103 protein-coding genes and 1 tRNA gene (1 of these 104 running past the window's edge) are annotated in these 113687 nt (G+C 64.3%); 47 read left to right on the top strand and 57 right to left on the bottom strand.

Annotated elements, in window-relative coordinates:
* The 3 genes from ACN0S5_RS02650 to ACN0S5_RS02640 form a co-directional block, all read left to right on the top strand.
* On the top strand, positions 1-1386 hold the 3' portion of the coding sequence (locus tag ACN0S5_RS02650) for a YfbK domain-containing protein (protein WP_417205694.1). Its footprint begins 717 nt before the window's first position; only the last 1386 of its 2103 coding nucleotides appear in the window; the start codon falls outside the window, past its left edge; it ends in the stop codon at positions 1384-1386.
* A gap of 130 nt (positions 1387-1516) precedes the next feature.
* Positions 1517-3685 carry an esterase-like activity of phytase family protein gene (locus ACN0S5_RS02645; RefSeq protein ID WP_417205693.1) on the top strand — a complete coding sequence of 723 codons (2169 nt, stop codon included), beginning with the start codon at positions 1517-1519 and terminating at the stop codon, positions 3683-3685.
* A 224-nt stretch (positions 3686-3909) separates the two neighbouring features.
* The gene (locus ACN0S5_RS02640) at positions 3910-5634 is read left to right on the top strand and encodes a GMC family oxidoreductase (RefSeq protein ID WP_417205691.1); all 1725 of its coding nucleotides are present in this window, start codon (positions 3910-3912) and stop codon (positions 5632-5634) included.
* A gap of 103 nt (positions 5635-5737) precedes the next feature.
* Here ACN0S5_RS02640 and ACN0S5_RS02635 read toward each other — a convergent pair whose 3' ends face one another.
* From ACN0S5_RS02635 to ACN0S5_RS02600, 8 genes are all read right to left on the bottom strand, one after another.
* Complete coding sequence (locus ACN0S5_RS02635; RefSeq protein ID WP_417205689.1) at positions 5738-6640, bottom strand: LysR family transcriptional regulator; 903 nt, start codon at positions 6638-6640, stop codon at positions 5738-5740.
* Positions 6641-6753: 113 nt separating this feature from the next.
* On the bottom strand, positions 6754-7233 hold the full coding sequence (locus ACN0S5_RS02630) for an Hsp20 family protein (protein ID WP_417205687.1): 480 nt from the start codon (positions 7231-7233) through the stop codon (positions 6754-6756).
* A gap of 133 nt (positions 7234-7366) precedes the next feature.
* A complete protein-coding gene (locus tag ACN0S5_RS02625) occupies positions 7367-8173 on the bottom strand; it encodes a trypsin-like serine peptidase (protein ID WP_417205685.1) in 807 nt (268 codons plus the stop codon).
* A complete protein-coding gene (locus ACN0S5_RS02620) occupies positions 8170-8961 on the bottom strand; it encodes a trypsin-like serine peptidase (RefSeq protein ID WP_417205683.1) in 792 nt (263 codons plus the stop codon). The genes ACN0S5_RS02625 and ACN0S5_RS02620 overlap by 4 nt, the downstream gene beginning before the upstream one ends.
* A gap of 87 nt (positions 8962-9048) precedes the next feature.
* A complete protein-coding gene (gene glcF / locus ACN0S5_RS02615) occupies positions 9049-10332 on the bottom strand; it encodes a glycolate oxidase subunit GlcF (RefSeq protein ID WP_417205681.1) in 1284 nt (427 codons plus the stop codon).
* A 1-nt stretch (position 10333) separates the two neighbouring features.
* Positions 10334-10672, bottom strand: coding sequence for a hypothetical protein (locus ACN0S5_RS02610; RefSeq protein ID WP_417205679.1), 339 nt, complete (start codon positions 10670-10672; stop codon positions 10334-10336).
* Positions 10672-11802: an FAD-binding protein gene (locus tag ACN0S5_RS02605; protein WP_417205677.1), complete on the bottom strand. Its 1131-nt coding sequence runs from the start codon at positions 11800-11802 to the stop codon at positions 10672-10674. Before ACN0S5_RS02605 ends, ACN0S5_RS02610 begins: the two co-directional genes overlap by 1 nt.
* A 102-nt stretch (positions 11803-11904) precedes the next feature.
* Positions 11905-13353 carry an FAD-linked oxidase C-terminal domain-containing protein gene (locus ACN0S5_RS02600; protein ID WP_417205675.1) on the bottom strand — a complete coding sequence of 483 codons (1449 nt, stop codon included), beginning with the start codon at positions 13351-13353 and terminating at the stop codon, positions 11905-11907.
* A gap of 138 nt (positions 13354-13491) precedes the next feature.
* Here ACN0S5_RS02600 and ACN0S5_RS02595 point away from each other — a divergent pair, with 138 nt between their 5' ends.
* The 3 genes from ACN0S5_RS02595 to ACN0S5_RS02585 all read left to right on the top strand — a co-directional run bounded on the left by ACN0S5_RS02595 (position 13492) and on the right by ACN0S5_RS02585 (position 15028).
* Complete coding sequence (locus tag ACN0S5_RS02595; protein WP_417205673.1) at positions 13492-13902, top strand: CopD family protein; 411 nt, start codon at positions 13492-13494, stop codon at positions 13900-13902.
* Positions 13902-14618, top strand: a complete 717-nt coding sequence (locus ACN0S5_RS02590; RefSeq protein ID WP_417205672.1) for a DUF599 domain-containing protein — start codon at positions 13902-13904, stop codon at positions 14616-14618. Before ACN0S5_RS02595 ends, ACN0S5_RS02590 begins: the two co-directional genes overlap by 1 nt.
* 62 nt (positions 14619-14680) lie before the next feature.
* Positions 14681-15028 (top strand): hypothetical protein, encoded by a 348-nt coding sequence (locus ACN0S5_RS02585; protein ID WP_417205670.1) that lies wholly within the window; start codon positions 14681-14683, stop codon positions 15026-15028.
* A gap of 195 nt (positions 15029-15223) precedes the next feature.
* Here the strand turns inward: ACN0S5_RS02585 and ACN0S5_RS02580 are convergent, their stop codons facing one another.
* From ACN0S5_RS02580 to ACN0S5_RS02565, 4 genes are read right to left on the bottom strand one after another with little or no spacing between them, the layout of a single operon-like run.
* Positions 15224-17263, bottom strand: a complete 2040-nt coding sequence (locus tag ACN0S5_RS02580) for a glutamine amidotransferase (RefSeq protein ID WP_417205668.1) — start codon at positions 17261-17263, stop codon at positions 15224-15226.
* A gap of 26 nt (positions 17264-17289) precedes the next feature.
* Positions 17290-20052, bottom strand: coding sequence for a DUF4159 domain-containing protein (locus tag ACN0S5_RS02575; RefSeq protein ID WP_417205667.1), 2763 nt, complete (start codon positions 20050-20052; stop codon positions 17290-17292).
* Complete coding sequence (locus ACN0S5_RS02570; RefSeq protein WP_417205665.1) at positions 20049-20927, bottom strand: DUF58 domain-containing protein; 879 nt, start codon at positions 20925-20927, stop codon at positions 20049-20051. The genes ACN0S5_RS02575 and ACN0S5_RS02570 overlap by 4 nt, the downstream gene beginning before the upstream one ends.
* Positions 20924-21961 carry an AAA family ATPase gene (locus tag ACN0S5_RS02565; protein ID WP_417205663.1) on the bottom strand — a complete coding sequence of 346 codons (1038 nt, stop codon included), beginning with the start codon at positions 21959-21961 and terminating at the stop codon, positions 20924-20926. The genes ACN0S5_RS02570 and ACN0S5_RS02565 overlap by 4 nt, the downstream gene beginning before the upstream one ends.
* A gap of 51 nt (positions 21962-22012) precedes the next feature.
* Between ACN0S5_RS02565 and ACN0S5_RS02560 the strand changes: the two genes are divergently transcribed.
* Positions 22013-22594 (top strand): DUF1285 domain-containing protein, encoded by a 582-nt coding sequence (locus tag ACN0S5_RS02560; RefSeq protein WP_417205662.1) that lies wholly within the window; start codon positions 22013-22015, stop codon positions 22592-22594.
* Here ACN0S5_RS02560 and ACN0S5_RS02555 read toward each other — a convergent pair.
* Both ACN0S5_RS02555 and ACN0S5_RS02550 read right to left on the bottom strand, forming a co-directional pair.
* Positions 22566-24020: a Hint domain-containing protein gene (locus ACN0S5_RS02555; RefSeq protein ID WP_417205660.1), complete on the bottom strand. Its 1455-nt coding sequence runs from the start codon at positions 24018-24020 to the stop codon at positions 22566-22568. The genes ACN0S5_RS02560 and ACN0S5_RS02555 overlap by 29 nt on opposite strands.
* A gap of 128 nt (positions 24021-24148) precedes the next feature.
* Positions 24149-24964: a sulfotransferase family protein gene (locus ACN0S5_RS02550; protein WP_417205659.1), complete on the bottom strand. Its 816-nt coding sequence runs from the start codon at positions 24962-24964 to the stop codon at positions 24149-24151.
* A gap of 130 nt (positions 24965-25094) precedes the next feature.
* Here ACN0S5_RS02550 and ACN0S5_RS02545 point away from each other — a divergent pair, with 130 nt between their 5' ends.
* The gene (locus ACN0S5_RS02545) at positions 25095-26669 is read left to right on the top strand and encodes a DUF5928 domain-containing protein (protein WP_417205657.1); all 1575 of its coding nucleotides are present in this window, start codon (positions 25095-25097) and stop codon (positions 26667-26669) included.
* 115 nt (positions 26670-26784) lie between these two features.
* Positions 26785-27153, top strand: a complete 369-nt coding sequence (locus ACN0S5_RS02540) for an HIT domain-containing protein (RefSeq protein ID WP_417205655.1) — start codon at positions 26785-26787, stop codon at positions 27151-27153.
* A 166-nt stretch (positions 27154-27319) separates the two neighbouring features.
* On the opposite strand, the gene ACN0S5_RS02535 is transcribed toward ACN0S5_RS02540, so the two are convergent.
* Positions 27320-28258, bottom strand: a complete 939-nt coding sequence (locus tag ACN0S5_RS02535; protein WP_417205653.1) for an ATP-binding cassette domain-containing protein — start codon at positions 28256-28258, stop codon at positions 27320-27322.
* A 64-nt stretch (positions 28259-28322) separates the two neighbouring features.
* Here ACN0S5_RS02535 and ACN0S5_RS02530 point away from each other — a divergent pair, with 64 nt between their 5' ends.
* The 4 genes from ACN0S5_RS02530 to polA all read left to right on the top strand — a co-directional run bounded on the left by ACN0S5_RS02530 (position 28323) and on the right by polA (position 33452).
* Positions 28323-28502, top strand: a complete 180-nt coding sequence (locus ACN0S5_RS02530; RefSeq protein WP_417205651.1) for a zinc-finger domain-containing protein — start codon at positions 28323-28325, stop codon at positions 28500-28502.
* A 113-nt stretch (positions 28503-28615) separates the two neighbouring features.
* On the top strand, positions 28616-29527 hold the full coding sequence (locus tag ACN0S5_RS02525) for a pirin family protein (RefSeq protein ID WP_417205649.1): 912 nt from the start codon (positions 28616-28618) through the stop codon (positions 29525-29527).
* Positions 29528-29752: 225 nt separating this feature from the next.
* Entirely contained in the window at positions 29753-30448 is a 696-nt protein-coding gene (trhA, locus tag ACN0S5_RS02520) for a PAQR family membrane homeostasis protein TrhA (RefSeq protein ID WP_417205647.1), read from the top strand.
* Positions 30449-30644: 196 nt separating this feature from the next.
* Complete coding sequence (gene polA / locus ACN0S5_RS02515; RefSeq protein ID WP_417205645.1) at positions 30645-33452, top strand: DNA polymerase I; 2808 nt, start codon at positions 30645-30647, stop codon at positions 33450-33452.
* 6 nt (positions 33453-33458) lie between these two features.
* On the opposite strand, the gene ACN0S5_RS02510 is transcribed toward polA, so the two are convergent.
* The 3 genes from ACN0S5_RS02510 to nth form a co-directional block, all read right to left on the bottom strand.
* The gene (locus ACN0S5_RS02510) at positions 33459-34646 is read right to left on the bottom strand and encodes a S8 family serine peptidase (RefSeq protein WP_417205643.1); all 1188 of its coding nucleotides are present in this window, start codon (positions 34644-34646) and stop codon (positions 33459-33461) included.
* 164 nt (positions 34647-34810) lie between these two features.
* The gene (locus ACN0S5_RS02505; RefSeq protein ID WP_417205641.1) at positions 34811-35800 is read right to left on the bottom strand and encodes an adenosine kinase; all 990 of its coding nucleotides are present in this window, start codon (positions 35798-35800) and stop codon (positions 34811-34813) included.
* Positions 35797-36441 carry an endonuclease III gene (gene nth / locus ACN0S5_RS02500; RefSeq protein ID WP_417205640.1) on the bottom strand — a complete coding sequence of 215 codons (645 nt, stop codon included), beginning with the start codon at positions 36439-36441 and terminating at the stop codon, positions 35797-35799. The genes ACN0S5_RS02505 and nth overlap by 4 nt, the downstream gene beginning before the upstream one ends.
* Positions 36442-36613: 172 nt before the next feature.
* On the opposite strand from nth, the gene ACN0S5_RS02495 reads away from it, so the two are divergent.
* The 4 genes from ACN0S5_RS02495 to ACN0S5_RS02480 all read left to right on the top strand — a co-directional run bounded on the left by ACN0S5_RS02495 (position 36614) and on the right by ACN0S5_RS02480 (position 39848).
* The gene (locus tag ACN0S5_RS02495) at positions 36614-37456 is read left to right on the top strand and encodes a methylated-DNA--[protein]-cysteine S-methyltransferase (RefSeq protein WP_417205638.1); all 843 of its coding nucleotides are present in this window, start codon (positions 36614-36616) and stop codon (positions 37454-37456) included.
* Positions 37457-37632: 176 nt separating this feature from the next.
* Positions 37633-38301, top strand: coding sequence for an OmpA family protein (locus tag ACN0S5_RS02490; protein ID WP_417205637.1), 669 nt, complete (start codon positions 37633-37635; stop codon positions 38299-38301).
* Between the two features lie 108 nt (positions 38302-38409).
* Positions 38410-38961 carry an NADPH-dependent FMN reductase gene (locus tag ACN0S5_RS02485; protein ID WP_417205635.1) on the top strand — a complete coding sequence of 184 codons (552 nt, stop codon included), beginning with the start codon at positions 38410-38412 and terminating at the stop codon, positions 38959-38961.
* Positions 38962-39044: 83 nt separating this feature from the next.
* Entirely contained in the window at positions 39045-39848 is an 804-nt protein-coding gene (locus tag ACN0S5_RS02480; RefSeq protein WP_417205633.1) for an FAS1-like dehydratase domain-containing protein, read from the top strand.
* A gap of 26 nt (positions 39849-39874) precedes the next feature.
* On the opposite strand, the gene ACN0S5_RS02475 is transcribed toward ACN0S5_RS02480, so the two are convergent.
* The gene (locus ACN0S5_RS02475) at positions 39875-40564 is read right to left on the bottom strand and encodes a sugar transferase (protein ID WP_417205632.1); all 690 of its coding nucleotides are present in this window, start codon (positions 40562-40564) and stop codon (positions 39875-39877) included.
* Between the two features lie 991 nt (positions 40565-41555).
* Between ACN0S5_RS02475 and ACN0S5_RS02470 the strand changes: the two genes are divergently transcribed.
* The 8 genes from ACN0S5_RS02470 (at position 41556) to ACN0S5_RS02435 (ending at position 47454) form a co-directional block, all read left to right on the top strand.
* Positions 41556-42170 carry a ribonuclease D gene (locus ACN0S5_RS02470; RefSeq protein WP_417205630.1) on the top strand — a complete coding sequence of 205 codons (615 nt, stop codon included), beginning with the start codon at positions 41556-41558 and terminating at the stop codon, positions 42168-42170.
* Between the two features lie 13 nt (positions 42171-42183).
* Positions 42184-42798: a hypothetical protein gene (locus ACN0S5_RS02465; protein ID WP_417205628.1), complete on the top strand. Its 615-nt coding sequence runs from the start codon at positions 42184-42186 to the stop codon at positions 42796-42798.
* A complete protein-coding gene (locus ACN0S5_RS02460) occupies positions 42795-43304 on the top strand; it encodes an LptA/OstA family protein (RefSeq protein WP_417205627.1) in 510 nt (169 codons plus the stop codon). Before ACN0S5_RS02465 ends, ACN0S5_RS02460 begins: the two co-directional genes overlap by 4 nt.
* Positions 43304-44062: an LPS export ABC transporter ATP-binding protein gene (gene lptB, locus ACN0S5_RS02455; RefSeq protein ID WP_417205626.1), complete on the top strand. Its 759-nt coding sequence runs from the start codon at positions 43304-43306 to the stop codon at positions 44060-44062. Before ACN0S5_RS02460 ends, lptB begins: the two co-directional genes overlap by 1 nt.
* A gap of 290 nt (positions 44063-44352) precedes the next feature.
* Positions 44353-44916 carry a ribosome hibernation-promoting factor, HPF/YfiA family gene (gene hpf, locus ACN0S5_RS02450; RefSeq protein ID WP_417206059.1) on the top strand — a complete coding sequence of 188 codons (564 nt, stop codon included), beginning with the start codon at positions 44353-44355 and terminating at the stop codon, positions 44914-44916.
* Between the two features lie 60 nt (positions 44917-44976).
* A complete protein-coding gene (locus ACN0S5_RS02445; RefSeq protein WP_417205624.1) occupies positions 44977-45441 on the top strand; it encodes a PTS sugar transporter subunit IIA in 465 nt (154 codons plus the stop codon).
* Positions 45442-45712: 271 nt separating this feature from the next.
* Positions 45713-46840, top strand: a complete 1128-nt coding sequence (locus ACN0S5_RS02440) for an RNA ligase RtcB family protein (protein WP_417205622.1) — start codon at positions 45713-45715, stop codon at positions 46838-46840.
* Entirely contained in the window at positions 46837-47454 is a 618-nt protein-coding gene (locus ACN0S5_RS02435; protein WP_417205620.1) for a peptide chain release factor-like protein, read from the top strand. Before ACN0S5_RS02440 ends, ACN0S5_RS02435 begins: the two co-directional genes overlap by 4 nt.
* A gap of 1 nt (position 47455) precedes the next feature.
* Here the strand turns inward: ACN0S5_RS02435 and ACN0S5_RS02430 are convergent, their stop codons facing one another.
* The 8 genes from ACN0S5_RS02430 to cysQ all read right to left on the bottom strand — a co-directional run bounded on the left by ACN0S5_RS02430 (position 47456) and on the right by cysQ (position 56870).
* Positions 47456-48886, bottom strand: coding sequence for a nodulation protein NodH (locus tag ACN0S5_RS02430; RefSeq protein WP_417205618.1), 1431 nt, complete (start codon positions 48884-48886; stop codon positions 47456-47458).
* 6 nt (positions 48887-48892) lie between these two features.
* Entirely contained in the window at positions 48893-50593 is a 1701-nt protein-coding gene (locus ACN0S5_RS02425; RefSeq protein ID WP_417205616.1) for a beta-1,6-N-acetylglucosaminyltransferase, read from the bottom strand.
* Positions 50590-51570: a glycosyltransferase family 2 protein gene (locus ACN0S5_RS02420; RefSeq protein ID WP_417205614.1), complete on the bottom strand. Its 981-nt coding sequence runs from the start codon at positions 51568-51570 to the stop codon at positions 50590-50592. Before ACN0S5_RS02420 ends, ACN0S5_RS02425 begins: the two co-directional genes overlap by 4 nt.
* Positions 51571-51652: 82 nt before the next feature.
* The gene (locus ACN0S5_RS02415) at positions 51653-52840 is read right to left on the bottom strand and encodes a glycosyltransferase family 4 protein (protein ID WP_417205612.1); all 1188 of its coding nucleotides are present in this window, start codon (positions 52838-52840) and stop codon (positions 51653-51655) included.
* Entirely contained in the window at positions 52821-53804 is a 984-nt protein-coding gene (gene galE / locus ACN0S5_RS02410) for a UDP-glucose 4-epimerase GalE (RefSeq protein ID WP_417205611.1), read from the bottom strand. Before galE ends, ACN0S5_RS02415 begins: the two co-directional genes overlap by 20 nt.
* Positions 53805-53809: 5 nt before the next feature.
* On the bottom strand, positions 53810-54700 hold the full coding sequence (gene galU / locus ACN0S5_RS02405; protein WP_417205609.1) for a UTP--glucose-1-phosphate uridylyltransferase GalU: 891 nt from the start codon (positions 54698-54700) through the stop codon (positions 53810-53812).
* Positions 54701-54840: 140 nt separating this feature from the next.
* Complete coding sequence (locus tag ACN0S5_RS02400) at positions 54841-56064, bottom strand: glycosyltransferase family 2 protein (RefSeq protein WP_417205607.1); 1224 nt, start codon at positions 56062-56064, stop codon at positions 54841-54843.
* A gap of 8 nt (positions 56065-56072) precedes the next feature.
* Positions 56073-56870, bottom strand: coding sequence for a 3'(2'),5'-bisphosphate nucleotidase CysQ (gene cysQ, locus ACN0S5_RS02395; RefSeq protein ID WP_417205605.1), 798 nt, complete (start codon positions 56868-56870; stop codon positions 56073-56075).
* A gap of 126 nt (positions 56871-56996) precedes the next feature.
* On the opposite strand from cysQ, the gene ACN0S5_RS02390 reads away from it, so the two are divergent.
* Genes ACN0S5_RS02390 through ACN0S5_RS02380 form a run of 3 tightly spaced genes read left to right on the top strand, consistent with a single transcriptional unit; the run spans position 56997 to position 59095 of the window.
* Positions 56997-57827: an ABC transporter permease gene (locus tag ACN0S5_RS02390; protein WP_323767446.1), complete on the top strand. Its 831-nt coding sequence runs from the start codon at positions 56997-56999 to the stop codon at positions 57825-57827.
* Positions 57828-57884: 57 nt separating this feature from the next.
* Positions 57885-58478 carry a COG3650 family protein gene (locus ACN0S5_RS02385; protein WP_417205604.1) on the top strand — a complete coding sequence of 198 codons (594 nt, stop codon included), beginning with the start codon at positions 57885-57887 and terminating at the stop codon, positions 58476-58478.
* A 14-nt stretch (positions 58479-58492) separates the two neighbouring features.
* Positions 58493-59095: an SH3 domain-containing protein gene (locus ACN0S5_RS02380; protein WP_417205602.1), complete on the top strand. Its 603-nt coding sequence runs from the start codon at positions 58493-58495 to the stop codon at positions 59093-59095.
* 121 nt (positions 59096-59216) lie between these two features.
* Here the strand turns inward: ACN0S5_RS02380 and ACN0S5_RS02375 are convergent, their stop codons facing one another.
* The gene (locus ACN0S5_RS02375) at positions 59217-59819 is read right to left on the bottom strand and encodes an alpha-ketoglutarate-dependent dioxygenase AlkB family protein (protein WP_417205600.1); all 603 of its coding nucleotides are present in this window, start codon (positions 59817-59819) and stop codon (positions 59217-59219) included.
* A gap of 225 nt (positions 59820-60044) precedes the next feature.
* Between ACN0S5_RS02375 and dnaK the strand changes: the two genes are divergently transcribed.
* The 3 genes from dnaK to radC all read left to right on the top strand — a co-directional run bounded on the left by dnaK (position 60045) and on the right by radC (position 64095).
* Positions 60045-61967 (top strand): molecular chaperone DnaK, encoded by a 1923-nt coding sequence (gene dnaK, locus ACN0S5_RS02370; RefSeq protein WP_417205598.1) that lies wholly within the window; start codon positions 60045-60047, stop codon positions 61965-61967.
* An 80-nt stretch (positions 61968-62047) separates the two neighbouring features.
* Complete coding sequence (dnaJ, locus tag ACN0S5_RS02365; RefSeq protein ID WP_417205596.1) at positions 62048-63196, top strand: molecular chaperone DnaJ; 1149 nt, start codon at positions 62048-62050, stop codon at positions 63194-63196.
* A gap of 134 nt (positions 63197-63330) precedes the next feature.
* Complete coding sequence (gene radC / locus ACN0S5_RS02360; RefSeq protein ID WP_417205594.1) at positions 63331-64095, top strand: RadC family protein; 765 nt, start codon at positions 63331-63333, stop codon at positions 64093-64095.
* A 5-nt stretch (positions 64096-64100) separates the two neighbouring features.
* On the opposite strand, the gene ACN0S5_RS02355 is transcribed toward radC, so the two are convergent.
* The 3 genes from ACN0S5_RS02355 to secA all read right to left on the bottom strand — a co-directional run bounded on the left by ACN0S5_RS02355 (position 64101) and on the right by secA (position 69544).
* On the bottom strand, positions 64101-65660 hold the full coding sequence (locus tag ACN0S5_RS02355; RefSeq protein ID WP_417205592.1) for a phosphate ABC transporter substrate-binding/OmpA family protein: 1560 nt from the start codon (positions 65658-65660) through the stop codon (positions 64101-64103).
* A 20-nt stretch (positions 65661-65680) separates the two neighbouring features.
* Positions 65681-66658: a translocase gene (locus tag ACN0S5_RS02350; RefSeq protein WP_417205591.1), complete on the bottom strand. Its 978-nt coding sequence runs from the start codon at positions 66656-66658 to the stop codon at positions 65681-65683.
* Between the two features lie 171 nt (positions 66659-66829).
* Complete coding sequence (secA, locus tag ACN0S5_RS02345) at positions 66830-69544, bottom strand: preprotein translocase subunit SecA (RefSeq protein ID WP_417205589.1); 2715 nt, start codon at positions 69542-69544, stop codon at positions 66830-66832.
* Positions 69545-69718: 174 nt separating this feature from the next.
* Between secA and ACN0S5_RS02340 the strand changes: the two genes are divergently transcribed.
* The 4 genes from ACN0S5_RS02340 to ACN0S5_RS02325 all read left to right on the top strand — a co-directional run bounded on the left by ACN0S5_RS02340 (position 69719) and on the right by ACN0S5_RS02325 (position 72565).
* Positions 69719-70579, top strand: a complete 861-nt coding sequence (locus ACN0S5_RS02340; RefSeq protein ID WP_417205587.1) for a peptidylprolyl isomerase — start codon at positions 69719-69721, stop codon at positions 70577-70579.
* Positions 70580-70583: 4 nt separating this feature from the next.
* A complete protein-coding gene (argJ, locus tag ACN0S5_RS02335; protein WP_417205585.1) occupies positions 70584-71801 on the top strand; it encodes a bifunctional glutamate N-acetyltransferase/amino-acid acetyltransferase ArgJ in 1218 nt (405 codons plus the stop codon).
* Positions 71802-71865: 64 nt separating this feature from the next.
* Positions 71866-72264: an 8-oxo-dGTP diphosphatase MutT gene (gene mutT, locus ACN0S5_RS02330; RefSeq protein WP_417205583.1), complete on the top strand. Its 399-nt coding sequence runs from the start codon at positions 71866-71868 to the stop codon at positions 72262-72264.
* Between the two features lie 178 nt (positions 72265-72442).
* Positions 72443-72565 (top strand): hypothetical protein, encoded by a 123-nt coding sequence (locus tag ACN0S5_RS02325; RefSeq protein WP_417205581.1) that lies wholly within the window; start codon positions 72443-72445, stop codon positions 72563-72565.
* Positions 72566-72813: 248 nt separating this feature from the next.
* Here ACN0S5_RS02325 and infB read toward each other — a convergent pair whose 3' ends face one another.
* The 14 genes from infB to ACN0S5_RS02255 all read right to left on the bottom strand — a co-directional run bounded on the left by infB (position 72814) and on the right by ACN0S5_RS02255 (position 94658).
* A complete protein-coding gene (gene infB / locus ACN0S5_RS02320; RefSeq protein ID WP_417205579.1) occupies positions 72814-75306 on the bottom strand; it encodes a translation initiation factor IF-2 in 2493 nt (830 codons plus the stop codon).
* A 9-nt stretch (positions 75307-75315) separates the two neighbouring features.
* Positions 75316-75948 carry an RNA-binding protein gene (locus tag ACN0S5_RS02315; RefSeq protein ID WP_323767417.1) on the bottom strand — a complete coding sequence of 211 codons (633 nt, stop codon included), beginning with the start codon at positions 75946-75948 and terminating at the stop codon, positions 75316-75318.
* A gap of 7 nt (positions 75949-75955) precedes the next feature.
* Positions 75956-77587, bottom strand: a complete 1632-nt coding sequence (gene nusA, locus ACN0S5_RS02310) for a transcription termination factor NusA (RefSeq protein ID WP_417205577.1) — start codon at positions 77585-77587, stop codon at positions 75956-75958.
* A gap of 5 nt (positions 77588-77592) precedes the next feature.
* Positions 77593-78171 (bottom strand): ribosome maturation factor RimP, encoded by a 579-nt coding sequence (gene rimP, locus ACN0S5_RS02305; RefSeq protein ID WP_417205575.1) that lies wholly within the window; start codon positions 78169-78171, stop codon positions 77593-77595.
* Positions 78172-78389: 218 nt separating this feature from the next.
* Positions 78390-80027, bottom strand: coding sequence for an alpha-D-glucose phosphate-specific phosphoglucomutase (locus tag ACN0S5_RS02300; RefSeq protein ID WP_417205573.1), 1638 nt, complete (start codon positions 80025-80027; stop codon positions 78390-78392).
* Positions 80024-82009 (bottom strand): 4-alpha-glucanotransferase, encoded by a 1986-nt coding sequence (gene malQ / locus ACN0S5_RS02295; protein WP_417205571.1) that lies wholly within the window; start codon positions 82007-82009, stop codon positions 80024-80026. Before malQ ends, ACN0S5_RS02300 begins: the two co-directional genes overlap by 4 nt.
* A complete protein-coding gene (glgX, locus tag ACN0S5_RS02290; protein ID WP_417205569.1) occupies positions 82006-84111 on the bottom strand; it encodes a glycogen debranching protein GlgX in 2106 nt (701 codons plus the stop codon). Before glgX ends, malQ begins: the two co-directional genes overlap by 4 nt.
* Positions 84108-85544 carry a glycogen synthase GlgA gene (gene glgA, locus ACN0S5_RS02285; RefSeq protein ID WP_417205567.1) on the bottom strand — a complete coding sequence of 479 codons (1437 nt, stop codon included), beginning with the start codon at positions 85542-85544 and terminating at the stop codon, positions 84108-84110. Before glgA ends, glgX begins: the two co-directional genes overlap by 4 nt.
* 1 nt (position 85545) lies before the next feature.
* Complete coding sequence (gene glgC, locus ACN0S5_RS02280; protein ID WP_417205565.1) at positions 85546-86805, bottom strand: glucose-1-phosphate adenylyltransferase; 1260 nt, start codon at positions 86803-86805, stop codon at positions 85546-85548.
* A 29-nt stretch (positions 86806-86834) separates the two neighbouring features.
* Positions 86835-89045: a 1,4-alpha-glucan branching protein GlgB gene (gene glgB, locus ACN0S5_RS02275; RefSeq protein ID WP_417205564.1), complete on the bottom strand. Its 2211-nt coding sequence runs from the start codon at positions 89043-89045 to the stop codon at positions 86835-86837.
* Positions 89042-91420 (bottom strand): glycogen/starch/alpha-glucan phosphorylase, encoded by a 2379-nt coding sequence (locus tag ACN0S5_RS02270; protein ID WP_417205563.1) that lies wholly within the window; start codon positions 91418-91420, stop codon positions 89042-89044. Before ACN0S5_RS02270 ends, glgB begins: the two co-directional genes overlap by 4 nt.
* Positions 91421-91630: 210 nt before the next feature.
* Positions 91631-92458 carry an ATP-binding cassette domain-containing protein gene (locus tag ACN0S5_RS02265; protein WP_417205561.1) on the bottom strand — a complete coding sequence of 276 codons (828 nt, stop codon included), beginning with the start codon at positions 92456-92458 and terminating at the stop codon, positions 91631-91633.
* The gene (locus tag ACN0S5_RS02260) at positions 92434-93504 is read right to left on the bottom strand and encodes an ABC transporter permease (RefSeq protein ID WP_417205560.1); all 1071 of its coding nucleotides are present in this window, start codon (positions 93502-93504) and stop codon (positions 92434-92436) included. The genes ACN0S5_RS02265 and ACN0S5_RS02260 overlap by 25 nt, the downstream gene beginning before the upstream one ends.
* 128 nt (positions 93505-93632) lie before the next feature.
* A complete protein-coding gene (locus ACN0S5_RS02255; protein ID WP_417205558.1) occupies positions 93633-94658 on the bottom strand; it encodes a sugar ABC transporter substrate-binding protein in 1026 nt (341 codons plus the stop codon).
* 212 nt (positions 94659-94870) lie between these two features.
* Here ACN0S5_RS02255 and ACN0S5_RS02250 point away from each other — a divergent pair, with 212 nt between their 5' ends.
* On the top strand, positions 94871-96091 hold the full coding sequence (locus ACN0S5_RS02250; protein WP_417205556.1) for an ROK family transcriptional regulator: 1221 nt from the start codon (positions 94871-94873) through the stop codon (positions 96089-96091).
* An 18-nt stretch (positions 96092-96109) separates the two neighbouring features.
* Here the strand turns inward: ACN0S5_RS02250 and ACN0S5_RS02245 are convergent, their stop codons facing one another.
* Positions 96110-97060: a LysR family transcriptional regulator gene (locus ACN0S5_RS02245; RefSeq protein ID WP_417205554.1), complete on the bottom strand. Its 951-nt coding sequence runs from the start codon at positions 97058-97060 to the stop codon at positions 96110-96112.
* Between the two features lie 98 nt (positions 97061-97158).
* On the opposite strand from ACN0S5_RS02245, the gene ACN0S5_RS02240 reads away from it, so the two are divergent.
* The 5 genes from ACN0S5_RS02240 to ACN0S5_RS02220 are packed head-to-tail and all read left to right on the top strand — an operon-like array spanning position 97159 to position 102125.
* A complete protein-coding gene (locus ACN0S5_RS02240; RefSeq protein WP_417205552.1) occupies positions 97159-98346 on the top strand; it encodes a CaiB/BaiF CoA transferase family protein in 1188 nt (395 codons plus the stop codon).
* Positions 98343-99278 (top strand): hydroxymethylglutaryl-CoA lyase, encoded by a 936-nt coding sequence (locus ACN0S5_RS02235; RefSeq protein WP_417205550.1) that lies wholly within the window; start codon positions 98343-98345, stop codon positions 99276-99278. Before ACN0S5_RS02240 ends, ACN0S5_RS02235 begins: the two co-directional genes overlap by 4 nt.
* Positions 99279-99316: 38 nt before the next feature.
* Entirely contained in the window at positions 99317-100327 is a 1011-nt protein-coding gene (dctP, locus tag ACN0S5_RS02230) for a TRAP transporter substrate-binding protein DctP (protein ID WP_417205548.1), read from the top strand.
* Positions 100327-100851: a TRAP transporter small permease gene (locus ACN0S5_RS02225; protein ID WP_417205546.1), complete on the top strand. Its 525-nt coding sequence runs from the start codon at positions 100327-100329 to the stop codon at positions 100849-100851. The genes dctP and ACN0S5_RS02225 overlap by 1 nt, the downstream gene beginning before the upstream one ends.
* The gene (locus ACN0S5_RS02220) at positions 100848-102125 is read left to right on the top strand and encodes a TRAP transporter large permease (RefSeq protein WP_417205544.1); all 1278 of its coding nucleotides are present in this window, start codon (positions 100848-100850) and stop codon (positions 102123-102125) included. The genes ACN0S5_RS02225 and ACN0S5_RS02220 overlap by 4 nt, the downstream gene beginning before the upstream one ends.
* Before the next feature lie 340 nt (positions 102126-102465).
* On the opposite strand, the gene ACN0S5_RS02215 is transcribed toward ACN0S5_RS02220, so the two are convergent.
* Positions 102466-102551: transfer RNA gene (locus ACN0S5_RS02215), tRNA-Leu, on the bottom strand.
* A gap of 149 nt (positions 102552-102700) precedes the next feature.
* On the opposite strand from ACN0S5_RS02215, the gene ACN0S5_RS02210 reads away from it, so the two are divergent.
* Entirely contained in the window at positions 102701-103684 is a 984-nt protein-coding gene (locus tag ACN0S5_RS02210) for a complex I NDUFA9 subunit family protein (protein WP_417205542.1), read from the top strand.
* Between the two features lie 91 nt (positions 103685-103775).
* Here ACN0S5_RS02210 and ACN0S5_RS02205 read toward each other — a convergent pair whose 3' ends face one another.
* From ACN0S5_RS02205 to ACN0S5_RS02190, 4 genes are all read right to left on the bottom strand, one after another.
* Complete coding sequence (locus ACN0S5_RS02205; protein WP_417205540.1) at positions 103776-104039, bottom strand: DUF6455 family protein; 264 nt, start codon at positions 104037-104039, stop codon at positions 103776-103778.
* Between the two features lie 10 nt (positions 104040-104049).
* Positions 104050-104349 (bottom strand): DUF6455 family protein, encoded by a 300-nt coding sequence (locus ACN0S5_RS02200; RefSeq protein WP_417205539.1) that lies wholly within the window; start codon positions 104347-104349, stop codon positions 104050-104052.
* 3 nt (positions 104350-104352) lie between these two features.
* The gene (locus ACN0S5_RS02195) at positions 104353-104610 is read right to left on the bottom strand and encodes a DUF6455 family protein (RefSeq protein WP_417205537.1); all 258 of its coding nucleotides are present in this window, start codon (positions 104608-104610) and stop codon (positions 104353-104355) included.
* A 92-nt stretch (positions 104611-104702) separates the two neighbouring features.
* Positions 104703-105413 (bottom strand): M48 family metallopeptidase, encoded by a 711-nt coding sequence (locus ACN0S5_RS02190; RefSeq protein WP_417205535.1) that lies wholly within the window; start codon positions 105411-105413, stop codon positions 104703-104705.
* A 110-nt stretch (positions 105414-105523) separates the two neighbouring features.
* On the opposite strand from ACN0S5_RS02190, the gene ACN0S5_RS02185 reads away from it, so the two are divergent.
* Positions 105524-105922 (top strand): thiol-disulfide oxidoreductase DCC family protein, encoded by a 399-nt coding sequence (locus ACN0S5_RS02185; RefSeq protein ID WP_417205534.1) that lies wholly within the window; start codon positions 105524-105526, stop codon positions 105920-105922.
* 9 nt (positions 105923-105931) lie between these two features.
* Positions 105932-106162, top strand: a complete 231-nt coding sequence (locus ACN0S5_RS02180; protein WP_417205532.1) for a hypothetical protein — start codon at positions 105932-105934, stop codon at positions 106160-106162.
* Positions 106163-106167: 5 nt separating this feature from the next.
* On the opposite strand, the gene ACN0S5_RS02175 is transcribed toward ACN0S5_RS02180, so the two are convergent.
* Positions 106168-106425 carry a DUF167 domain-containing protein gene (locus tag ACN0S5_RS02175; protein WP_417205530.1) on the bottom strand — a complete coding sequence of 86 codons (258 nt, stop codon included), beginning with the start codon at positions 106423-106425 and terminating at the stop codon, positions 106168-106170.
* 99 nt (positions 106426-106524) lie between these two features.
* Here ACN0S5_RS02175 and ACN0S5_RS02170 point away from each other — a divergent pair, with 99 nt between their 5' ends.
* On the top strand, positions 106525-107103 hold the full coding sequence (locus tag ACN0S5_RS02170) for a nitroreductase family protein (RefSeq protein ID WP_417205528.1): 579 nt from the start codon (positions 106525-106527) through the stop codon (positions 107101-107103).
* On the top strand, positions 107100-107792 hold the full coding sequence (locus ACN0S5_RS02165) for an EI24 domain-containing protein (RefSeq protein WP_417205526.1): 693 nt from the start codon (positions 107100-107102) through the stop codon (positions 107790-107792). Before ACN0S5_RS02170 ends, ACN0S5_RS02165 begins: the two co-directional genes overlap by 4 nt.
* Positions 107793-107894: 102 nt before the next feature.
* Here ACN0S5_RS02165 and ACN0S5_RS02160 read toward each other — a convergent pair whose 3' ends face one another.
* On the bottom strand, positions 107895-108185 hold the full coding sequence (locus ACN0S5_RS02160) for a DUF1467 family protein (RefSeq protein ID WP_417205525.1): 291 nt from the start codon (positions 108183-108185) through the stop codon (positions 107895-107897).
* The gene (mce, locus tag ACN0S5_RS02155) at positions 108185-108589 is read right to left on the bottom strand and encodes a methylmalonyl-CoA epimerase (protein WP_323767368.1); all 405 of its coding nucleotides are present in this window, start codon (positions 108587-108589) and stop codon (positions 108185-108187) included. The genes ACN0S5_RS02160 and mce overlap by 1 nt, the downstream gene beginning before the upstream one ends.
* 134 nt (positions 108590-108723) lie before the next feature.
* Between mce and ACN0S5_RS02150 the strand changes: the two genes are divergently transcribed.
* Positions 108724-109443: a response regulator gene (locus ACN0S5_RS02150; protein ID WP_417205523.1), complete on the top strand. Its 720-nt coding sequence runs from the start codon at positions 108724-108726 to the stop codon at positions 109441-109443.
* A 7-nt stretch (positions 109444-109450) separates the two neighbouring features.
* Here the strand turns inward: ACN0S5_RS02150 and ACN0S5_RS02145 are convergent, their stop codons facing one another.
* The 3 genes from ACN0S5_RS02145 to aspS form a co-directional block, all read right to left on the bottom strand.
* Complete coding sequence (locus tag ACN0S5_RS02145; protein WP_417205521.1) at positions 109451-110677, bottom strand: DUF1501 domain-containing protein; 1227 nt, start codon at positions 110675-110677, stop codon at positions 109451-109453.
* A gap of 3 nt (positions 110678-110680) precedes the next feature.
* A complete protein-coding gene (locus ACN0S5_RS02140; RefSeq protein ID WP_417205519.1) occupies positions 110681-112054 on the bottom strand; it encodes a DUF1800 domain-containing protein in 1374 nt (457 codons plus the stop codon).
* A 110-nt stretch (positions 112055-112164) separates the two neighbouring features.
* A partial coding sequence (gene aspS, locus ACN0S5_RS02135) for an aspartate--tRNA ligase (protein WP_417205517.1) occupies positions 112165-113687 on the bottom strand: 1523 nt, incomplete at its 5' end.

The raw sequence follows: 113687 nt of genomic DNA, 5'->3' as shown, positions 1-113687 counted from the left end.
CCCGACGCAGAGGACAACCCGATCAAGGTCACGGCAGAGGCCCCGGTCTCGACCTTTTCCATCGACGTGGACACCGCGTCGTGGTCGATGATCCGCAACTCTCTCAGCCGGGGCATGCTGCCGCCCGAAGGCGCTGTGCGGATCGAGGAGATGGTGAACTATTTCTCCTACGACTACCCCGCGCCCGAGGGTGACGCGCCCTTTGCCACCCATGTTGGCGTGTCGGACAGCCCGTGGGTGGACGGGACGCAGATCGTCCACATCGGCCTGCAAGGCATGTTGCCGGATGAACGTCCGCCGATGAACCTTGTGTTCCTGATCGACACCTCTGGCTCGATGAACAACCCGACCAAGCTGCCGCTTCTGAAGCAGAGTTTCCGGCTGATGCTGGGCCAACTGGGGGAAAACGACACCATCGCCATCGTGACCTACGCGGGCAGCGCGGGCCTTGCGCTGGAGCCGACCAAGGCGACAGAGCGCGACACGATCCTTGCAGCACTAGAGTCGATGCACGCGGGTGGGTCGACCGCCGGGCAGGCCGGTCTGCAACAGGCCTATGCCACCGCCGCCAAGATGGCCAAGGATGGCGAAGAGGATGCGGTTTCCCGCGTGATCCTTGCCACCGATGGCGATTTCAACGTCGGCATCAGCGATCCCGACGCGCTCAAGGATTTCATTGCCGACAAGCGCGATGAGGGCACCTATCTGTCCGTTCTCGGCTTTGGCCGTGGCAATCTGGACGACGCCACCATGCAGGCGCTGGCGCAGACCGGCAACGGGATTGCCAGCTACATCGACACGCTGGCCGAGGCGCAAAAGGTGCTGGTGGACCAGTTGACCGGCGCACTGGTGCCCATCGCCAATGACGTCAAGATTCAGGTCGAATGGAACCCGGCCCTCGTCGCCGAATACCGCCTGATCGGTTATGAAACCCGCGCGCTGAAGCGTGAGGATTTCAACAACGACAAGGTCGACGCCGGTGAGATCGGCGCAGGCCATCAGGTGACGGCGATCTACGCGATCACACCGGTGGGGTCTCCTGCCCGCATGACCGACCCGCTGCGCTATGCCGCTGGCGACGCCCAGCCAGTGACCGATGAAACCGGCGAACTGGGCTTTCTGCGCCTGCGCTACAAGACGCCGGGTGAAGACACCAGCAAGCTGATCGAAACCCCGATCAACGCCGATGCAGCCCCGCTGGCCGAAGGCAACTGGGCGCTGGCCATCGCCGGTTTTGGCCAGATCCTGCGCGGCTCCGACCTGATCGGCGACTGGAGCATGGGCGACGCCATCGCACTGGCGCAGGCCTCCAAGGGCGATGACCCCTTCGGCTACCGCCAGGAGGCGATCACCCTGATGCGCCTGACCGAGAGCCTGAAAAAGTGACCCGCGCGCCCCGGGCTTGACCCGGGGCCTCATCCCTCCCGCCACCTTTTAACCTTTCCGTCATATCTCCGTCACGCCCCTGTTACCTCCCGGCGTCACTGCCCCGAGTATTCACAAACGGGGGGACCCCATGCTTTTCCGCACCCTTTGCCTGACCTCGGCGCTGGCTCTGACCGCCGGCACCGCGATGGCAGACAAGAACTTCAACCGCATCGCCTCGTTCGCGACCTACCTGAACATGGCGGATGGCGAAGACAGCGCGCGCGAAACCTCGGCCGAGATCATCGCCGCGACCGCAGACGGCATGACGCTGGTCTACACCGACAGCCCGCTGGGCGCTCTGGGCCGCATCGACATCACCGACCCCGCCAACCCGGCCCCGCTGGGCAACGTGGCGCTGAAGGGTGAGCCGACCTCCGTCGGCATCGTCGGCAGCACCGCCTTTGTCGGCGTAAACACCTCCGCCAGCTACACCGCCCCCTCGGGCCACCTTGCCGTGGTCGACGTGCTGACCGGCGACATCACCGCCACCTGCGACCTCGGCGGCCAGCCGGATTCGGTCGCGGTGTCCAAGGACGGCACCCGCATCTCCATTGCCATCGAGAACGAGCGTGACGAAGACCTCGGCGACGGCCGCGTCGGCCAATTGCCTGCCGGGTTCCTTGTCATCGGCGACATCACCGACGGCGCGCTGACCTGTGACGACCTGATCAAGGTCGAGATGACCGGCCTTGCCGACATCGCCCCCGAAGACCCCGAGCCCGAGTTCGTCGACATCAACGCGCTGGGCGAAACCATCGTGACGATGCAGGAAAACAACCACCTTGTGGTGGTTGCCGCCGACGGGTCGATCCTCAACCACTTCTCCGCCGGTGCCGTGGACCTCGACAAGATCGACACGCTGGACGAACGCGGCGCGCTGAACTTCGACACATCGCAAAAGGGCCGCAAACGCGAACCCGACGCCGTCAAATGGATCGACGACACGCATTTCGCCATCGCCAACGAGGGCGACATGGACGGCGGCTCGCGCGGCTGGACCATCTTCAACAAGGACGGCACCGTCACCTACGAATCCGGTGCCTCGTTTGAGCACGCGCTGATCCAGATCGGCCACTACCCGGACAAACGCTCTGACGCCAAAGGCGTCGAGCCCGAATCCATCGAAACCGCCGTGTTCGACGGCACCCCACTGGTGTTTGTCGGCTCCGAACGCGGCTCTGCCGTGGGCGTCTATGACGTCACCGACCCCGCCGCCCCGGTCCTGAAACAAATCCTGCCCTCGGGCATCGGACCCGAAGGCTATGTCGCCATCCCCGCGCGCAATCTGCTGGTCTCCGCCAATGAGACCGACCTGATCGAGGACGGCGGCGTGCGTGCCCATGTCATGATCTTCGAATACCAGAATGCCGACGCGATGTACCCGACACTGACCTCCGCAGGGGCCGACCGCCTGATCGGCTGGGGTGCCATCTCTGGCATGGTGGCCGATAAGGACGGCATCGTCTGGGCCGTGAACGACAGCTTTTACGGTTTCCAGCCGACGATCTTCAAGATCGACACCACGCAGACCCCGGCCCGCATCGTCGACGCCATCGTGATCCACCGCGCCAACGGCGACCCGGCGCAAAAGCTGGACCTCGAAGGCATCACGCTGGACGGCAACGGCGGCTTCTGGGTCGCCTCCGAGGGCCGCACCGAACGCGGCATCCCGCACGCCCTCTATCACGTCACCAAAGACGGGCTGATCAAGACCAATTCCGCCGAGATCATGATCCCGGCAGAGCTGACCGCCGTCGAAAAACGATTCGGGTTCGAGGGCATCACCAAGGTCGGTGACACCCTCTGGATGGCCGTTCAACGTGAATGGCAGGACGACCCGGCAAATCACGTCAAACTGGTGTCGTACAACATCGAGACACAGGAATGGGGCGCGGTCCTCTACCCCAAGGCGGAACCGGCCAAGGGCTGGGTCGGCCTGTCGGAAATCGTGGCGCATGGCGATTTTGTCTACGTGATCGAACGGGACAACCAGATCGGTGCCAATGCGGTGACGAAAAAGATCTACCGCATCCCCATGACCGACATGACCCCCGCCGCGCTGGGCGCCGACCTGCCCGTGGTCACCAAGGAAGAGGTGCGTGACCTGATCCCCGACCTGAAATCCTACGGCGGCTATGTCGTGGACAAGGTCGAAGGTCTGGCCATCTTCGAGGACGGCACCGTCTGGGTCTCCACCGACAATGACGGCGTCGACGACAGCTCGGGCGAAACCTTGTTCTGGATGTTCAGGCTCTAGACCATCCTGACCGCAAGTGACACCCGCCCCGTGGGACACCACGGGGCGGTTTTGCGTTTTAAACGCGCCTCCGCCCGGCCGCCCCTTTTCGGACAGACCGGCACTTTGGTGCATAGTGGCTCACAGAAAGCTTGCCTCAAGCCCTTTGTGCTGCAACTCTTGTGGATGAGATGCACAATAGTGCATTATCGGCCGCAGCCACGGCACCTCTGGGAGGAGAGATCATGTTCACAAAAACCCCTAACCCGCTTGCCGCGGGGGATATTCTCAATGCGCTGGAAGCCGCGCTTTATCGCGGTCGCATCGGTCGTCGGCGTTTCATGCAGTTGGCGCTTGCCACCGGGGCCTCGATGAGTGCCGTCAGCGCCATGGCGCAAGAGGGCGGCGACGCCGCAATCACCCAGTTGTACAACGCGCGGACTCTGGCCGACAGCTATGACTACGTGGTTGTCGGGTCGGGCACCGGCGGCGCCACCGTGGCCGGGCGTCTGGCCGAAAGCGGGGCCTCTGTGCTGGTGCTGGAGGCCGGGCAGACCGATCAGGTCGAGGCGGTGCTGAACCCCGCCATGTGGCCCACCAACCTGCGCGGCGAACGCGACTGGGGCCACACCGCCGATGCCGCCGACAGCGTGAACAGCCGACAGTTGATCCTGCCGATGGGCAAGGTTGTCGGCGGCGGCTCTTCGATCAACGTGCAGATCTGGGCGCGCGGCCACAAGAACGACTTCGACATGTGGGCCGCCGAGGCCGGCGACGACGGCTGGAACTACGACTCGGTGCTGGAGATCTACAAGCGGATCGAGGACTGGCAGGGCACCCCGGACGAGGCCCGTCGCGGCACCGGCGGGCGGCTCTGGGTCGAGCAGGTGCAGGACCCGAACCCGATCGCCCCGGCGATGTTGACCGCCTGCGAAAGCGTCGGCATCCCCGCTTATGCCGACATGAACGGTGTCATGATGGAACGCGAAGGCGGTGCCGCGCTGGCCAATGTGCGTATCCGCGAGGGACGCCGGGTCAATATCCCGCAAAGTTACCTGTATCCGGTGCTGAAACAGGACAACATCACCCTGCTGACCGGGGCCGAGGCCACCAGCCTGATCCTCGAAGGCACAACCGCCAAGGGCGTGAACTTTGTCCGTGAGGGACAAATGCAATCGGTGCGCGCGGGCCATGTTGTGCTGGCGGCAGGGGCCATCAACACGCCCAAGATCCTGATGCTTTCGGGGATCGGGCCGCAGGCGGAACTGGATCGTATCGGGGTCGACACCCTTGTCGACCTGCCCGGCGTCGGCGAGAACTTTCAGGATCACGTTCTGGTCGCGGGCTGCATCTGGGAATACAAAGAGCCGCAGCCGCCGCGCAACAGCTTGGCCGAGGCGACGTTTTTCTGGAAAAGCGACAGCGCGCTGGATGGCCCCGACATGCAGCCCTTTCAGATCGAGGTGCCGTATGCGACTGAGGTCACCGGCCCGGCCTATGCGCCGCCCGCCGGGGCATGGACCCTGTCGCCCGGCCTTGTCCGTCCGAAAAGCCGGGGCCGCGTCTATCTGGAGTCCAGCGACCCCATGGCACAGGCGCGGGTCGATGCGGGGTTCCTGTCCCATCCCGACGACCTCACGGCGGTGGTCCGCTCGATCGAGCTGTGCCGCGAAATCGGCAATTCCGAGGCGATGAAGGATTTCGTGAAACGCGAGGTCATGCCCGGTATCCTGTCGCCCGCCGAGTTGCAGGAGTTCGCCAAAAACGCCGCCGGCACCTATTTCCACCAAAGCTGTACCTGCAAGATGGGCACCGACGCCATGTCCGTGGTGGATGCAAGCCTTGCGGTTCACGGTGTGGCCGGTCTGACGATTGCCGACGCCTCGGTGATGCCGCGCGCCACCACCGGCAACACCATGGCCCCGACCGTCATCATCGGTGAACGCGCCGCCGAGTTCCTGCTGGGCTGACCGGGCCGCTGGGGGCCGGGCCTGCGCCACGCCCCCAGCAACCTGCGGCGCCCGCGCCGACGGCAAAGGACGTCCCGTTGCCTTGGCCCGTTGCCGCGGCCGGTTACTGTGGCTGCCGCAACAAGCCGGGCAATGTTTCGGCCAGCAATTCCCAGACGATGCGCACCCGTGGGCTGGTCCGCAATTCGCGGTGCGCCACCAGCCAGACGGGATAGCGAAAGCTGACATCGGGCAGAACGCGTTGCATGTCCGGGGCGGCATCGCCCAGACCACAAGGCACCGTGCCCAGCCCGATCCCGGCGCGGGCCATGTCCCAATGCACCGCATGTGAAGAGGCCAGCACCGGGAAACTCGCAGGCGTCACCGGGATGCCGCGTTTGCGCAGCGCCTCGGCAAAATCCTCATTGTCCTTGAAACCGATGAACGCGGCGCGCGCCAGATCCGCGGGTCCGGTGATCGGACCAAACCGGGACAGATAGTCGGAGGAGGCGTAAAACGTGCCTTCATCCTCACCCACCATCTTGGCGATCAGGTCCGGTTCCTCGGGGCGGGCATTGCGGATGGCGATATCGGCCTCACGGCGCTTGAGGTCGCGGATTTCGTTCGAGGCAACCACCTCCAGCGTGATGCCGGGCGCGACCTCGCGCAGACGGCGGGCGATCTGTGGCAACAGCCAGCTTGAATAGATTTCCGAGGCGGTGACCGCCACATGGCCCGATGCGGCCTGCGCCTGACCGGAGGCCGCCAGTGAGACACCCACCGCCGCCTCACCCATGGCGCGAACGTGGCTCATCAATTGGGTGCCTGCCTGCGTCAGGACCAACCCGCGCCCGACACGTTCGAACAGGATCAGTCCCAATTCTTCTTCCAGCGCCGTCACCTGACGGCCCAGCGTCGGCTGGGTCATGCCCAAGGCCCGCGCCGCCGCCGACAACGAGCCTTCCTCGGCTGTGACAAGGAAGGCCCGCGCGCGGTTCCAGTCAAAGGTAACAGAGCGCCAATCCATACGGGAATGCATGGGGAACCGGCGGTCAAAGTCAATCGCTCATGCAAAAAGGCCCCGGAAATTCCGGGGCCTTGGCGTCTTGTGTCTTGCGCGCCCAAAAGCGCGGCAAGGCGTCAGTTGACGGTTTCGGCGTCAACCACATCCTTTTGCACCGCCACGGCGGCCTGCGGGCGCGCAATGGCGATCCGGCGCGGTTTCAGCGCCTCGGGGATCTCGCGCTTGAGGTCGATGTGCAGCATGCCGTTCTCATGCACCGCACCCTGCACCCGCACATGATCGGCAAGGTGGAAGCGGCGCTCAAACGCACGGGTGGCGATGCCGCGATGCAGGAACGCCTTGGCCTCATCGCCGTTCTCAGCCTTGCGGGCAGAGACGACCAGCGCCTGTTCCTTTACCTCGACGAACAGCTCATCCTCGGCAAAACCGGCCACCGCAATCGAGATGCGATAGGCGTCGTCGGCGGTCTTTTCGATGTTGTAGGGGGGATAGCCCGGCTGCGCGGTCTCAGTGGCAAGAACGCGGTCCAGCATGTCGGCCATCTGGTCAAAACCGACAGTCGCACGGTAGAGCGGGGCAAAATCGTAATGTCGCATGGAATCCTCCGTTGAGCGATACCTTGGGTCTGTGCGCCTTCCCGTCCGGGACAGGCGCCTGATCAACCGGAACCCTGTTGCAGGCGTCCCGATGACATTGAATTTGGAAAGCGTGGGCGCGGTTTCAAGACCCTCAGGGCCGAACAAAACGCGCGCCGGTGCCGCTGCGCTCGCCCACACGCACCCGCCGCGCGCCGGTCCCGGCCTGCGGCTGGGCCTCTTCGCGGCGCAGACGGCTGCGCAGCCGGGCTACGTGGTCGGGCAGCACCATGCCATAGGCGCGCTGTTCCCCCGACGGGTTGGGGGCGATGGCCGAAATCACCGACAGGATGCGCAGCCGCCCGTCCACCTTGGCCAGCACTGGCGATCCCGAAGAGCCAAAGGTCACGTCGCAGTCGAACTCCAGCACCCCGCCCGCCATCTGGTTGGTCAGGTCACAGCGCCGCTGCCGCGACAGCACATCGGCGCGCCCCTCGCCATAGGACACCACGCTGACGGCGCTACCCGCGACAGGGACATCATGCACAACCAGCGGGTCCGCCTCGGCGGCGTGAATGTCGCGGTCCAGTTGCAGCAGCGCCACGTCCCTTGCGATCATCCGACCGCTCAACTGCCGCCCGCCGCCGCCGCGATACCCCTCGGCCACCACAAAGCGCCGGACCCCTCGCGCGGCAATCTCGGTGCCCCGGTGATAGCCAGCGCGAAACCGCAGCCGCTCTGCCGGAACCTCGGTGCCGTCGCGGTCAAACACGCAATGCGCGGCGGTCAGCACCAGATCCCGCGCGATCAGCGTCCCGGTGCAGAAACTGCGCCCGGTGTCGACCCGCCCGACCGCCTCCCAGCCTAGCAGTTCACCGCGCCGGTCCATCACGTCAAAGGCGGTCTGCGCCGCCGCCGGGGCGGCCAGCACCATCAGGAGCCATACCGCCAGCCGTCTCATGGGCGCACAAACTTGGCGCCGGTGTCGCGCCGCGCCCCCGCGGCCAGCCGGTCCAGCCCGGCACCGGGGTCGCGGTCGGCGGACAGCGCGTCGCGCAGATCGTCCAGCGGGCCCTGCAACCGCGTGGCCAGCGCCACCGGCGCGCCATTGGCCTGCGCCTTGGACGAGACGACAGAGACAATCCGGGGCCGCCCGTCCGGACCAAGGCGGAACACCGGTGATCCCGATGCGCCGAAATCCACTGTGCAGGACAGCACCAGCATCCCGTCCTGATGCGCCAGCACCGGGCAGGTCTCCTGCAACGACGGCGCCTCGGACCGGTCATGCGCGTAGGAGACCACGCCAACGGCATCGCCCTGTTCGGGGCCGATGTCGGTGTCAAAGGGGGTGATGGTGGTGTTGCGGATCGGGTGTTGCAGCTCGATCAGCGCCAGATCGTGACGCACCCGGTCCGCATCCGCCTCGTGGCCATAGGCAAACGCCGGGTGCGGCACCGCCTTGCGCACGCGCCGATAGGCCGCCGCCCGCCCGTTGCGCCATCCGGCAAGGAACTGCATCTGGTCCACCGGCACCCGCGCGCCGGTTTCCGGGTCAAACAGGCAATGCGCCGCCGTCACCACCAGACGCGGGCCGATCAGCGCGCCGGTGCAAAAAGAGGTTCCGGCAATCTCGATCCGACCGACCGCCTCCCACCCGCGACCGTCCTGAGCCGAGTCCATTCTGAAAAGGCCCTGTGCCCCCGCCGAGGTGCCCAGCAGCCAGAGAAAAACAACCAAAAAGAGCCGCACGCGAAATCCCTATACCTTTGCGTATAAAATTCTCACGGCATCTTGGCAAAAATGAGGCAATTCCGCCGCAAAGACAGTCTGTTCTTGTCACGTCAACGATCGCGGCTTGGGCCCTCCCGTCGCCCAGTCCAGCAATTCGACCGTATGCACCACCGGCACCTCTGTGCCGCCGCCGATCTGCATCATGCAACCGATGTTTCCGGCGGCGATCACATCGGGCTTTTTCGCCTCAAGGGTCTGCACCTTGCGCGCCTTCAACTGCTTGGAAATCTCCGGCTGCATCAGGTTGTAGGTGCCCGCACTGCCACAGCACAGATGGCTGTCGGCAGGCTCGACCACCTCGAACCCGGCGCGCTTCAGCAGGTCCTTGGGGGCGCTCTTCACCTTTTGCCCGTGTTGCAGCGAACAGGCCGCGTGATAGGCCACGCGCAGCCCCTTGGGCGCGCCTGCGGGGATCTCCAGCCGCGACAGCACCTCGCTGATGTCCATCGCCATGCCCGCCACCTTCGCGGCATCCCCGGCCAGCGGGTCTTGGGCAAACATGTGGCCATAATCCTTGACCGTGGTGCCGCAGCCGCTGGTGTTGATCACGATGGCGTCCAGCCCCTCACCGGCCATTTCCGCCGTCCATGCGCGGATGTTTTTGGCGGCACTTGCGTGGCTCTCATCGGTCTTGCCCATGTGGTGGGTCAGCGCGCCGCAACAGCCCGCCCCCTTGGCCACCACCACCTCACAACCCAGCCGCGTCAGCAGGCGGATCGTGGCATCGTTGATGTCGGTGTTCAGCGCTTTTTGCGCACAACCCGTCATCAGCGCGACGCGCATCTTTTTCTCGGCCTTGGGCGCAAAGCATTGCGGGTCGTCATTGCGGCTGACCGGCGGAATGGTGTCCGGTGCCATGTCCAGCATGGCGCGCAGCCGCACATCGGGGATGAACCGGCGCAACGGCTTGCCGATCTTCGCCCCCAGCAGCGCCAGCCGGAACCGCCCCGGATAGGGCAGGATCTTGGCCAGCATCCAGCGCAGCGCCTTGTCGTGCCACGGCCGGTCATAGTGTTTTTCGATGTATTCCCGCGCATGGTCGACCAGATGCATGTAATGCACCCCCGACGGGCAAGTGGTCATACAGGCCAGACAGGACAGGCAGCGGTCGATATGCTTGACCGTGCGTTCGTCGGGCACCCGCTCATTTTCCAGCATGTCCTTGATCAGGTAGATACGCCCGCGCGGGCTGTCCAACTCATCGCCAAGAACCTGATAGGTCGGGCAGGTCGCGGTGCAGAACCCGCAATGCACACAACTGCGCAGGATCTGGTTGGCGCGCGCGGTGCCCGCGTCTTTCAGTTGCTCTTCGGTAAAATGCGTCTGCATGTCAGTCCATCATTTGGGCCGTGGCAAGGCCGAACCAGGGGAGGGGGGCGGCCATCAGCGCCCCCAACAAGATCAATCGCCGGGCAGAGCGTCCGGGCAAGTGGCGGCGCAGCGCCTGCGCCACCATGGCCACCGCCACAACCCAGCCGACCCAAAAGGACATCAGCGCGCCCAGCGGGCTGCGGCTTTGCAGCACAACCGCCAGCGCCGCCGTGCAGATCACCGCCAGAGACAGCGCCACCAAGACCGCCAGCGTGGCGGGCAGGCGCAACAGCGCCGCCACCAGCAGCGGACCGGCCACAAAAGCCACGACAAAACCGATGAGCGCGGGATGCCCCATCAGGCCATGAGTCCGGGGTTCAGCACCCCCTTGGGGTCAAAGCGCGCGCGAATGCCCTGCGTCAGGGCGGCAACGGCGGGCGGTTCGGGCTGAAACACCGGCAGGGTCAGCCGGGTCTCTTCCGCCGCGCGGATCAGCGTGGCGTGCCCGCTCAGCCCCTCGGGGCGCAGGTCCGTCCCCGACGCGCATTCGACCCAGATCAACCCCCCGGCCCAATCGTACAGGACACGGTGAATGTCATGCCGCGCCCGCAGATCGGCCACCAGCCCAGGAGCCGCGCTTGGCCGCACCGACAGCCTCCAGACATCGCCCCCGGTGCCCTGCATCATCTCCACGTCACGGACCCAGCGCCACAGCGCGGCCACGCGGTGCGCATCCGTCTCGACCCGCACCGCATGATCCGAAAACATCTCCCGCAAGCGCCCCAAACGATAGCTGACCGACCCGGCAAACCCCTCGATCCGCAACACCGTCAACGGCTGATCCCCCGGACCCCCCGGCGCATGGGCCGCCCCGGTGATCTCGAACGGAGAGGTCACAGCACGGCTCATCACCTCCTGCGCCGCTGCCTCGCTCAACCCGTCGATCATCACGCAGGCAGAGGTCTCGGGCTGCGGCAACACCTTCAGACTGACCTCCGTCAATACACCCAAAGTGCCCCACGAACCGCTCATCAGCTTGACCAGATCATAGCCGGTGACGTTCTTCATCACCCGCCCGCCGTTCTTCACCACCTGCCCGGTGCCATCGACAAACCGCACCCCCAGCATGAAATCCCGGCACGCCCCCGCCTGCACCCGGCGCGGCCCGCTCACATTGGCGGCCACAACGCCGCCAATCGTCGGCACACCCGCCGTGCCCAACAAACCGCGATGGTCCATCGGCTCAAACGCCAGCCGCTGCCCCTCGGCGGCCAAGGCCGCCTCGATCTCGACCAAAGGCGTCCCCGCCCGCGCCACCAGCGTCAAGGCACCCGGCTCATACAGGGTGATCCCCGTCAGCCCGCCGGTCTCCAGCACCTGCGGGGCCGTCGTCAGCCCAATCGCCCGCGTCCCGCCACCCCGGATATGGAACGGCTCCGCCGCCCCGGCAATCATCTCCGCCAGTTCCGCTTCGCTCTCAGGTCTCATGCGCCACGCTCCTGGCTTCTTCTCTGGTCAAATACTCCGGGGGAGTCGCCCTCGGGCGACGGGGGCAACGCCCCCATCGATTTTTCGCAGAAAAATCGTCTCTCATTCCGCCGCCATCCGCAGAACGCGCCGCCCCTCGGACGAGGCCAAGGGGAACACCTTGGCCGGGTTCAGCAGCCAATCGGGATCAAACACATCCTTCACCGCCATCTGCGCCTCCAGATCCGCCGTGGCGTATTGATCCACCATCAGGTCGCGCTTTTCGATACCCACGCCGTGCTCGCCGGTCAGGCAGCCGCCCACCTCGACACAGAGCTTCAGGATCTCCGCGCCAAAGGCCTCGCACAGTTCCAGATCGCCGGGCTTGTTGGCGTCGAACAGGATCAGCGGGTGCATATTGCCGTCGCCCGCGTGGAACACATTGGCCACGTCCAGCCCGAACTCCTTGGACATCTCGCCGATCCGTTTCAGCACATAGGGCAGTTCGTTCACCGGGATCGTGCCGTCCAGACACATGTAATCGTTGATGTTTCCCATCGCGCCAAAGGCCGATTTGCGGCCCAGCCAGATCCGTCCCGCCTCATCCGCATCCTTGGCCTCGCGCAGTTCCACCGGATCGTGCCGCCGCGCGATGGCAAGGATCTTGCCCAGTTGCTCGTCGATCTCCTCCGGGCTGCCCTCGACCTCGACAATCAGCAGCGCCTCACAGTCCGGATAGCCCGCCTGCGCAAATTCCTCGGTGGCGCGGATGCAGGGCCGGTCCATGAACTCGATCGCCACCGGCAGGACACCGGCCTTGATGATGTCGGACACACAAGCCCCCGCCACCTCGTTGGAATCGAACCCCATCAGCACCGGCCGCGCTCCCTCGGGCTTGCGCAGGATGCGCAGCGTCGCCTCTGTCACCACGCCCAACTGGCCCTCTGATCCGCAGATCAGCCCCAAGAGGTCCAGCCCCCCGGCGTCCAGATGCGCGCCGCCGATCTCGACCACGGTGCCGTCCATCTGCACCATGGTCACCCCCAGCAGGTTGTTGGTCGTCACGCCGTATTTCAGGCAATGCGCGCCGCCGGAATTCATCGCGATATTGCCCGCGATGGCGCAGGCCAGTTGCGAGGACGGGTCGGGCGCGTAAAAGAAATCGTCTTCCTCCACCGCGCCGGTCACGCTTAGGTTGGTGCGCCCGGTCTGCACCCGGATGATGCGGTCGGCGTAATCGACCTCCAGCACCGCGTTCATCCGCGCCACACCCAGAATCACCGAATCCGCCGTCGGCAGCGCGCCCCCCGCTAGCGATGTCCCCGACCCGCGCGGCACCACCGGCACGCCCTCCTCATGGCAGACCTTCAGCACCGCCGACACTTCCTCGGTCGAGGACGGCAGCACAGCCGCCAAAGGCGGACAGCGATAGGCGGTCAGCGCGTCGCATTCATAGGCGCGCGTTTCGGCCTCATCGGCAATCACCCGGTCGGCGGGCAGCACAGTCCGCAGCCTCTCGACAATCCGGTCCTTGCGGGCAAGAACGGCCTTGTTCGGCTCTGGCATCTGCATGGGGTTTTCTCCTCTGCACGCGGCGATACGGGTCGATTGGTAAGAAGATATAACCAAAACGCCGGTCACACCACCGCGAATCCACTGGCAACGGCGCGGCATCTTGCCATTTTATCGCCTAAAGGGTCAGGTGCGGACATGAATTGGGTCAAGATCATACATCTCCTGTGCGTCATGGGCTGGATGACCTCCATCTTTGCCGTACCGCGCGCGCTGATCTACTGGAAGCGTGAACATACTCGGCTGGGCGAAAACGGCCCATTGGGCGATCTCACCTATCGGCTGTACCGCTTTTCCGCCGGTCTGGGCGTGATCGCGGTCGTCACCGGGCTGTGGCTGGCATGGGACTGGGGCTTTCCGGTCTGGACCCACGTCAAGATCGCGCTCGTGGCGCTGCTGGCGGGGCATTACGTCTGGACCGGGCGTCTGGTGGCGCGGGCAAAACACGGCACCTTCCGCGAAAGCGACATGTTCCTGCGCATCTTCAACGAGGTCAGTGTGATCGGCGTCATCGCGATCCTCTGGGTCGTCGTGGTCAAACCCTTCTGATGGACTGGGCGACCCTCAGCGCCGGGTTTACCCTGTGGGACGTGGCGGCCCTGATCCTGCTGGCGCTGTCATGGGCCGGGGCCACCCGCCTGATTGAAAACCCGCCGAAAAGCCGCCCCTCGACCTCAGTTCTGATGGCCGACTACCGGCGCGCGTGGATGGAGGTCTTTATCACCCGCCAGCCGCGCATCTTCGATTCGCAGATCGTGGCCAGCCTGCGGCAGGGCACCGCCTTTTTCGCCTCGGCCAGCATGATCGCCATCGGCGGCGGCTTTGCCCTGCTGGGCAATGCCGACCAGTTGCGCGGCGTGGCGCAGGATCTGTCGCCCAGCGTCGACCCGGTGGTGGTGTTCGAGATCAAGCTGATGCTGATGCTGCTCTTCGCGGCCAATGCCTTCTTGAAATTCGTCTGGGCGCACCGGCTGTTCGGCTACACCTCGGTGCTGATGGCGGCGGTCTCCGAGGATGCCACAGACCCCGCAACCCGCGTCCGCGCCCGCAAGGCCGGTGAGATCAACGTCACCGGCGGGCGCAGCTACAATCGCGGGCTGCGCTCGGTCTATTTCGGCATCGCCGCGGCGGGCTGGCTGTTGGGGCCGATTGTGCTGATGCTGACAACGCTGGTCACGCTGGCGGTGATCCTGCGGCGTGAATTTGCCTCACAGTCGCGGGCGGTCCTGCTGGAACCGGGGGATAAGCCGAGGTTTGAGCGCTGACCGCACCGCCTGCTCCGCGCTTCGTGTTCCCGTCCGGCGGGGCGGTCTGATAGCCTGCCGATATGCGTGTCCTGATTCCCCTGCTGCTGCTTGCGGCCCCGCTCCATGCCGAAGCTCCGGTAATCAAAGGGGCCACCGCCCAGCCCAGCGGCGACAGTTGGCGCGTGTCCGTCACCCTGCGCCACCCGGACACCGGCTGGGATCACTATGCCGATGGCTGGCGGGTGGAACTGCCCGATGGCACGGTGCTGGCCACCCGCGTGTTGGCGCACCCGCATGAAACCGAACAGCCGTTCACCCGGTCGCAATCGGGCATTCGCATCCCCGCAGGGACAACAGAGGTGCGCATCCGCGCCCGCTGTCTGGTCGATGGCTGGTCCGAGGAAACGCAGGTTCTGAACTTGCCGTAGGGCGGGGTTCACCCCGCCGCACCCCCCTCGTGCTTTGGGGGTCATTTCCTAACGATTGGTAAAACCGTCTCTGTAACCCATTGATATTCCGTGACCGGTAAGCTGTCCACGTGTGGACACCGCAAAACCCATACGACCAAATCCCTATCGAGCCGTAGGCCGGGCTTCAGCCCGGCACCGTCTCAACCTGGGCCCCTAGCTCCGCCCCTCACGCAGCCAGGCCCCCACGATCAACCCCGCCGCCAGCAGCAGGACCAGCCATTCCGGGGCCAAAGGCGTCTGCCGCACATCCAGCGTCTGATAGGCCTCGCGCGGGGTCAGCCCGATCCACCCCCGCCCCGCCGCAGGCCGCCCGGCCCGCACCTCACGGATTGAGGGTAACCCCTCTTCCAGCCGCATCACCCCGCCGCGCAGACCCTCGATCATCGGCGTCAAAGCGGCCCCGCTGGCTATGGTCTGAATGAACTCTCGCGGCGCAGAAGGGCCAAGGCCCACAACGGCGGACAGCGCGTTTTCTTCCAGCCGGTACAGCCCGATCTCTGGCCCGTCGTAAATCGCCTCATAGCGCCCCGGACTGACCTCTTCCAACGGCACCTGCACTTCATCGCCCGAGGGCGTGACCACCGTCACAGAGCCGACAAATTCATTCAGCGTCCGCCGGATGATCCGCATGCTCTGTCCCGCAGGCTCGGCCCACAGCGCCTCTTCCTCCAGTTCCGGCTCCTTCATCATCCAGTGCGCCAGCCGCCGCAGCAGGTCCAATTGCGGCCCGCCGCCCTCATAGCCGCGATTCCACAGCCACGCCTGATCCGAGGCCAGCAGCGCCACGCGCCCCTCGCCCACACGGTCCAGCACCAGCAAGGGCCGCTCATCCACGCCGGACATGACCACATCGCCCTTGATCGGCTCCACCTCGATCTGCCGCAGCCAGCGGCCCCAAGTCTCCGCCCCTTGCAGGCCAGAGGTCACCGGATGGCGCAGGCCAAGCTCGGTGACGGCAGGGCGATAGCCCTGATCCACCACGCGCGCCGTCGGCTCTGCGGGCAGGATATCCGCCAGCGGCGAGCGATAGATCGAATCCGCCGAGGCAAAATCCGGCCCCGCCGCGACCAGCACTGCGCCGCCCTGCTCGACATAATTGCGCACGTTATCGAGGTAGATCGCAGGCAGGATGCCACGCCGCTTGTAGCGGTCAAAGATGATCAGGTCGAAATCGTTGATCTTTTCCAGAAACAGCTCTCGCGTCGGGAAGGCGATCAGCGACAGTTCATTGACCGGCACACCGTCCTGCTTTTCCGGCGGCCGCAGGATGGTGAAATGCACCAGATCGACGCTGGAGTCAGACTTCAGCAGGTTCCGCCACGTCCGCCCGCCCGCATGCGGCTCACCAGACACAAGCAACACCCGCAGCCGGTCGCGCACGCCATTGATCTGCACCAAGGCCTTGTTGTTGCGGTCGGTTAACTCGCCCTCGGCCTCTGGCACGGTAAACTCGATCACGTTCAACCCGCCGTGGGGCAGGGTGATCGGCAGGGTCAGATCCTCGCCAATCGGGACCGTGTAGGCGTCAGGTGCCGCGCCATCGATCGAGATCAGGATCTGCGTGCCCGCATCCCCCGGCGATGCGCCATCATCCTCGATCCGCAGGGTCAGTGCGACCTCTTCGCCAAGGATCGCAAAGGCAGGGGCATTGCGCACGATCAGCCGCCGGTCCCAGTCCTGTTCAAGCCCGGTCATCAGCAGATGCATCGGCGCGGGCAGGTCGGGGGCGCGTTCAAGGTCATGCAGACGGCCATCGGACAACAGGACGACACCCGCGATGCGTCCGCGCGGTTCCTCGGCCAAGGCATTCGACAGCGCCGTCATCAAAAGCGTCCCGGCGTCGCCTTCGCCGTCGCGGACAGGGATGCGCCGCACCTCTGTGTTGGGGCGGGCCAGCAGGCGCGCCTCCATCGTGTCGGCGGCCTCTGCCGTGATCTGCGCCCGTTCGGCCAGCATCTGCGACGCGGTTTCATCCACCAGCATCAACACGATATCCGCCAAAGGCGCGCGGTCCTCGATCTGGTAAGACGGTTGCGCCAGCGCGCCGACCAGCACGACACCGGCCAGAAAGCGCAGCGCCCAGCCCGACAGCCCGCGCCACAGCGCCAGCCCGGTGCCGAGCAGCGCCAGCGCCGCCAGCACGGCGATCACCGCCCAGGGCAGCAGCGGGTCGAATACGATCTGTCCGTTCATCTCTGCTCTCGCTTATTGGCCCAGTTTTATTGACCCAGGCGGTCAAGAAGGGCGGGGACATGGACCTGGTCGGATTTGTAGTTGCCGGTCAGCACATGCATCACAAGGTTCACGCCAAAGCGGTAGGCGATCTCACGCTGGCGTTCGCCGGTAAAGCCGCTGCCAAGCGGGACCAGCGGGTTGCCGCGTTCGTCCATCGCCCATGCGGAGGCCCAGTCGTTGCCGCCGATCACCACCGGCGTCACGTTGTCGTTGAGGTCGCGAAACGGCATGCCCTCGATCAGTTCGGCATCCGGCGGCGCGGCCTCGACCCAGACCTCACGCCCGACGTAGCGGCCGGGAAAATCCTGCAACAGGTAAAAGGTGCGGGTCAGGACGTGGTCCTCTGGCACCGGCTCCAGCGGCGGGATGTCCAGCGGGGCGGCCAGTTGTTGCAGCTTGCGGCCTTCCGGGGTGGCCGCGCCGAACCCGGCGATATCGGCGTCGCGGGTGTCGAAAACGATCATGCCGCCCGTGCGCAGATAGGTGTTCAGCTTGGCATAGGCTTCGCGCGAGGGTGTCGGCTGGCTGGCGGTGATCGGCCAGTAGATCATCGGGTAAAAGGCCAGTTCATCGGTTTCGAGGTTCACACCGACAGGCGTGTTCGGTTCGACCGATGTGCGGAAATACAGCGTCTCCGACAGGCCGCGCAGCCCGGCAAGGGACAGGTCGTCGACCGTGTCATCGCCGGTGATCACATAGGCCAGAACCACCTCGGATGTGGCGGCGATGGCGGCGCGTTCCTCGGCGGTTTGCGCCTGTCCGTCCTGCGGCAGCAACATCAGCGCCACAAGAACAACACTCGCCGACACCGCGCCGCGCAGGCGACCCGACAGCGCCAGTGAGGCGATCACATCGGCCAGCAGCAGCGCAATCGCCCCGGCCAGCAGCCAACCGGCCAAGGGTTTCTCCTGCGGGCGGGCGATGCCCTGCACCGGGATGCGTTCGGGCCAGACCATCGGGGTCAGGTCGGTGTCCGCCGTCACCACGTTGCGGGCAAGGCTGCGATCCTCGCCCTGATAGACACCGGGCCGCAGATCGGGGCCTAGCGGCGACCCGATCAGGTCGGGACCATCGACGCCGGGCAGGGTTCCGGCCTCACGCGGGCGGCCAAAGGCGTCCAGCACGCGGATCGGCTGCCAGACGGTGCCTTCCATATCCTCGATCTCTGGCTGTGCGGCGGCAGAGGAGACCGCCAGCCGTTCCAGCATCTGCACAAACAGGCCCGACAGCGGCAGGGTCGACCATTCGGCGTTGGCGGTGACGTGGAACAGGACGATCTGCCCTTGCCCCACGGCCTTGCGCGTGACCAGCGGGGTGCCATCTGACAGTTGCGCCGCCACGCGGGAGGCCAGTGTCGGGTCGGGCTGTGCCATGACCTGACTGTTGACGGTGACGTCCGAGGGCACGGCCAGCCCGAAGAACGGGCTTTCTGCGGGGAAGGGGGCCAGCGATTTCGGCTCTCCCCAGCTCATCGCGCCGCCCACGGTGCGGCCCCCGGCGCGCAGGCGCACCGGCATCAACGGGTCTTCGCGGTCGCGGCTGATGTCCGACGCGGCAAGGCGCGGCCCGGCAAACCGCAACAGCATCCCGCCCTTGTCCAGCCATTCCAGAACGGCGTCTTCCTCAGCCGCCGACAGGGTCGCCACATCGGCAAGGATGATCACGTCCGGGTTGGCGGGCAGGATGTCCAGCAAGGCCCCGTCCAGCAGGTCGGCGGTGGGAACCAGTGCCTTTTGCAGGTAGTGCAGCGGCGACAGCAGCTCCAGCCCCTCACGGTCGGTGCTGCCCGCGATCAAGGCGACCTCACGGCGGCGCAGGCTATCGTCGGGCAGGGTGACGGCCCCGGCGCTGCGGGTGCCTTCGATCTCGAACCGCTCGATGCGGGCGCGCAGCTCGGCCGGCAGGGCGATTTCGGTCGTTGTCTCCAGCATCCCGGCCTCAAAACTCAGCGTATTGCGGGTCAGCACCGCCGGATTGCCCGCCGGGTCTTTGCCATGTCCCGCCAGCGTGACCTCGGTGGTGCCGCCATCGCGCAGGCGGCGGGCGGTGATCAGCAGATTGCCCTCTGACACCTGCGCCGGTTCCAGCGCGTACAGCGTGCGGGGGGCCTCGAACACCGTCACACGGCCTTTGGATTCCAAGGCGGCCAGCAGCGGTGCGCGGCCTTCGCGGTCCAGCGCGTCGGACATCCAGTAGGTGTCAAAGCGCGTTTCGGGCAAGAAGCCGATGGCGCGTTCCGTGCTTTCGGCGTCGGGCTGCCACGGCTCTGGCTGAATGCCCGACAGGCGGGTGCGCAAGACATCGGCGCTGAGAAATTGCACCGGCGTCGGGTCCGTCAGCCGCATCAGCGCCACGGGGCGCGTATCGCGCCCAGCCTCTGCCAGCAGCCCGTCCAGCGCGATCATCCGCCCGCGCCAGTCGGCGGCAGAGGCCCAGCTGGCATCCATCAGGACCAGCAGCGGCGCATCGCCCGCAACCTCGCCATCGTTGTCGGGGTTCAGGACCGGACCGGCCAGCCCGATGATCACCGCCGCCACCGCCAGCATCCGCAGCAAGAGCAGCCACCACGGCGTGCGGTCGGTGACCTGTTCCTCATCCTTGAGGCCCAGCAGCAGCACCACACCGGGAAACATCCGCCGGATCGGCGCGGGCGGCACCGCCCGCAGGATGATCCAGAGGATCGGCAGGGCAAGCAGCCCCAGCAAGAGCCATGGCGTCGTGAAACCGATCAGGCCGAAAAGGGTCATCCTTGGCTCCCGTCCAGCGCGCGGTAAACCCACAGAAGGGCCGATTGCGCGGTCTGGTCCGTGTGATGGGTGAAATGCTGCCAGCCGGTCACGCGACAGATCGCGTCCAGCCGCGCCTTCCGCTCTGCCAACCGTTGCAGATAGGTCTCTCGCAGGTCGCCCGCCTTCAGCGTTTCATGGCGCATTGTCTTGTTCACGCTTTCAAAGATGGTGCGCCCGTCAAAGGGAAACGCCTCTTCGGTGGGGTCCAGAACCTGCAACAACACGCCGCGCACGCCCCGATCCGCCGCCTTGGTCAGCGCCGCCTCGACCGGTTCTACATCGCTGAGGAAATCCGACACAAACAGTGCCTTGGCGTTGGGCAACATGCCGCGCGCCTCGGGGGCGGCGTAATCGTCTTCGCCGTCTTCGGCGAACATCTCGGCCAGTCGCAGGGTCTGCAAATCGCCACGCCGGGGCGGCAGGCGCCAGCCGGTCAGGCCGACACGCTCTCCGCCCCGGATCAGCAGAATCGAGGCGGCCAGCGCCACCAGCCGCGCGCGGTCCGCCTTGGTCGGCAGGTTCTTGTGGCTGGAAAAGCGCATAGAGGCACCGGGATCGACCCAGATCTGCACGCTTTGCGCGATCTGCCATTCGCGTTCCCGGACAAATTGCTCATCGCCTCGGGCCGAACGCCGCCAGTCGATAGAGCGATAGCTGTCGCCCGCCTGAAGCGGGCGGTACTGCCAGAAATCGTCACCCAGACCAGAGCGCCGCCGCCCGTGTTCGCCCAAAAGGACGGTGCCCGCCAAGTGTTCGGCACGGGCCAGCAGCGCGGGAAAGCGTCCGGCTTCTTCCTGCGCACGGGTGCGCAGATGGGCGACGGTGGCCGTCACGCTGCGGCCTCGGACGGACGCAGACCTGCGGCAACCTCATCAATCAGCGTGCCCAGATCCTCACCCCGCGCGCGGGCCGAGAAGGACAGCGCCATCCGGTGCACCAGAACGGGTTTGGCCATGTTCAGCACATCCTCGGGCGAGGGGGCCAGACGCCCCTGCAACAGGGCGCGGGCCCGTACAGTCAGCATCAGCGCCTGCGCCGCGCGCGGGCCGGGGCCCCATGCGACGATGTCCCTGACCCGTTCGGGCGCAGAGGGATCATCCGGGCGGAACGCGCGGACAAGATCAAGGATCATCTCGACCACGGCGTCGCCCACCGGCATCCGCCGCAGCAGGTGCTGCGCGGCGATCAGTTCCGGCCCGGTAAAGACGCCATGCGATTGCGCCTCTTCGGTGCCGGTGGTGGCCAGCAGGATGTCGCGCTCTGTCGCGCGGTCGGGATAGGCCACGTCGATCTGCACCAGAAAGCGGTCCAGCTGCGCCTCGGGCAGCGGATAGGTGCCTTCCTGTTCGATCGGGTTCTGGGTGGCGAGCACGTGGAACGGGGCCTCCAGCGTGCGGGTCTGGCCGGCCACCGTGACCTGCTTTTCCTGCATCGCCTGCAACAGCGCCGATTGCGTCCGGGGCGAGGCGCGGTTGATCTCATCCGCCATCAGAAGCTGGCAAAATATCGGGCCTTGAATGAATTTGAAGGTGCGGGTGCCGTCATTGCCGGTTTCCAGCACCTCAGAGCCCAGAATATCGGCAGGCATCAGATCCGGCGTGAACTGCACGCGATTGCCGTTCAGGCCCATCACCGTCGACAGCGTTTCCACAAGCCGCGTCTTGCCAAGGCCCGGCAGGCCGATCAGCAGGGCGTGACCACCACACAGCAGGGCGGAGAGGGTCAGGTCAACGACCCGTTCCTGACCGATAAAGCGCGCGGTGATCGACTGCTTGGCGCGGGCCAGCTTGTCTTCCAGCGCCTCGATCTCGGCGACCAGATCCTCGGTCGAACCGGCGTGATCGGACATGTCATCTCTCCACTTCATGCTATCTCTTTGGGTAACTATGTATCTACTGCGAGGAGAATGGCAAAAACTATGAGTGGACAAAATCTCGTGACCCCATCGGCAGAGGGCCTTGCAGCCTCGGCGCGCGCAGCTGGAAAAGGCAAGGGACTGCCGCCCGTTCACAAGTGGAATCCGCCCTTTTGCGGCGATCTGGACATGCGGATCGCCCGCGATGGCACCTGGTTCTACCTTGGCACGCCAATCGGCAGATTCGGGCTGGTGCGACTTTTCTCATCGATCCTGCGCAAGGACGGTGACGATTATTTTCTGGTCACACCGGTCGAGAAGGTCGGAATTACCGTCGAGGACGCACCGTTTGTGGCCGTGGACTTCGAAGCAGAGGGGGAGGGTGAGTCGCAAACCCTGACCTTTGAGACCCATGTCGGCGATTTTGCCGCCGCCGGTCCGGATCACCCGATCCGGGTGGTCCGCGATCCCGAGACCGGAGAGCCGTCGCCCTATGTGCTGGTGCGGGCCAATCTGGAGGCACTGATCGACCGCAAAAGCTTTTACCGGCTGGTCGATCTGGGTGCGCACCATGACGGATGGTTCGGGGTCTGGTCGGGCGGTCAGTTCTTTCCGGTCATCCCGTCCGGGGAATTGCCTGCCTGAAGGGCATGGAAAAGGATGCAACGTCGGGAACCGCTGTGGATGAACAGGGGTTTGCGGACCGGTTCAGGACCGCAAGGGGACCGGAGTGCGAAATCGTCTGGAACGGCTTGCCGTTTTTCCGGTGCCGCTTGAACAGGTCGCGCAACGCCTGTTTCCGCTGAATGATCGGGCGCGCGGGTGCGATTGCGCCAAGCTGCCCGCGCAGCGCGGCGCGGATTTCCTCCCGAACGCCGAGCGGGCACGCGCCAAGACTGGCGGGGGTCACAAGCAGGCTTTCGGCGGCGGCATGTTCGGCCAAAATGACCTCATGCCGGTCGAACAAAAGGTGATAATAACGTGTGCCCTTGCGCGCGGGTTCACGGCGCACACCGGGCAAAGGGAGCAGCTTGTTGGCGGGAACAAGGATCTCGGGCGCCCCGTAAAGCCGCATCGCGATGGCGGAGGCCACAAGGATGCGGTGCTGCGGCGAAACCACCAGATCGCGTTGCGGGATGCCGGGACCCAGCGCCCCGGCGGTGATCCGGATCGGGCGCAGCTTGCGGTTTTGCCGCAGCGTCTGTGCCGATACCACATCCACGCCGGTCCAGCGCAACGGCACGGTGCCATGATCGCGGCTGAAAACCGCCGCGCCGGGGCGCAGCTTTTCCACCGGCACCCACCCGACGGGGGTGGCGATGCGCGTGCCTTCGGCAAAGCAGATCACATCGTGCCGCTCGACATTTGTGGTGCTCATCCTGCCGGTCTGCGTGGTCAGGGTGTCATCGCCGGCGCCGCCGTCCACCTTGGTGATCCGGGACTGCGCGCCGATCCAGAAGTTGTCGTTGCCGCTGCCGCCGACGATCTTTTCGCCGGATGCGTTGTCGTCCAGTGTGATCCGGTCGTTGCCCGATTCGGCGTCGATCTCGCTGAACCGGGCACCTTTACCGAACTTGATGGTGTCGTTGCCCGCGCCGCCCTTGAGCTTGCTGGCGGTAAAATCGGCGTTGTCTCCGGCAACGAAAGAGTCGTTGCCGCCATGCATGTTCCAGTCGCCGGTTGCGGTGAAATCGTCGCCCAGCCGGATGACGTCGTTGAACTCGGACCCGTCGAATTTGCCCATGGTCACGCCGTTGCCCGCAACCAGCGTCACCGGGTTGGAGTGGGACGCGGCAAAATCGACATTGGACATGTTCACGTTGTCGGCAACCACAACCTTGGGGGTCAAACCGTTGCCGACGTTGATCTGGAAAGAATTGGCGTTGCTGTCGTCGACCTGAATGGTGAAGTTCGTCGGCGTGCTGCTGGTCGAGCTGAAATTGACGTTCCCGTCCGCATCCGAAGAGATGATGAAGACATCGCCCTCAGCCGGGGTCATCGTCGTTCCGGCGTGGATCTCGCCGGGGTCGAGCACCTGCTTGGAACTGCTGACGATGGTATATGTGGCCATGGAACACCCTTTGCTTTCCGTCCGCCGCAAGGGACTCCCCTTGGTGGCCGCAACGAACGCAGGATGTCCCGCAAAGATTTATTTTCGGGAAATGTTATGGGGACCGTCGCACGTGGTCCTTGAGGCTGTCAGTCGCCCAGCTTGGCGTGCACCTCGTCCAGATCGATCTCGCCGATGGGCTGTTTGTTGCCCGGATTGTCGAAATCGTATTTGAACAGGTCGAAATCCCGCCCGTACATTTCCTTGATCAGGTGCATCGACATGTCGTCAAAGTAGTCCTCGACCGGATGCGCGCGTTTCGGTCCGTGACCTTCGGATTCGTTGAAACGGGGAATGGCGGACAGGTCGACAGGGTGTGGCGTCTGGATGTTGCCCAGCACCTCTTGCATTCCCGCGTCAAAGGCCTCTGTCCAGACGATCTTGTTGTAGCGACCGCCGTTGACGATGAAGGTGCCGACATGGCCGGACATGCCGGACCAGTGAATGTCCGGCTCCATCGGGCGGCGCCAGCGGATGGTGTCGCGGGCGAACAGCAGGAACCGGCGAAAGCTGCGGATCTGGTCAAACTCGAAATCCGGGGCATCCCCCACCTCGATCCCGTATTTCTGGATCAACAGCGGGACAAGGTTGCCGCGATAGCGTTTGCCGTTGCGCTGGATGCCGCAGATCTTGTCGAAAAAGCTGGAGAGGATGCGGGTGTAGGGGTTGCGCACGCAGGTAAACGCATAGGCAGAGCGCGTCTTGACGTTGGCGGTGATGATGGGTTGGCTGGGTTCCAGCGCCCATTTGTGCAGACCCTGCTGCGCGTCGTGAATGTCGCCGTCGAAAAACGCGCCGTGGTCGGAATAATAGAGAATCTGCCCGATCGTCGAACAGGCGCATTTCGGCACCACACGGTACACAACGCTTTCACTTTCGGTCATCCAGGTGCCGGGAAATCCCATTTACACTCCCCTTTTGGTCCCCGCTGCCGGTGAGACGGGGAAAATTTCCCGGCAAAGCAGGTTTATTCAACAGGTCTTCACCACTATCAACATAAACAATCAGGCTAAATTGGGGCGATTGAACACAACAATGGCAAAAATTGCCTTCATCCTGCTGTGCCACAAGGACCCTGACGCCATCATCAAGCAGGCGCAGAGCCTGACCGCCGTGGGTGATTATATCTCGATCCATTTCGATGCCCGCGCCGGGTCAGCGGGGTTCGGCCGCATCCGCAACGCGCTGAAGGACAACCCGAACGTGGTCTTCGCCAAGCGGATCAAATGCGGCTGGGGCGAATGGAGCCTAGTGCAGGCGACCCTGAACGCGGTCGAGGCGGCGGTGGACGCCTTTCCGCGCGCCACCCATTTCTACATGCTGTCAGGCGATTGCATGGCGATCAAATCGGCGGAATACGCGCACAGCTTTCTGGACCGGCGCGAATGCGACTATGTCGAAAGCTTCGATTACTTCAATTCGGACTGGATCAAGACCGGCTGGCGCGAAGAACGGCTGGTGTATCGCCACTGGTTCAACGAACGCACGCAGAAACGCCGCTTTTACGCGATGTTCGAGGTGCAGAAACGGCTGGGCCTGACGCGCGCGATCCCCGACGACATAGAGGTGATGGTGGGCAGCCAGTGGTGGTGCCTGCGCCGCCGCACCATCGAGGCGATCCTTGATTTCGTGAAAAAGCGCCGCGATGTGGTGCGCTTCTTCGCCTCGACCTGGATCCCCGATGAGACGTTTTTTCAGACGCTGGTGCGCCATCTGGTCCCCGGTCCGGAGATCGAGAGCCGCACGCTGACCTTCCTTCTGTTCACCGACTACGGGATGCCGGTGAATTTCTACAACGACCACTACGACCTGCTGCTGAGTCAGGACTACCTGTTTGCCCGCAAGATCAGCCCGGAGGCGTCTGAGTTGCGCCGCCGTTTGGGTGTCCTCTACGCCGCCGAAAAGGCGAAATTCCGCATTTCGAATGAGGGGCGGTCGCTGTTCGGTTTCCTGACCGAGCGGGGTCGGACCGGGCGGCGGTTTTCGCCGCGGTTCTGGGAGACCGAAAGCTCGTTGGGGCGTGAACGCGAATTGCTGATCGTGATCTGCAAGAAATGGCACGTGGCCAAGCGCCTGACCGACCGCATCCGGCAGATGACCAATATCCCCTGCATCGAGTACCTGTTCAATGAGGACAGCTGTCCGTTGCCCGATCTGGGGGGAATCCAGTCGACCATGGGCAAACGCCACCGCCACCGGCGCGCGCTGATGCGGATGCTGTATGACTACTATGAAACCGACCGGCTGGTGATCTGTCTGGACCCCGGCAGCCTTGACCTGCTGGAGGACTTCGCCCGCGACCGGGCACAAAGCCGGATGCTGGAAATCGAATGCCATTTCTCGGACGACTACCTTGTCGGACACGCCATGCGGTCCGGGCTTGCGGGGGACCGCACGCCGGCGGACACGCTGGCGCGGTTGTTGCCGACGGTGCGCAACGACCTGCTGCATGAAAGCGACCGCATCCGCGACGCCAAGTTCGACAACCACTCCAGCCTGCGCGAGGCCGACCCGCGCGAGGCCCATGCGCTGGCGGTTGCGCAGTTCCTGTCCGTGCCCGCCGCCGTGGCGCAGGACATCGTGTCGCTCGATCATCTTTTTGCCGACTGAAAGACAGGCCGCCGCCCACGATTCCGGTGGCGTTTCGCGCCGCACAGGCTATGCCTCGGGCGAAGCCCGCCCCGACGCGAGGGGTGCGGCGCAGATCAGCTCGGAGCGGTGCGGCATGGCCTATACTTACGACCCCAAAAACATCTTTGCGAAAATCCTGACCGGGGACATCCCCAACAAGACGGTGCTGGAAACCGAGCATACACTGGCGTTTCGCGATATCTATCCGCAGGCTCCGGTACATGTGCTGGTGATCCCCAAGGGGCCCTACGTCTGCTACGATCATTTCGCGCAAGAGGCCTCGGACGCCGAAATCCTCGATTTCACCCGCACTGTCGGTGAGGTCTGCAAGATGGAGGGTCTGGAGGCGGACGGCTTTCGCCTGATCGCCAACGCCGGGGTGACCGGCGTTCAGGAAGTGCCGCACCTGCATGTGCATATCCTGTCGGGCCGCCCGCTGGGCCGGATGCTGGAAAAAGCGTAATCCGATTGAGCGCCTTGCGGCGCGCAGGGTGTCTTGCCCTGCGGCCTTTGGCCTGCGGGCGCGGCGATTGTGGCGGGGTGACGCCCCGCCGGGGATGTCCCGTCGCAGGTCGGGTGTATCGGGGTATTTGACCAGAGAAGAAACGCGAAAGGCTGTTTTTCCGCGGTCAGGCCGTGGTGCTGCGGGTCAGGGCGAGAAAGACATCCTCCAGATCCGGTTCCTCGGTGCGCAGGTCGCGGATGCGGATGCCGGCTGCCTGCACGGCGGCGAGCACGTCTTCGGCGCTTGTCCGGGTCGAGCGGTAGGTCAGCGCGAGGCTGCCGTCCGGGCGGGTTGTGGTTTCGATTCCCGGGGCGTCGGGCAGGGTATCGGGGGTGGCGTCGGGCTGGATCACCATGGTGCGCGCATCGAGGCGGCCCAGCAGGTTGGCCGTGCTGTCCTGCGCCACCTTTTCGCCGTGGTTGATGATGGCGATCTCATCGCACATCTCTTCGGCCTCTTCGAGGTAGTGGGTGGTGAGGATGATGGTCATGCCGCGTTCGCGGTTGAGTTTGCGGACGTTCTGCCACAGCATCTGGCGCAGCTCGATATCGACCCCGGCGGTGGGTTCGTCCAGCACCAGCACCTGCGGTGAATGCACCAGCGCCTTGGCCAGCAGCAGACGTCGGCGCATGCCGCCTGACAGCGTGCGGGCATAGGCGCTGGCCTTGTCGGTCAGGCCGACCATCGCGAGGATCTCGTCCGAGCGGCGCTGTGCCTTGGGGACGCCATAGAGCCCGGCCTGCACCTCCAGCGCGTCGCGCGGGCTGAAGAACGGGTCGAGGTTCAGTTCCTGCGGCATGACGCCGATGGCTGCGCGGCTTTGCCGTGGGTTGCGGTCCTGATCCCAGCCCCAGATCTGCACCTTGCCGCCGGTCTTGATCACCAGCCCTGCGAGGATGTTGATCAGCGTCGACTTGCCCGCGCCGTTGGGGCCGAGCAGGCCAAAGACCGATCCGGCGGGCACGGTCAGGTCGATCCCCTTCAGCGCCTGTTTGCCGCCTGCATAGGTTTTGGTCAGCCCCTCGATGCGGATTGCTGCGTCGCCCTGTCTGCTGTCCGACATCTTGCCCCCTTTAGCTGCATTGGTCATAAGGCAGATAGGCCAGAGCATCTCGAAAGGGAACCAGATGACGACCCAAGCGCCCGAGACGAAGATTGTCGAGAGCTATCGCATTGCCTGTGACGGTGGCGAGGGCGCCCTTGGGCATCCGCGGGTCTGGTTGCAGATCCCGCATGAGGCTGGCTATGTCGAATGCCCCTATTGCGACGCGAAATACGTGCACGCGGATTTCGAAGGCAAGGTCTGACGGACCTCCCTTTGGTGAAAATGTGACAGCGCGCACCATGGCTGTGCGGCGATGGTGCTTGGGCGCGGGCATGGGACGCTCTATCTCTTGGCAAACGTGAACAGGAGTTTGCCATGACGTTTCGACCAGTCAGATCACAGTCGCACGCGCAGCCCACGATGGAGGGGGCGGGCGTGCATTTGCACCGGGTCTTTGGCTTTGGCGATCCGGGCGAGACCGATCCCTTCCTGATGATGGATGATTTCCGCAACGACGACCCGGCGAAATATGCGCGGGGGTTTCCGTGGCATCCGCATCGCGGGATCGAGACGATCACCTATGTCCTTGAGGGAGAGGTGAGCCACGGAGATTCGCTGGGCAATGAGGGGGTGCTGGGGGCGGGATCGGTGCAGTGGATGACCGCCGGGTCGGGCATCCTGCATCAGGAGATGCCGCGTGGGAATGCCGCCGGGCAGATGCATGGCTTTCAGCTGTGGGCGAACCTGCCGTCTTCGCTGAAGATGACCGGGCCGCGCTATCAAGACATTCAGGGCGCGGATATTCCGGTGATCGTGGAGGATGACGGCACGCGGGTGAAGATCATCACCGGAAATTTCTGGGGCAAGCGCGGGCCGGTGGACGGGATCGCCGCCGATCCTTTGTATCTGGACGTCTCGGTGCCGCCGGGCGTGACCAAGGTGCTGCCGGTGGACACGCGGGCCAATGCCTTTGCCTATGTCTTTGCCGGGGCCGGGCGCTTTGCCGAGGCGTCGGACCCGATGGGGGTGCGCGTCGAGAAGGAGTTTGGCGGGCAGGAGGTGAACATCCGTGACCTGTCCGGCAACCGGACGCTGGTGAAATTCGGCAACGGGGATGAGGTCAAGGTGACGGCGGGCCCGGAAGGGGTGCGGTTCCTGCTGGTGGCGGGGCGGCCCATTCAAGAGCCGGTGGCATGGCACGGGCCGATCGTGATGAACACGCAAGCAGAGCTGCAACAGGCGATGAAAGACCTGCGCAACGGCACCTTTATCAAGCCCGCGCATTAGGGCTGTCCACATGTGGGCAGCTTTGAGCGCTAGAAAAATCAATGGGTTACAGAGGCGGTTTTACCTATCGGTAACCTTTTGACCCGCCCGTTGACCAGCCCGTGGACCCGCGCGGGGCCCCCTGTTTGACCGCCGCAAGGGGCCCCTGTGCACGCATGGTCACGACTTGCTTACCGTTTCGTGGCAGGCTGTTGAAATGACAGCCTGCTGCTATACCCTGATGATATGAGCGACCAAACGCACTCACCGCCCGTACCCATCACCGCCCCGCCGCGCGATTACAGCGCGGCGGAACTGACCAGTGACATGATTGTGCATCTGGCGGCACTGGTTCTGGCGCTGGGCGCGGTGCCGGTGCTGATCACCCTGACGGCGGTCTGGCGCGGCGATGCCGCCGGGATTGTCGGCGTGTCCATCTACGGCGCGACGCTGATCGTGATGCTGACCGCTTCCTTGCTGTACAACCACGTCGGGCGGCCGCATCTGTCGGACCTGTTCCGACGCATCGACATGTCGGCCATCCATCTGAAAATCGCGGGCACCTATACGCCTTTTGCGCTGCTGACCGGCACAAGCTGGGGCCTGTTGACGGCGATCTGGGGCGCGGCGGCGGGGGCTGCGGCGGTGACGCTGCTGAACCGGCGGTTGCCCACCGGGGTGGCGGTGGCCATGTGCCTTGCCTCGGGCTGGGCCGTGGTGATCGGCGGGCGCGACCTGATGGGCGCGCTGCCGCTGTCGGTGACCGTTCTGATGGTTGTGGGCGGGGTGCTGTATTCCGCCGGGACGCCGTTTCTGCTGGCCTCGCGGCTGCGGTTTCACAACACCATCTGGCATTCCATGGTGGTGGCCGCCTCTATCGTGTTCTTCGTGGCGGTGTTTTTGTGCGCCGCCATGCCGGGCGTCGTGGTGGCGGCGAACTGACCGGGGCCAAACGCCCTTGAAAAAGGGCGTTGCAACGATTTTCCAAAATCGTTGACCAAGCGCGTTGCAACGCGCTTGCAAGCCGCTTTACAGCGGCTTTGCCCGGTATCGGCGTCGGCGGCACATTCGGCGGCTGGCACCCCAACGCTGTTCATGGCACATCTGGGAAAACATCGCGACATGAGGGGGGCCGGAGATGGCCAGCACTTTCGGCAAGGGATGCCACCTGCATCTGATCGACGGATCGGCCTATATCTTTCGCGCCTTCCACGCGCTGCCGCCGCTGACGCGCAAATCCGACGGGCTGCCCATCGGGGCGGTTTCGGGCTTTTGCAACATGCTGCACCGCTATGTCGAGGGCAACACCGGCCCCGATGCGCCGACCCATGTGGCGGTGATCTTTGACAAGGGCAGCCACACCTTCCGCAACGACATGTACGATTTGTACAAGGCCAACCGTGAGGCGATGCCAGAGGATCTGCGCCCGCAGATTCCGCTGACCCGCCGCGCGACCGAGGCGTTCAACATTGCCTGCAAAGAGATCGAAGGCTTTGAGGCCGACGACATCATGGCCACGCTGGCCTGCCGCGCGCGTGAGGCCGGTGGTCGGGTGACGATCCTGTCGTCAGACAAGGATCTGATGCAGCTTGTGGGCGACGGCGTGGAAATGCTGGACCCGATGAAGAACAAGCGCATCGACCGCGACGGGGTGATGGAAAAATTTGGCGTCGGCCCGGAACGGGTGGTGGATGTGCAGGCCTTGGCCGGGGATTCCGTCGACAACGTGCCGGGCGCGCCGGGCATCGGGATCAAGACGGCGGCGTTGTTGATCAACGAATTCGGATCGCTTGAGGAATTGCTGGACCGCGCCGAAGAGATCAAGCAGCCCAAGCGCCGCCAGACCCTGATCGAAAAGCGCGACCAGATCGAACTGTCGAAAAAGCTGGTGCAACTGGATGAGGGCATGGACCTGCCCTTTACGCTGGACGATCTTGAGGTGCGCGACCCGGTGCCGGAGGATCTGCTGGGCTTCCTGTCAGAGATGGAGTTCCGCACCCTGACCAAGCGGATTGCCGATGGTCTGGGCGTTGCGGCGCCGGTGATGCCCGACACCACGCCCGAGGGGGCAAATCCGCGCAACGAAGACCCGGATTGGCCCGCCATCGACCCCGACCGCTATGAAACGGTCGGCGATCTGGCGGCTTTGCAAAAATGGATCGACCGCGCGCAGGAGCGCGGCACTCTGGCGTTCGACACCGAAACGACGGGCCTGAATGAGATGACCTGCGATCTGGTGGGGATCTCATTGTGTATTGATCCGGGGCAGGCCTGTTACATCCCGCTGCTGCACCGGGCCGAGTCCGGTGAGGGGCTGTTCGGGTCGGATGAACTGGCCGAGGGGCAGATTCCGCTGGACGATGCGCTGGCCGCGCTGAAGCCGCTGCTGGAGGACCCGGCGGTGATGAAGATCGGCCAGAACATGAAGTACGACGCCAAGGTCATGGCGCGCTACGGGGTGCAGATCGCGCCGATAGATGACACCATGCTGATGTCCTACGCGATGAATTCCGGCCTGCACAATCACGGCATGGACACGCTGGCCGAGCGTTACCTGAGCCACACGCCGATCCCGATCAAGGAGATCATTGGCAGCGGCAAGAGCCAGATCACCTTTGACAAGGTGCCCATCGACAAGGCGACGCGCTATGCGGCCGAGGATGCGGATGTGACCCTGCGGCTGGCGCGGGTGTTCAAGCCGCAACTGCATGTGGCCCGCGTGACGCGGGTGTATGAGGGGCTGGAGCGCCCGCTGGTGCCGGTGCTGGCGCAGATGGAGATGACCGGCATCAAGGTGGATCGCAACGTGCTGTCGCGGATGTCCAGCGTCTTTGCCCAGAAGATGGCGCAGCTGGAAGAAGAGATTCACGGGTTGGCGGGGGAAACGTTCAACGTCGGCTCTCCGGCGCAACTGGGCGATATCCTGTTTGACAAGATGAGCCTTGAGGGCGGCAAGCGCGGCAAGAACGGCAAATACTCCACCGGCGCGGATGTGCTGGAGGATCTGGCGACCGAACATGAACTGCCGCGCCGGGTGCTGGACTGGCGGCAGGTGTCCAAGCTGAAATCGACCTACACGGACGCGCTTCAGGAACACATCAACCCGGACACCGGGCGGGTGCACACCTCCTATTCCATCGCCGGGGCGAACACCGGGCGGCTGGCCTCCAACGATCCGAACTTGCAGAACATTCCGGTGCGGTCAGAGGAAGGGCGGCGCATCCGCACGGCGTTCATCGCGCCCGAGGGGCATGTGCTGGTGTCGCTGGACTACAGCCAGATCGAGTTGCGGATTCTGGCGCAGATGGCCGATATCGACGCGCTGAAACAGGCGTTCCGCGAGGGGCAGGACATTCACGCGATGACAGCGTCCGAGATGTTCAACGTGCCTTTGGATGAGATGACGCCGGACATCCGGCGGCAGGCCAAGGCGATCAACTTTGGTGTGATTTACGGGATTTCGGGGTTCGGTCTGGCGCGCAACCTGCGGATTCCGCGGGCCGAGGCGCAGGGGTTCATTGACCGGTACTTTGAGCGGTTCCCCGGTATTCGGTCCTATATGGACGCGACGGTCGAGTTCGCCAAGGAACACAAGCGGGTGGAGACGCTGTTCGGGCGGCAGATCCACACGCCCGAGATCGCCGCCAAGGGGCCGCGCGCGGGCTTTGCCAAACGCGCCGCGATCAACGCGCCGATTCAGGGCACCGCCGCCGATATCATCCGGCGCGCGATGATCCGCATGCCTGAGGCGATCAAGGGGCTGCCCGCCAAGATGCTGTTGCAGGTCCACGATGAACTGCTGTTCGAGGTCGAGAAGGGCGCGGTGGACGACCTGATCGGCGTCGCGCGCGGGATCATGGAAGGTGCCTGTGAGCCGGTGCTGAAACTGGACGTGCCGCTGGTGGTGGATGCCGGTCAGGGCGCCAATTGGGCCGAGGCGCACTAGCCGCGGTCAGCCCGGCGGCTCCGGCGGGGCCCGCACCAGACCGCGCCCGCAATCGATGTAGGAGGCACGCGGGCTGAGCGGGTCCTGCGTGGCGGTGCGGATCAGTTTTCCGGCCAGTGTCTGCGCCGTCACCGCCGCGCCGTCACGGCGCATCGTTTCGACCCAGAGCGCGGCAATCCCAACCGCATGGGCCAGCCCCATCGAACTGCCGTTCAGCGTGCGCAGCCCGCCCCCCAGCCCGGCTGAGATGATGCCGACGCCGGGGGCCACCAGCGCGGCACCGGCATTGGTGAACGGGGCGGGGGACAGCCCGTCCTCATCGGGACCGCAGGCCCCGATGGCCATTACGCCCGCGGCGCAGGCCGGGGCAGAGGGGCCGGTTTCAAACTCCGGGGCGATGGTGCGCAGGCAGTCATTGCCCACCGCCCCCAGTAACAGCGGCACCTGACCGCGACCGATCATCTGCAACAGCATCTCGCAAATCCGCAGGTTGCCGCGATAGGCATGCACGGCGGCCATGGTCGCCTGCGCCGCCGGATAGCCTTCGCCGATCAACGTCTCTATCTGCGCGGGCGTGTCGAAAGCCAGCGCAAAACCGATGATGTCGGCCTTGCCGCGCAAGGCCCAAAGCACCGCGCGCAGGAAATCCTCAGAGCGCCCATGGCCGTTGTCGGCCAGCGCCTTGCCGACCAGCAGATCGGTGACGCCGCGCGCCACGCCGATCCGCCTGCCGCCCAGATCGCGCCCCAGAACCGTGGCGGCGATATGGGTGCCATGGCCATTGGCATCGGCAATGCCAGTGCCGGCAAAATCGCGCGCCTTGACCGTGACCCCGGCAAAGGCGGGGTGCCGCGCCTCTATGCCGGTATCGAGAAGGGCGACCCGCACACCCGCACCGCTGACCGGCGTGCTATCCGCCCCCGTCGCGCGCAGACCCCAGCCGGGCACCGCATCGGCGGCGCGCAGTTCGTCCATCGGTTCGGGGGAGATCAACCGCGTCGGCATCGTGGGCTGGATGGTCAGCAGCGTGCGGTCCCCGGCGGCCTCGCGCAGTTCCCGTGGCGACAGGTCGGCGACCTCGATCTGCGGTCGGGCGGCGGCGTCCGGGTCTTCGGGGGCGATGCCGCTGGCCAGCGGCACCGAGGGGCGGCGCCAGTTTCGGGCCTTGTCGCGCAGAAGGATGTAACGCGTCATGAACCGCTCCGGACCGACCACCGCACCCTGCAAGGCTAGCGCCGGGGCGGTCGGATCGGAACGGGGATAGCGTGAATGCGCCGTGAAATCGCCATGAAATCAAGGTGAAATCAAGGTGAAAACCGACCGCCTGCGCGGCGGTCGGCGGTCTGCGCCCTGTGGCCCTAGATCAGCCCCTGTGCCCGGAACAGGTCTTGCAGGTTGGCCTCCGGGCGCGGGCCCATGTGGCTGATGACCTCACGCGCCGCAACGCTGCCCATGCGCGCGGCCAGTTCCATGTCCGCGCCGATGGCGAGACCATAGAGGAACCCGGCGGCGAACTGGTCGCCCGCGCCGGTGGCATCCACCGGCACGATCTTTTCGACTCCGACGTCGACGCGCGTGCCCTCACGCAGGACGGACACGCCGTCGCCGGACCGGGTGCAGACCACCAGCGGGCAGATCGCACCCACGGCGCGCAGATCGGCCTCAAGGTCATCGTTCTGATACAGCGAGCGGATCTCGGCCTCATTGCCGATGACAAAATCCATCTCGTTCTCGATCAGGGTCAGGAAATCGGCGCGGTGACGTTCGACGCAGAACGGGTCAGAGATGGCGATGCCGGGCTTGCCGCCTGCGGCCTTGCAGGCGCGCGCGGCCTTCAGAAACGCCTCTTTGCCCTTGTCCTTGTCAAACAGATAGCCCTCAAGGAACAGGATTTCGGCCTCGCCCGCCACGTCCTCGGACACGTCGTCGGTGCCCAGTTCGGCGGAAATACCCAGATAGGTGTTCATTGAACGCTCGCCATCGGGCGAGACAAAGATCATGCTGCGCGAGGTGGGCAACTCGCCGCCCGCGACAGGCGGGTTGACGAAATCGGTGCCGTCCTTGGCCATGGCGTCGGCATAGAACCGGCCCAAAGCGTCGTCATGCACCCGTCCGATAAAGGCGGTGCGCAGGCCAAGGTTGCCGATCCCGGCCAGCGTGTTGGCGACCGATCCGCCCGGTGCCTCGATCCGGCTTTCCATCGCGCCGTACAGCGTCTCGGCCCGGTCCCGTTCGACCAGTTGCATGATGCCTTTCTGGATGCCCATGTGATCAAGGAAGGTATCCTCGGAGCGGGTCAGAACGTCGACGATGGCGTTGCCGATACCGACAACCTGATACTTTTTCATACTGTCTTTTCCTCGAAGGGGCAGAGGTCGTTGATGAGGCAGGCCTTGCACTTGGGTTTGCGCGCCACGCAGATATAGCGCCCGTGCAGGATCAGCCAGTGATGGGCGTGCTGCTGGAAATCGACCGGGATATTGTCCTCGATCGCGCGTTCCACGGCGACGACATCCTTGCCCGGACAGATGCCGGTGCGGTTGCCGATGCGAAAGATATGGGTGTCCACCGCCTGCGCCGGATAGCGCCACCACATGTTCAGCACCACATTGGCGGTCTTGCGGCCGACGCCCGGCAGGCTTTCCAGTGCGGCGCGGGAATTGGGCACCTCGCCGCCGTAGTCGTCCACAAGGATGCGCGCCATCTTGATGACGTTCCTGGCCTTGTTGCGGAACAGGCCGATGGTCTTGATGTGCTCGATCACACCCTCTTCGCCAAGGGCCAGCATCCTGGCGGGCGTGTCGGCGATCTGGAACAGCTTTTCGGTGGCCTTGTTGACACCGGCGTCGGTGGCCTGTGCCGACAACGCCACCGCCACCACCAGCGTATAGGCGTTGGTGTGGTTCAACTCACCCTTGGGTTCGGGTTCCGACGCCTGAAAGCGGTCAAAGATCTCGCGGATCGTGTGATAGTCAAGCTGCTTGGCCATGACCGTCCTAATGCCCAGAACGCGCCGCTGCCGCAAGCCCCGCGCGCCGGCTTCTTCTCTGTCCAAATACCCCCGAAAGAGGCGCGCGCGCGGCCGGGGGGGCGTCTATGCGCAATAATCGGATCGTCCGCGCCGTCCGGCCAAGTTATGACTGGACCCAAGGAGACCGACGATGCCCGACGACAAAACCGACAGTTATCATTTTCAGGTCATGGGCCGCGCCATTCAGGTTGTCGACCGGCTGGGCCCGCAGGCGACGCTGGACCAGATCGCGGCAGAGATGGGCATGAGTGCGGCGCATTTTCAGCGGCTGTTCAGCCAATGGGCCGGGGTTTCGCCCAAGCGGTATCAGCAATATCTGACGCTGGGCCACGCCAAGGCGCTGCTGGCCAATCGCTTTACCACGCTGGAGACGGCGCTGGCCACCGGGCTGTCCGGCGGCGGGCGGCTGCATGACCTGTTTGTGCGCTGGGAGGCGATGAGCCCCGGCGACTATGCCCGCGCCGGGGAGGGTCAGATAATCTATTGGGGCCGCTTTGACAGCCCCTTTGGTCCGGCGCTGGTCATGGGCACTGACAAGGGGCTGTGCGGCATCGCCTTTTCGGCGGAAACCACCGAAGCGGCGGCGATGCAGGATCTGGTGAGCCGCTGGCCCAAGGCAGAGTTTGTCGAGGCCCCGGACCGGCTGCGCCCTTGGGTGCAGGCCGCCTTTGGCGTCAAGGCAGAGGGGCCGGTGCCGCTGTACATGATTGGCGCGCCGTTTCAGATCAAGGTCTGGGAGGCCCTGATGCAGATCCCCTCGGGCCATGTCACCACCTATTCGGAGATCGCGCAGGCCATCGATCATCCCAAGGCGGTGCGCGCCGTCGGCACGGCGGTGGGGCGCAACCCGATCAGCTACCTGATCCCCTGCCACCGGGCGCTGCGCAAATCGGGCGGGCTGGGCGGCTATCACTGGGGGATTCCGGTCAAGCGGGCGATCCTTGCATGGGAAGCGGCGCGGCTGGAGGCTTGAAGGGTTAAGTATCGGTAAACGCGGCATGTTTCGCGCGCGAAACAGAAATGTCGTGAGGTCATGGGCGGAGCTTTGCCGATTTTCCCGGTGACAAGGCTGGGCGTTTGGCGGATGTTATTGCATATCGGCAGTGAAAGACCCCAAGCAATCGGGGCAAACATCAAAAGAGGCTCATCATGATCCGGGCGAAATCCCCCATTCTTCTTTCCGTCGTGGCCGTTATCGGCCTCAGCGCCTGCACCACCGGCCCGATGGTCAGCGACAACGACCCCAACAAAAAAGCCAAGCAGGGCGCCTTGCTCGGTGCGTTGGGCGGGGCCGTCGCAGGCCGTCTTGCGGGCGGCAGCGATGTCGGTGAACGCAACCGCGCCACCGTGGCCGGGGCGCTGGTCGGGGCCGGTGTCGGGGCCGCCATCGGCAACCAGCTGGACAAGCAAGAGGCTGAGCTGCGTCAGCAACTGGGCGACAGCGCGACGATCCGCAACACCGGCGACCGTCTGATCGTCACCATGCCGCAGGACATCCTGTTCGCCACCGACAGCGCGCAACTGCGCTCGACGCTGGTGTCGGATCTGCGCGATGTGGGTCAGTCGCTGCTGGCGTACCCGAACACCACCTCGCAGGTGATCGGTCACACCGACAGCGACGGCACGGCGGCCTACAATCAGGACCTGTCGCAGCGTCGCGCGCAGGCGGTGGCCAATGTGCTGCTGTCCGAAGGCGTGCCGCGCAGCCGCATCTCTGTCATCGGGCGCGGTGAGGATCAGCCGATCGCGTCGAACTTGACCGCCGAGGGCAAGGCCCAGAACCGCCGGGTCGAGATCGTGATCCTGCCCAACGGCTGAGTGGATCGACCGGGCCAAACGAAGACCCGCACTCGCAAATCAAAGCGCCGCGCCTTGTCGCGGCGCTTTTTTATTGTAGGTCGGGGTAAACCAGAACGGAGACAACCGATGAGTGACATGACACTGGTGGGCCTGTGCGGATCGCTGCGCGCCGAGTCGAGCAACCGAAAACTGATGTTCGAGGCCGCCCGCCTGTTCGCGCCAAAGAGTTTCGCCGAGATCGACCTGCGGTTTCCCCTCTACGATCAGGACTTGCAGGACGCCGAGGGCATCCCGGCGGCGGTGCAACAGGCCGCTGACCGGATCGCGGCGGCGGATGCGGTGCTGGTGGTGACGCCGGAGTACAACAAGGGCCTGTCGGGGGTTCTGAAAAACGCGCTCGACTGGATTTCACGCACCGAGGACAAGCCGTGGCGGGACAAGCCCGTGGCGCTGATGTCGGCGGCGGCGGGCCGTGCCGGCGGCGAGCGGGCGCAAAACATGGCGCGTCTGTGCCTGAACCCGTTCCGGCCGCGTCTGCTGACCGGCCCCGAGGTCATGCTGGCGCAAAGCCGCAAGCGGTTCGATGACGATGGCCGCCTGAACGACGATCAGGCGCGGGGGTTGCTGCAAGAGCTGATGGACGAATTGCGCGCCGATGTGCGGCGGATGGCGGGCTGAGCCGCGCTCAGACCCGGATAATCGCGCGACTGGACGGCGGGCGGCGGGGCTGGAATAACCCGCGCAAGTCACAGGAGAAGCCCATGCAGACTGGCGTGCAGGCCGAGAGTCGTCAAACCGATGTAATGGACCCGGACCGGGCAAATGCGCTGGCGGTTGCGCTGGGTCTGGGGCGGGGGGTGGACGCGGGCGATGCCCTGCCGCCGTTCTTTCACCAGATCTATTTCTGGGAGGCACAGCCGCCCGGCCTGCTGGGCCGCGACGGGCACCCCAGGGTGGGCACCGGGCTGATCCCGGATCTTGGCCTGCCCCGGCGCATGTGGGCCGGTGGGGCGCTGCATTTCCACGCCCGGTTGCGCGCGGGCCATATGGCGGAGAAACGCTCTCGGGTGGCGGATGTGACGCTGAAACAGGGGCGCAGCGGGCCGCTGGGCTTTGTCACGCTGGCGCATGAGATCTGGCAGGGCGGGCAGCTTTGCCTGACCGAACGGCAGGATCTGGTCTACCGCGAAGACGCAGCGCCAGAGGCGGAGGCCCCGATCCCGCCCATGGCCCGCAACGACGAAGAAACCCGCCGCGCGATGGCGTTTTCCACGACGCTGCTGTTTCGCTATTCGGCGCTGACCTTCAACGGCCACCGCATTCACTATGACATTGACTATGCGCGCGCGGTCGAAGGCTACGGCGGGCTGGTGGTGCATGGCCCGCTGTTGGCGCAGGGGCTGCTGCTGATGGCCGAGGACGCAGCGCCGGTGCGTGCCTTCACGTTCCGCGCCACCGCGCCCCTGATGCATGACGAGGCGGCGACGCTGTGCCGGTGCGGGCAGGACATGTGGGTGCGCGGACCGGACGGGCGGCAATGTATGGTCGCGACCGTCGAACACTGAACCGAGGTGGGCCGGAGGGGCGCTGCCTAGCAGCCGGTGCCGCGCAGCACCACGCGCACGGTCTTGAACAGCACCCGCAGGTCGTTGAGCAGCGAAAGCTGTTCCAGATAGGCAGTGTCGAACCCGGCGCGCTGGGCAAACGAGCTTTCGTTGCGCACCGACACCTGCCAATAGCCGGTGATCCCCGGACGCATGGCGTAATAGGCGGTGCCGGGATAGATATCCCGCTGGCAGGGCATCATCGGGCGCGGGCCGACCAGCGACATGTCGCCCTTGAGCACGTTGAACAATTGCGGCAGTTCATCAATCGAGGTCTTCCGGATCAGCCGCCCGATGCGGGTGATCCGCGGGTCGTGGCGCAGTTTCTGGGTGCGATCCCATTCGGCGCGCGCCGCCGGGTTGACAGCCAGATAGTCGTTCAGCCGCGTGTCGGCGTCCGGCACCATGCTGCGCAATTTCCAGATGTTGAAGCTGCGCCCGTTGCGGCCCAGCCGTTTCTGGAAATAGAACGGCGAATGCCCGTCACGGGCGATGATCAAAGCCACAAGACCGACGATCAGCAGGGTGGGCAGCGCCGCGACAAGCACCATGGCGATGTCCAGGGTGCGTTTGAACAGGTCACGATACAGGGTTGGCCCGGAGCGGACGGTTAGGGCCTCTGTGATCAGCTTTTCAATCCGAGCCGATGGCAGCGGCTGGCGCAGATGCATTGTCACGATGACCTCCTGACGTCATGCGTTGACGAGAGCATGGATAAGCGCGCCGATGCGTCTTGAGATCAGGACATAGCTACGCCATGGCACGCAATTCGCGTGTCCCCCCGGAAGGCGGATGGGCCGAAGCCCGGAACAATGTCACTGGATCTTATGTCGCAGATACCGCCGCAAACTTAACCAGATACCCCCAAAGTGGAAGCACCAACCCCCAAGTGCCGTGTTAAACAGAATGGGTCCAAAATGAGGCGGACGCATTCGTCAAACAGGTTATGGCGCGCTTGGGGTGGCTCCGTCAATGAGCGTGACGGCGCACAACTTAAAGGTGAAAATCGCGCGACAGGCGAAGGTTGCACGACGTGCCGTCGGCGCGGCGGGACCGCGACGGATTGGGTTTGGCCTGTGCCGGATGTGCGCGTTTTTGAGAGTCGGACAGCGGGGTCCGACCGCCGCGCGGCGGCCTTGGCGCGGTCAGGAGTCGTGAAACAATTCTCCCAAAACATTTCGAAAATTGTTTCCGGTTCAGGGACAGTTCTTAATAAATCGCAAAACAATGTCTGAAGGCGGTTCGATTACATCGGCGGTTCCCCGCGCATGAATGGGCTGGATTGAGCGTCGGAAACAATAACCGGCAAGAGTCCGCTTGGTCGGCCCTCTGTTTCGAGCGCAGAATCGCACATTGACGCCCAATGCGGCGGCGGGATGACCTTACGGAATGCTGTCAGGGAGAGATCGACGCCACGACAATCCTAAGGGGAATTGCTCAGTTCACGGAATGTTTCAAAAGTGAGTAAAACGCGAGCGAGTGGTCATAATCCCGCCCGAATCGGGTCATGATCGTGTCACCGATTCGCCCAATGTCGCCGCTGATATGCCGCATTTTGGCCATCAACCCGCAAATTGTGGCCAGACGGCGGCGCAGGGCAGAGTTGAAAGCGGGCGGGGGCGCGGATATGTCGGGCCGGAAAGCAGGCGCGGCAAAAAAGGGCGGATCGTGACGAATTATCTGTATCAGGGCGATTTGCCGGACGATCTGGATCTTGGGCCGGTGGTGGCCATCGACTGTGAGACCATGGGCCTGAACCCGCACCGGGACCGGCTGTGCCTCGTGCAACTGTCGGGGGGCGACGGCAACGCGCATCTGGTGCAGGTCGCCAAGGGCCAGACCGAAGCGCCGAACCTCGCGCGGCTGCTGACCGACCCGGAGGTGCTGAAGCTGTTTCATTTCGGGCGGTTCGACATCGCGGCCATGTATCATGCCTTTGGCGCGCTGGCGGCACCGGTCTATTGCACCAAGATCGCCAGCCGTCTGGTCCGGACCTATACCGACCGGCACGGGCTGAAGGCGCTGACACAGGAACTGCTGAGCGTCGACATCTCCAAGCAACAGCAGTCCAGCGACTGGGGCGCGGCCGAGCTGACCGATGCGCAACAGGACTATGCCGCCTCTGACGTGCTGTACCTGCACCGCCTGCGCACCGCACTGAACGGGATGCTGGAGCGTGAAGGACGGCTTGAGATCGCGCAGTCCTGTTTCGGCTTTCTGCCGACCCGCGCGATCCTTGACCTTGAGGGATGGCCGGACACCGACATCTTTGCACACGCCTGAGCCGGGGTAGGCCATGAGACGGGGCGACGGACTGTATTCACGGGTGATCGCCTGGCTGAAGATCCTGCTGCCGCTTGCCGCCCTTGCCATGCTGTCGACGCTGTTTCTGCTGTCGCGGTCGACGGAGCCGTTGCAGAACATCCCCTTTGTCGAGGAGTTGCAAAAAAGCGCCGCCGACGAACGGGTCAGCGCGCCGTTTTTCGCCGGAACGACGCCACGGGGCGACGTGCTGAGCGTGACCGCCAAAAGCGTGCGGCCCTTGGACGGCGGCCAGATCCGCGCCGATGACCTTGCCGCGCGGATGCGGCTGTCGGATGGCAGCGAGATCCTTGTGGATGCCGTCGAGGCCACGCTGAACGACGGCGACGGGCAGGCGATGATGCAGGGCGGGGTGCGGATCGAAAGCTCGCAGGGGTATGTGCTGCGGACCGAGGGGCTGGTGTCCAGCCTTGACCGGATCGAGGCCGAGAGCCTTGGACCCGTGCAGGGGGACGGGCCGCTGGGCCGTTTTGAGGCGGGACATCTGCGGATTGCCCCGGACGGCGACGACGGCGCGGTGCAATTGATGTTTTCCGGCGGCGTAAAGCTGGTATATCAACCGCCAGAACAAGAAAGTGCTGCCGAATGATCCGTTGTCTGTCTGTCGCCGTCCTGTTGTCCCTCGCGCCGCTGGGCGTTGCCGCACAAGGGGCGGAGGTGGCGTTCGGCGGATTGCAGCAGGATACCAGCGCCCCGGTCGAGGTGACCGCCGACGCGCTGCGGGTGAACCAGTCGGACGGCACCGCGCTTTATACCGGCAATGTGTTGATCGCGCAGGGCCAGATGCGGCTTGCCGCGCCACGGGTGCTGGTGGTCTATGCCCAGCAGGCCGGGCGGATCAAACGCATGGAGGCCACCGGCGGCGTGACGCTGGTCAGCGGCTCTGAGGCGGCAGAGGCGCAGCGCGCCGATTACGACATCGAGGGTGGCAAGGTCATCATGTCGGGCAACGTCCTGTTGACGCAGGGCCCCAGCGCCCTGACGGCGGAGCGCATGGTTGTCGACCTGAGAGACGGCACCGCGCAGATGACGGGCCGCGTGCGCACCGTGTTGCAGCAAAGCCCGGACGGCACCGCACCGCAGGGGCAACCGTAGTGGCGCGTCCTGACCTGAGCGTGACCGAGGGCGACAGCGGCCTTCGGGTCAAGCACCTGCGCAAGAGCTATCGCAAACGGGTGGTGATCCGCGACGTGAGTCTGCGGGTGGATCGCGGCGAAGTGGCGGCGTTGCTGGGGCCAAACGGATCGGGCAAGACGACGTCGTTTTACGCGATTGCGGGGCTGGTGAATCCCGAAGGCGGGCAAGTCCTGATTGACGGGCACGACGCGACCTTTCTGCCGATGTACCGCCGCGCGCGTCTTGGCATCGGCTATCTGCCGCAGGAAATGTCGATCTTTCGCGGGTTGAGTGTCGAGGACAACATCGGCGCGGTGCTGGATATCGCCGAAAAGAACGTCCACCGCCGCCGGGAACGTCTGGAGGAACTGCTGGGCGAATTTTCGATTGAACACCTGCGCCGCGCCCCGGCGCTGGCCCTGTCGGGCGGTGAGCGGCGGCGGGTCGAGATCGCGCGCTGTCTTGCGGCCAACCCCAAGTATCTGCTGCTGGATGAACCTTTTGCCGGGGTCGATCCGATCAGCGTGGGCGACATCCGCCACCTTGTGTCCGATCTCAAGACGCGGGGCATCGGCGTGCTGATCACCGATCACAACGTCCGCGAAACGCTGGAGATCGTCGACCGCGCCTATATCCTGCACGACGGTCAGGTACTGATGTCCGGCACACCAGAGGAAGTTGTCCAGAATGAAAACGTGCGCCGGGTCTATCTGGGCGAAAACTTTCGCTTTGGTTAGAACCGAAGGATGCTGACCCTAAGCGTCTGTGGGTGCAGACAAAGGTGGTCAGCAACACTTTGTCGCCAGATGTCGTGGTTTCCCGTAGCGGTTTCCATTGACAGCACCGGCGGTTTCCAAGTCAAATATCACTATGGTGCTTTGTAACGCGGCATGGCGACTTTGCGGGCTCCTCGGTTCCGAGGCTCTCTGCACGCATTCCGCGGCAATGCGCCTTCCCTGAACCTGTGACGTCGCGGCGGGGCCCGGTCCCCGTGTCGGCGTTCGGGTGCATAAGAAAAGGACAAATGATGCGCTATCAGATCACGGGAAAACACATCGACATCGGCGAGGCACTTCAGGTGCATGTCACAACCGAACTGGGCAGCGTGCTGGACAAGTACGGTCAGCGCCCGACCGACGCGACGGTGGTTTTCTCGAAGGCGGCTCATGAATATCATTGCGAAGCGATCGTTCACCTGTCGAGCGGGCTGAACGCGGCCGCAAAGGGAAGTGCGACTGAAATTTATGCGGCGTTCGAGTCCTGCGCCGAAAAAATGGACAAACAGCTCCGCCGGTACAAGCGCCGGTTGAAGGACCATCACAAGGACCGGCCCGACCCGGTTGAACATTTTGGGGCAGCCTCGTATATCCTCGCCACCGAAGCGGATTCGGGGGACAACGAGCCCGAGACGCTTCAGCCGATGATCGTGGCGGAGATGCAAACACAGATCCCGTCGCTGTCGGTTGGGGAGGCCGTGATGCAGATGGAACTGGCAGGTGCGCCGGTCCTTGTGTTCCGAAACGAAAAGAAGGATGGCGTGAACGTCGTATACCGGCGGGATGATGGCAACATCGGCTGGATCGATCCATAAGGATCACCCCACCGGACCCCGATCCGCGCGACGAATGCGCCTCAGACACAGGCAAGACCCATGAAGTTTGTCGATCTCATCAAGCCGACTGCTGTGAAAGTCGTATCCGCGACCTCCAGCAAGAAACGCCTGTTGCATGATGTCTCTGACCTTGCTGAAAGCGCCTATGGCCTCAGCGCGCCGCGTATCCTTGAGGCGTTGATGGAGCGTGAGGCTTTGGGGCCGACAGGTGTCGGCCACGGTGTCGCGCTGCCGCATGCGCGGATCAACGGGGTGGACGCGGTGACCGGGGTTTTCATCCTGCTGGAACGGCCCATCGACTTTGACTCGGTCGATCGGCAGCCGGTGGATATCGTCTTTGGGCTGTTCGCGCCGGAAGAGGCCGGGGTTGAACATCTCAAGGCGCTGGCCCTTGTGTCGCGCAGCCTGCGCAACCCCGGTCTGTGCGCCAAGCTGCGGGCGAATCCGGTGCCGGCCACGCTGTATACCATCCTGACCGCCGCCGAGGCCGAAAAGGCCGCCTGAGGCATCGGGGCCACAGCGCCCCACAGGTCTGGAATTCCCCCGTTGGCGTCCCGGCGCCAGCGGGGTATCCATCCGCCACACAGTCACACCCGATAACAGTCACACCCGATATCAGAGGAGGGCCGCAGATGACCGCTATTCATATTGACGCCATTTCCTCGGATCGTCGGGGCCGCTGACCGTTCCGCCCTGCGGGGCGCTTTTCCAGCCCATCTGACGATCCGTCTTGCGGCCTTTCGGCCGCTCATCTCTGCATGAGAAAGACGGAGCTATGGGCAATTTTCCCATTCAGACACCGGTGCGTGTCGCTGAATTCTATTCTGACGACGCCTGGATCGAAGGCCGGGCGGTCGATCAATTGCGTGAGGTTGCGGGCTGGCCCGGCATGCGCGCCGTGGCGGGCTTTCCCGACCTGCATCCGGGCCGCTTTGGCCCGGTGGGCGGGGCGTTTCTGGCCGACCGGATTTACCCGCAACTCATCGGCCCGGACATCGGCTGTGGCATGGCGCTGTTCCGGCTGGATCTGCCGCGCCGCAAGCTGAAGCTGGACAAGGCCGCGCGTCGGCTGGAGGCGCTTGAGACAGGCGTGGACGCCGACACCGGGGCCGCCGCGCTGTCCGGCACCCGCGCCGTGCAACTGGATGTTTGCGGGCTGGGCACGCTGGGTGGCGGCAACCATTTCTGCGAGGTGCAGGTGGTCGACAAGATCGCGGATGCCGCCACGGCCTCCGGTTTGGGGTTGCAGGCGGGCGACCTCTGCCTGCTGGTCCATACCGGGTCGCGCGGGCAGGGCGCGGGTGTGTTCACCGGCATCAGTGACACCTGGGCCGAGGGCTTTTTGCCGGGCAGCGACGCGGCGGAGGCCTATGTGGCCTTGCACGACGCGGCGCAGGTCTGGGCGCGGGTGAACCGGGCGCTGATCGCCGGGCGGGCGGCAGAGGCGCTGCGCTGTGAGGCGCGGCTGATCTGCGACGCGCCGCACAACCATCTGGAACGGCGGCCCGATGGCTGGCTGCACCGCAAGGGGGCCGCTGCCCCGGACCGGGGGTTGGCCCCGCTGGCCGGATCGCGCGACAGCCTCAGCTATCTGATGGCGGTGCCGGAAGGCCCGCCAGAGGCGCTGGGCTCTGTCTCGCACGGGGCCGGGCGGCGGTATGACCGCGCGGCAATGCACGGGCGCATCCGGCGGGTGAAATCGGAACTGGAGGCGATGCGCAAGACCCGCTTTGGCGGGCGGGTGATCTGTGCCGACCGCGATCTGCTGATCGAAGAGGCGGGCAGTGCCTACAAGGATGCGGGTGCCGTGCTGCGCGATCTCGAAGCCTTTGGCCTTGCCCATGCGGTGGCGGCCTTTGCGCCGTTGCTCACCTTCAAGACCAGCAAGGGAGGCCGGGGATGACGACGCTGTTGATCTCCAGCGGGAATGGCCCCGGAGAGTGCCAGCAGGCCGTTGGCCATGTGCTGGCGCGCATGTCGCAAGAGGCGGCAGAGCGGGGTGTTGCGCTGGATCTGGTCTGCCGCGCGGGCCGTCACGGGCCGGTCTCTGCGGTGGCGGTGCTGTCGGGGCGGCGCGCCGGTGAACTGGCCACGCGCTGGCACGGCGCGCTGCTGTGGCGCTGTGCCAGCACGCTGCGACCCAAACACAGGCGCAAAAGCTGGTTTGTGCAGGTGTTCCGCCTGCCGGATGCGGCGGGCGGTGCGGCGATCGACCCGCGCGCGGTCGAGATGGTTGCGATCCGCGCCGGCGGTCCGGGTGGCCAGCACCAGAACAAGACCTCCAGCGCGATCCGCGCGCGCTGGGGGGATTATGCGGTGGTGGTGCGGGACGAACGCTCGCAACATCAGAACCGGCGGCTGGCGTTGGCGCGCCTTCAGGCGCTGGCCGATGCCGATGCCGCCGAAGCGCAGGCCACCCGCGACGGGCAGGCGCATTGGTTGCATCATCAGGTGCAGCGCGGCGCACCGGTCCGGACCTTTGACGGGCCGGATTTTGTCGAACGGGGCGGCGGGTAGCTTAGGCCCAGTCGTCGAAGCCGAACATCACGTAATCGCGCTGATAGGCCTCGCGCCCCAGCGCCTCGATCTGGTTGTCGTAGATTTCGGCCAGCGAAAACGGCGCGCTGTTGGGGACGGCGACGGGGTCGGGCGGGTTCTGGTGCCCGACCTGTAGGGCGAGGGCGGGCAGGTATGCCTCCATCTCTTCCTCACGGACGATCATGTCCGGCAGGGTGAATTCGGCCATCCCCTCAAGGCACTGGGCCTGCGTGGCCCAGTGGCCATCGACACGCAGCGCGGTCTGGCCGTTGAGGTTGGCCCGGACCCACGACAGCCACGCGGTAAAGGCCTCACGGTGGGCATTCACGTCATAATCGGCCCCCGGCTCTCCCTCCGGGATGGGAAAGCTGTGGGCGCGGCGCAGTACCTTGCGGATGCCCGGAAAACTGCCCTTTTCCGTGGTCAGGATCTTGGAGCAAAAGGCATCATGCGCGCGCGCCAGCGGGTGCCGGATCACGGTAAAGCTGCGGTGGCCGGGGCGGTCGCGTTTCCAGCCGCGCAATGACCCTTGGGTGAACTTGTCAGACAGCTTGCCCGGTTTGACACCGTCCAGCGCGGCCAGCCAGTGACGGACCGCCCGTTCCGGCCCCGACCGGATCGGCATGTACAGCAGCGGCGTCTCCTGCGCGGCCACATAGGTAGGGACCACCGGGCCGCGCCGGGGTTCAAAATTCGGCGTGCGCGACAGGTTGAACCGATCCAGCCGCGCCAGAGAGGCGGACATCTCGGCGTAGTTTTCGACCTTTTCCGCCGCCGGTTGCGGGTTCTGCCGTTTCAGCGCGGTGTTCAGGCTGTCCAGCCGCGCCGGAATCCCCAGCCATTGCGCCAGCCCGTTCATGACGGCGAGATCCTGTAGATCCTCATAAGCGACGTAAAAGGCGGTTTGCCCGCTGGTTTGCAGCGCACGCAGCAGAGTCACCTGAAAGTCCTGAAGGGCGGCCAGATGCGCCTCGAATTCCGCCGCGTCAAACCGCGCCTGCGCATCCTTGCGCCGCTTGACGTTGGTCAGTTTCCACTGGCCGGTCGCCTGGGCGATCTTTTTGCTGACATAGCTGTCGACCGGGTTCCGGGTCAGCACGATCTTGGCCACGCGCGGGTTCTCTAGCAGCGGTTCCAGCACGCGGGGGTCGTGGTCGTGAAAATAGCGAAACCCGCCCAGCCCCTCTGGCGTGCCGCTGCGAATGCGGTCCAGCAGGACGGCGGGATTAAGGTCACGCTCTTCCAGCGTGACATCAAGGATATGGTCGGTGTTCGGATAGCCGATGAAATGCGGGTTGAATGCCTCACCGTGGCAGGTCAGCCCGTCAAAGGCATTCAGGTTCGCCTCTAGGAAATTCGACCCGGTCCGCATCTCGGCAAAGATCACGAAACAATCGAAGGGCTGGGACATGGAGGATCATTTCCTGACGAGGTAAGGTTTTCGGGTTGTGCCGGGGCGGTTGTGCGGAACCGGGTCCACCGGGAAATCGCCCATCAGATAGGGGTGCATTCCCTGATTCTTGAGGTCTTGCAGGAACTGGCCAAAACCGGTCAGGTCCACCATGCGCGGCGCTTCGGCCAGACGGCGGGCGTTCTTTTGCCCGATCTCGTCGATCAGCGTTTGCAGCGGCTCCATCGGGGCCTCGATGAAATCGGCCATCGTCCATGTCCGGATGCGCGCCTTGGTGTCGGGCCTGCGCAATTCGTCCAGCATCGTGGCCTCTATCCGTTGCAGGCGCGCGGCCTCTGCCCGGATTTCCGCGAAGTCCGCCTTGGATTGATAGAGCGGCACCGCCCAGGCCCCAGAGATCACGCTGATTTGGGCATTCGGGTCCAGCGTCATGTGGCGCAGCACGGCCGGGTTATCCGATGGTCCGTATTGAAAGCACTGCCGCTCACCGCGCGTGTTCCAGAGAAGGTTTGTCAGAAACGCCTTGGGGTTCTCATCGCGTAACAGCGCATTGTTCGACAAGGCCCCGGCGACAACCGTTTCGCGCCCCGCAAATTCGGCCCGGTCGGGGGCATAGAGATGGCCGTGAACCTGCGCCCCGGTGGATTTGGCCAGCCACGCCTCAAACCCAAGGAACAAGTCGGCAAAGCCCTGAAAAACAGAGTATTTCCCGGCCGTCACCCCGTTTTCCCAGCCAAGGCGCGGGAACCGGCTTTGCATGTACAGGCCCGGGCGGCCCCGGGTCCGGCGGTCCACCGCCTTGGCAAAGATGCGGTCGATCTTGCCCGGGTTCGGTTCCTGCCGTTGCTGGGCGCTGTTGGGATCGGTCAGGAACGCCTCATAGAGGCGATTGGCGCGTGGCCATATCTTGCGCGCGACAAAGCAGTCCGACCGGCGCAGGAGTTGCAGGTGATCGTCATAGAAGATGTGCGGTTTGCCCTGAAAGTCGAACTTTGACAGGGTCAACGAGCGGCTTTCGATCTGGGTCGAATAGAGCCGCGCAAGGGTCTGGAAATAGCTTTCGTCCGGAATCCAGACGTGGCGGAAATAGCGGTCGTGGCGCGGGCGTTCCGGGTCTTTGAGGATGGCGGACAGGGTTTGGCGCGTCAGGCACCACCATTGGCTGCCCATATGTGGCGTCAGCCCGGCGGGGATACGGCGGGCATAGCCAACGGCGCGTTGCAGATCGACGAATTTATCGAACAGATAGCGGTGTTTGCGCCATGAGAACGGGAATTGCAGGGTAAAGCGTTCATGGTCCAGCCCGCCCACGGTCCACGGCACATCGGCGGTTGTCGCGCTTTCGATGAAATCGGTGCGCGGGCGGTCGGCAAGATAGTCGCGCAGCTCCGCCACCGGACGCAGCGGCAGACAGGACCCGGACGACAGGTAGACGTGGCGCACATCGGGAAAACGCTCCAGCATCAGTTCTGACGCGTCCTGACTGGCGGCGACCAATCCCCAAGTCCCCCATTCGCAGCGGTGGCGTTTGGAAAACAGCACATCGGGCAGATCGGCAAGCGTCTGTCTGAAGGCCCGGAAACGGTCCTTGGTTACCTTTTCGTCGACATGGATCACCACCGGACAGCCGCCGTGTGCCCAGTGCCGGGCGGCCTGTTCGGCGCGGTCAAAGGCGGTGTGGACCAGCATGACGACCCCCACGCTCATGCCCAGTTGCCTTTCGACATCAGGCCAAGGATCTCAAGCTGGCGCCAGTTGATGTATTTCTCGGACCATTTGCACCACAGGTCCGGGTTGTCCTTCACCGCCTCTGCATAGGCGATGTATTCGCGGCTGGCCCCGTAGTGCTGGCTGCGGCTCAGTTCTTCTTCGGCTTTTTCGGTGAAGGTCGACAGGAACTTGGTGTGTAAAAGGATGCCGCTGGCCTTTTCGCCGCCCCATTCGTCATAGACCTGATTCAGCCCGCGCGGCAGCAGGTTGTGGGTGGACGATACATAGGCATAGCGGCGGTCCCATTTCACCAGCGGCACCTTGTTCAGGGCTGGCGCAAGCTTGGGCTTGTCGGCAAAGAACACCCGCGCGCGCGGCCCGCCCTGAATCCACAGGTTGCCGAATTGCGGATTGCGCTGGATCGAATAATTGCCCGCGTCGAACCAGCTGGCAATTTCCAGCGGGTCCTGACCGGGGCGATAGGGGTGCAGGTCGATCCGCCCCTTGGGGTACATGTCCAGCAACATGGCCGAGAAGGATTTGATCGAAGAGGCATCCAGCCAGTCGGTCAGCGCGCTGAGCGGGCGGGTGTCGCAGAACGGATACAAAAAGAATTCATCCGGGTCGACGGTCAGCGCCCAATGGCCGTGCGCGTGTTGCATCAGCAGCCAGTTCAGCCAGTCGACGCCAAACCGCGCGCGTTTATAGCTCGCCCGCGTGGTCCAGACCGAAACGTCGGGCTGGTCCGCAAGGTAATTGAGCGAACCATCCGTGCTGTCGTTATCGACAAAGAAAAAGTGGTTCACGCCCATATTGCGATAATAACGCAGGAAATAGGGCAGGCGGATGCCTTCGTTACGCTGGGTCGAAAACAGCAGCACGTCCGATGGGCGGATCAGATCGGTACGGTTGGCAACCGGACGCAATTCACGCCGTTTGCGGAATGCGCGGATGCGCCAGCGTTTCCGCTGCATCCTGAGTCGGTATGCCTGCCATGCGCCCAAAGCGTTGCCTCTTGCCGCGCGCCGTGTCAGCGCCTGTTCCGGGTGTCGGCTATCAGGTCAGGGTTAAGACCGCCTTGAAATGCGCCTTCCATGAGGGAGGCGCAAAGCGCGGGGCCTGTTCCGCGCGGGTCTGACCTGACAGGTGGTCCGCAGCCATCCGGTTGATTTCTTTGCGCCAAAGATAGCGGTCGGAAACATTTGCGTAAACGGGAATGTCGCCCAGAACCTCGCGATATATCGGCAGATCGTTTACCAGAACCGGCACGTTCAGCGCCGCAGCCTCGACCGGGGGCAGGCCATAGCCCTCGGCGAGGCTGGGAAAGAGCAATCCGGCGGACCCCTGCAACAGGGCGGCGACCTGTCCGTCGTCCAGTCCGGGCAGTTCATGAACGCGGGGCGGGCGGGCATCGAGGCGCTCAAAAACGGCGTGATTTTCCCAGCCGCGGCTGCCGCAGATCAGCAGGTGGGCCTCGGGGATGTCGTCCCACAGATCCAGCAGCAGAGCATGGTTCTTGCGCGGCTCTATGGTGCCGAGGGTGACGAAATAGGGGGCGGTCCACGGCCCCTGCGGGGCCTTTGTCGGCTGGCAAAGGTCCAGACCCAGCGGGGCCGAGATCATGGGCGGCACGCGGTCCGGGGCCAGATGGCGCGCAAGATCGTCCTCTGTCTGGTGCGAGTTGCACAGGATCAGATCGGCGTGGCGTGCCGTCCGCATCAGGAAATGGCGGAACCGTTCGACCGTGCCGGGGCGCTGGTACTGCGGCAGGTCCAGCGGGATGGTGTCGTGGACAAAGACCGAAACGCGCGCGTCGAGGCCGCGCAGCGCCGAAAGCACTCGGTCGGTCAGGTTGGTGTGGCCGGTGTTCACATAGGTCAGGCCGCTGGGCAGATGGCGGCGCAGCATGGCCGACAGGCGCAGCGGCAGGCATCGCGCGACGCAGAGCCTGCGCAGGTCGGCCTCGGCCCGCGCGCGCATTGGGTCAAGCCCGCGCTTGATCCGCGACAGCCGGTCCGCCGGTCCCCAGTCCTGCGACAGCACCTTGTCGCGAAACGCGGCGCAGCCGGCGACGTCCAGCAGCACGTACCCAAGCGAGGTCCGTACCAGCCCCCACAACGGCCCGTGTCGCAACATATGGGACAGATAGGCAAATTCGACCCGGTCGACCCCGGTCAAAGGACGGCCCGCCCGGCTGGTCAGCCGGGTCAGGTCCAGCAGGCGGTTACGTTTCGTAATGTCCATTATTGTGCCAGCGCCACGCATCGGCGATCATCTGCGGCATGGTCGAGCGCTGCGGCTGCCATCCCAGTTCCTCGCTTGCGCGGGTCGAGCCGGAGACCAGTTTGGTGGCATCCCCGGCGCGGCGCGGGCCATCGGTGCAGGGCACCGCCAGATTGGTGACATGGCCCGCCGCCTCGATCACCTCACGCACGGAAAAGCCGCGCCCGGTGCCAAGGTTGAAGACCCGGCTGCCCTTGCTGTCCTGAAGCCATTTCAAGCCCAGCACATGCGCGTCCACCAGATCCATCACATGCACATAGTCGCGGATGCAGGTGCCGTCATCGGTGTCATAGTCGGTGCCATGCACCGTCAGGCCGGGGCGTTTGCCGTCAATCGCCTCCAGCATGACCGGGATCAGATGGGTTTCCGGGCGGTGATGTTCGCCCACCTCGCCCTCGGGGTCGGCGCCCGCGACGTTGAAATAGCGAAAGATCACCGATTTCAGACCGTGCGAGGCGCCGAAATCGCGCAGGATGTTTTCCACCGCGCGCTTGGAGGCGCCATAGGCGTTCAGCGGCACTTGCGGGGTGTTTTCGTCCAGCACGACATTGTCATGCTCACCGTAGGTGGCGCAGGTCGAGGAGAACACGAAGTCGAGGCAGCCCGCAGCGCAGGCGGCCTCGATCAGGGTCAATGAGCCTTCGACGTTGTTGCGCCAGTAGAGGCCGGGCTTGGCCATCGCCTCACCCACTTGACTGAGGGCGGCGAAATGCATGACCGCCACCGGCTGCCACTTGGCAAAGACCTCATCCAGACGGGCGCGGTCTGACAGGGCTCCGCGTTCGAACGGGCCGAATTTGACCGCGTCCTGCCAGCCGGTGGACAGGTTGTCATAGGTGACGGGCGTAAAGCCCGCCGCCCGCAGCGCCTTGCAGGCGTGGCTGCCGATATAGCCCGCGCCGCCCGTGACCAGAACATGCGACACGGCCCTTATTCCGCTGCCTTGCGGGTCACGGCCAGTTCATCGAGATAGGCCCCAAGATCCTCCTTGAGATCGTCGCGCGCCAGACCGAAGGCCACGGTGGCCTGTAGGAAACCGGCCTTGGACCCGCAGTCGAACCTCTGGCCGTTGAAGCGGTAGCCATAGACGCCGCTGGCGTCGATTTCCTTGGCGATGGCGTCGGTCAACTGGATCTCGCCACCGGCGCCGGTCTGGGGATTTTCCAGATGTTTGAGGACATCCGGGCTGAGGATATAGCGGCCGATCACCGCAAGGTTCGACGGGGCCTGATCCGCGGGCGGCTTTTCGACCATGCCCTGCACCTTGACCATGTGGCCCATGTCCTCGGAAACGTCGAGCACGCCATAGGCGCTGACACGGTCCTGCGGCACCTCCATCGCGGCGACCATGCAGCCGCCGGTGTGCTCATAGGCCTCGACCATCTGTTGCAGACAGGGTTTTTCGGCGGCAATCACGTCGTCCGGCAGCATGACGGCAAAAGGCTCATTCCCGATCAGGCGGCGCGCGCACCAGATGGCATGGCCAAGGCCCAGCGCCTTGTGCTGGCGAATATAGGCAATCTCGCCGCTGTCCATATTGGTGTTCCGGAGGATATCCAGCAGTTGATCCTTGCCCTTGTTGCGCAGTTCTTCTTCCAGTTGGGGGGCGACGTCGAAATAATCCTCCAGCGCGCCTTTGCCGCGCGAGGTGACAAAAATGAATTCTTCAATCCCGGCGGCGCGGGCCTCATCAATTGCGTATTGCACCAATGGGCGATCGACCAGCGTCATGATCTCCTTTGGAACGGATTTGGTGGCTGGAAGAAAACGGGTGCCAAGCCCTGCCACAGGAAAGATCGCCTTGGTGACCTTCTTTGTCATTTAAGTCTCCATCTGTTCTTGCCGCTTGGCCCGTTCGGCCGCCTTTTGTGGTGGCCTTATCGTACGGGATGGCAAAAAACTTAGGTAAAGTTGTGTTCCCAATATGTCGTCGTGACGGGTGCGTGACCCGCAGAGGCGCACTATCCGCGCACTTTCTGCACTCGCATAATCTCTGATGAGAGGCGAGAAGAAAAGCGCCGCATGCGGATCGCGGGACCGTTCCGGAGGCTTTGCCCAAAAAGCCCGCCGGATTGCTGCCATATCCCTTCGGAGGTGAACGCTACCCGGTGGCGTCGGGCGCTGGGGGCAAAGAGAAACAGGCTGACGATGGCGCCGTCCGATGCGGCCTCTGCGGCCTTGGCGCGCAGGCGGGCGGCCTGCCATGGTCTGCCGCCCAGCCGCAGGCGCGGGGCGTCCGGGCGTCCGGGGTACGGAAGAAACCGCTGTTGCGGCGCGGGCAGGGCCGGGGTCGCGCCAAAGGCGCGGGCGATGCCGTCCTTGGCCCCCCGTCGCAATCCGCGCATTAGCCGCGCCACATCCAGCGGGTCCAATGGGCCGCGTTGCAGGAACCGCAACAGGCGCGCGCGCTGCCCGGCCTCAAAGGCGCGCCATGCGGTGTCGCGGTCCGGCTCCGGGCAATGTTTGCGCAGGAAAACCATCTGAGAGGCGGCGATTTCCGTCAGGTCGCGCGGGCTGCGGTCGCGGTTGCGGCGCGGGCTTTCGGCGAAACCGTGATGCACCTGCGCCAGCGGCACCAGCGCGGTGTGGTGGCCCGCAGCAGCCAGCCGCAGGTTCAGATCGGTCTCATCCAGATAAAAGCGGAACGCCGGGTCAAAGCCGCCGAGCGCGGCCAGCACCGTACGCCGCACGGCCATGTTGGTGCCTTCGGTCTTGACCGCGTGCCCCTTGGGCGGTGCCGGAACCACAGGCGCGTCACCGGTCAGGGCCAAGGGATGCGCCGTGCCGGTCCGGTCGACGCTGCGCGCGGTCCACTGAAAGGAAATGCCGTTGCGCCCGATCACATAGCCGCCCGCGCAAGCAATCTGCGGATCGCTGAACGGCCCGGTCAGGTGCCGCAACCACAGCGGTTCCGGCACCGCGTCATCGTCGATAAAGGCCACGATCTCACCGGCCGAGGCGGCAATGCCAAGGTTGCGCGCGACCGAGATATTGGCCTCATCGTAGCGGATCAGCTTGATGGTGGCGGCATCGGGCCGCGCCAGTGCCGTGTCGGCCCCGGCGGGGCAGGCGACGACGATGACCTCAAAGGGCGCGTAGTCCAGTTGCGCCACCCCGGTCAGGCATCGCATCAGGGCCGCCGGGCGGTCCCGGCTGACGATGACGATGCTGACCGGCGGGGTCATGGGCGGGCTCAGCCTTGTTTCAGATCCACACCCGGAGCGTAGGCGATGAAGAAGGGGTTGGCGAAGCCTTCCTTGCCATAGGCCAGCGCGGTGTGATCGTCAAAGCGCACCACGCGACCGCCCGCGCCATGCAGCACCGCGTGTCCGGCGGCGGTGTCCCATTCCATCGTGCGGCCAAGGCGCGGATACAGATCGGCCTCGCCGGTGGCGACAAGACAGAACTTCAGCGACGACCCCGCGCTGGTCATGTCCTTGACGTCATATTTGGCGATGTAATCGTCGGTGGCCTGATCGCGGTGCGATTTCGACGCCACGACCATCAGCGCGGAATTGTCCGGATCGGTGACCTTGATCGGCGTGGTTTCACCGGGGGTTTCAAGGTCAAAGGGACCGGTCTCTTCGACCGATTTGCCGACGCTGTCGGTGTAGAACATGCGGCCCTTGGCGGGGGCGTAGACCACGCCCCGCGTCGGCACGCCGTCCTCGACCAGCGCGATGTTGACGGTGAAATCGCCGCGCCGCTTGATGAATTCCTTGGTGCCGTCCAGCGGATCGACAATCAGAAAGGTCATGGCGGTGACGTCATGACTGTCGGCCTGCTCTTCTGTCACCAGCGCCGCATCCGGAAATGCCGCGCGCAGCCCCTCCGAGATCAGCGCATCGGCGGCCTGATCGGCAACGGTGACGGGGCTGTCGTCGGATTTGACCATGACCTCGAAATCGTCGGAGTTGTAAATCTCCATGATCTTCTCTCCGGCTTCCAGAGCCAGACGGCGCATCACGGTGGTCAGTTCGGAATAATTCATTGCAACGCTCCAACACGCGCGGCCTGCGCGGATTTATTGATTTGAAAGCTCGCGCGCCTTATGGTGCCGGACAACAAGAACAGCAAGTGTGCGGCCTGTCGCGGGCACGCATCCGGAGCAGGCAGCATGTTTCAGGTTACTCGACCCCGGTCCCGGCTGGAATCCTTCGTCTATATCCTTGAGCTGATCTACCACAATTCGGTCCGTTCGGTACGCAAGACCCATGGCAACGCCTTCATGGCGATCTTCATGAACATGTTGCAGACAATCATTTTTGTCCTCGCCTTCTATTTCATGTTCCAGATCCTCGGGATGCGCAGCGCCGCGCTGCGGGGCGATTTCATGGTCTACATCATGACCGGCGTGTTCCTGTTCATGACCCATACCAAGACACTAGGCGCGGTGTCCTCGTCCGAGGGGCCGGCCAGCCCGATGATGCAGCACGCGCCGATGAACACCGCCATCGCCATCATCTCAGCCATGGTGTCGACGCTGTATATCCAGATCCTGTCGCTGGTGGCGATTCTGTTTGTCTACGACGTGGCCTTCAATCCCTTCGTGATGGAGGACATTCACGACCCCATCGGCTGTCTGGCCATGGTCATCCTGTCGTGGTTTTCCGGTGCCGCCATCGGGCTGGTCTTTCTTGCGGTCAAGCCGTGGTTTCCCACGCCTGTCAGCATCATCTCGACGGTGTACCAGCGTGCCAACATGATCGCCTCGGGCAAGATGTTCGTTGCCAACACGCTGCCCAGTTCCATGCTGGTCATGTTCGACTGGAATCCCCTGTTCCACACCATCGACCAGTCGCGGGGATACGCTTTTGTGGATTACAACCCCCGGAATTCCGACTGGGAATATGCTTTTTATCTGAGTATCATTCTGGTGATGATTGGTCTCATGGGTGAGTTCTACACCCGCAAGCACGCCTCGGCCTCGTGGAGTGCGCGCCGCTGACGCGCCCGCTCTCCCCGCGGTTTTCCGGCGGATTTAGGGAAGAGTGAGAAGAGTGAAATGAATAAATTTGCAGCACTACTGATTTGCCTCGCAGGGGCGGCTTCGGCGCAGGAATTCCCCGCGCTTTACCATGTCACCGGCGTTGACGAGGGCGATGTTCTGAACATGCGCACACGCCCCACGGAAAACGGCACCGTGATCGGTGCGCTGGGATTCGACGCCAAACATGTGGAAGTTGTCGAAGAGGACGACGGCTGGGGCCGCGTGAACGTCGAGGGCCTGTCGGGCTGGGTGCCGCTGGACTCGATGGAACGACAGGAGGGCACCGAACTGCCCGCCGGCTATCAGTACAAATGCTTTGGGACCGAACCGTTCTGGAGCGCGACCGTGGTGGGCGAAAACCTGACATTCACCCGCCCGGACGATGACGACAAGGCGTTCAAGGTGGGCGAACTGGTGACGGCGATCAGCCGCGACGCGCCACATGCGCTGCTGGGCAGCAAACTGGGGGAGAACGTCGCTCTGGTGCTGAACCACACGCAATGTTCGGACGGGATGTCGGATTATGTCTTTGGCTTTTCCGGCTCGGTGGTGATCGGCGGGTATGACACGCAGGTCTATACCGGCTGCTGCTCTCTCGACATGAAATGATCGGGGTGGCGGGGGTGTTGCGCTGTCTGTGCGCTGTGCTGCTGCTCGGCACCGCCGCCGCGGCCCAAAGCGAGTATCCGCGCCTGCACGATGTGGCGGGCGTGGCTGCCGATGACGTGCTGAACGTGCGCGCGGGTCCGGGGGCCAGTCATCCGGTTGTCGGGGAGCTGGCCCATGACGCCCGCGCGGTCGAGGTGATTCGGGTCGAAGGCAACTGGGGTCTGGTCAATGTCCCCGAGACTGTGGGCTGGACCTCGATGCGGTATCTTGCGCCGCGCGTGGATGGCGGTATCGGCAATGCGCCGCGCCTGATCTGCGGCGGGACAGAGCCGTTCTGGGACATCGACATCCGGCAGGGCCAAAGCGCCACGGTCAAGACGCCGGTCAATTACGAGTTTGGCGATATCTTTACCGTCGGCCTCTTGCAGCGGGCGTATAACCCGCTGGAGAAATGGGTTCTGCAAGGGGCGGATGGCGCGCGTGACCTGTCGGTTGTGGTGGCCCGGAGCTATTGCGACAACGGCATGTCCGACAATGAATACGGGTTTGATGCCACGGTCATCGTGACCGGGCCAGAGGGCTATGTGCTGTCCGGCTGCTGCCACCTGTCCGAGTAGGGGCAAGGGTCCGGCCGGGTCCAAGGCTCTTCGAAGAGCCTTGATCAACGCGGTTGAAACCGCGTTCGGCAAGCGGTTTTCAAACCGCTTGACCCAAGCCGCTTCGAAGCGGCTTTCCCGCTCATGTCACCACCCGCAGTGTCAGGTTGATGCGGCCACCGTTCGGCAGCAATGTCGATGATCCGAACCGGATGCGGTCCACGCCATGATGCGCCAGCCGCGCCGCGCCGCCCATCACCACCACGTCGCCGGATTTCAGCCAGATCGAGTCCGTCCGCCCGCCGCGCGCGACGTTGCCCATGCGGAACAGCCCGTCATCGCCCAGCGACACCGACACCACCGGGCAGGTGAGGTCGGCCTCGTCCTCATCGCGGTGCAGGCCCATCCGTGCCCCCTCACCGTACCAGTTGATCAAACAGCACTCGGGCGCGCGGGCGCAGCCCGACACCGCCTGCCAGATCGCCGACACCTCGTCCGGTATGGCAGGCCAGGCGATTCCGTCCGGGTGCTGCGTGTCATAACGATAGCCGCGCGTGTCACTGATCCAGCCAAACGTCCCCGCCGCGCTCATCCGCACCGACATCGGCCCGCGTCTGGTGCGCGGCGTGAACAGCGGGACCGTGGCCAGCACCGCGCGCAGCCGCGCCACCAGTGCCTCCTGCGCCGTGCGGTCCAGAAATCCGGGGTGGATGACAAAGCCTTTTTGCGTGATCGGTGCCGTCATAAGGCGGTTGTCAAGGATTGCCCTGTAGATGCCAAGCGGCCAGAGACAGAAAACCCGAGAATTGCCGCCATCACGACGCTTGCAGCCTCAAGGACCCCTCCTTATATGTCCTCCGAACGCCGGGCACGCCCTTTGCGGAGCGTCCGGCGACAATCCTTCGGGGCTGGATGCCGTAACGGGTCTGTTGCCTCGTGATATCGCCTTGAGAATGAAAGGGATCGAAACATGGGAAAAGTGATCGGTATTGACCTCGGCACGACGAACTCCTGCGTCGCCATCATGGACGGCAGCCAGGCACGCGTGATCGAAAACGCCGAAGGTGCGCGCACCACCCCATCCATTGTCGCCTTCACCGAAGATGAGCGACTGGTCGGCCAGCCGGCCAAGCGTCAGGCTGTGACCAACCCCGAGAATACCGTCTTTGCGGTCAAGCGACTGATCGGTCGCCGCGTGACCGACGGCGAAGTCACCAAGGATAAGGACATCGTTCCTTACAAGATCGTCGACGGCGGCAACGGTGACGCATGGGTCGAGATCCGTGGTGAGAAATACTCGCCCTCGCAGGTCTCTGCCTTCACGCTGCAAAAGATGAAGGAAACCGCCGAGAGCTATCTTGGTGAGGAAGTGACGCAGGCGGTCATCACCGTTCCGGCCTACTTCAACGACGCCCAGCGTCAGGCCACCAAGGACGCCGGCAAGATCGCCGGACTTGAAGTGCTGCGTATCATCAACGAGCCGACCGCCGCTGCGCTGGCCTACGGTCTCGACAAGAAAGACGCCAAGACCATCGCGGTCTATGACCTCGGCGGCGGCACCTTCGACGTGACCATCCTCGAAATCGACGATGGTCTGTTTGAGGTCAAATCGACCAACGGCGACACCTTTCTGGGTGGCGAAGACTTTGACATGCGGATCGTCAACTATCTGGCGACCGAGTTCAAAAAAGAGCATTCGGTCGACCTGACCAAGGACAAAATGGCGCTTCAGCGTCTGAAAGAGGCGGCTGAAAAGGCCAAGATCGAACTGTCCTCGGCCACGCAGACGGAAATCAACCAGCCGTTCATCTCGATGGGCGCAAACGGTCAGCCGCTGCACATGGTCATGAAACTGACCCGTGCCAAGCTGGAAAGCCTTGTCGGCGATCTGATCAAGGCCTCGATCAAGCCGTGTCAGGCCGCGCTGAAGGATGCCGGTATCTCCAAGGATGAGATCGATGAGGTTGTCCTTGTCGGTGGTCAGACCCGGATGCCGAAAGTCATGGAAGAAGTGACCAAATTCTTTGGCAAGGAGCCGCACAAGGGTGTGAACCCGGACGAAGTGGTTGCCATGGGGGCCGCCATTCAGGCCGGTGTCCTTCAGGGTGACGTCAAGGATGTCGTGCTGCTGGACGTGACCCCGCTGTCGCTGGGCATCGAAACGCTGGGTGGCGTGTTCACCCGCCTGATCGACCGCAACACCACGATCCCGACCAAGAAGTCTCAGGTCTTTTCGACCGCCGAAGACAACCAGTCGGCCGTGACGATCCGCGTCTTCCAGGGCGAACGTGAGATGGCCGCCGACAACAAGATGTTGGGCCAGTTCAACCTTGAGGACATCCCGCCCTCGCCGCGCGGCATGCCGCAGATCGAAGTGACCTTTGACATCGACGCCAACGGCATCGTGTCGGTGGGCGCCAAGGACAAGGCAACCGGCAAGGAACAGCAGATCACGATCCAGGCCTCGGGCGGTTTGTCGGACGACGACATCGACCGCATGGTCAAAGAAGCCGAAGAGAACGCCGAAGGCGACAAGGCCCGCAAGGAACTTGTCGAGGCCAAGAACCAGGCCGAAAGCCTTATCCATTCGACCGAAAAATCGATCGAAGAGCACGGCGAAAAGGTCGATCCGTCGACTGTCGAGGCGATCGAACTGGCCTTGGCCGCGCTGCGGGACGACCTTGAAAAGGACGATGTGTCTGCTGACAAGCTCAAGGGTGGCATCCAGAACGTGACCGAAGCCGCGATGAAGCTGGGTGAGGCGATCTACAAGGCGCAGGCCGACGAAGGCAGCGACGAACCGCATGGGGCCGATGCATCGTCGGGTCCGGCGGGCGACGATGACATCGTCGACGCGGACTTTGAGGATCTCGACGACAACAAGCGGGCCTGAGGCCAGCGCCCTCGGAACCAATCTGGGGCCGGTCCGGACACCGGGCCGGCCTTTGACGTTCCGCAATGAGGAGGACAGCCATGTCCAAACGTGACTTTTATGAAGTGCTCGGCCTCTCGCGCGGCGCCTCGGCGGATGAGCTCAAGAAAGCCTATCGCGCGAAAGCCAAAGAACTGCACCCCGACCGGAACGCTGACAAGCCAGAGGCCGAAGCGCAGTTCAAGGAAGTGAACGAAGCCTATGAGGTTCTGAAGGACGCCGAAAAGAAGGCGGCCTATGACCGGTTTGGCCATGCGGCCTTTGAGGGCGGCATGGGCGGCGGCCCGCGCCATGGCGGCGGCGGCATGGGCGGCAACGGTGATTTCGCCAGCGCCTTTTCCGATGTGTTCGACGATCTGTTCGGCGATTTCATGGGCGGACGGCAGGGCGGACGCCAGCGTGCGTCGCGCGGGGCCGACCTGCGGTATAACCTGCGCGTTTCGCTGGAGGATGCCTTTAACGGTCTGCAAAAGACCATCAAGGTGCCGACCTCTGTTCAATGCGACGAGTGCCACGGATCGGGCGCGGAAGGCGGGGCGGAACCGACAACCTGTCCGACCTGTTCCGGGCTGGGCAAGGTGCGCGCGACGCAGGGTTTCTTTACGGTGGAACGGACCTGCCCGACCTGTTCGGGCCTCGGTCAGATCATCAAGAACCCCTGTAACGTCTGTAGCGGCGCAGGCCGTGTGCAGAAGGAACGCGCGCTGTCGGTGAACATCCCCGCAGGGGTCGAGACCGGCACCCGCATCCGGCTTGCCGGTGAGGGCGAGGCCGGGATGCGCGGCGGGCCTCCGGGCGATCTGTATATCTTTATCGAGGTCGAGCCGCACAAGATCTTTGAACGCGACGGCGCGGAACTGCACTGTCGTGTGCCGGTCTCGATGACCGTTGCGGCGCTGGGTGGTGACATTGAGGTGCCGACCATCGACGGCGGCCGCAGCCGGGTCAAGATCCCCTCGGGCAGCCAGTCTGGCCGCCAGATGCGCCTGCGCAACAAGGGCATGCCCGCGCTGCGTGGCGGCGCGACGGGCGACATGTTCATCGAACTGGCGGTCGAAACGCCGGTCAACCTGACCTCGAAGCAAAAGGAACTCCTGCGTGAGTTCGAATCGCTGGCCGAGGACAACAACCCGGAAAGTTCGAGCTTCTTCCGCTCGGTCAAAAGCTTCTGGGACTCGATGAAGGGGTGATCGGGTGACCCTGCGCCTCTTGGCGCGGGCGAAACCTCCAGCGGAGGGTTGGGTCAATTTACGGGCGAAGCGCCGGGTCATCCGCCCGATCCCACGTTAACCTGCTGTTCACCATGACGGGCCACGATGTCACCATGACACGTGGCCCGCATTTTTCCGACTCACAAGCCGCCCTCTTCGATCTGGATGAGGCGGCGCGCCCTGCTGCGCCGGGCACGGAAAAACTGCCGTCCTATATCCGCGACCACCGCGCGCGCCTGCGCGAACGGTTCCTGATCGGCGGGGCGGATGCCTTGCCGGATTACGAAATGCTGGAACTGGTGCTGTTCCGGGCCATCCCGCGGCGCGACGTCAAACCGCTGGCGCGTCACCTGCTGGAAACCTTCGGGGATTTCAACGGCGTGCTCTCTGCCCCGCAACACCGCCTGCGTGAGGTCAAAGGCGTCGGAGACGCGGTTCTGACCGAACTCAAGATCATTGAGGCCGCCGCACACCGGCTGGCGCAAAGCCGTATTCTGGGCAAGCATGTGCTCAGCAGTTGGGACGCGCTGCTGGACTATTGCCAGACCACCATGGCGCACCGCGACACCGAACAGTTCCGCATCCTGTTTCTGGACCGCAAGAACGTGCTGATCGCCGATGAGGCGCAGGCGCGCGGCACGGTGGATCATGTCCCGGTCTACCCGCGTGAGGTGGTCAAACGCGCGCTGGAGGTGAACGCCTCGGCAATTATCCTCGTGCACAATCACCCCTCGGGGGATCCGACACCCAGTCAGGCGGATATCGACATGACGGCGCAGATCCAGATGGCCGCGGAGGCGCTGGGGATCACCCTGCATGACCACCTTGTCATCGGCAAATCACAAGAGCTGAGCTTCCGCTCCGAAGGTCTGCTGTAGGACGGCTACTGCACCCAGACCTCGACCCGGCGGTTCACCTGCCGTCCCCATGCGCTGTCGTCGCAGGCCATCGGCAACGCCTCGCCAAAGGCCTCGACAGCGATGTCGATCCGGTCCAGATCGGCGGTCTCGGCGGCGGCCTGCACCGCCTCGCGCACGGCCTCGGCCCGCCGGTCCGCGATATCGAGATTCGCCGAGGCAGGGCCAACCCCGTCGGAGAACCCGACAAACACCAGCCGCCGCCCATCATAAAGGCCCGCCTCCATCGCCCGCGCCAGCGCCAGAACGTTGGACCGCGACTGTGCATCCAGCCGGGCAGAGCCCGCCTCGAACCGAAAGGTCACTGTCAGGCGTCGCAGCGGGGCCAGCGCCTTGACCATGCCCTGCAAGGCGGCCAACCCTTCTGGCCCCTCGGCGACGGCCACCGCGTTTGCCAGCCGGTCGCCCTGAAGATCGACGGCGATCTCTTCGGGGGACTGATCGACGAACCCGGCACGGCGGATCACGATTTGTGCGGGCGGGCTGTGGGTATAGGCCAGAAATTCGCGCGCCAGCCGAGGCAGACGCCGCGCCGGGACATAGAGGAACATCGGCGCGGTCAGCGGATAATCCTCGGTCTTGATGCTGCGCCGGGCCGCGCGCAGCCGGAACCCGCAGGGGCCGGTCATCACAAGCGGTTTGGTGTTGCCGATCTCCGAATAGCTCGCCATGCCCAGCCCGAAAGGGTCATGCGCCATCGCGCGAATGAGGTCGGGGTTGCTGTCATGCCGCACCGCGCCATCGACAAGGCTCTGCCGGGCAGGGCGCAGCAGACGGTCCTGCAGCCCCTGCACCATGCCCGATCCGTCGTCGCGCAGATGCACGGTGATGGGCGCATCCGGGCCGCCAAGCGCCGTCCAGTTGTCGATCCGACCGGACAGGATGTCGACCAGTTGGACGATGGACAGCGACCCGACAGGATTGTGCGAGGACACGATGGGCACCATGGCATCCAGCGCCAGAACCCGCGAGCGGTTGGGCTGGGTCAGGTCGCCTAACCCGGCGTTTTTGGCGGCGGTCACTTCGTCGGCGCGGATTTCGCGCAGCGCCATGACGATATCCGCCTCGTCGGCGACCAGATCGGCAAAGCCGGTGTCGGTGTTGGTGACACGAAAGGTGAACTCGCCCACCAGCGGCCCGCCACCGGCCTCACGCAGGGCATAGACCGGGTCGCCATCGGGACCGGCGGTGCGCATGGCCTCCAGCCCGTTGCGCAGGGCAAAGCCCTCGATCAGTGCGGGCATCAGGACGCGGCCCAGCGTGGCCGAGCCCGAGATTGTCACCCGTGCCACATAGCCTGTCAGCGAGGGGCAGCCGACGCCGGTGCAGGACACCCCGGACCCGTCCACGGTCAATTCGCCGAACCGCGTCTCGATCCGGTAGAATTCGCCGTCAAATCCCAAAAGCGTCCCGCTGAGCGAGATCGTTCCGTCACGTGATTTCAGCGTGACGTCCTGTGCAAAGGCGAAACCGGCCTGCACCGCAAAGAAAAGTGCGGCGAAAACCGCCGCACGCCCATTCCACATAAAATCCCCGTCACCCGCTTTTATCTTATGGCGATAGTCAGGTCTTCGACGAGGTTTTTCAACACAAGAAAGTCACCGACCGCGTCGCAGGAGGGCATATCCAGAGTCAGATCGTGGGTGCGCAGCGGGCCGCCGCCGAGGATTTGCAGCGTCTGCGCCTCGACAGCCGCGCCGCAGTTCTTGGCCGTTACTTCGGCCTCGACCGACAGCAGGACTTCGCCGCTGCGCCGGGCCGTCCCCGAGGGGAAGGAATAGACTTCGACGACAAGGGCTTCGGGTGCGTCCATCTGGCCCAGACGGGTCAGGAACCCGCCTTCGCCCTTTGCGGCGGCGGTCAGGTTGCCGGCGCTTGCGGCCCAGATATGGCCTTCGCTGAAATATTCGGCGGCAAATTCGCGTGCGTGCAGTTGCAGCCCTGCCTCGCCTTTCCACTGGACCGCCACACGGTCGTAAAACAGCAGCGAACTGACCTCTGTTGTCGCCATCGCGCCGTCGCCGCCCGCGAAGGAGGCGATAAAGATCGCCTGTTCGGCAAGCGCCGGAATGTCGACCGACAGCGTGCCGTCGGGTTGCATCACGTCGCTGAACATCATGCCCTGATGGTGCAGCGTCACCCGCTCGCTGGCATGGCAGGGGGCGGACAGCGCCAGATCGACCAGAGCACCCGCAATCGGCTCTGCGGTCATGGTGATGTCGCAGGCAAAGCCGGTTTCCTCGGGGGATTCGGGCAGTTGCGTCTCTGGCACATCGGTTTCAAAGGCGGCCTTGACCTCGACCGGGGTGTCGGGCAGCGGCTCTGCCATCGGCTGTTCCGCCGGCAGCAGCGGAACCACAAGGGCCGAGGAGGTCGGCGTGATCGACGACAATTCCAGTTGAACGTCCGCCGCCGGTCGTGCGTTCGATTGCGGCAGGCCAAACCCGTATTGCATGACGTAGCCGGTCCCAAGCGCGCAGACCAGCGTCGCGCTTCCGAGAATGTAGCTGGTTAGCCGGGCCATGACGGACTCCTGTTGCGAAAAGCTTGGGTCGTAAACTGCACAGGAAACATGGCGCGCGTGGGGCGCATCCGGGGAGTCATTTGGGCCAATCCGCGGCGGGGATACGCAAAACGCGACGCAGGGCCTTTGGCCCGCGCCGCGCTGTTCAGCCCGTCTTGCACCGCGCTCTGGTCAGGTCAGCCGACCGTGGCAATGCTTGAACTTCTTGCCCGATCCGCAGGGGCAGGCGTCATTGCGACCGGGATCGCCCCAGGTTTCCGGGTTGTTTTCGTCGAACTCTTCGGCGGCGGCACCCTCTGGCGCAACCGCCTCACCCGCCGGGGCGGCGGCGGCGGCGGCCTGTTGCAGGTTGCGCTGCATCTCTTCCTGCTGACGGCGCATTTCCTCGACCATCGCCTTTTGTTCCTCTTCGGACATCGGGCGCACCCTGCTGAGCTGTTCGGTGACCGTCTCACGCAGGCTGTCGAGCATGTTCTCGAACAGTTGGAAGGATTCGTTCTTGTATTCGTTCAGCGGATCACGCTGGGCGTAGCCGCGAAAGCCCACAACCGACCGCAGGTGTTCCAGCGTCAGCAGGTGGTCGCGCCACTTGCCGTCGATGGCCTGCAACAGCACCTGCTTTTCGATCTGGCGCATGGTCTTGGGGCCAAAAGCCTCGGTCTTTTCGGCCATCAGCTTGTCGCTGGCCTCGGCAAGCCGTTCGCGCAGCACTTCCTGATCCACGCCATCCTCATCGGCCCAGCCGATGATCGGCAGGTCGAGATCCAGCTTTTCCATGGCGGCGGCATAGAGCCCCGGCATGTCCCACTGGTCGGCATAGGCCTTGGGCGGCGCATAGATGTCGACCAGATCGTCGATCACCTCATGGCGCATGTCCGTGGTGATCTCGCTGACGTCGGCGGACTCCATGATCTCGCGGCGCTGGCTGAAGATCACCTTGCGCTGGTCGTTCATCACGTCGTCGAATTTCAACAACTGTTTGCGGATGTCAAAATTGCGGCCCTCGACCTTGGCCTGCGCGCGTTCAAGCGACTTGTTCACCCAGGGGTGAACAATGGCTTCGCCCTCTTTCATGCCCAGACCCGACAGCACCTTTTCCAGCCGCTCAGAGCCGAAAATGCGCATCAGGTCGTCTTCGAGGCTGAGGAAGAATGACGACCGGCCGGGGTCGCCCTGACGGCCGGAGCGGCCGCGCAACTGGTTGTCGATGCGGCGGCTTTCGTGCCGTTCGGTGGCCAGAACAAACAGGCCGCCCGCGTCCTTGACCGCCTGTTCGTCGCTCTTGTGCTGTTCTTCGATCTCGGACCGGATTTCATCGGGATGGCGGTCGGGATTGGCGGTGATGGCCTCCATCACCTTGAACTCGACGTTGCCGCCCAGTTTGATGTCGGTGCCGCGACCGGCCATGTTGGTGGCGATGGTCACCGCGCCCAGCTTGCCCGCGTCGGCGATGATCTGCGCCTCCTGCTCGTGCTGGCGCGCGTTCAGGACGTTGTGTTTCAGACCGGCCTGCGTGAGCAACTGGCTCAGCATCTCGGATTTTTCGATAGAGGTGGTGCCGACCAGAACCGGCTGGCCCTTGTCGTGCGCCTTGCGGATTTCCTCGACGATGGCGGCGTATTTCTCGGTGCCGGTGCGATAGACGGCGTCGTCCTCGTCGATCCGCGAAATCGGCACGTTGGTCGGCACTTCGACCACACCCAGACCGTAGATCTCGCCGAATTCCTCGGCCTCGGTGGCGGCGGTGCCGGTCATGCCCGACAGCCGGTCATACAGGCGGAAATAGTTCTGGAAGGTCACGCTGGCCAGCGTCACATTCTCGGGCTGGATGTCACAGCCTTCCTTGGCCTCGATCGCCTGATGCAGACCGTCCGACAAGCGGCGGCCCGCCATCATCCGGCCGGTGAACTCGTCGATCAGCATCACTTCGCTGTCGCGGACGATGTAATCCTTGTCCTTGATGAACAGCTTGTGCGCCCGGATCGCCTGATTGACGTGGTGCACGATGGTGGTGCTTTCCGGATCGTACAGGCTCTGCCCCTCTTCCAGCAGGCCGCGTCCGCGCAGCTGCTCTTCCAGAAACTCGTTGCCCTCGTCGGTAAAGGTGACGTTCCGCGTCTTTTCGTCGACGGTATAGTGCTCTTCGGTCAGCGCCGGGATCAGCTTGTCGACGGCGACATACAGTTCCGACCGGTCCTGCGACGGGCCGGAAATGATCAGCGGCGTCCGCGCCTCGTCGATCAGGATCGAATCGACCTCGTCGACGACGGCAAAGAAATGGTTGCGCTGGAATATCTGGTTCAACTCGGACTTCATGTTGTCGCGCAGATAGTCAAAGCCCAGCTCGTTGTTGGTGGCATAGGTGATGTCGCAGGCATAGGCCTGCTGCTTTTCATCGTCGGGCTGGCGCGGATAGATCACGCCGGTCGTCAGGCCAAGCGCGCCATAGACGTTGCTCATCCACTCGGCGTCGCGCTTGGCGAGGTAGTCGTTCACCGTGACGATATGCACGCCCTTGCCGGTCAGCGCGTTGAGATAGGCCGGGAAGGTCGCCACCAGCGTCTTGCCCTCGCCGGTCTTCATCTCGGCGATATTGCCCTGATGCAGAAAGATCCCGCCCATAAGCTGCACGTCAAAGGCGCGCAGGCCCAAGGCGCGCCGGGCACCCTCACGGCAGTTGGCAAAGGCCTCCGGCAGGAGATCGTCCAGCCGCTCGCCCTTTTCGATCCGCTCTCTGAATTCCTGTGTCTTGGCGATCAGCCCGGCGTCGTCCAGGGCTGCGAACTCCGGCTCCAGCGCGTTGATCTTTTCCACCAGCGGGCGGACCGCTTTGATCTTACGGTCATTCGGGGAGCCGAATACCTTACGCGCGATTTTTCCGAGCATGGTCTGATGTACCTGTTTCCAGCGTCAAGTGCGGCATCTGCTTGCCCGCCTCGCACATGAGCCATATGACGGAACGAAAAGACCGGCCTCGCAGAGCCTTTCGGGCATGTAAGGGGACGGCCGAACAGTGTCAACGCCGCCCAGGGACGCGGCACCGATCAAGAGGAACTACCGATGTCGAAAACCCTCATGAAACTCTCCGCCGCAGCCGTTGCGCTGTGCGTCGCATTTCCGGTGCAGGCCCAGGATACGCCCGCCGAAATCACCGTCGATACCGTGGTCGCCACGGTCAACGGCACGGACATCACCTTTGGCCATATGCTGATGGCCCGCGCCTCGCTGCCGGAACGGTTCAAGGGCGCGCCGACCACGGAACTGTGGGAGGGCCTGCTGGAACGCTTGATCCAGTACGAGGCGCTGTCGCAGTCCGACAAGGCCGAGGAAACCTACCGGGTCGCTCTGGCGCTGGACAACGAAAAGCGGGAACTGATGGCCGCAGAGGCGATGCAGACCATCGCCGACGGAGCCGTCAGTGAGGAGGCCATCGCCGAGGCCTACAAGACCGGTTATGTCGATGCCGTGCAGGGCGTGGAATACAACGCCTCGCACATTCTGGTCGAGACCGAGGAAAAGGCCAAGGAACTGGTCGCGGAACTGGAAGGCGGCGCCGATTTCGCCGAACTCGCCCGCGCCAATTCCACCGGCCCGACCGGCCCCAACGGCGGTTTGCTGGGCTGGTTCGGCAAGGGCCGCATGGTCGCGGCCTTCGAAGAGGCGGTTGTCACCATGGAGCCGGGCGACCTGTCCGCGCCGGTGCAGACCCGCTTTGGCTGGCACGTCATCAAGCTGAATGAGACCCGCGCCGTCGATGCGCCGCCGCTCGAAGAGGTCCGCGCGCAGCTTGAACAGCAGATCAAGCAGGAGGCCGTGCAGGCCTACATCAAGGATCTGGTCGAGGGTGGCGATGTGACGCGCCTCGACTACAAGGAGATCGACACCTCGATCCTCAACAACCTCGGCCTGTTGGCGGACTGACCAGATGCCCCCCCGGTCACCGCTTGCCCCCGCCGAATTTCCCGCGCTCCCGGTCATCGGGGGCGCACGGTTTGCCATCGCCGAGGCCGGTGTCCGCTACAAGGGCCGCCCGGATGTGATGCTGGCGCTGCTCGATCCGGGCAGCGTGGTGGCCGGGGTCTTTACCCGCTCCGCCACGCGGTCCGCCAACGTGCTGGATTGTCAGGCCAAAATCGGGACTGACAGCAGTGCCGGGGCGGCCATCATCGTCAACTCTGGCAATTCCAATGCCTTCACCGGCCGCGCCGGTGAGGGCTCTGTCGCGGCCATCTGCGAGGCGGTCGCCGAACAGACCGGCCTGCCTGCGACCCGCGTGTTCACCTCCTCGACCGGGGTGATCGGCGAACGCCTGCCGCATGACCGCATCACCGCCAAGCTTGCGGAACTGACCGGCAAGCTGGACGCCGCGACACTGCCGGATGCGGCCCGCGCGATCATGACCACCGACACCTTCCCCAAGGCTGCGACGGCGCAGATTGAGGTGGACGGCAAGCCGGTCAAGATCGCCGGAATCGCCAAGGGGTCCGGCATGATCGCGCCCGACATGGCGACGATGCTGGTCTACATCTTCACCGACGCCAAGATTGCGCGCGCCGATCTTCAGGCGCTGGTGTCGGAACTCAACGCCAAGACTTTCAACAACATCACCGTGGACAGCGACACCTCGACCTCGGACACGCTGCTGATGGCGGCCACCGGGGCCTCCGGCGTCGACGTGGCTTGGAACGCTGAATTCACTCAGGCGCTGTATGGCGTCATGCTGGACCTTGCGCATCAGGTGGTGCGCGACGGCGAGGGGGCGACGAAATTTGTCACCGTCCACGTCACCGGCGCGGCCTCCGAAGACGATGCCCGCACCCACGCGCTGTCGATCGCCAATTCACCGCTGGTCAAGACCGCGTTGGCCGGTGAAGACCCCAACTGGGGCCGCATCGTCATGGCGGTGGGCAAATCCGGTGCCGCCGCTGACCGCGACACGCTGTCGATCAGCTTTGGCGAGCTTTTGGTGGCGGAAAAAGGCTGGGTCGCGGAAAGCTATCGTGAAGAGGACGGGGCCGCCTATTTCAAACGCCCCGAAATCGAAATCCTCGTCGATATCGGGTTGGGGCAGGGGCAGGCCACCGTCTGGACCTGCGACCTGACTCACGGCTACATCCAGATCAACGCCGACTACCGGTCCTGACAGGGGCCAAGGCGGGGGCGATTTTTCGTCGAAAAATCGTCTCTCGCCCGCCGGGAGCACATCCATGAAGATCATCCTCGTTTCCGCCGTGGCGCTCATCGACCCGGATGGCCGGGTCCTTCTGGCGCAACGCCCCGAGGGCAAGAGCATGGCGGGCCTCTGGGAGTTTCCCGGCGGCAAGGTCGAACCGGGGGAAACCCCGGAGGCGGCGCTGATCCGCGAAGTGCACGAGGAACTGGGGATCGAGACCTGGTCCAGTTGTCTGGCGCCGCTGAGTTTTGCGTCACACACCTATAACGATTTCCACCTGCTGATGCCGCTGTTTGCCTGCCGCAAATGGGGTGGCATTGTGCAGTCGAAAGAGGGGCAGGCGCTCAAATGGGTGCGGGCGCAGGACTTGCGCAGTTATCCGATGCCGCCCGCCGATATTCCGTTGATTCCGATTCTGCGAGACTGGCTTTAGGCAACAGTCCTGCGCCGCGATGTCCGGTAAAACTGCGGCCAAGCGGTCAATCGCCCAAAATTACAGCGAGATTGCCCGAAAAGTGACCGGAATTCCGTCATTTTTGAGGTCGGGAGCTGTGGAATTGTTTCCATCGGGGCACTAAGCTTTGCGGAAATGAGACATTCGGGGGTTGAAAATGCTCAAGACGATTGTGATCGGCAGTTGTGTTTCCGTTCAGGGACTGGTGGAAAAAACCTTTCCGGACGGGCGCATTTCGGTCCGTGTCGGCAATACCGTGTTTGTCGGAAAACCGGCCTGACCGCCACGTGCGAACGGATCGGGCCATGGCCTGCATGCCCCGCGCCGGGCTCACCAATGGCCCCGGCCCGCCGGTTTCAGGGCAGGCATGACGCCGGTCTGACGTGATAAGGACTGACGTGATAAGGACTGACGTGACCGGGCCTGACGTGACCGGGTCGCCAACGTCGCCGGTGGTCCCGGATCTCGCCACGAAAAAAGGCCGGTGCAGCGCACCGGCCTTTTTCCTGTTCCGTCTTTCGCGAGGGATCAGGAGAGCGAGCGCTCGATCTCCTGCCGCTCAAAGATCTCGATGACGTCGTCGGGACGGATATCATCGTAGTTCTCGAAGGCCATGCCGCATTCCTGACCGGACTGCACCTCGGCAACCTCGTCCTTGAAGCGTTTGAGCGTCTTCAGCGTGCCTTCGTGGATCACCACGTCGTCGCGCAGCAGGCGCACACCGGCGGACCGGCGGGCGATGCCCTCGGTGACAAGACAGCCAGCAACCTTGCCGACGTTCGACACCTTGAAGACTTCCTTGATCTTGGCGTAACCGATAAAGTTCTCGCGGATTTCGTTCGACAGCAGGCCCGAAGCCGCCGCTTTCACATCGTCCACAAGATCGTAGATCACCGAATAGTAGCGGATCTCCACGCCTTTCTGGTTGGCGCTGTTCCGTGCCGGGGCATTGGCCCGCACGTTGAAGCCGATCACCGGGCAACCCGAGGCTTCGGCCAGACCGACGTCGGTTTCGGTGATGGCGCCCACACCGTAGTGGATCACCCGCACGCGGACCTCGTCGTTGCCGATCTTTTCCATCGCCTGAACGATGGCCTCGGCGGAGCCTTGCACGTCGGCCTTGACGACAATCGGCAGCTCGGAGACGTTCTCGTCTTCCTTGGCCTTTTGCATCAACTGGTCCAGCGTGGTTGCAGCACCTGCCGCCGCCCGCTTTTCCTTGGCCAGATTCGCACGGTATTCCGCGATCTCACGCGCCTGCGCCTCGGTTGCGACGACATTCAGTACGTCGCCCGCCTCGGGGGTGCCGTTGAGGCCAAGAACCTCGACCGGAACCGACGGACCGGCCTCTTTGACACGGTCGCCCTTGTCGTTGATCAGCGCGCGGACCTTGCCGAACTGCTCACCGACAACAAAGATGTCCCCCTGCTTCAGCGTGCCGTTCTGCACCAGAACCGTGGCCACAGGGCCGCGACCCACGTCCAGCTGCGCCTCGATCACGGCACCTTCGGCGGCGCGGTCGGGGTTGGCTTTCAGTTCAAGGATCTCGGCCTGAAGCGCGATGGCCTCCAGCAGTTCATCAAGGCCCTGACCGGTGACGGCGGAAACCTCGACATCCTGCACGTCGCCCGAGAGTTCCTCGACGATGACCTCGTGTTGCAACAGGTCCGTGCGGACCTTGGTGGGGTTCGCACTGGGCTTGTCCACCTTGTTGATCGCCACGATCATCGGCACCTTGGCGGCCTTGGCGTGGTTGATTGCCTCGATGGTCTGCGGCATCACGGCGTCATCCGCCGCAACCACCAGCACCACGATGTCCGTCACCTGCGCACCACGAGAGCGCATCGAGGTAAAGGCCGCGTGGCCCGGCGTATCGAGGAAGGACAGCACCGCGCCGTTGTCGGTTGTCACCTGATAGGCACCGATATGCTGGGTGATGCCACCGGCCTCACCCGCAGTCACTTTGGCGTTGCGGATCGCGTCCAGCAGCGAGGTTTTGCCGTGGTCGACGTGACCCATGATCGTGATGACCGGCGGACGGCCAACGAGATCTTCGGGTTTGTCCTCGACCTCTTTGATCACGTCCTCGACGTCGGCATCCGACACGCGGGTCACGCGGTGGCCGAATTCCTCGATCACCAGTTCCGCTGTATCCGCATCAATCGACTGGTTCTGCGTCGCCATGATCCCTGCGTTCATCAGGGATTTCACAACGTCCCCCACCCGTTCGGCCATCCGGTTGGCCAGTTCGGCCACCGTGATCGCCTCGGGCAGTTTGACCTCGCGGACAACCTTTTCACGCTGCTGAACGCCGCCCATGGCCTTTTGCCGGGCGCGTTCCTGCTTGCGCTTCATGGCCGCCATCGACTTTTGCCGACCGCCTTCGCCGCCGGTCAGCGCCTGATTCAGCGTCAGCTTGCCAGAGCGGCGGCCACCGTCGTCGCGACCGCGACCGCGGTTGCGGTTCTGGTCGTCACGTTCCGGGGCGCGGCGCGGGGCCTCCCCCTTCGAGGGTTTGGCACGGGCGGACTCATCCGCCTTGGGCGCGGGCGCTGCGGCGGCCACGGCGGCCGCCTTGGCGGCGTCCTCGGCCTCACGCTTGGCGCGTTCCTCGGCTTCGGCCTTGGCTTTGGCGCGCTCTTCGGCCTCGCGCTGTTCGCGCTCTTTGAGTTCCTTTTCGGCGCGCATCCGCTCGCGCTCTTCGGCGCGTTCCTTTTCCTGCGCTTCGCGCTTGGCGGCTTCTTCGGATTCGCGCGCCTTGGCCGCTTGCAGCGCCTTCAGGCGACGCTCCATCTCGGCATCAGAGATGCCCGCCGGGCGTTTGCCGCCCGACCCGCCAACCGGACCGCCCTTACCGCCGCCCGCAGCGCCACCGGCGCCGGGTTTGGGCACGACCACCCGCTTGCGCTTGGTCTCCACCACGACGTTCTTTGTGCGCCCGTGGCTGAAGCTCTGCTTCACGCTGCCCGAACGGGCCCCGCCACGCACACCCAATGTCTTTTTACCGTCGTTATCGCTCATGAAGTTTCTTCATCCTTTCCGGTGGCCCCTGCCACCGCGATCCGCGTCTGACACGACGCGTACACCCTTCAAGCGTTGGGCTTCCTCTACAATACGCGGCACAAGACCGCCAGAGCCAAGCGCGGCGTGTATCACAGTTTGTCGGCCAAAGGCCATGCCCAGTTCATCTGCCGTCAGCCAGCCAATATAGTTGCCACCGTATGGCGTCGACAGTTTCGACTTTCCGCGGCCAGATCCGTCTTCCGCCTGGATCAGGACCCGGGCCTCTTCGGATTGCAGCCAGGACTTGACCTTCTCATAGCCCGAGACGGCCTCGCCCGATTTCCGCGCCAGCGAGATCAGGTCCACAACCCGTTTCACCAGCATTTGCTCGATCAGATCGGCCAACCCATCCGGGGCTTTCACGGGCTGTTTCATGGCCCGGCTGAACAGCCCCTTCGCAACGGCCTTTTCTATAGCCGCGCGGTTGGCGGCTACATATAGGCCGCGTCCCGGCAATTTACCAGCCAGATCCGGCACCATGCGACCGTCAGGACCCAGCACAAAGCGGATCAGCCCATCCTTGGGCTGAACTTCGCCCGAAACGATGCACTTTCGTTCCGGTCCGTCCGAATGATCCTTGGCCTGTCCGCCCCGCGTCATGCTGGTGTCACGCCTCCTGCGCGTCTTCGTCGTCGGTCAGGTCTGCGTCCGTCTCCGCATCGGCCTCTTCGGCCTCCAGCTCGGTCGGATCGACCCAGCCCAGCAGGACGCGCGCGGTCATCACCATGGTCTGCGCCTCTTCGAGGTCGACCTCGAATTTCTCCAGCAGGCCGTCGTCCTTGACGCGCTTGCCGCCCTCGGTGGTCCAGCCGCCCGCCAGTTCCCAGTCCGCGCAGGTGGCGAAATCCTCAAGCGTCTTGATGCCGTCCTCGGCCAACGCCTCCAGCATCTGCGGCGTCAGACCCTCAAAGTTCACAAGGCTGTCGTCCACACCCAGTTCGCGGGCGCGTTCCAGCGCCTTGCGCGCCAGTTCTTCAAGGTTCTCGCGGGCACGGGTCTGCAATTCTTCGGCGGTGCCTTCGTCGACACCATCGATCACCAGCAGTTCGTCCAACTCGACATAGGCCACCTCTTCGAGGTTGGTAAAGCCTTCGGAAACCAGCAGTTGCGCAAAGAATTCGTCGACGTCCAGCGCGTCCATGAACAGCTTGGTGCGCAGTTCGAACTCGGCCTGACGGCGCTTCGATTCTTCCTCTTCGGTCATGATGTCGATGTCCAGCCCGGTCAGCTGCGACGCCAGACGCACGTTCTGACCGCGACGGCCGATGGCCAGCGAAAGCTGCTCATCGGGGACCACAACCTCGATCCGCTCGGCGTCTTCGTCCAGAACAACCTTGGACACCTCGGCCGGTTGCAGCGCGTTCACAAGGAAGGTCGGCATGTCCTCGTTCCACGGGATGATGTCGATCTTTTCGCCCTGCAACTCGTTCACCACGGCCTGCACACGGCTGCCGCGCATACCGACGCAGGCGCCAACCGGGTCGATGCCGCTGTCATAGGACACAACGCCGATCTTGGCGCGCGAACCGGGGTCGCGGGCAACGGCCTTGATCTCGATGATGCCGTCATAGATTTCCGGCACTTCCATCTTGAACAGTTCGGCCATGAACTGCGGGTCGGTGCGCGACAGGAAGATCTGCGGGCCACGGGCCTCGCGGCGCACGTCCTTGATGTAGCAGCGGATGCGGTCGCCGGGGCGATACGATTCGCGACCGATCTTTTCGTTGCGGCGCAGAATCGCCTCGCCACGGCCCACGTCGACGATGACGTTGCCGTATTCCTCACGCTTGACGACACCGTTGATGATGGTGCCGGCGCGGTCCTGAAATTCCTCGAACTGGCGATCCCGCTCCGCTTCGCGGACCTTTTGCAGAATCACCTGCTTGGCCGACTGCGCCGCGATTCGGCCCAGTTCCACCGGCGGCACCTCTTCGGAATAGACGTCACCGATCTGCGGGTCGGCCATGTACTGCTTGGCCTGCTCGACGGTCAGTTCGGCCTGATAGTTCTCAAGCTCTTCTTCCTCGACGACGGTGCGCACGCGGGTAAAGGTCGCCTTGCCCGTGCGGCGGTCGATGCTGACACGGATGTCCATCTCCGCGCCGTAGCGGGACTTTGCCGCGCGGGCGAGGCTCTCTTCCATCGCTTCGACGACCAGACCGGGGTCGATCATCTTCTCGCGCGCCACCGCCTCGGCGGTTTGTAGGAGTTCGAGCTGGTTTGCAGAGGTGATTGCCATGGGTCTTAGTCCTCCTCGCGAGACACATCGGCCTCGGTCTCGATTTCATCGAATTTCTGTTCGTCCAGCGCGGCCGCGTTTTTGCGCGCCTTCAGCATCTCACGGATCAGCTCATCGGTCAGGACCAGTTTGGCGTCGGTGAGCCAGTCGAATTCCAGTCCCACGGTGCCTTCGTCCAGATTGACCAGCACCTCGTTGCCCTCGACCCCGGCCAGCACGCCGCGAAAGCGTTTGCGCCCGTCGATCATCTCGGTGGTTTCCAGCTTGGCCTCATAGCCTTCGTAGGTGTCGAAATCCTTCAGGCGGGTCAGCGGACGGTCGATGCCGGGGCTGGACACCTCCAGCGTGTAGGCGTCAAGGATCGGGTCCTCGACATCCATCACCGCACTGACAGCGGTCGAAATCTCGCCGCACTCATCAACCTCGATCCCGCCCTCGGGACGTTCGGCCATGATCTGCAACGTGGGCGTCTGTCCGCCCATCAGGCGGATGCGCACCAGCTCGAATCCCATGTCCTCGATCACCGGTTGGACGATCTCGGCCAGTCGGCGATCCATGCCGGTCTTGGCGATCAGCTCGTTCATTGGTCTCTTGCCTTTCGGGCACAAAAAAACGGGCCAGCGGCCCGTTGTCGAAAGCACGATGGGCGCCAGGGTCAGACCCTGACGCGCCGCTGTTGAAGGGCGTATAGGCGAGCATGGGACCGGACGCAAGCGGATTCGCGACACCACGTCCATGCGCAAACCGTATGCATGGTTTGTGCATGGTCTGTGCATGCGGTGTGCATGGCGATTTCGGCCTGTCAGGTCATCACATCCGGCGCGTCCCGCCCGGTGCGTTCCGACAGACCTGTCAGCGCGTTCACGGCCTTGGCCAGATCGACCAGCGCGGCCTGAGTCTCGCCCTCCAGATCGCCGTCCGCGGGTTCATAGCGTTCCAGATAAACCCGGACCGTTGCACCCTCTGTGCCGGTGCCGGACAGGCGCATCACCGCGCGGCTGTCATCGGCAAACAGCAGCCGCAGACCCTGATTGTTGCTGACCGATCCATCCACCGGATCGGTGTAGGAAAACTGATCGGCGGCGGCGATGGTCTTGGGCGGATTGCCCACCTCTGTTCCGGGCAGATCGCCCAGACGGGCGTTCATATCCGCCATCATCGCCTCTGCGGCGGCGGTATCGACGGCCTCGTAATCATGCCGGGAATAATAGTCGCGGCCGTAGGTCTGCCAATGGTCCTTCAGGATCGCCTTCACGGAAATCTTGCGTTCCGCCAATATGTTAAGCCACAGGATCACCGCCCAAAGCCCGTCTTTCTCGCGCACGTGGTCGCTGCCTGTGCCGGCGCTTTCCTCCCCGCACAGCGTCGCTTTGCCCGCATCCAGAAGGTTGCCAAAGAACTTCCATCCCGTCGGCGTCTCAAAGCTGGCGATGCCCAGCTTTTCCGCCACCCGGTCCGCTGCGCGGCTGGTCGGCATCGACCGCGCCACGCCCGCCAGTCCGCGTTTGTAGCCGGGGGCCAGATGCGCGTTTGCCGCCAGCACCGCAAGGCTGTCAGAGGGGGTCACGTAGACGCCTTTGCCCAGAATCATGTTGCGGTCGCCGTCCCCGTCCGAGGCGGCGGCAAAGTCCGGTCCATCCTCTGACATCACCAGATCGACCAGCGGTTTCGCCCAGATCGGGTTCGGGTCCGGGTGTCCCTTGCCGAAATCCACCGACGGCGTGCCGTTCATCACCGTCCCTTCGGGCGCGCCCAGCATCCCTTCGAGGATCGCCTTGGCATAGGGGCCGGTGACCGCGTGCATGGCGTCGAACCGCAGGGTAAAGCCGCCTGCGATCAGATCGGAAATCGCCTTGAAATCAAATAGTTCCCGCATGAGCGCGGCATAGTCCGCCACCGGGTCGACGATCTCGACCGTCATGCCGCCCAAGGCCACCTCACCCAGAGCCGACAGGTCCAGATCGGCGCTGTCCAGCGTGGTGTAGTCCGACACCGACTGGGTCTGTTCGAACATCGCCGCCGTCACGCTCTCAGGGGCAGGACCGCCGTTCGAGATGTTGTATTTCAGCCCGAAATCCGCGTCGATCCCGCCGGGATTGTGGCTGGCCGACAGGATCAATCCGCCATCCGCCTTGCGCTGGCGGATCAGATTCGAGGCGGCAGGCGTGGACAGCAGCCCGTTCTGGCCAACGATACAGCGCGCAGCCCCCTGAGCCGCCGCCATGCGCAGAATGGTCTGGATTGCCTCGGCGTTGAAAAACCGTCCGTCGCCGCCGACCACAAAGGTCTTTCCGGCGACCCCGCCAATGGCGTTGAACGTCGACTGCACAAAGGCCTCAAGATAACCTTCCTGCATGAAAACACGGGTCTTTTTGCGCAGACCAGAGGTGCCGGGCTTTTGCCCTTCGAAGGGCGTCAGGGGGCGCGTGATGGGCGTCATTTGGTCGGTCCTTTCTGATCGGCACTGCGGTCTGCGGGCATGAAAGCGCGGATGCGGTCCTGGGGCAACGCCTCTGACAGGCGTTCGACAGTCACGGGAAGACGGCGGCGCCAGTTGGGGTGCTGGTCGATTGTTCCGGGCAGGTTCTGCGCCTCCAGCCCGCCCAGCAGGTCGTCCAGTTGCAGCGCCACCAATGCGGACGGCGCGGTGCAAAGCTGCGCCTGCACGGCTTCGGCGATGGTCTCGGGCGTGGCCAAGGGCGGCAGGGAGCACAGGGCGCGCAGCCCCTGACGCTGGCGCGCGCGCAGGTCGTGCCGGGCGCGGGTTTCTCCACCCGACAGCCAGCCCATGCGCTGCCACCACGCGATGTCCTGCCCGTACCAGAACCCCTTGAGCGTGGGTGTGTCATGGGTGCCGAAACAGGCCAACGCAAAGGGCCGCAGATCGCGCGGCGGGCACAGTTGCCCGTCGCCGGGTGTCTCATATTGCCAGACCGCGTAGCTGAGCAGCCCCGCGCCGTTCAGCTTTTCGCGGAAGCCGTCGGGCACAAGGCCCAGATCCTCACCGACCACGACACAGCGCGCCTGCGCCGCCTCGATCGCGATGACGGCCAGCAGGCTGTCGAAGGGCTGTGAGACATAGCCGCCGGGGCTGCCGTCGTCGGGAATCCAAAAGCTGCGCAGCAGGCCAAGGGCGTGATCCACCCGCAGGAGACCCGCCTTGGCCATCAGCTTGCGCAGCATGGCGCGCAGGGGGCGGTATTGCGCGGCCCGCAACCGTGCCGGCGCGTGCGCGGCAAGGTTCCACGACTGGCCTTCGGGGTTCAGGTGATCGGGCGGCGCACCAATGGTGACGCCTTGGGCGATGGTATCGCGGTGCATCCAGACCTCGGCCCCGCCGGGGCGCGCGCCCACGGCAAGATCAAGGTAAAGGCCAAAACCCATTCCGGCCCCCAAGGCCGCAGCCTGCGCGGCGTCGATCTGAGTTTCGGCCCGCCATTGCAGCCACTGGTGAAAGCCCACGTCGCCGGACGCGGCCCGCGCCGCTTCGGCGCCGGGTCTTTGCAACGCTTTGGGCCACTTGCGGAAATCTTCGCCGTGGAGGGCACTAAGCGCCTCATATTGCGCAAAGGTATCCAGCACCGGGCCACCTTGGGCGCGGTACACCTGAAAGGCCTTGCGGTCCGGCGCGGGCGCGGCGTCGAACCCGGCATATTCGGCCCGCAGCGCGCTGCGCTGTCTGCGCCGAAAGGTCGGGTAATCGACAAGATCGCCCTTGGGCGTCGGGCCCAGCCCGGCGCGGGGTGCGATGTGGTCGGTGCTGAAAAAGCCCCGGTGCGTCGGTGAATAGGGGCTGATCATCTCATCAGCCGCCCAGCCAAGCGCATGGATCGGGTTCAGGCCAAAGAACTGCGCCCCGCTTTTGGCCAGCGCACGCAGGGCGGCGGGCAGATCGGCATAGCTGCCCAAGCCGCCGTTGTGTCCGGACCGCAAGCCGTACAGCGTCCCGCAAACGCCCCAACCTTTGGCGCGTCCTGTCACATCCGGCACGGTCGGCGCATGGTGCGGGGCGGACAGGACCAGCGATTCGGTCCGGCGCTCCGGTGTGGCGGCGTGCAATGTGAAATACCCGACCGGCAGCGGCTCCATGTCGATGGTTTGGTCGGCGCGCCCGGCCATCACCTCGGCCCCGGTTTCATCCAGCACCAGCCAGTCACAGGGCGCGGTGACCGGCAGGGTCACGCGCGTGCCGGCCGTTGCGATGATTTCTGCGGGCAGATGCGCCTCATCCCGATGCGCGCGGGTTTTGGCCAGCGCCTCTGTCACGGCGGCGGGGGTCGTTGCGTCGACCCCCATACCCCCCAGCAACGCCCGCAGCGTTTCCGGCGACGCGCCATGTTCCACCCCTTGCAGGTCGTGAAATCCCAAGTGAACTCCGTAGGCCTGTGCCAATTGGCGCAGATCGTCATCGGCGGCGGTCATGGCGTGCTCTCCGGAAAGCGGACAAAGCCCGCGACACTGAACGCAGCGACCGTCACGGTCGCCTCGGTGATCTCTGTCGGGGTCTGCTCTGCTGTCGAGGTGTCGATCTCGCGCCGCCATGTGCCCGCCTCTGGCGTGGGCAGTTCAAGCGACTGCGCCGTGCCCTCGCGGTTGAAGGCCAGCAAGACTTCTTCGGCATCGGCGCAGCCTGCCGGGCTTTCGGCACAACCGCGCAGCAGCAGGCACAGGCTGGACAGGCCGGGGTCGCGCCAGTTCAGCGCGCTGCCGTCAAAGGCGCGCCACTCGACATCGGGCTTGCCGTCCTTGCGTTCGACCCCGTGCAGGAACCGCGACTGGCGCAGCGCGCCATGTGCCTTGCGAAACCGCGACAGGGCCGCCGTAAAGCCGATCAGCTCCGCGTCCATCGTGTCCCAGTCCAGCCAGCTGATCTCATTGTCCTGACAATAGGCATTGTTGTTGCCGCTCTGGCTGTTGCCGCCTTCGTCCCCGGCCAGGATCATCGGCGTTCCCTGCGACAGCAGAACGGTGGCCAGCATGTTGCGCCGACGCTGTTGGCGGGCGGCGAGGATATCGGGGTCGTCCGTCTCTCCCTCGGTGCCGAGGTTGTCGGAATGGTTGGCGTGATGGCCGTCGCGGTTGCCCTCGCCGTTGGCCTCGTTGTGGCGCAGCGCGTAAGAGGTGACATCGGCCAGCGTGAAACCGTCATGCGCGGCGGCAAAGTTGACAGAGGACCACGCCCGCCGCCCACGGGTGTCGAACAGGTCGGCGGTGCCCAGCAGGGCCGACCCAAGATCCTGCGCCGCATGGCCGTCTCCGCGCCAGAACCGGCGCAGCGTGTCGCGAAAGCGGTCGTTCCATTCGGCGAATTCCGGCGGAAACTGCCCAAGGCGATAGCCGCCGGGGCCAAGATCCCAAGGTTCGGCGATCAGCTTGACCTGACTCAGGACCGGGTCCTGTCGCAGCGCATCCATGAACCCGCCATGCCGGTCAAAGCCGTGTTTTTCGCGTCCGATCGTGGTGGCAAGATCAAAGCGGAAACCGTCGACACCCATACATTCGACCCAGAACCGCAGGCTGTCCAGAATCATCCGCAGCACAAAAGGATGCTGTACGTTCAACGTGTTGCCGGTGCCGGTGTCATTCACATAGAAACGCGGCTGACCTTCGACCAGCCGGTAGTAAGAGGCATTGTCGAGCCCGCGAAAGCAAAAGGTCGGGCCAAGGTGGTCGCCCTCTGCCGAATGGTTGTAGACCACGTCCAGGATCACCTCGATGCCGGCGGCGTGAAACCGTTCGACCATGGCGCGGAACCCGGCCACACCGGCGGGGCCAAGGTAGCGCGGCTCGGGCGCAAAGAAACCGGCGGTGTTGTAGCCCCAATGGTTCACCAGCCCGCGTGCGGTCAGCGCATTCTCCGAGCGGATCGCCTGAACCGGCAACAGTTCCACCGAGGTGACACCCAGTCGTGCCAGATGGTCCAGCATCGGCTGCGAGGCCAGCCCTTCGTAAGTGCCGCGGAGGTCATTGGGCACGTCGGGGTGGCGGATCGTACTGCCCTTGACATGGGCCTCATAGATCAGGGTGCCGTCCCAACCGCGCTGCAATCCCTTGGCGTCTGGAGGAAAATCGGCGGGGTCCCAGACCACGGCCTTGGGGACATGCGGCGCGCTGTCGGCGGTGCTGAGCGACAGGTCGGCCTCGCTGGTGCCGACCGAATACCCGAAGGTAGCGGGATGGGTGGTGAATTTGCCGTGCAGAATGCGCGCATAGGGATCAAGCAACAGCTTGTTGGGGTTGAACCGGTGGCCACGTTCGGGCGCGAAGGGGCCATGCACCCGGTAGCCGTAAAGGGTGCCGGGACGCAGGCCGGGCACATATCCGTGCCAGACCTCTCCGCTGCGTTCAGGCAGCGTCAGGCGCTGGATTTCCTCGGCCCCGTCATTGGAAAACAGGCAGAGGTCGACCTGATGCGCATGATCGGAAAAGAGCGCGAAATTTGTACCTTCGCCGTCAAAGACCGCGCCCAGAGGGGTTGGCCGTCCTGACAGGATTTCATGAGGACCGGGGGCCTTCGAGGTCATGCAATCAGCGTCTCGTACATCTGGACATATTGACGGGCGGACTCTTCCCAGCCCACCTGTTGGCGCATCGCGGACACCTGCATCTTGCGCCACAGCGCGCGGTCCCCGTAGGCATCAAAGACCCGTCCCAAAACCGTGTCGATCCCGGCGACTGACACGTCGTCGAACACGAACCCCGTGGCCACCCCGGCAGAGAGCGCCGCGTGGTTGGCATCCACAACCGTATCGGCCAAACCGCCCGTCCGCGCAACCACCGGCAGGGTACCGTAGCGCAGACCGTAAAGCTGGGTCAGCCCGCAGGGTTCAAACCGCGACGGAATCAGGATGGCGTCTGACCCGGCCTGAATCAGGTGAGAAAACGCTTCGTCATAGCCGATGTGCACACCGACCTTGCCGGGAAACCGCTTGGCGGCCTGCTGGAACGCCTGCTCCAGTATCGGATCGCCCGACCCCAGCAATGCCAGTTGCCCGCCCGATTCGACCAGCCGGGGCAAGACCCCAGCCAGCGCATCCAGCCCTTTTTGCAGGGTCAGCCGACTGACGACGCAGAACAGCGGGCCGTCGTGATCGGGGTCAAGGGTCAGGCGGCGGGCCACCTCGGCGCGGTTCTTGGCCTTGGTGTCCAGCGTTTGCGGGCCGTAGGTCGCGGCCAGCGCCGGGTCGGTCATCGGGTTCCAGACGTCCAGATCGATCCCGTTCAGAATGCCCGACACATCGCCCGCGCGATTGTTGAGCACGCCTTCCAGCCCCATTCCAAACTTCGGTGTGAGGATCTCTTGCGCATAGGTCGGGCTGACCGTCGAGATGCGGTCGGCATAGACCAGCGCGGCTTTCAGAAAGCTGACATCGCCGTAGTATTCCAGCCCGTCGGGATGGAACCAGTCGCTGCTCAGTTGCAGGTCGCCCATGACATGCGGCCCGAAGCGGCCCTGAAAGGCGATGTTGTGGATCGTGATGACCGACGCGGGGGGCCTGCGCCCGTCCTGTTTGAGATAGACAGGCGTCAGGCCGGCCTGCCAGTCGTGCGCATGCACAATGTCCGGCACCCAGCCCGACAGCCCGTCAAAGCTGATCCGGGCGGCGGCCTGCGACAAGGCCGCAAACCGGGCGTGATTGTCCAGCCAGTCCTTGCCGTCAGGCCCGGTATAGGGCGCGCCCGGTCGGTCGAACAGTTGCGGCGCGTCCAGCAACAACAGGGTCACGCCCTCTGCCGTGACCTCGACCAGCCGCCCCGGACCGCCCGGAAGATCGCCAAAGCTGGCCACCTCTTTGCCTTGCGCCAGCAGCGGAAACAGGTCCGGGTAGGCGGGCAGGACGGTCTTGACCTCAACCCCCAGCGCCGCCAGCGCGCCCGGCAGAGCGCCCGCAACATCGGCCAGCCCGCCAGTCTTGATGAAAGGCGCGCACTCCGAGGTGACCATCAGCACCTTCATGTCACAACTCCAGCTTGTGGATCATCTCGTTGGTGATCAGGCAGATGCCGTTTTCGGTGCGGCGGAACCGCTTGGCGTCCAGTTCCGCGTCCTCCCCCACGATAAGCCCCTCGGGGATTTTCACGCCACGGTCGATGATGGCGTTCTTGATGTTGGCGTGGCGGCCGACCTCGGCGTAGGGCAGGGCGACAACGCCCTCAAGTTGGGCATAGGAATGTGTCTTGACCCCGGTGAACATCAGACAGCGTTCCAGCGACGAACCGGAAATGATGCAGCCACCCGACACCATCGACGACACCGCTTGTCCGCGGCGGCCTTCTTCGTTGTGGATGAACTTGGCGGGGGCGGTCAGTTCGGAATAGGTCCAGATCGGCCAGTTGGTGGCGTAGATGTCCAGTTCCGGCTCAAAATCGGTCAGGTCGATGTTGGCCTGCCAATAGGCGTCCAGCGTACCGACATCGCGCCAGTAGGGTTTCTTTTCCAGCCCGGACATGACGCAGGAGCGGCCAAAGGGATGCGCCACCGCGTCCCCCGTGGCCACCAGTCCGGGGATGATGTCCTTGCCGAAATCATGGCTGGAATCCGGGTTCTTGGCATCGGCTTCCAGCAGATCACACAGAAACGCCGTCTCGAAGACATAGATGCCCATCGACGCCAGCGACCGGGTCGGATCGCCCGGCATGGTGGGCGGCTCTGCCGGTTTTTCGACAAAGTCGAGGATCTTGTCGGTATCGTCCACCGCCATGACGCCAAAGCCCTTGGCCTCTTCGCGCGGCACCTCGATACAGCCCACGGTCACTTTTGCGCCCGACCTGACATGCTGTTCGATCATGAACGAGTAATCTTGTTTGTAGATATGATCCCCTGCCAGAATCAGGATGTATTTCGGACCGTATCCCCGAATGATCGAGATGTTCTGGGTGACCGCGTCGGCAGTCCCCTTGTACCAGTTCTCTTCGTCCAGTTGCTGTGAGGCGGGCAGGATATCCAGCCCCTCGTTCCGTTCCGCCCGGAAAAAGGACCAGCCGCGTTGCAGGTGACGGATCAGGCTGTGCGCCTTGTACTGGGTCGCCACGCCGATCCGCCGGATGCCCGAGTTGACCGCGTTGGAAAGGGCAAAGTCGATGATGCGTGTCTTGCCGCCGAAATAGACCGCCGGTTTGGCGCGGATATCGGTCATCTCCTTCAGCCGCGACCCGCGACCGCCCGCAAGCACATAGGCCATGGTTTGCTGGGCCAGCGTGAACCTGTCGTTCTGCATGTGATCCTCCCCCGTGATCAGTCGTCCGGTCAATGTTCTCCGGACAGTTTGAAAAATACCGTCGCCAGCGGCGGTACGGTGATCTCAATCGAATGGGCGCAGCCGTGCGACGTCACGGGATCTGCGGTCACGCCGCCCCCGTTGACTTGGCCGCTGCCGCCGTAGATCGGCGCGTCGGTGTTCAGGCGTTCCTGCCAATGACCGGCAGCGGGCACCCCGATCCGGTAGTCGGTGCGCGTGACGGGGGTGAAATTCGACACCACAAGGACCGGCTCAGAGCCATCCTCGCCGGTGCGGACCCAGACAAAGATCGAATCCGCCGCGTTGCCGCCATCTATCCAGCGAAAGCCTTCGGCCTTGCTGTCCAACTGGTACAGCGCGGGGGTCTCGCGGTAGAGCCCGTTCAGATCGCGCACAAGGTTTTGCATCCCCTTGTGCGGCGCGTGGTCCAGAAGATGCCAGTCAAGGCTCTGGTTGTGGTTCCATTCTTCGGGCTGGGCGAATTCGCAGCCCATGAACAACAGCTTTTTGCCCGGATGCCCGAACATGAAACCGAAATAGGCGCGCAGGTTGGCAAACCGCTGCCAGTCGTCCCCCGGCATCCGCCCCAACAACGACCCCTTGCCGTGAACGACCTCGTCATGGCTGATCGGCAGCACAAAGTTTTCCGAGAACGCGTAGTGCAGGCCGAATGTCATCTTGTCGTGGTGATATTTGCGGTTGATCGGGTCCTCGGACATGTACCGCAGGGTGTCGTTCATCCACCCCATGTTCCACTTGAACCCAAAGCCAAGCCCGCCGTGGGATGTCGGAGCGCTGACACCGGGAAAGGCGGTGCTTTCCTCGGCCAGCGTCATCACGTCGGGATGCATGCCATAGACCTGCTCATTCATGCGTTGCAGGAATGAGATCGCCTCCAGGTTCTCGCGGCCGCCATGTTCGTTGGGCACCCATTCGCCGTCCTTGCGGGAATAATCGCGGTACAGCATCGAGGCCACCGCATCGACGCGCAGACCGTCGATGTGGAACTCTTCCAGCCAGTAGCGCGCATTGGCGATCAGGAAATTCGACACCTCGGAGCGGCCATAGTTGTAGACCAGCGTGTTCCAGTCCGGGTGGTACCCTTCCTTGGGGTCGCTGTGTTCATACAGGGCGGTGCCGTCAAAGCGGGCCAGTCCATGCGCGTCAGTCGGGAAATGGCCGGGCACCCAGTCGATGATCAGGCCAAGACCCGCGTCATGCGTTGCCTCGACCAATGCGCGGAAATCGTCCGGCGACCCAAACCGCGAGGTTGGCGCATACAGTCCGACAGGTTGATAGCCCCACGATCCGCCAAAGGGATGCTCAGAGACCGGCGTCAGTTCAATATGGGTAAAGCCCATGTCGGCGGCGTAACTGACCAGTTGCTCTGCCATTTCGGTGTAAGTGAGTGAGCGGTTGTCGTCTTCTGGCACACGCCGCCAGCTTTCCAGATGGACCTCGTAGATCGAGACGGGTTGGTCGATACGGTGTTTCTGCCAGCGGGTCGCCATCCAGGCGTGGTCCTGCCATCCGTATTGAGTCAGGTCGCGCACCACGGAGGCGGTCAGCGGCGGCACCTCTGACCCGAACCCGACCGGGTCGGCCTTGAGCGGCAAAAGCTGTCCGCCGGAATCCAGAAGTTCGTATTTGTAGACCGCGCCTTCGGCCACGCCGGGCACAAAAATCTCCCAGATGCCGGTGTCGCCACGGCGGCGCATCGCATGGCGTCGCCCGTCCCAGTCGTTGAAGGTGCCAACCACGGACACGCGGGAGGCATTGGGGGCCCAGACCGCGAAATGCACTCCCGGAGCGCCGCCAAACCCGGTCAGATGCGCCCCAAGCGCGCGCCACAACTGGCCATGCGTACCTTCGCCCAGCAGGTATTCGTCCATCTCGCCCAGAATCGGGCCATAGGCGTAGGCGTCTTCCTCTTCCCACGTCGCGTCGGCGTTCGACAGGCGCAGGCGATAGTCGTAGCGCCCGACGACGCCGGGCAGGATGCCTTCGTACAGGTCCGGTGCCCCGTCGACCGGGCTGAGTGTCCCCAAGACCATGTCGCTGCCGCTGGCCAGCACCTCAACCAAGTCCACGTTTGGGCGAAAGACCCTTACGGATTGGGTGCCATCGGGCAGCGTATGCTGTCCCAGAACCGAAAAAGGGTCGCCGTGGCGGCCTTCGACGATTTGCCGTGCGGTCGAATGATCAAGGGGGGCTGTCATGCGCTCTGCTCCAGTTCGCCGTCAATTGCGCTGCCGACATTCCAGATGTCGCGCGCGTAGCCGCGTATCGTCCGGTCCGACGAGAACCAGCCGACGCTGGCGGTATTTGTCAGCGCCATGGCCGCCCAGGTCGACGGATGCGTAAAGGCCTCGTCGGCGCGGCGCTGGGTGTCGAAGTAGGTGTCAAAGTCGCAGGACACGAGGAAGTGGTCGTGATCCCAGAGATTGCCGACGATCCCGTGATAGCGGCCCGGTTCCTCGGGCGAGAAACGGCCCTCGGCGATCTGGGCCAGAACCTTTTGCAGGCGCGGGCTTTGTTCGATGGCGGCGCGGGCATAGCCGTGGTGGCTGCGCCGTTCCGTCACCTCTGCGGCGTTCAGGCCGAACAGAAAGAAGTTCTCCGCCCCCACATGTTCGCGGATTTCGACATTGGCGCCGTCCAGCGTGCCGATGGTCAGCGCGCCGTTCAGGGCGAATTTCATGTTGCCGGTGCCAGAGGCCTCTTTGCCGGCGGTGGAAATCTGCTCTGACAGGTCGGCGGCAGGGATCAGCATCTCTGCCATCGTGACGTTGTAGTTGGGCGGATAGACGATCTTGAGCAGATCTTTTGTCACCGGGTCGTTGTTGAGCACACCGGCGACGTCGTTGATCAGGCGGATGATCTGTTTGGCGACGTGATAGCCGGGGGCCGCCTTGCCACCAAAGATCTTGACCCGCGGTGTCCAGTTGCCGTTCGGGTTGGCGTGCATTTCATTCCAGAGCGCGATGGTCTCCAGAATGTTCATCAACTGGCGCTTGTACTCGTGGATACGCTTGATCTGGACGTCGAACATGGCATCGGGGTCAATCGCGATCCCGCAGTGGTCCTGCACCCAGTTCGACAGGCGTTCCTTGTTGACCCGCTTGGCGGCCATGAATTCCTGCAAGAATCCCTGATCGCCGCTGCGGCTCCGCAGGCGGCCAAGTTGATCCAGATCCGCAGGCCAAGTATCGCCGATCTCACGGGTGATGAGGTTCGACAGGGCGGGGTTGCATTCATACAGCCAGCGGCGCGGTGTGATGCCGTTGGTCTGGTTCACGATGCGCGTCGGGTGGATGCGGTGCAGATCGGCAAAGACCGTCGATTTCACAAGGTCGGTGTGCAGCGCCGAGACGCCGTTGACCTTGTGCGCCATGATAAACGCAAGCTCACCCATGTTGACGTTGCCGTGGTCAAGGATGCGCGGGCTGTCCGGGAACTGTGCCTGCTGGCTGTCCTCGATCGACCGGATGATTTCCAGATGACGGGGCAGCACGCGGCCCAGCAGCCATTCGGGCCAGCGTTCCAGCGCCTCGGGCAGCAGGGTGTGGTTGGTGTAGCCAAGGCAGCGACGGGCGAGGTCGATGGCCTCTGCCATGTCCAGCCCGTGGATATCGACAAGGATGCGGACCAGTTCCGGCCCTGCAATGGCGGGGTGGGTGTCGTTCAACTGGATCGCGGCGGCATCGGGCAGGGCGCGGATGTCGTCATGATCGATGAAGAACCGGCGCAGAAGGTCGTGAATCGACGCGGCGGTAAAGAAATACTCTTGCTTGAGGCGCAGTTCCTTGCCGCTTTCGGTGGTGTCGTCCGGATAGAGGACACGGCAGATGGTGCGGGCCAGCGCCTCGGACCGGCTGGCGGCAAGGTAGTCGCCGCGGTTAAAACTGGCGAGGTCGAATTCCTTTTGCGGCCGCGCCGACCATAGCCGCAGCGTGTTGCCCCAGCGGCCCTGCCAGCCGACGACCGGCGTGTCAAAGGCGGTGGCGATCACCGTCTCATGCGGTTGCCATTTGGCCTTGCCTTCATGGTGATGAACATGCCCGCCAAAGCCGACCTTGTAGCTGACTTCGGGGCGCTCGAATTCCCAGGCATGGCGCTGCTGCAACCACGTCTCTGGCTTTTCGATCTGCTGGCCTTCGACGAAATCCTGCTCAAACAACCCGTGCTCATAGCGAATGCCATAGCCCATCGCCGGGATGCCCAGCGTGGCAAGGCTGTCCATGAAACAGGCCGCCAGTCGGCCAAGGCCACCATTGCCCAGCGCGGCGTCGGGTTCATCATGAACCAGGGCGTCATAGTCCTGACCCAGTTCCGTCACCGCGGCGCGCGCTTCGTCGGTCAAGCCGATGTTGGCGGCGACGTCTTCGACCAACCGACCGATGAGAAACTCCATCGAAAGGTAGTAGACCCGCTTTTTGTGCCCGACATAGCTGGCTCGGGTGCTTTGATACCACGAATCCACCATGCGGTCGCGCAGGCTGAGCGACAGCGCCATGCGCCAGTCGTAAAGGGAGGCGTGTTCGGCATCCTTGCCGAGCGAGTAGCGCAGATGCGCGAGGATTGCGTCTTTCATTGGATCGGTCCTGTCCTGTCTATCGGGCCGCGTGGCGCGCGCCGCCGACCGGTCCTCCCGCTGATCGGGCCGCGCATGTTATCGCTAACGGTAAAAGTCAACCAAAAGCCAGACCCGACTTCAGTTTACTGTAACCCGTGCAACCGCTGTTGCAAGCGGGTGCCAGTGGGCGGCTGCCCCACCTGTCCAGAGGGGGCAGCCTTTGCTGCTTTAGGCCGCGGCCTTGGGTGCGAGCTGTTGCTCTTCGATCGGCGGCGGTTCCATTGCGCCGGTCATGATCGCGACCGCGTCCGACATCGAGATCTTGGCCGGGTCGACCACCGCGTGCCGCTTGCCCAGACGGTGGATGTGGACACGGTCCGCCACCTCGAAGACATGCGGCATGTTGTGGCTGATCAGGATGATCGGAATGCCCTTGGCGCGGACGTCCTGGATCAGTTCCAGCACCCGGCGGCTTTCCTTGACGCCGAGTGCGGCCGTCGGCTCATCCATGATGATGAACTTGTTGGCAAAGGCGGCGGCGCGGGCCACGGCCACGCCCTGACGCTGACCGCCCGACAGGGTTTCGACCGCCTGATTGATCGACTGGACGGTCATCAGGCCCAGTTCGGTCAGCTTGTCGCGGGCGAATTTCTCCATCGCCTTCTTGTCGAGCTGGCGAAAGACCTTGCCCATGAAGCCGGGTTTGCGCAGTTCGCGCCCGGCGAACATGTTGTCGGCGATGGACAGGGACGGAGACAGCGCAAGCTGTTGATAGACGATCTCGATCCCCATTTCGCGGGCTTGCAGCGGCGAGGTGAAATGCACCGGCTTGCCCTCGATCTTGATTTCGCCTTCGTCGGCTTGCACCGCGCCGCAGATTGCCTTGACGATCGAGGATTTGCCCGCGCCGTTGTCGCCGATCACGGCCAGAACCTCACCGGGGTACAGGTCAAAGTCCGAGTGGTCGATGGCGGTCACGTGGCCATAGCGCTTCACGATACCGCGGCCTTGAACGATGGGTTGCACAGACATTATCCCGAAACCTTTCTGATCCATTGATCGACAGAGACCGCCGCGATGATGAGCACGCCAATCAGCAGGTAGGTCCATTGCGCGTCCGCCCCCATCAGGCGCAGACCCAAGGTGAACACGCCGACAATCAGCGCCCCGAAAAGAGACCCCAGAACAGAGCCGCGCCCACCGAACAGAGAGATGCCCCCGATCACCACGGCGGTGATGGATTCGATGTTCGCAAGCTGACCGGAGGTCGGTGAAACCGATCCGATGCGCCCGATCAGGGCCCAACCGGCAAAGGCGCAGATCAGACCGGACAGGGCGTAGACCGACACAAGAACCTTGTTCGCTTCCATCCCCGAAAGCTCTGCCGCTTCCTTGTCGTCACCCACCGCATAGACATGTCGGCCCCATGCCGTCTGTGTCAGCGCATAGGTCAGGACGGCGAACAGCAGCAGCATGAAGATGATGCCATAGGTCAGCCGCGCGCTGCCGATTTGCAGCGTCGTCCCGAAGAATTGCAGGATCGCGGCGTTCTGCTCGATTTCCTGCGACCGGATGGTTTCGTTGGCCGAATAGAGGAAGTTGGCGGCCAGAACGATCTGCCACATGCCCAGCGTCACGATGAAGGGCGGCAGTTTCATCCGCGTGACCAGCAGGCCGTTGACCGTCCCGATGGCGGTGCCCACGGCCAGGCCGCACATCACGGAAATGAACGGCGGTATGCCATAGCGGAAGGTGAACTGGCCCATCACGACGGAACTCATGACCATGATGGCGCCAACCGACAGGTCGATGCCTGCGGTCAGGATCACCAGCGATTGGGCGGCGGCCACGATGCCGACAATCTGAACCTGTTGCAGGATCAATGTCAGCGCAAAAGGTGAGAAGAATTTAGATCCCAGTAGCAGACCGAAGACAATGATCGACAGGACCAGAACGATGAGCGGGACAAGCGCGGGGTTCGTGTGCAAAGCGTTTTGCAGCTTATGAACAAAGCCTTGCGGCTTTTCGAACTCGGCAACCTGATTGGTGGCCGCGGACAACGACGATTCGTAGTCCTGCCCCTTCGAGGCAGACTCGGTCATGTGGGATCCTCCCGGTTGATGTGGGTGCGTTCTGATGCGCGACTTGGTTCAGCCTAAGCGACAAGGTGTTCGCGCGTCCATAGTGAAGGGGCGGCGCCCGCCCCTTCAGATTTTTCAGGCCTTCGGGGTCAGCCCCAGCAGCGGTCGGTGCCTTCCTGGACACTGATCGAGTCGACGCCGTCGACCGGCTGATCGGTGACCAGAGCCACGCCTGTGTCGGTGAAGGCTTTGCCCTCGGTCGGCTCCGGCTTGACGCCTTCGTCGGCCCATTTCTTGATGGCTTCGATGCCCAGCGACGCCATGAGCAGCGGGTACTGCTGCGAGGTCGCGCCGATCACACCGTCGGCCACGTTCTTGATGCCGGGGCAGCCGCCGTCGACCGAAACGATCAGAACGTCGTTTTCGCGACCGATGGACTTGAGCGCCTCATAGGCACCGGCAGCGGCGGGTTCGTTGATGGTGTAGACCACGTTGATCATGGGGTCCTGCGCCAGCAGGTTCTCCATCGCGCGGCGGCCGCCTTCTTCGTTGCCCTGGGTCACGTCGTTGCCGATAATGCGCGGGTCGGTTTCGTCGCCCCACTTGTTCGGGTCGCCCAGATCAATGCCGAAGCCCTGCAAGAAACCCTGATCGCGCAGAACGCCGACGGAGGGTTGCGACACGGCCAGATCCAGCATGCCGATCTTGGCGTCGGCGGCGGCATCGCCCAGCTTGCCTGCGGCCCATTTGCCGATCAGCTCACCGGCGAGGAAGTTGTCGGTGGCAAAAGTGGCATCTGCCGCGTCGATGGGCTCCAGCGGCGTGTCCAGTGCGATGACAAGGATGCCCGCGTCGCGCGCCTGCTGGACGGCGGGAACGATCGACGAGGTGTCGGAGGCGGTCAGCAGGATGCCTTTGGCGCCGTCCGCGATGCAGGTTTCGATGGCCTGAACCTGAGTTTCGTGGTCGCCATCGACCTTACCCGCAAAGGATTTCAGTTCGATGCCCAGCTCTTCGGCCTTGGCGGTCGCGCCTTCTTTCATCTTGACGAAGAAGGGGTTTGTGTCCGTCTTGGTGATCAGGCACGCGCTGAACGAATGGCCGGCGGCGTTGGCACCCGTCGACAGTGCGGCGGCGGTCAGAGCAATGGCCGTGCCAGTCAGAAACTTTTTCATGGTATCCTCCCAAAATCCGCGGGGTCCAACGCGGCAGTTCTAGCGGACCCAAGAGCCAGGATGAATTCCGACCCTTCGACGTCTAGAAACCCGATTCGGCCTGCTCTTGTCAACATAAATCACTCCGATTTATTTATTATTGACATGAGGCGTCGAAAAGAGAAATCTGCCTATAGAAGGCGCGTGACATCAAAGCGTCTGGGAGGAACGACATGGACAGCACTCAGAAAGGCGGTGATCCGGCCAATCTGCCGTCAGACAGCGTGCGCGGCTCTAATCAAAGCGGTGTTCGGGCGCATAATGAACGGCTGGTCCTGTCGCTGGTCCGGCAATATGGCCCGCTCCCCAAGGCAGAGATCGCCCGGCTGACCGGTCTGTCGGCACAGACCGTGTCCGTGATCATGCGTGCCCTCGAAAAAGAGGGCCTGCTGAAAAAGGGCGAACCGGTACGTGGCAAGGTGGGTCAGCCCTCGGTTCCGATGAGCCTCGCCAAGGCGGGGGCGTTTTTTCTGGGCCTGAAGGTGGGGCGCCGGTCGCTGGACCTGTTGCTGACCGATTTCAGTGGCCATGTGGAAGGCCGCGTTCATCTGTCCCATCGCTATCCCACCCCCGACAGCGTGGTGAAATTCGCAAACGGCGCAATTGCGCAACTGCTTGACCAACTGTCGCCGGAGCACCGCGCCCGCGTTGCCGGATTGGGGATCGCGACGCCGTTCAGGCTCTGGGATTGGGCGAAACCGCTTGGCCTCCCCGCCACCGAGATGGAGGCATGGCGCGACCGGAAATTCGCGGACGAACTGGCCGAGGCATGGGACTTTCCGGTTTACCTGCGCAACGACGGCTCTGCGGCCTGCGGGGCCGAACTGGTTTTTGGCGACCAGAACAAGCCACGGGATTTCCTGTATTTCTTCATCGGCTTTTTTGTCGGCGGCGGTCTGGTCATCGACAACACGGTGTTCACCGGGCGCAGCGGCAACGCCGCCGCCGTGGCGTCGATCCCGATTGGCATCAAGGGGACAAAGGTCCGCCAACTGGTCGATGTGGCCTCGATCCACACTCTGGAACGGCTGGTGATCGAGGCGGGGGGCGACAGCGGCATGATCTGGGACGACCCGTCGCAATGGGATCTGCCCGAAGGCGTTCTGGATACATGGATGTCGCGCGCCGCTGAAGGCTTCGCATATGCCATCCTGTCCTCCTCCTGCCTGATCGATTTCGAATGTGTGGTGATCGACGGATGGCTGCCGGACCCGGTGCGCGCTGCGCTGGTCTCTCGAACTGCGCGGCGCCTGAATGAAATCCGGGTGGCGGGCATCGAGGTGCCAGAGCTCAGGGAAGGCAGCATTGGCCGGGATGCGCGCGCGCTGGGCGCGGCCAGCCTGCCGTTGTCGGACAAGTTCCTTGTCGACCGGAACGCGTTTCTGAAGGGCTGACACCACTTTGGCCGCGCCTTATCGGCGGTCATGCCCCTTGTCGGACAGCGTGATGCGCGCGTCCCAGTTGCCCTCGTTCACCGTCGCCAGGACAAGGCGCAATATTAGATGGCGAACCGCTTCAAGCGCGTAGGTCGCATTGCGGTCCGCAAGCTCGCACAGGAACAGCGTCCGGTTCAACGCGGGCGAGATGATCGGGCGCGAATGCAACTGACCGCTGTCGATCAGTTCCCGCGCAAACAAATGGGTGCCGATGGCGCAGCCCAGGCCTTCGGCCAATGCACCCAGAATGCCCTGAACAGAGTTGAGTTGCAGCTGCGCCCGGTTTTCGACCTGTTTCAACATCGTGGTGTCGTCCAGCAACGCCCGCGCGGACAGGCCTTGCCGCAGGATGATCAAGGGCAGATCCAACATGTCTTCGAACGCAATCGGGTCATCTGTTGCACCGATGATACCGGGCTGGCCAACACACAACATGCGCTCTTCGAGAATCGGCTGCAACCGCAGGCGCGGGTCGTTGGGGGGGTTAAAGAGCACCGCGATGTCCACCTCCGATTCCATCAGGTGCAAAAGCGTCGCCCCTGACAGGCTTTCGGTGATGGACAGGCGCAAGCCGGGATAATCCGCCATAACCGACTTCATCAGCGGCACGCCGATGGCCTTGACCGCCGAATAGGCCATGCCAACGGACACGTCGCCGACCACGGCGCGGGATTCGTTGCGGATATCGGCCTCGGCGGCCTGCATCGCGCGCAGGATGGCGCGCGCGTGATCGTACAGCCGCTCTCCGGCGGCGGTCGGGGTCATGCCGCGCGCCCGTCGTGTGAACAGGGCGGTCGACAGGTTGGCTTCGAGGTTGGCGATATGATGGCTGAGCGCCGAAACCGCGATGTTCAAACGCTCAGACGCCTGACTGAGCGACCCCGTCTCATACACGGCGGTGAAATACCGAAGCTGACGGGAGTCCATGCCATGCTTTCTGTTTTTTAGAAAGATTACTTGAAAACACTGTAATTCCAGAATGGACCAAGGGGCAATAGGGTCGTCCGCAACAGAGGAGGCCGCTTATGCAACCGGGACTGAGACCGCTTGACGGTATTCGCGTGGTCGAGATGAGCCACATGATCATGGGGCCGTCGTGCGGCATGTTCCTGGGGTTTCTGGGGGCCGAGGTCATCAAGGTCGAACCGCCCGAGGGCGACAAGACCCGCCACCTGACCGGGATGGGGCGCGGGTTTTTCCCGACCTTCAACCGTGGCAAACGGTCGATCACGCTGGATCTGAAAGCGGATGCCGGGCGCGACGCCTTGGACCAATTGCTGTCGACGGCGGACGTGTTCGTTGAGAACTTCCGCGACAGTTCGCTGGCGAAAATGGGGTTTGCCCCGGAAGTGTTGCGGCAAAAATATCCGTCTCTGGTGGTCGCGTCGTGCAAGGGGTTCCTGCACGGACCGTATGAAAACCGCACCGCCATGGATGAGGTTGTCCAGATGATGACCGGCATGGCCTACATGACCGGTCCCAGCGGTCGGCCCTTGCGGATCGGGTCGTCGGCCAATGACATCATGGGCGGGCTGTTTGCGGCCTTTGGTGTCCTTGCGGCTCTGCTACAGCGGCAAAAGGACGGGAAAGGGCACAGCATCCGGGCCGGTCTGTTCGAAAACTGCCTGTTGCTGGTCGCGCAGCACATGGTGCAGTTCGACATTGAAGGCACCGAGGCGCCGCCGATGCCCGAACGGGTGTTTTCGTGGCCGGTCTACGACATCTTTGAAACCGTCGAGGGTCAGCCGATTTTTGTCGGTGCGGTGACAGAGGGTCAATGGACCAAGCTGTGCGAGGTGCTGGACTTGGCCGAGCTGCGCAACGATCCGCGCCTGCAAACGCGACCTGACCAGATCGAGGCGCGTGACTGGACGCTTCCGATCATTGCGGCGGCGATTGCCCGCAAAACGGCGGCGGATCTTCTGACCGGGTTCGAGGCGGCGGGCATTCCCTTCTCACCCATCGCGCGGCCGGCACAGATGTATGACGACCCCCATGTAACGCGGCCCGGCGGGTTGTTGACGTCTTCCCTGCCCGAGGGCGGTGACTTTCGCGCCCCCGGTCTGCCTCTGGAGGTGGACGGCGTGCCTTTGCAAGGCGGACAAGTCGACATCGCGGGGGTCGGCGACGACTCGGAAACGGTCCTGTCCGCGCTGGGCCTTGGCCGTGACGCGATCCGCAGGGCGACCGGTATCAGGGACGCGGCGGAATGAACCGGACGATGCATATCTATCCGGAAGACCGGGTGACGCTGCGCGAAGTCGGGCTGCGTGACGGCCTGCAACTGGTCCGGCAGTTCCCGTCGACGCAGGCGAAACGGGACTGGCTGCACCGCGAATACGCCGCCGGGGTCCGCCACTTTGAGATCGGGTCGTTCCTGCCGGCCAGCCGGATGCCGCAATTCGCAGACATCCGCGACCTGATCGAAGAGGTAGCGACTTTGCCCAAGGCGTTTTCCTCTGCCCTGACGCTGAATGAACGCGCCTTGTCCGATGCGATGCAGACCAAGGTCGACGAGGTCATCTGCGTGGTTTCGGCCACCGAGGATCACAGCCGCGCCAACATGCGCCGGTCGCGCGACGAGGCCGTGGCACTGGTAGCCTCGGCGCGCGAGGCCGCAGGTCCGGACGGCCCGTTGGTCAACGCCGGAATCGCCATGGCCTTTGGCTGTTCCATCTCCGGCGCGGTGGCGCAAACCGAGGTGCTGCGACTGGCCGAGGCCTGCCTGGACGCGGGGGCAGACGTGGTCGGCGTCGCTGACACGGTGGGTTACGCCGGCCCGCGGCAGATCTCGGCCATGTGCGACGCCTTGAACAGCCTGTGCGGGGACCGCCCATACACCGTCCATCTGCATGACACGCGCGGTATGGGGATCGCAAACGCAGCGGCGGCTTTGGATGCGGGGTGCAGGGTGCTGGACGGTGCGCTTGCCGGGCTGGGCGGCTGTCCCTTTGCACCGGGGGCCAGCGGCAACGTGGTGTTCGAAGACCTTGTCTTTCTTGCGGAAACCATGGGTTTGACCACCGGTATCGACCTCACGGCGCTGGTCGGCGTCCGCGACATACTGGCCGCCGAAATGCCCGGTGAAACTCTGCACGGCGCCTTGGCCGAGGCCGGAGCGCCAAACATCGACTGGGCTGCGTGACGCAGGCCCGCAACACACAGAACTCTGGGAGGAGAACCATGACACATTTGACCAAAGCCCTGATGGGCACCGCGCTTGGCCTGACGCTTGGCCTGTCGCTTGCCGGGGCCGCCGGGGCGGCTACGGAAATGCGGTGCAGCCACCAATTGCCGCCCGCGCATGCCGTGTCCAAGGTCATCGACCGGTGGGCGACCGAGGTGGAAACCCTGTCCAACGGCGAAATCGACGTTCAGATCTTTGGCGCGGACAGTCTGGTTGGCGCCAAGGAAAACATCGTCTCGACGGCCAAGGGCGACATCGAGTGCGCGTTTTCGGTGCAGTTCCAATGGGGCAAGACCCTGCCGATCATGACCGTCACCACCGCGCCCTATGCGTTTTCCGATCTTGCCATTTGGCGCAATTGGGACGGCTCCGACGCGGCCAACTTCCTTGAGGACAAACTGCGTGCCAAAGGGGTCGAAAACGTCGTCTGGCTGTTCCAGACAAACAGTTCGGTGTTCACCTCGAACGGAAAATTCCTGACGACCCCCGCCGATTTCGAGGGGTTGAAGGTGCGCGGGTTGACCCCGGCCTTTGACGCGGGCCTTGCCGCTTTGGGGGCCGCCCCCACCGCCTTGCCCGGCTCTGAGGTCTATCAGGCCTTGGCGACCGGCATTCTGGACGGCGCATTGACCGGCTCCGACGCCGCCGTATCGCGCAAATATTTCGAGGTGCAGGACCATTTCGTGGTCTCGCCTGTCATCTCGGTCTTTTTCCACGGCTACGTGAACCCTGCTTTCTACGCCGGTTTGTCCGACACCGCAAAAGCCGCGCTGGACGAGGCCGGGGCCAAGGCCGCGGTCTGGGCGGTGGATGCCGCAGAGGCGGGCATGGCCTCTGCCCCCGACGACCTGAAGGCAAAGGGCGTGCAGGTCCATGTCGCCACCGCCGAAGAGAATGCGGCGATGTCGGCGGTGATGCGCCCCGCCTTTGACAGCCGCTTCAACGACGATGATCCGGACAGCCAGACCTTGCTGGACCTGATCGACCAGCTGCGCAGCGGGTCGTAATGTCGGGCAGTGTTCCACAGGGGGCGGCGCGGGCCGCCTCCGTTCTTGGCCGGATCGCGGGGGCCCTGTCATGGACCTGTGGCGCACTGTCGGCGACGCTGATCCTCGGGGCTTTTGCCATCACGATCTACGCCGTCTTCATGCGTTACGTCCTCAGCATGGCGCCGCTCTGGTATGACGAAGTGACCGGCTGGTTGCTGGTCGCCTTGGTCAGTTTCGGCGCCGCCGAAGCCTATCGTCGCGGCGATCACATCGCCATTGACCTTCTCAGCGGCAAGCTGCGCGGCAAGGCCGGCAAGGCGCAGCGCCTGTTCGCCGATCTGGCGGTGCTGGTTCTGGCGGTGGTGCTGTTTCTCAGCACGTGGGAGGCGATCGCCTTTGCCCGCATGTTCGGCTCCTTCACCTCCGGCAATATCGAAATCGAATCCTGGTTACCGCAGCTCCCCTTGCTGGTCGCGGCGGGGATGCTGGGTCTGGTCGCCGTGGCCCGGTTTCTGCAAACATTGACAGGGCAAGAGACATGACAATCTTTCTGGTCTTTGCGGGGCTGATCCTGCTGCTGCTGACAGGTATGCCGATCTTCGCGGCGCTTGGCCTGACGGCAACCGCGATCCTGCTGCTGTTCGAAGGGCACATCGGGCCGGTGGCCGATACCGTCTATGCCCACCTGAACAAGCCGGTTCTGACAACGATCCCGCTGTTCGTGTTCATGGCGCAGATCATGATCAAGGCGCGGATTATCGACGATCTCTATGAGATGGCCCACACGGTCATCGGCCATGTCAGAGGCGGTCTTGGGGTCGCAACCGTCTTGTCCTGTACCATCTTTGCCGCGATTTCGGGCTCCTCCGTGGCGACGGCGCTGTCCATCGGGTCCAGTGCGATCCCGCAAATGAAACGCTTTGGCTATCCTGAACGCGATGCTCTTGGGGTGATCGCCGCTGGCGGCACTCTGGGCATCCTGATCCCGCCGTCTGGGCCGATGATCCTTTATGCCATTGTATCCGAGGCCAGCATCGGCGCGCTGTTCCTTGCGGGCATTGTGCCCGGCCTCCTGCTGGCGGTGATCTTTTCGCTATACTGCATGATCCACGCCGGAGACCGCAGTCAGGCAGACTGGGCGGGCTGGCCAAAGGTGGCCCGCGCGATGCGCAAGTCGATCTGGGCCGTCCTCGCCCCGCCGCTGGTGATGGGCGGGATCTACGCCGGGATATTCACCGCGTCCGAAGCAGCCGCATTTGGCTGTCTCTATGCGCTGGTCGTGGCCTTGGTGGTCTATCGGTCCTTGCCGCTGACCGTGCTGTGGGACTGCGCCTATCAGACCATGCGCACCTCGATGATGGTCTTCATGATCATCGCGGGCGCGGCCATGTTCGGGCATGCCATCACCATCATCCGCCTGCCCGTCGGCGTGACCGAAGCGGTGGCGGCCATGGGGCTATCCCCGCTGGTCTTCATCCTGATAGTCATGGCCCTGATCTTTGTCATGGGCATGTTCCTTGAATCCATCGCCATCATCCTGATCACGACCCCGATCCTGTTGCCGACCATGCATCTGCTGGACATCGACCTGATCTGGTACGGCGTCCTTTTGATGATCAACCTCGAACTGGCCATGATCACACCGCCCGTGGGAATGAACCTCTTCGTCATCAAGGGGATAACGGATGCCTCTTTGGGGCAGGTGGTTCGCGGCGCGGCCCCTTACGTTTTCCTGATGCTGATCGGGCTTGCGGTGCTGATTGCCGTGCCGGGGCTGGCCACGTGGCTGCCGTATTCAGCCGGGTTCGGCAGATAGCCCTTGGCTGGCCATTGCGCGCGGCGGCATCGACAACGGCATCGCGATTGGACAGGTCGCCGCGCAGCGCCTTGGCGGCCATTCTGAGCCAAGGGCGGCCGCCGGCCCCCGCCAAGATCCATACCCTCGCGGTAGGGCCGATTAACCGGGGCGCTGGGCTGTCCGGTAGAGGTTGACCTTTTAAGCCTTCGGCACGTGGTTTTTTAGGAAACATCCCCGTCCGTCTGTGGTTGCGACGGCAACGGCTTGGTTCTGCGCGATGTCCCACGCGTGCACTGGTCCTGGAAATCGCGAGATCCAGAGACGTAGTCAAAGATTTCCAGTGGGGTATTCGAAAAGTTGGTGCCCAGGAGAGGACTCGAACCTCCACGGCCTTGCGGCCACTGGCACCTGAAGCCAGCGCGTCTACCATTCCGCCACCTGGGCTCAGGTGCGTGACGACGGCGTTTACGCTTGCCTGCGCGGGGTGTCAACGCGGTTTTTCAAAGATTTTTCGCGCGGCAAACGGGCGCCTTGCCGGGGCGGCTTTGGCCCGGTATTCCTGCACCGCAAGCTTGGCTACAGGAGAGCCCCCCATGTCCAAACTCGTCACCATCTACGGCGGCTCGGGATTCGTCGGGCGTTATATCGCCCGCCGCATGGCCAAGGAGGGGTGGCGCGTGCGCGTCGCTGTCCGACGCCCCAATGAGGCGATCTTTGTGCGCCCCTACGGCGTTGTCGGCCAGGTAGAGCCGGTTTTCTGCAACATCCGCGACGATGACAGCGTCCGCAGCGTGATGCAGGGCGCGGATGCGGTGGTGAACTGCGTCGGTACTTTCGACAAATCCGGCAAGAACAACTTCGACGCGGTCCAGAATGAGGGCGCGGAACGAATCGCCCGCCTCGCCACAGAGGAAGGTGTCGGCCGGTTGGTGCATATTTCGGCCATCGGTGCCGATACCGAAGGCGCCAGCCTGTACGCCCAGAGCAAGGGCAACGGCGAAGAGGGCGTTCTGCAAAACTTTCCGCAGGCCGTCATCCTGCGTCCATCGGTGATTTTCGGCCCCGAGGATCAGTTTTTCAACCGCTTCGCCGGGATGACCCGTCTGGGGCCGGTTCTGCCGGTCGTCGGGGCGGACACCAAATTCCAGCCGGTCTACGTGGATGATGTGGCGCTTGCCGCCGTCAAGGGCGTGCTGGGAACGGCGCAGTCCGGCATCTATGAACTGGGCGGCCCGGAGGTCATGACCTTCCGCGCATTGATGCAGTTGATGCTGGAGGTGATCCGCCGCCGTCGCCTGATCCTGAACATCCCCTTCTTTGCGGCATCCGTGATCGGGTCGGTGTCGGATCTGGTGCAAAGTATCTCACTGGGACTGGTTCCGGCGCAGATTACCGCCGATCAGGTCCGCAGCCTGCGCCATGACAACGTGGTCTCGGCAGAGGCCAAGGGCTTTGCCGATCTGGGCATGACGCCCACTGCTGCGGCTGCGGTTCTGCCTGACTATCTCTGGCGCTTCCGTCCCTCGGGGCAGTATGACGCGATCAAGGAATCGGCCCAGAACCTGCGCCCGCACTGATCCCGCACTGATCCCGCAGGGCAGCCGGACAACGGCTGCCCGGCACCCGGACCACCTGAGCCCACTCAAAAATCGCCTTGCCTGACAGGTTTCAGACGTGCCGCTTCAGGTCCGTCAGGGTCGCGCCGTTACAGCAGCCCGGCGGCGGCGACGGGGACAGGGCAGTCTGTCCGGCCAGCCAGTTCTCACAGGCCGCGACAAGGGCGCATCCCCGGCAACGGATGACCATGTCCGCATAGGCGTCGGGCGCAAGACTGCCGGTCCGCATCGCCGCGTTCAGGTTCAGGCCCCTGACCCACGCGACGCCGCGCGTCATGAAGCAATGCCGGGCGGGATCGCCAAGCGTCAGGGGCATCACGTCTCTCCTAGGGCGCAGGATCTTGCATCGCGTCCTTCAACGCGGCAAGCCGTTTGCGGTTGATGCAGAGGTCCGGCAGCGGCCGGTCGCCCTCGACCGGGGCGTCCAGCCAGTGGCCACAGCCATCGGCCCATGTGCAGCCACGGCACCGGGACACGATCCGCGCCCAGCCATCCTGCGTCAGCAATCCGTCTTCGACGGCGCGCACAAGGTCCACGCCGGTGGCCTTGGCCATCCGTTGCACAAGCCAGTAATGCTCGACCTCATCGCCAAGGGGCTGCGGGGCGGGTGGGCGTGAACCGGTCATGGATCACCCCTGCTCCATGGCGCGAAACAGGGCCGCGTTGCGACAGTACGCCGGCCCATCCAGAGCCGGTTCCGTCCGGGTTTCCAGCCAGTGTTCACAGGCATCGGCAGAGGTGCAGGCGGTACAGCGCAGCACCGCGTCCTCCAGTTCCGAGAACGTCAGCCTGCCGCGCAGCATCTGCTCTTCAAGATCGACGCCGCGGGCCTGTGCCATTTCATCGACCAGCGCCGCGTGCCGTTTGAGTGTGGTCTGACTTTGCATGAGTCCGTCCCCTTGGTCCTGATCCGATAGGGGCAGGATGACGGCTCGGGGCTTGGGCTGCCTTGATACAGGTCAACGTGGCGTCAGCGGGCCTATTGCGCCGCCAGCGCCTTGGCGGTGTCAGCCACGATTTGCAGGCGGGCGGCATTGGGCGGATGGCTGCCAAGGAACCTGTTGCCCGGATCAGGGATGCGGGCAAAGAAAGCCGCGCCGTTCACCGGGTCAAACCCCGCGCGATAGGCGATGATGGTGCCCAACTGGTCGGCTTCCAGCTCAAACTCCTTGGAATAGGTGCGCGCGCCCACGGCGGCCCCCAGCTGTTCGGCATTGCGCACCGCCTCGGCCTCGGCCCCGCTGATGGCGGCGATCCCGGCAAAGACCACCGCGCCGATGGTGGCGCTTTCGCGGGTCTTGGCCAGATGATCCTGAATGTGATGCGCCGCCTCGTGCCCCATGACAAAGGCCAGTTCGTCGGCGTTGCGGACCGAATTGATCATGCCGATGTTGAAGGCCAGAATCGGCCGCCCATAGCGGTCCAATGTCTGAAAGGCGTTGGGCGCCAGATTGGGCCGGTCGTCGACGACAATCTGAAAATCGCAGTTCAGCCCCGTGGTGCGCTTGCGGCACTCGCGTTCCGCCACCGGTTCGACCGTCTGGACAACCTCGACAAATTGCCGGGCGGCGCGATTGGCGCGCAACTGCGCCTCCGATCCTCCGGCGACAGAGGGCGCAGGGGTCGGCAGAGACATCGGCGCGCAGGCCGAGAGCAGCGCAAAGGCGAAAAGCAGGGTCAGGCGATACATGAACGGTCCAGACAGCGAGGAGTGCAAGGAATACCTAGGCTGCATTCGCTCCCTGCGCCAGACGGTCACGTTCACTTGGCGGTGTTGCGCCGGTGCCCTAAGTCCAGAACATGCCTGAAAAGCTCACCGTCCTCTACAACGACACCTGCCCGATCTGCTCGCGTGAGGTCGACGGCTATCGCTGCATGACCCCGCGCGCGGGGGCAAAGATCACCTATTGCGGCCTCTCCGCCACAGGTCATATGGATCACGGGCTGACAGAGGACGCGGCGGCGCGGAGGTTTCATGTGATCCATGACGGTGTGTTGCTCAGCGGGATGCCTGCCTTTGTCGCGCTCTGGGATCAGATGCCGCGCCTGCGCTGGCTGGCATGGCTGGTGCGGCGACCGGGCCTGCGGCAACTGACCGTGGCGCTGTATGATCACTTGGTGGGCCCAATGCTCTACCGGATGCACCTGCGCCGCACGCGCCGTCAGAATTCGGTTTCCGGCCCCGCCGGGTCGCGATAAGCTGCGCATATGTTCAGTGTAGAGCACGATTTCGACGCCACCGTTGTGACCCTTGTGGATGAGGGCAAAGCGCCTCTGAAAGAGGACGTTGTCATCTCCAGCTTTGAGGAATGCGTGACGGTCGAACAATACGACCCGCGCACCGACCGGGTGGAAAAGATCACCCTGTCGATTTCCCAGATGCACGACCTTGTCGCCGCCGTCAGCATGCCCGAAGGGGTCTACCGCCGGGGCGACTGACCGCGTTACTCCGCGATCCGGAACAGCTTGTCGCGTGAGGTGTCGCCGCGCACCAGCTCCAACCGGCTTTTCGGGACACCCAGCGCCTTGGCCAGCAGCTTGATCACCGCCGCGTTGGCCTTGCCGCCCTCTGGCACGGTGGTCACGGTTACGCGCAGCCCGGTGTCGTCCCGCAGGACGGCGTTGCGCGCCGCCTTGGGCGTGACGCGCACGGCCAATGTGGTTCCGGGGAGGGCGAGGTCGCTCAGATCGGGCCGTTTCATGGCCCTCCGCATACAGGCTGTGTGGCGATGCGCAACAAAAGCGGTTGAATCCCGCGCCGCGTGGCCTGACATATCACGCCAGTGACCGAAGGAGACGCCATGCCCACCCCAAATCCCGCCGCGATGGAGTTTCTGCTCAGCCGCCGCTCACGCCCTGCCAAGACACTGACCGGCCCCGCCCCGGACGACGCGGCGCTGATGCCGCTGCTGACGGCGGCGGCGCGCACCCCCGACCATGGCAAGCTGGAGCCGTGGCGCTTTATCGTGCTGCGCGAGGGCGCGCTGCGGCGGCTGGCGGGTGAGGTCGCGGCCTGCGGCGAACGGCTGGGCAAAAGCGCCGAGGACATCGCCAAGGCGCGCGATGCCTATGACCGCAGCCCGCTGGCCGTGGCGGTGGTCGAGGTGCAGGTGGACAGCCCCAAGATCCCGGCGCTGGAACAGACCTATTCCGCCGGGGCCGCCTGTCTGGCGCTGCTGAACGCGGCGCTGGCCTCTGGCTGGGGGGCGAACTGGCTGTCGGGCTGGGCCAGCCATGACCGCGGCTTTGTCGAAGGCGCGCTGGGTCTGGCCCCGCATGAGAAAATCGCGGGCCTGATCCATATCGGCACAGAGGGGTCGGCTCCGCCCGAACGCCCGCGCCCGGATATCGCGGCCATCACCACATGGGTTTCGGAATGATCTTCGACGCGGTGTCGCGGGCCATCGCGCAACTGCCGGACCCGCGCTTTCGCGGCGTGCTGCTCCGCGGGATCGGCATCACCCTTGCGGCGCTGATCGCGGCGATCTTCGTGGTTTTTCAGGCGGTCGGCTGGCTGATCGGCGACAATCCTAGCCTGCCGTGGATCGGCAATGTGTCCTGGCTGGACGATGCCGCCAGCTGGGCCTCTGTGCCGGTGATGCTGGTGTTCTCGGCCTTCCTGATGATCCCGGTCGCCTCGGCCATCACCTCGCTGTTTCTCGAAGAGGTCGCGCAGGCGGTCGAGGACCGCCACTACCCCGGCCTCGGCCCCGCTGCCCCGGTCAGCCTTGCCGACGGGCTGCGCGATTCGCTGGGGTTTCTGGGTACGCTGATCGTGGCCAACCTGCTGGCGCTTGTGGTCTACCTGCTCTTTGCCCCGCTTGCGCCGTTCATCTTCTGGGCGCTTAACGGGTTCCTGCTGGGGCGGGAATATTTCACCCTCGCCGCCATGCGCCGGGTGGGCCGCGCCGAGGCGCGCAGGCTGCGCCGCCGCCACGTCGCCGCGATCTGGGCCACCGGGGTGATCATGGCCGTGCCGCTGACCATCCCGGTCGTCAACCTGCTGGTGCCGGTCTTGGGCGCCGCCGCCTTCACCCATGTGTTTCACCGGGTGACCTCCGGGCGCTGACCCCTGAGGTTTCTTCTCTGTCCAAATACCCCCTTGGGCGGCGACCGCAGCAACCGGGCGGTCCGTCCGATGACGGGTGCTCGGCAGGACGCGCCCCGCGCCTCACTTGACGTGCGACGTGCCGTCCATCCGGTTGAACATCCAGCCGTCGATGTCGCGCACCGTGATTACCTCGAAGATGATGATCGAGGCGACGACGGCCCAGATCACCGCCGCAATTGCGGTGGTGATCCATGCCTTGCGCTTGAGGTTATGAACCTCGGGGCTGCCGGCATGGGTGCCGGGCACCACCTCGCCCACGTCGCCCTGCGTCTTCAGCCGGATCGGGATCGCGACCAGAAAGGTCATGAACCAGATCACCGCATACAGCACGATCCCCGAGGTAATGCCCATCAGACCTGCTCCAGCTCGACAAGGCAGCCGTTGAAATCCTTCGGGTGCAGGAACAGCACCGGCTTGCCATGTGCGCCAATCTTCGGCTCGCCGGTGCCCAGCACCCGCGCGCCGGTTTCCTTCAGGTGATCACGCGCGGCAATGATGTCATCGACCTCATAGCAGACATGGTGAATCCCGCCCGAGGGGTTCTTTTCCAGAAACCCGTTGATCGGAGAGTTCTCTCCCAGCGGATACAGCAGCTCGATCTTGGTGTTGGGCAGTTCGATGAAGATCACCGTCACCCCATGGTCCGGTTCGTCCTGCGGTGCGCCCACCTTGGCCCCCAGAGCGGTGCGATACTGCGCTGCGGCGGCGTCAAGGTCGGGCACGGCGATGGCCACGTGATTCAGGCGTCCGATCATCTCAATTACTCCATGGCAAGGGTTGCCAGAGGTTATGGCGCTAAGGCCACCACCGGACAAGACGGTGCGACCCTTAACCGCTTGTTCACCGTGTCACGCCAATCTGGTGAGCGACTCGTAAAGGAGCGCCTGCCATGGACGACACAAAAAAGCTTTCGCCGCATCTGCGTCCCACCGCGACGCGACCCCTGTTGGGGCTGACGATCCTCGTGGTCGAGGACAGCCGATATTCCTGCGACGCCATGCGCCTGCTCTGCCTGCGCTCGGGCGCGCGCATCCGCCGGGCGGATTGCCTGAAATCGGCCCGGCGCCATTTGCAGGTCTACCGCCCCAGCGTCGTGGTCATCGACCTTGGCCTGCCGGACGGGTCCGGGGCCGAACTGATCGCCGAACTCGGCGTCGCCTGTCCGCGCGTCGATGTGATCCTTGGCACCAGCGGCGACAGCTTTGCCGAAGAGGTGGCCATTGCCGCCGGGGCGGACGGGTTCCTGCCCAAACCGGTGTCCTCTGTTGTCGCCTTCCAGAACGCGATCCTCAGCGCCCTGCCGATCGAACGGCGGCCAACCGGCCCGCGCCTTGTCTGCGATGAACCTGTCCTGCCCGATCCGCTGGCCTACCGCGATGATATGGCCCATGCCGCTGACGTGCTCTCGGTCGTGCGGGCCGATGAGCGCAATCTGACCTACCTGACACAGTTTCTTGCCGGGGTGGCCCGCAGCGCCGGGGACGGCGTGCTGCAAAAGGCGGCAGAGGATCTGGCCGATGCCCGCGCCGCCGGGCAGCCGGTCACGTCCAACCTCGCCCGCGTCTCTGCGCTGGTGCAGGACCGGGTGGCCGACCGCATGGCGATCTGATCCGCCGTTACAGCAATAGCCCCGGATCTTCGCCCATGTCCAGACCGGGAAAGATCGTGGCTTCCAGCGCGGTACGCTCGACCCCGTAAAGACCGCGCAACAGCCACGCCAGATGCGCCCGCAGGTCGCGCGTCGGCATGACATCGCGGCGCTTGTACAGCGCCGCCTCGTCCAGTCCCGGCCAGTCGGTGATCACCCGCCCGCCGCGCAGCGCGCCGCCCGCCAGCACCATCACCCCGCCAGAGCCGTGATCGGTGCCGCCGGTGCCGTTCCAGCGCGCGGTGCGGCCAAACTCTGTCACCGCAACCACGGTTGTCTGGCCCCAGGCCGCGGCTCCCAACGTCTCTTTCAGCGTGGTGATCGACTGCGCCAGTTGCGTCAACGCGCGCGGCAGGCTGCGGGCCTGCGCCTTGTGCGTGTCCCATCCGGTCAGCGAATAACAGGCGATCCGCGCCGCGCCACGCAACTGCTCACCGGCAAAGCGCGCCAGCGCCGCGCCGGGCCTCCGACGGTCCTTGCCGCTCATCATGTCGTCCCGCATGGCGGCCATCATGTCGCCCATGCCGCCGGTAAATTCCACACCGTCGCCATCGCCCCCGGCAAGGGCCATGGCGGTGTCCAGCGCCGCCGCCATCGCCGGGTCGGACTGCATCACCCGCCGGGTCAGCAGGATCGCCTGCGGCGACAGCCGCAGGTCGGCCTCCGGGGTCCAGCGGTTCACCTGCGCCGGGCCTTGCAGGATGCGCAGCGGCTCGCCGCCGATGGCATAGGCGGTCTCGGCGGTGGCATCCGGCATCCGCTGCACCAGCCGGTTCAGCCAGCCATCCCCCGGCAGCGGCGCGTCAGAGGCGGCAACCCCCGCCTCCAGCAGGTCCTGCCCGTCGAAATGGCTGCGCTTGTCGCGATAGGGGATCGACACCGCATGGGCAAAGGCCAGCGCGCCGGCCTGCCACAGCGGGGTCAGCGGCGCCAGCGCGCCGTGCATGGCAAACCGCCCGTCCAGATCAATCGCCCCGCCGCCGTCCAGATCCAGCGCGGGCCGTCCCAGCGCGGCGAAATCCGGGTCGCCGTAGGGGCTGACCGCATCCAGCCCGTCCATGCCGCCGCGCAGAATGATCACCACCAGCCGGTGATCGCCCGGCGTCGCGGCAAAGCTGACCGGCGTGACCAGCGGGCTGGCGGCCAGGGAACAGCCCAGCGCGGCGCTGCGGGTCAGGAATCTCCGTCTGTCCATGCTCTACATCCTCTGAAACGCGGGGGAGGCCAGCACCACACCGATCCCGTCGGCGCGGGTCTCGGCGGCACTGGCGGCGAAACGCACCTCTGCGGGCGCGCGCGCGCCCAGCGCGGTCTCGACGAAATCGCGCGGGTCGGGCAGGGCGTCCAGCATCAGTTGCGGCAGGGTAAATCCCCATTGCAGCCGCGCGGCCAGCCCCTGCGGCGTGATCCATGCCTCATCCGCCTCCGGCAGCCCGTCCGGCCCCGGCGGCTCTTGCCAGACCTGCCCCATCAGGCGCAGCGGCTCCATCAGCAACATCTGCGCGCGGGTGGCCAGCGCCTTGGGCGGCACATCCAGCGCGCGGCAGGCCGAGGCGATATAATCCAGCGGCATCTTGGCATTGCCGGGGGCCGGGTCCCATGCGGCGGGATGGTCCAGCATGGCGCGGTACACCTCTGGCAGGTCGCCGCCGGTCTCGCGCCAGACCCCGGCCATGGCCGTGACCAGCGCCGGATCGGGGGTGTCGCGCACGAAATGTACCGCCAGCTTGTGCGCGATATGATCCGCGGTGGCCGGATGGCGGGCCAGATCGCGCAGCGCGGCGTGGATGTCCTCCACCACGGCTGGCCCGCCGCCATAGGAGCGGCCCAGCACCGTCTCCGCCCCCGGTTCGGCCAGGGCCGTGCGAAACACGGTGCCCGCATCGGGGGTAAAGGTCAGCCCGGTCAGCAGTTCCGCCAATTGTCGAACGTCATCCTGTGAGTAGGGCCCGTTCACGCCCAGCGTGTGCAGTTCCAGCAGTTCCCGTGCGAGATTCTCATTCATGCCGACTTTGCCGGGATGGCGCTGGGCCTGTGGCGAGTTTGGCCCGGCCGAGGCCTGTTGGTCCAGATAGTGCAGCATCAGGGGATGGGTGGCGGCGGCGATCAGCATGTCCTCGAACCGCCCGGCCAGATGCGGACGGATGGCCGATTCGATATAGGGCGAGGTCGACACCTGCATCACGTTGGCCTTGCCGCGCGCGGTGAAATGATCGGCCCAAAAGCTTTCAAGCCGCTCGCGCAGGGGGGTGTCGCTGGTGATCCGCCGTGCCACGTGGGACACCAGCCAGCCGACCCGCGCGGTGCGCCCGGTCTGGGTGATCTTGATGATGCCGCGATGCGCCGCGTCCGCCTGCGGCGTGCCCTTTTCCTGATTGCGAATCCGGCCCAGCGCAAAAGTCGGCGACAGGCGGGTGGCCAGAAACGTCTCGTAGGTTTCGATGGGGTGCGCGGCGGCGGCGCTGTCGGGCGCGGTCAGCCCGGCCAGCAGCGCCGCAACGCTGTCGGGGGCGGCGATCCGGGGGGATCGACCGCACCCAAACCGGATATCGGCAAGTACGGGATCGAACATGGGGCTGCCTCAACACTGTTGCCGTCAGTGTAGAGGATGCGGGGCAAAGATGCATGGCCCCGCACGGCAGTGTGACCGCCGGGTCGGCGGAAAGGTGCCTTGGGTCGCGGTCAGTCCTGCGGAATGACGCGCAGGCCCAGTTCCATAAGCTGCTCCGAGGACGGATCGGAGGGCGCGCTCATCATCAGGTCTTCGGCGCGCTGGTTCATCGGGAACATGATGACCTCGCGGATGTTCGACGTGCCCGCCAGCAGCATCACGATCCGGTCGATGCCCGCAGCGCAGCCACCGTGCGGCGGCGCGCCGTAGTGGAACGCGTTGAACAGCGCGCCAAAGCGCGATTTGACCTCATCGGCACCGTAACCGGCAATCTCGAACGCCTTCAGCATCACCTCGGGCTTGTGGTTGCGGATCGCGCCGGACACCAGCTCATAGCCGTTGCAGGCCAGATCGTACTGAAAGCCTTTGACCGCCAGCGGATCGGCCTCCAGCGCCGCCATCCCGCCCTGCGGCATGGAAAACGGGTTGTGCTCAAAGTCGATTTCGCCGGTTTCCTCGTCCTTTTCGTAGATCGGGAAATCCACGATCCACGCAAAGGCAAAGCGGTTCTCGTCGGTCAGCTTCAGTTCGGTGCCCAGCACATCCCGCGCCTTGCCCGCCACCCGCTGGAACGCCGCCGGTTTGCCGCCAAGGAAAAACGCGGCGTCGCCGACACCAAGGTCCAGCTGCTGGCGGATCGCCTCGGTCCGCTCCGGGCCGATGTTTTTCGCCAGCGGGCCAGCGGCCTCGATGCCCTCGCCCTGATCACGCCAAAAGATGTAGCCCATCCCAGGCAGCCCCTCCTTCTGCGCCCACGCGTTCATGCGGTCACAGAACTTGCGCGACCCGCCACCGGGGGCGGGAATGGCGCGGATCTCGGTGCCGTCCTGCTCCAGCAGCTTGGCGAAGATCGCGAAACCGGAGCCTGCGAAATGCTCGGACACAACCTGCATCTCGATCGGGTTGCGCAGGTCGGGCTTGTCGGTGCCGTATTTCAGCGCCGCCTCGGCATAGGGGATCTGCGGCCAGCTTTCGGGCGCGTCCACAGCCTTGCCGCCGCCGAACTCTTCGAAGATGCCCGCGATCACCGGCGAAACGGTGTCGAACACGTCCTGCTGGGTGACAAAGCTCATCTCGACGTCCAACTGGTAGAAATCGGTCGGCGAGCGGTCGGCGCGCGGGTCCTCGTCGCGGAAGCAGGGCGCGATCTGGAAATACTTGTCAAAGCCCGAGACCATGATCAACTGCTTGAACTGCTGCGGCGCCTGCGGCAGCGCGTAGAACTTGCCCGGATGCAGGCGCGACGGCACAAGGAAGTCGCGCGCGCCCTCGGGGCTGGACGCGGTGATGATCGGCGTCTGGTACTCGCGGAACTCTTTGTCCCACATCCGGCGACGGATCGAGGCAACGACATCCGACCGCAGCGTCATGGATTTCTGCATCGCCTCGCGGCGCAGGTCCAGATAGCGGTACTTCAGGCGGGTTTCCTCGGGGTATTCCTGATCGCCGAAGACGATCAGCGGCAGTTCGTCCGCTGCGCCCAGCACTTCCAGATCACGGACATAGACCTCGATCTCGCCGGTCGGCAGCTTGG

Source organism: Antarctobacter sp. (genome assembly GCF_048262615.1).
Lineage (GTDB): Bacteria > Pseudomonadota > Alphaproteobacteria > Rhodobacterales > Rhodobacteraceae > Antarctobacter.
This window is presented reverse-complemented; position numbering and strand designations above follow the sequence as displayed.

Excerpts from the sequence above, each read along its gene's own strand:
- ACN0S5_RS02645 (WP_417205693.1), top strand. The coding sequence starts at position 1,517 with ATGCTTTTCCGCACCCTTTGCCTGACCTCGGCGCTGGCTCTGACCGCC.
- ACN0S5_RS02640 (WP_417205691.1), top strand. The coding sequence starts at position 3,910 with ATGTTCACAAAAACCCCTAACCCGCTTGCCGCGGGGGATATTCTCAAT.
- ACN0S5_RS02635 (WP_417205689.1), bottom strand. The coding sequence starts at position 6,640 with ATGGATTGGCGCTCTGTTACCTTTGACTGGAACCGCGCGCGGGCCTTC.
- ACN0S5_RS02630 (WP_417205687.1), bottom strand. The coding sequence starts at position 7,233 with ATGCGACATTACGATTTTGCCCCGCTCTACCGTGCGACTGTCGGTTTT.
- ACN0S5_RS02625 (WP_417205685.1), bottom strand. The coding sequence starts at position 8,173 with ATGAGACGGCTGGCGGTATGGCTCCTGATGGTGCTGGCCGCCCCGGCG.
- glcF (WP_417205681.1), bottom strand. The coding sequence starts at position 10,332 with ATGCAGACGCATTTTACCGAAGAGCAACTGAAAGACGCGGGCACCGCG.
- ACN0S5_RS02610 (WP_417205679.1), bottom strand. The coding sequence starts at position 10,672 with ATGGGGCATCCCGCGCTCATCGGTTTTGTCGTGGCTTTTGTGGCCGGT.
- ACN0S5_RS02605 (WP_417205677.1), bottom strand. The coding sequence starts at position 11,802 with ATGAGACCTGAGAGCGAAGCGGAACTGGCGGAGATGATTGCCGGGGCG.
- ACN0S5_RS02600 (WP_417205675.1), bottom strand. The coding sequence starts at position 13,353 with ATGCAGATGCCAGAGCCGAACAAGGCCGTTCTTGCCCGCAAGGACCGG.
- ACN0S5_RS02595 (WP_417205673.1), top strand. The coding sequence starts at position 13,492 with ATGAATTGGGTCAAGATCATACATCTCCTGTGCGTCATGGGCTGGATG.
- ACN0S5_RS02590 (WP_417205672.1), top strand. The coding sequence starts at position 13,902 with ATGGACTGGGCGACCCTCAGCGCCGGGTTTACCCTGTGGGACGTGGCG.
- ACN0S5_RS02585 (WP_417205670.1), top strand. The coding sequence starts at position 14,681 with ATGCGTGTCCTGATTCCCCTGCTGCTGCTTGCGGCCCCGCTCCATGCC.
- ACN0S5_RS02580 (WP_417205668.1), bottom strand. The coding sequence starts at position 17,263 with ATGAACGGACAGATCGTATTCGACCCGCTGCTGCCCTGGGCGGTGATC.
- ACN0S5_RS02575 (WP_417205667.1), bottom strand. The coding sequence starts at position 20,052 with ATGACCCTTTTCGGCCTGATCGGTTTCACGACGCCATGGCTCTTGCTG.
- ACN0S5_RS02565 (WP_417205663.1), bottom strand. The coding sequence starts at position 21,961 with ATGAAGTGGAGAGATGACATGTCCGATCACGCCGGTTCGACCGAGGAT.
- ACN0S5_RS02560 (WP_417205662.1), top strand. The coding sequence starts at position 22,013 with ATGAGTGGACAAAATCTCGTGACCCCATCGGCAGAGGGCCTTGCAGCC.
- ACN0S5_RS02555 (WP_417205660.1), bottom strand. The coding sequence starts at position 24,020 with ATGGCCACATATACCATCGTCAGCAGTTCCAAGCAGGTGCTCGACCCC.
- ACN0S5_RS02550 (WP_417205659.1), bottom strand. The coding sequence starts at position 24,964 with ATGGGATTTCCCGGCACCTGGATGACCGAAAGTGAAAGCGTTGTGTAC.
- ACN0S5_RS02545 (WP_417205657.1), top strand. The coding sequence starts at position 25,095 with ATGGCAAAAATTGCCTTCATCCTGCTGTGCCACAAGGACCCTGACGCC.
- ACN0S5_RS02540 (WP_417205655.1), top strand. The coding sequence starts at position 26,785 with ATGGCCTATACTTACGACCCCAAAAACATCTTTGCGAAAATCCTGACC.
- ACN0S5_RS02535 (WP_417205653.1), bottom strand. The coding sequence starts at position 28,258 with ATGTCGGACAGCAGACAGGGCGACGCAGCAATCCGCATCGAGGGGCTG.
- ACN0S5_RS02530 (WP_417205651.1), top strand. The coding sequence starts at position 28,323 with ATGACGACCCAAGCGCCCGAGACGAAGATTGTCGAGAGCTATCGCATT.
- ACN0S5_RS02525 (WP_417205649.1), top strand. The coding sequence starts at position 28,616 with ATGACGTTTCGACCAGTCAGATCACAGTCGCACGCGCAGCCCACGATG.
- trhA (WP_417205647.1), top strand. The coding sequence starts at position 29,753 with ATGAGCGACCAAACGCACTCACCGCCCGTACCCATCACCGCCCCGCCG.
- polA (WP_417205645.1), top strand. The coding sequence starts at position 30,645 with ATGGCCAGCACTTTCGGCAAGGGATGCCACCTGCATCTGATCGACGGA.
- ACN0S5_RS02510 (WP_417205643.1), bottom strand. The coding sequence starts at position 34,646 with ATGACGCGTTACATCCTTCTGCGCGACAAGGCCCGAAACTGGCGCCGC.
- ACN0S5_RS02505 (WP_417205641.1), bottom strand. The coding sequence starts at position 35,800 with ATGAAAAAGTATCAGGTTGTCGGTATCGGCAACGCCATCGTCGACGTT.
- nth (WP_417205640.1), bottom strand. The coding sequence starts at position 36,441 with ATGGCCAAGCAGCTTGACTATCACACGATCCGCGAGATCTTTGACCGC.
- ACN0S5_RS02495 (WP_417205638.1), top strand. The coding sequence starts at position 36,614 with ATGCCCGACGACAAAACCGACAGTTATCATTTTCAGGTCATGGGCCGC.
- ACN0S5_RS02490 (WP_417205637.1), top strand. The coding sequence starts at position 37,633 with ATGATCCGGGCGAAATCCCCCATTCTTCTTTCCGTCGTGGCCGTTATC.
- ACN0S5_RS02485 (WP_417205635.1), top strand. The coding sequence starts at position 38,410 with ATGAGTGACATGACACTGGTGGGCCTGTGCGGATCGCTGCGCGCCGAG.
- ACN0S5_RS02480 (WP_417205633.1), top strand. The coding sequence starts at position 39,045 with ATGCAGACTGGCGTGCAGGCCGAGAGTCGTCAAACCGATGTAATGGAC.
- ACN0S5_RS02465 (WP_417205628.1), top strand. The coding sequence starts at position 42,184 with ATGAGACGGGGCGACGGACTGTATTCACGGGTGATCGCCTGGCTGAAG.
- ACN0S5_RS02460 (WP_417205627.1), top strand. The coding sequence starts at position 42,795 with ATGATCCGTTGTCTGTCTGTCGCCGTCCTGTTGTCCCTCGCGCCGCTG.
- hpf (WP_417206059.1), top strand. The coding sequence starts at position 44,353 with ATGCGCTATCAGATCACGGGAAAACACATCGACATCGGCGAGGCACTT.
- ACN0S5_RS02445 (WP_417205624.1), top strand. The coding sequence starts at position 44,977 with ATGAAGTTTGTCGATCTCATCAAGCCGACTGCTGTGAAAGTCGTATCC.
- ACN0S5_RS02440 (WP_417205622.1), top strand. The coding sequence starts at position 45,713 with ATGGGCAATTTTCCCATTCAGACACCGGTGCGTGTCGCTGAATTCTAT.
- ACN0S5_RS02435 (WP_417205620.1), top strand. The coding sequence starts at position 46,837 with ATGACGACGCTGTTGATCTCCAGCGGGAATGGCCCCGGAGAGTGCCAG.
- ACN0S5_RS02430 (WP_417205618.1), bottom strand. The coding sequence starts at position 48,886 with ATGTCCCAGCCCTTCGATTGTTTCGTGATCTTTGCCGAGATGCGGACC.
- ACN0S5_RS02425 (WP_417205616.1), bottom strand. The coding sequence starts at position 50,593 with ATGAGCGTGGGGGTCGTCATGCTGGTCCACACCGCCTTTGACCGCGCC.
- ACN0S5_RS02420 (WP_417205614.1), bottom strand. The coding sequence starts at position 51,570 with ATGCAGCGGAAACGCTGGCGCATCCGCGCATTCCGCAAACGGCGTGAA.
- ACN0S5_RS02415 (WP_417205612.1), bottom strand. The coding sequence starts at position 52,840 with ATGGACATTACGAAACGTAACCGCCTGCTGGACCTGACCCGGCTGACC.
- galU (WP_417205609.1), bottom strand. The coding sequence starts at position 54,700 with ATGACAAAGAAGGTCACCAAGGCGATCTTTCCTGTGGCAGGGCTTGGC.
- ACN0S5_RS02400 (WP_417205607.1), bottom strand. The coding sequence starts at position 56,064 with ATGACCCCGCCGGTCAGCATCGTCATCGTCAGCCGGGACCGCCCGGCG.
- cysQ (WP_417205605.1), bottom strand. The coding sequence starts at position 56,870 with ATGAATTATTCCGAACTGACCACCGTGATGCGCCGTCTGGCTCTGGAA.
- ACN0S5_RS02390 (WP_323767446.1), top strand. The coding sequence starts at position 56,997 with ATGTTTCAGGTTACTCGACCCCGGTCCCGGCTGGAATCCTTCGTCTAT.
- ACN0S5_RS02385 (WP_417205604.1), top strand. The coding sequence starts at position 57,885 with ATGAATAAATTTGCAGCACTACTGATTTGCCTCGCAGGGGCGGCTTCG.
- ACN0S5_RS02375 (WP_417205600.1), bottom strand. The coding sequence starts at position 59,819 with ATGACGGCACCGATCACGCAAAAAGGCTTTGTCATCCACCCCGGATTT.
- dnaK (WP_417205598.1), top strand. The coding sequence starts at position 60,045 with ATGGGAAAAGTGATCGGTATTGACCTCGGCACGACGAACTCCTGCGTC.
- dnaJ (WP_417205596.1), top strand. The coding sequence starts at position 62,048 with ATGTCCAAACGTGACTTTTATGAAGTGCTCGGCCTCTCGCGCGGCGCC.
- radC (WP_417205594.1), top strand. The coding sequence starts at position 63,331 with ATGACACGTGGCCCGCATTTTTCCGACTCACAAGCCGCCCTCTTCGAT.
- ACN0S5_RS02355 (WP_417205592.1), bottom strand. The coding sequence starts at position 65,660 with ATGTGGAATGGGCGTGCGGCGGTTTTCGCCGCACTTTTCTTTGCGGTG.
- ACN0S5_RS02350 (WP_417205591.1), bottom strand. The coding sequence starts at position 66,658 with ATGGCCCGGCTAACCAGCTACATTCTCGGAAGCGCGACGCTGGTCTGC.
- secA (WP_417205589.1), bottom strand. The coding sequence starts at position 69,544 with ATGCTCGGAAAAATCGCGCGTAAGGTATTCGGCTCCCCGAATGACCGT.
- ACN0S5_RS02340 (WP_417205587.1), top strand. The coding sequence starts at position 69,719 with ATGTCGAAAACCCTCATGAAACTCTCCGCCGCAGCCGTTGCGCTGTGC.
- argJ (WP_417205585.1), top strand. The coding sequence starts at position 70,584 with ATGCCCCCCCGGTCACCGCTTGCCCCCGCCGAATTTCCCGCGCTCCCG.
- mutT (WP_417205583.1), top strand. The coding sequence starts at position 71,866 with ATGAAGATCATCCTCGTTTCCGCCGTGGCGCTCATCGACCCGGATGGC.
- ACN0S5_RS02325 (WP_417205581.1), top strand. The coding sequence starts at position 72,443 with ATGCTCAAGACGATTGTGATCGGCAGTTGTGTTTCCGTTCAGGGACTG.
- infB (WP_417205579.1), bottom strand. The coding sequence starts at position 75,306 with ATGAGCGATAACGACGGTAAAAAGACATTGGGTGTGCGTGGCGGGGCC.
- ACN0S5_RS02315 (WP_323767417.1), bottom strand. The coding sequence starts at position 75,948 with ATGACGCGGGGCGGACAGGCCAAGGATCATTCGGACGGACCGGAACGA.
- nusA (WP_417205577.1), bottom strand. The coding sequence starts at position 77,587 with ATGGCAATCACCTCTGCAAACCAGCTCGAACTCCTACAAACCGCCGAG.
- rimP (WP_417205575.1), bottom strand. The coding sequence starts at position 78,171 with ATGAACGAGCTGATCGCCAAGACCGGCATGGATCGCCGACTGGCCGAG.
- ACN0S5_RS02300 (WP_417205573.1), bottom strand. The coding sequence starts at position 80,027 with ATGACGCCCATCACGCGCCCCCTGACGCCCTTCGAAGGGCAAAAGCCC.
- malQ (WP_417205571.1), bottom strand. The coding sequence starts at position 82,009 with ATGACCGCCGCCGATGACGATCTGCGCCAATTGGCACAGGCCTACGGA.
- glgX (WP_417205569.1), bottom strand. The coding sequence starts at position 84,111 with ATGACCTCGAAGGCCCCCGGTCCTCATGAAATCCTGTCAGGACGGCCA.
- glgA (WP_417205567.1), bottom strand. The coding sequence starts at position 85,544 with ATGAAGGTGCTGATGGTCACCTCGGAGTGCGCGCCTTTCATCAAGACT.
- glgC (WP_417205565.1), bottom strand. The coding sequence starts at position 86,805 with ATGCAGAACGACAGGTTCACGCTGGCCCAGCAAACCATGGCCTATGTG.
- glgB (WP_417205564.1), bottom strand. The coding sequence starts at position 89,045 with ATGACAGCCCCCCTTGATCATTCGACCGCACGGCAAATCGTCGAAGGC.
- ACN0S5_RS02270 (WP_417205563.1), bottom strand. The coding sequence starts at position 91,420 with ATGAAAGACGCAATCCTCGCGCATCTGCGCTACTCGCTCGGCAAGGAT.
- ACN0S5_RS02265 (WP_417205561.1), bottom strand. The coding sequence starts at position 92,458 with ATGGATCAGAAAGGTTTCGGGATAATGTCTGTGCAACCCATCGTTCAA.
- ACN0S5_RS02260 (WP_417205560.1), bottom strand. The coding sequence starts at position 93,504 with ATGACCGAGTCTGCCTCGAAGGGGCAGGACTACGAATCGTCGTTGTCC.
- ACN0S5_RS02255 (WP_417205558.1), bottom strand. The coding sequence starts at position 94,658 with ATGAAAAAGTTTCTGACTGGCACGGCCATTGCTCTGACCGCCGCCGCA.
- ACN0S5_RS02250 (WP_417205556.1), top strand. The coding sequence starts at position 94,871 with ATGGACAGCACTCAGAAAGGCGGTGATCCGGCCAATCTGCCGTCAGAC.
- ACN0S5_RS02245 (WP_417205554.1), bottom strand. The coding sequence starts at position 97,060 with ATGGACTCCCGTCAGCTTCGGTATTTCACCGCCGTGTATGAGACGGGG.
- ACN0S5_RS02240 (WP_417205552.1), top strand. The coding sequence starts at position 97,159 with ATGCAACCGGGACTGAGACCGCTTGACGGTATTCGCGTGGTCGAGATG.
- ACN0S5_RS02235 (WP_417205550.1), top strand. The coding sequence starts at position 98,343 with ATGAACCGGACGATGCATATCTATCCGGAAGACCGGGTGACGCTGCGC.
- dctP (WP_417205548.1), top strand. The coding sequence starts at position 99,317 with ATGACACATTTGACCAAAGCCCTGATGGGCACCGCGCTTGGCCTGACG.
- ACN0S5_RS02225 (WP_417205546.1), top strand. The coding sequence starts at position 100,327 with ATGTCGGGCAGTGTTCCACAGGGGGCGGCGCGGGCCGCCTCCGTTCTT.
- ACN0S5_RS02220 (WP_417205544.1), top strand. The coding sequence starts at position 100,848 with ATGACAATCTTTCTGGTCTTTGCGGGGCTGATCCTGCTGCTGCTGACA.
- ACN0S5_RS02210 (WP_417205542.1), top strand. The coding sequence starts at position 102,701 with ATGTCCAAACTCGTCACCATCTACGGCGGCTCGGGATTCGTCGGGCGT.
- ACN0S5_RS02205 (WP_417205540.1), bottom strand. The coding sequence starts at position 104,039 with ATGCCCCTGACGCTTGGCGATCCCGCCCGGCATTGCTTCATGACGCGC.
- ACN0S5_RS02200 (WP_417205539.1), bottom strand. The coding sequence starts at position 104,349 with ATGACCGGTTCACGCCCACCCGCCCCGCAGCCCCTTGGCGATGAGGTC.
- ACN0S5_RS02195 (WP_417205537.1), bottom strand. The coding sequence starts at position 104,610 with ATGCAAAGTCAGACCACACTCAAACGGCACGCGGCGCTGGTCGATGAA.
- ACN0S5_RS02190 (WP_417205535.1), bottom strand. The coding sequence starts at position 105,413 with ATGTATCGCCTGACCCTGCTTTTCGCCTTTGCGCTGCTCTCGGCCTGC.
- ACN0S5_RS02185 (WP_417205534.1), top strand. The coding sequence starts at position 105,524 with ATGCCTGAAAAGCTCACCGTCCTCTACAACGACACCTGCCCGATCTGC.
- ACN0S5_RS02180 (WP_417205532.1), top strand. The coding sequence starts at position 105,932 with ATGTTCAGTGTAGAGCACGATTTCGACGCCACCGTTGTGACCCTTGTG.
- ACN0S5_RS02175 (WP_417205530.1), bottom strand. The coding sequence starts at position 106,425 with ATGAAACGGCCCGATCTGAGCGACCTCGCCCTCCCCGGAACCACATTG.
- ACN0S5_RS02170 (WP_417205528.1), top strand. The coding sequence starts at position 106,525 with ATGCCCACCCCAAATCCCGCCGCGATGGAGTTTCTGCTCAGCCGCCGC.
- ACN0S5_RS02165 (WP_417205526.1), top strand. The coding sequence starts at position 107,100 with ATGATCTTCGACGCGGTGTCGCGGGCCATCGCGCAACTGCCGGACCCG.
- ACN0S5_RS02160 (WP_417205525.1), bottom strand. The coding sequence starts at position 108,185 with ATGGGCATTACCTCGGGGATCGTGCTGTATGCGGTGATCTGGTTCATG.
- mce (WP_323767368.1), bottom strand. The coding sequence starts at position 108,589 with ATGATCGGACGCCTGAATCACGTGGCCATCGCCGTGCCCGACCTTGAC.
- ACN0S5_RS02150 (WP_417205523.1), top strand. The coding sequence starts at position 108,724 with ATGGACGACACAAAAAAGCTTTCGCCGCATCTGCGTCCCACCGCGACG.
- ACN0S5_RS02145 (WP_417205521.1), bottom strand. The coding sequence starts at position 110,677 with ATGGACAGACGGAGATTCCTGACCCGCAGCGCCGCGCTGGGCTGTTCC.
- ACN0S5_RS02140 (WP_417205519.1), bottom strand. The coding sequence starts at position 112,054 with ATGTTCGATCCCGTACTTGCCGATATCCGGTTTGGGTGCGGTCGATCC.